The organism is Streptomyces sp. SDT5-1, from assembly GCF_052245995.1.
In the GTDB taxonomy this organism is placed as follows: Bacteria; Actinomycetota; Actinomycetes; order Streptomycetales; family Streptomycetaceae; genus Streptomyces.
Window position 1 is genome coordinate 6,812,130 of the sequence record NZ_CM125963.1, and the last position, 115,343, is coordinate 6,927,472.

The 115,343-nt window shown below is 69.9% G+C and carries 93 protein-coding genes (2 of these 93 cut by a window edge); 51 read left to right on the forward strand and 42 right to left on the reverse strand.

Annotation, left to right across the window (positions count from 1 at the left end):
* Positions 1–805, forward strand: partial view of an Lrp/AsnC family transcriptional regulator gene (locus tag ACTWJ8_RS31200; RefSeq protein ID WP_356373809.1) — the 3' portion only. Its footprint begins 251 nt before the window's first position; only the last 805 of its 1,056 coding nucleotides appear in the window; its start codon lies off the left edge, out of view; its stop codon occupies positions 803–805.
* Here the strand turns inward: ACTWJ8_RS31200 and ACTWJ8_RS31205 are convergent.
* The 6 genes from ACTWJ8_RS31205 to ACTWJ8_RS31230 all read right to left on the reverse strand — a co-directional run bounded on the left by ACTWJ8_RS31205 (position 792) and on the right by ACTWJ8_RS31230 (position 8,737).
* Positions 792–2,264 carry an MFS transporter gene (locus ACTWJ8_RS31205; protein ID WP_443260924.1) on the reverse strand — a complete coding sequence of 491 codons (1,473 nt, stop codon included), beginning with the start codon at positions 2,262–2,264 and terminating at the stop codon, positions 792–794. The genes ACTWJ8_RS31200 and ACTWJ8_RS31205 overlap by 14 nt on opposite strands.
* Positions 2,265–2,385: 121 nt before the next feature.
* Positions 2,386–3,534, reverse strand: coding sequence for a galactonate dehydratase (gene dgoD, locus ACTWJ8_RS31210; protein WP_443260925.1), 1,149 nt, complete (start codon positions 3,532–3,534; stop codon positions 2,386–2,388).
* 12 nt (positions 3,535–3,546) lie between these two features.
* Positions 3,547–4,437 carry a carbohydrate ABC transporter permease gene (locus tag ACTWJ8_RS31215; RefSeq protein WP_356373806.1) on the reverse strand — a complete coding sequence of 297 codons (891 nt, stop codon included), beginning with the start codon at positions 4,435–4,437 and terminating at the stop codon, positions 3,547–3,549.
* Positions 4,434–5,423: a carbohydrate ABC transporter permease gene (locus ACTWJ8_RS31220; RefSeq protein WP_443260926.1), complete on the reverse strand. Its 990-nt coding sequence runs from the start codon at positions 5,421–5,423 to the stop codon at positions 4,434–4,436. The genes ACTWJ8_RS31215 and ACTWJ8_RS31220 overlap by 4 nt, the downstream gene beginning before the upstream one ends.
* Positions 5,420–6,751 carry an ABC transporter substrate-binding protein gene (locus ACTWJ8_RS31225; RefSeq protein WP_443260927.1) on the reverse strand — a complete coding sequence of 444 codons (1,332 nt, stop codon included), beginning with the start codon at positions 6,749–6,751 and terminating at the stop codon, positions 5,420–5,422. Before ACTWJ8_RS31225 ends, ACTWJ8_RS31220 begins: the two co-directional genes overlap by 4 nt.
* A gap of 12 nt (positions 6,752–6,763) precedes the next feature.
* Complete coding sequence (locus tag ACTWJ8_RS31230; RefSeq protein WP_443260928.1) at positions 6,764–8,737, reverse strand: beta-galactosidase; 1,974 nt, start codon at positions 8,735–8,737, stop codon at positions 6,764–6,766.
* A 170-nt stretch (positions 8,738–8,907) separates the two neighbouring features.
* On the opposite strand from ACTWJ8_RS31230, the gene ACTWJ8_RS31235 reads away from it, so the two are divergent.
* Positions 8,908–9,675 carry an SDR family NAD(P)-dependent oxidoreductase gene (locus ACTWJ8_RS31235; RefSeq protein ID WP_356373802.1) on the forward strand — a complete coding sequence of 256 codons (768 nt, stop codon included), beginning with the start codon at positions 8,908–8,910 and terminating at the stop codon, positions 9,673–9,675.
* Between the two features lie 83 nt (positions 9,676–9,758).
* Positions 9,759–10,487: a FadR/GntR family transcriptional regulator gene (locus tag ACTWJ8_RS31240; RefSeq protein ID WP_356373801.1), complete on the forward strand. Its 729-nt coding sequence runs from the start codon at positions 9,759–9,761 to the stop codon at positions 10,485–10,487.
* Between the two features lie 13 nt (positions 10,488–10,500).
* Here ACTWJ8_RS31240 and kdgD read toward each other — a convergent pair whose 3' ends face one another.
* On the reverse strand, positions 10,501–11,418 hold the full coding sequence (gene kdgD / locus ACTWJ8_RS31245) for a 5-dehydro-4-deoxyglucarate dehydratase (protein ID WP_443260929.1): 918 nt from the start codon (positions 11,416–11,418) through the stop codon (positions 10,501–10,503).
* Between the two features lie 214 nt (positions 11,419–11,632).
* Entirely contained in the window at positions 11,633–12,802 is a 1,170-nt protein-coding gene (locus tag ACTWJ8_RS31250; protein ID WP_443260930.1) for an L-talarate/galactarate dehydratase, read from the reverse strand.
* A 118-nt stretch (positions 12,803–12,920) separates the two neighbouring features.
* Here ACTWJ8_RS31250 and ACTWJ8_RS31255 point away from each other — a divergent pair, with 118 nt between their 5' ends.
* A complete protein-coding gene (locus tag ACTWJ8_RS31255) occupies positions 12,921–13,796 on the forward strand; it encodes a LysR substrate-binding domain-containing protein (RefSeq protein ID WP_443260931.1) in 876 nt (291 codons plus the stop codon).
* A 339-nt stretch (positions 13,797–14,135) separates the two neighbouring features.
* A complete protein-coding gene (locus ACTWJ8_RS31260) occupies positions 14,136–14,558 on the forward strand; it encodes a PPOX class F420-dependent oxidoreductase (protein ID WP_356373797.1) in 423 nt (140 codons plus the stop codon).
* Between the two features lie 17 nt (positions 14,559–14,575).
* Here ACTWJ8_RS31260 and ACTWJ8_RS31265 read toward each other — a convergent pair whose 3' ends face one another.
* Positions 14,576–15,631 (reverse strand): lipoate--protein ligase family protein, encoded by a 1,056-nt coding sequence (locus ACTWJ8_RS31265; RefSeq protein ID WP_356373796.1) that lies wholly within the window; start codon positions 15,629–15,631, stop codon positions 14,576–14,578.
* A 180-nt stretch (positions 15,632–15,811) separates the two neighbouring features.
* On the opposite strand from ACTWJ8_RS31265, the gene ACTWJ8_RS31270 reads away from it, so the two are divergent.
* From ACTWJ8_RS31270 to ACTWJ8_RS31310, 9 genes are all read left to right on the forward strand, one after another.
* The gene (locus ACTWJ8_RS31270; protein WP_443260932.1) at positions 15,812–16,930 is read left to right on the forward strand and encodes an LLM class flavin-dependent oxidoreductase; all 1,119 of its coding nucleotides are present in this window, start codon (positions 15,812–15,814) and stop codon (positions 16,928–16,930) included.
* Positions 16,927–17,733 carry an SDR family NAD(P)-dependent oxidoreductase gene (locus ACTWJ8_RS31275; RefSeq protein WP_443260933.1) on the forward strand — a complete coding sequence of 269 codons (807 nt, stop codon included), beginning with the start codon at positions 16,927–16,929 and terminating at the stop codon, positions 17,731–17,733. The genes ACTWJ8_RS31270 and ACTWJ8_RS31275 overlap by 4 nt, the downstream gene beginning before the upstream one ends.
* Before the next feature lie 102 nt (positions 17,734–17,835).
* Positions 17,836–20,970 (forward strand): glycoside hydrolase family 2 TIM barrel-domain containing protein, encoded by a 3,135-nt coding sequence (locus ACTWJ8_RS31280; RefSeq protein ID WP_443260934.1) that lies wholly within the window; start codon positions 17,836–17,838, stop codon positions 20,968–20,970.
* Between the two features lie 153 nt (positions 20,971–21,123).
* Positions 21,124–22,182, forward strand: a complete 1,059-nt coding sequence (locus tag ACTWJ8_RS31285) for a LacI family DNA-binding transcriptional regulator (RefSeq protein ID WP_356373792.1) — start codon at positions 21,124–21,126, stop codon at positions 22,180–22,182.
* Positions 22,183–22,310: 128 nt separating this feature from the next.
* Positions 22,311–23,639: an extracellular solute-binding protein gene (locus tag ACTWJ8_RS31290; protein ID WP_356373791.1), complete on the forward strand. Its 1,329-nt coding sequence runs from the start codon at positions 22,311–22,313 to the stop codon at positions 23,637–23,639.
* 6 nt (positions 23,640–23,645) lie between these two features.
* The gene (locus tag ACTWJ8_RS31295; protein ID WP_443260935.1) at positions 23,646–24,635 is read left to right on the forward strand and encodes a carbohydrate ABC transporter permease; all 990 of its coding nucleotides are present in this window, start codon (positions 23,646–23,648) and stop codon (positions 24,633–24,635) included.
* An 8-nt stretch (positions 24,636–24,643) separates the two neighbouring features.
* Positions 24,644–25,489 (forward strand): carbohydrate ABC transporter permease, encoded by an 846-nt coding sequence (locus ACTWJ8_RS31300; RefSeq protein ID WP_443260936.1) that lies wholly within the window; start codon positions 24,644–24,646, stop codon positions 25,487–25,489.
* A 45-nt stretch (positions 25,490–25,534) separates the two neighbouring features.
* Positions 25,535–27,769, forward strand: coding sequence for a glycoside hydrolase family 3 N-terminal domain-containing protein (locus ACTWJ8_RS31305; RefSeq protein ID WP_443260937.1), 2,235 nt, complete (start codon positions 25,535–25,537; stop codon positions 27,767–27,769).
* Positions 27,770–27,814: 45 nt separating this feature from the next.
* Positions 27,815–28,873, forward strand: coding sequence for an endo-1,4-beta-xylanase (locus tag ACTWJ8_RS31310; RefSeq protein ID WP_356373787.1), 1,059 nt, complete (start codon positions 27,815–27,817; stop codon positions 28,871–28,873).
* Positions 28,874–28,940: 67 nt separating this feature from the next.
* Here the strand turns inward: ACTWJ8_RS31310 and ACTWJ8_RS31315 are convergent, their stop codons facing one another.
* A complete protein-coding gene (locus ACTWJ8_RS31315; protein WP_356373786.1) occupies positions 28,941–29,627 on the reverse strand; it encodes a TetR/AcrR family transcriptional regulator in 687 nt (228 codons plus the stop codon).
* 107 nt (positions 29,628–29,734) lie between these two features.
* On the opposite strand from ACTWJ8_RS31315, the gene ACTWJ8_RS31320 reads away from it, so the two are divergent.
* Positions 29,735–31,168 carry an MFS transporter gene (locus ACTWJ8_RS31320; protein ID WP_443260938.1) on the forward strand — a complete coding sequence of 478 codons (1,434 nt, stop codon included), beginning with the start codon at positions 29,735–29,737 and terminating at the stop codon, positions 31,166–31,168.
* Positions 31,169–31,170: 2 nt separating this feature from the next.
* Here the strand turns inward: ACTWJ8_RS31320 and ACTWJ8_RS31325 are convergent, their stop codons facing one another.
* Positions 31,171–32,997, reverse strand: a complete 1,827-nt coding sequence (locus ACTWJ8_RS31325) for an AMP-dependent synthetase/ligase (protein WP_443265050.1) — start codon at positions 32,995–32,997, stop codon at positions 31,171–31,173.
* 173 nt (positions 32,998–33,170) lie between these two features.
* Here ACTWJ8_RS31325 and ACTWJ8_RS31330 point away from each other — a divergent pair, with 173 nt between their 5' ends.
* Entirely contained in the window at positions 33,171–33,899 is a 729-nt protein-coding gene (locus tag ACTWJ8_RS31330; RefSeq protein ID WP_356373784.1) for a Mut7-C RNAse domain-containing protein, read from the forward strand.
* Between the two features lie 89 nt (positions 33,900–33,988).
* Entirely contained in the window at positions 33,989–34,498 is a 510-nt protein-coding gene (locus ACTWJ8_RS31335; protein WP_443260939.1) for a hypothetical protein, read from the forward strand.
* Between the two features lie 12 nt (positions 34,499–34,510).
* Here ACTWJ8_RS31335 and ACTWJ8_RS31340 read toward each other — a convergent pair whose 3' ends face one another.
* Positions 34,511–35,977 (reverse strand): MFS transporter, encoded by a 1,467-nt coding sequence (locus ACTWJ8_RS31340; protein WP_443260940.1) that lies wholly within the window; start codon positions 35,975–35,977, stop codon positions 34,511–34,513.
* A gap of 135 nt (positions 35,978–36,112) precedes the next feature.
* Complete coding sequence (locus tag ACTWJ8_RS31345; protein WP_443260941.1) at positions 36,113–37,366, reverse strand: CynX/NimT family MFS transporter; 1,254 nt, start codon at positions 37,364–37,366, stop codon at positions 36,113–36,115.
* Between the two features lie 159 nt (positions 37,367–37,525).
* On the opposite strand from ACTWJ8_RS31345, the gene ACTWJ8_RS31350 reads away from it, so the two are divergent.
* Both ACTWJ8_RS31350 and qcrB read left to right on the forward strand, forming a co-directional pair.
* Entirely contained in the window at positions 37,526–38,206 is a 681-nt protein-coding gene (locus ACTWJ8_RS31350) for a FadR/GntR family transcriptional regulator (RefSeq protein ID WP_443260942.1), read from the forward strand.
* A gap of 101 nt (positions 38,207–38,307) precedes the next feature.
* Positions 38,308–39,966 (forward strand): cytochrome bc1 complex cytochrome b subunit, encoded by a 1,659-nt coding sequence (gene qcrB, locus ACTWJ8_RS31355; protein WP_443260943.1) that lies wholly within the window; start codon positions 38,308–38,310, stop codon positions 39,964–39,966.
* Positions 39,967–40,030: 64 nt separating this feature from the next.
* Here qcrB and ACTWJ8_RS31360 read toward each other — a convergent pair whose 3' ends face one another.
* The gene (locus ACTWJ8_RS31360) at positions 40,031–42,679 is read right to left on the reverse strand and encodes a TIM-barrel domain-containing protein (protein ID WP_443260944.1); all 2,649 of its coding nucleotides are present in this window, start codon (positions 42,677–42,679) and stop codon (positions 40,031–40,033) included.
* 137 nt (positions 42,680–42,816) lie between these two features.
* On the opposite strand from ACTWJ8_RS31360, the gene ACTWJ8_RS31365 reads away from it, so the two are divergent.
* Positions 42,817–45,006 (forward strand): MGH1-like glycoside hydrolase domain-containing protein, encoded by a 2,190-nt coding sequence (locus ACTWJ8_RS31365; protein WP_443260945.1) that lies wholly within the window; start codon positions 42,817–42,819, stop codon positions 45,004–45,006.
* A gap of 16 nt (positions 45,007–45,022) precedes the next feature.
* Here ACTWJ8_RS31365 and ACTWJ8_RS31370 read toward each other — a convergent pair whose 3' ends face one another.
* The 3 genes from ACTWJ8_RS31370 to ACTWJ8_RS31380 all read right to left on the reverse strand — a co-directional run bounded on the left by ACTWJ8_RS31370 (position 45,023) and on the right by ACTWJ8_RS31380 (position 50,487).
* Positions 45,023–46,159 carry a serine hydrolase domain-containing protein gene (locus ACTWJ8_RS31370; protein WP_356373776.1) on the reverse strand — a complete coding sequence of 379 codons (1,137 nt, stop codon included), beginning with the start codon at positions 46,157–46,159 and terminating at the stop codon, positions 45,023–45,025.
* A gap of 76 nt (positions 46,160–46,235) precedes the next feature.
* A complete protein-coding gene (locus ACTWJ8_RS31375; RefSeq protein ID WP_443260946.1) occupies positions 46,236–47,624 on the reverse strand; it encodes a hypothetical protein in 1,389 nt (462 codons plus the stop codon).
* Positions 47,617–50,487: a peroxidase family protein gene (locus tag ACTWJ8_RS31380; protein WP_443260947.1), complete on the reverse strand. Its 2,871-nt coding sequence runs from the start codon at positions 50,485–50,487 to the stop codon at positions 47,617–47,619. The genes ACTWJ8_RS31375 and ACTWJ8_RS31380 overlap by 8 nt, the downstream gene beginning before the upstream one ends.
* A gap of 300 nt (positions 50,488–50,787) precedes the next feature.
* Between ACTWJ8_RS31380 and ACTWJ8_RS31385 the strand changes: the two genes are divergently transcribed.
* Complete coding sequence (locus ACTWJ8_RS31385; RefSeq protein ID WP_443260948.1) at positions 50,788–52,044, forward strand: lipase family protein; 1,257 nt, start codon at positions 50,788–50,790, stop codon at positions 52,042–52,044.
* A 3-nt stretch (positions 52,045–52,047) separates the two neighbouring features.
* On the opposite strand, the gene ACTWJ8_RS31390 is transcribed toward ACTWJ8_RS31385, so the two are convergent.
* The 3 genes from ACTWJ8_RS31390 to ACTWJ8_RS31400 are packed head-to-tail and all read right to left on the reverse strand — an operon-like array spanning position 52,048 to position 55,483.
* Entirely contained in the window at positions 52,048–52,953 is a 906-nt protein-coding gene (locus ACTWJ8_RS31390) for a polysaccharide deacetylase family protein (protein WP_356373772.1), read from the reverse strand.
* A gap of 17 nt (positions 52,954–52,970) precedes the next feature.
* Complete coding sequence (locus tag ACTWJ8_RS31395; RefSeq protein WP_443260949.1) at positions 52,971–54,152, reverse strand: maleate cis-trans isomerase family protein; 1,182 nt, start codon at positions 54,150–54,152, stop codon at positions 52,971–52,973.
* Positions 54,149–55,483 (reverse strand): MFS transporter, encoded by a 1,335-nt coding sequence (locus ACTWJ8_RS31400; RefSeq protein ID WP_443260950.1) that lies wholly within the window; start codon positions 55,481–55,483, stop codon positions 54,149–54,151. Before ACTWJ8_RS31400 ends, ACTWJ8_RS31395 begins: the two co-directional genes overlap by 4 nt.
* 204 nt (positions 55,484–55,687) lie before the next feature.
* Between ACTWJ8_RS31400 and ACTWJ8_RS31405 the strand changes: the two genes are divergently transcribed.
* The gene (locus ACTWJ8_RS31405; protein WP_443260951.1) at positions 55,688–56,461 is read left to right on the forward strand and encodes a GntR family transcriptional regulator; all 774 of its coding nucleotides are present in this window, start codon (positions 55,688–55,690) and stop codon (positions 56,459–56,461) included.
* On the opposite strand, the gene ACTWJ8_RS31410 is transcribed toward ACTWJ8_RS31405, so the two are convergent.
* The 6 genes from ACTWJ8_RS31410 to ACTWJ8_RS31435 all read right to left on the reverse strand — a co-directional run bounded on the left by ACTWJ8_RS31410 (position 56,355) and on the right by ACTWJ8_RS31435 (position 65,173).
* Positions 56,355–59,168, reverse strand: coding sequence for an NHLP bacteriocin export ABC transporter permease/ATPase subunit (locus ACTWJ8_RS31410; RefSeq protein ID WP_443260952.1), 2,814 nt, complete (start codon positions 59,166–59,168; stop codon positions 56,355–56,357). The two genes, ACTWJ8_RS31405 and ACTWJ8_RS31410, sit on opposite strands and share 107 nt — an antisense overlap.
* A gap of 8 nt (positions 59,169–59,176) precedes the next feature.
* Positions 59,177–61,408 (reverse strand): NHLP family bacteriocin export ABC transporter peptidase/permease/ATPase subunit, encoded by a 2,232-nt coding sequence (locus ACTWJ8_RS31415; RefSeq protein WP_356373767.1) that lies wholly within the window; start codon positions 61,406–61,408, stop codon positions 59,177–59,179.
* Positions 61,405–62,202: a DUF2118 domain-containing protein gene (locus tag ACTWJ8_RS31420; protein WP_356373766.1), complete on the reverse strand. Its 798-nt coding sequence runs from the start codon at positions 62,200–62,202 to the stop codon at positions 61,405–61,407. Before ACTWJ8_RS31420 ends, ACTWJ8_RS31415 begins: the two co-directional genes overlap by 4 nt.
* A gap of 153 nt (positions 62,203–62,355) precedes the next feature.
* A complete protein-coding gene (locus ACTWJ8_RS31425; RefSeq protein ID WP_356373765.1) occupies positions 62,356–62,577 on the reverse strand; it encodes a type A2 lantipeptide in 222 nt (73 codons plus the stop codon).
* A gap of 311 nt (positions 62,578–62,888) precedes the next feature.
* Positions 62,889–63,587, reverse strand: a complete 699-nt coding sequence (locus ACTWJ8_RS31430) for a YoaK family protein (protein WP_443260953.1) — start codon at positions 63,585–63,587, stop codon at positions 62,889–62,891.
* Positions 63,588–63,625: 38 nt separating this feature from the next.
* Positions 63,626–65,173 carry a carboxylesterase/lipase family protein gene (locus tag ACTWJ8_RS31435; protein WP_443260954.1) on the reverse strand — a complete coding sequence of 516 codons (1,548 nt, stop codon included), beginning with the start codon at positions 65,171–65,173 and terminating at the stop codon, positions 63,626–63,628.
* A gap of 165 nt (positions 65,174–65,338) precedes the next feature.
* Between ACTWJ8_RS31435 and ACTWJ8_RS31440 the strand changes: the two genes are divergently transcribed.
* From ACTWJ8_RS31440 to ACTWJ8_RS31455, 4 genes are all read left to right on the forward strand, one after another.
* Positions 65,339–66,355: a LacI family DNA-binding transcriptional regulator gene (locus ACTWJ8_RS31440; RefSeq protein ID WP_443260955.1), complete on the forward strand. Its 1,017-nt coding sequence runs from the start codon at positions 65,339–65,341 to the stop codon at positions 66,353–66,355.
* A gap of 62 nt (positions 66,356–66,417) precedes the next feature.
* Positions 66,418–67,284 carry an alpha/beta fold hydrolase gene (locus ACTWJ8_RS31445; protein ID WP_443265052.1) on the forward strand — a complete coding sequence of 289 codons (867 nt, stop codon included), beginning with the start codon at positions 66,418–66,420 and terminating at the stop codon, positions 67,282–67,284.
* A gap of 114 nt (positions 67,285–67,398) precedes the next feature.
* Positions 67,399–68,103: a DUF2470 domain-containing protein gene (locus tag ACTWJ8_RS31450; protein WP_356373761.1), complete on the forward strand. Its 705-nt coding sequence runs from the start codon at positions 67,399–67,401 to the stop codon at positions 68,101–68,103.
* Positions 68,104–68,114: 11 nt separating this feature from the next.
* Positions 68,115–68,948, forward strand: coding sequence for a siderophore-interacting protein (locus tag ACTWJ8_RS31455; RefSeq protein WP_443260956.1), 834 nt, complete (start codon positions 68,115–68,117; stop codon positions 68,946–68,948).
* On the opposite strand, the gene ACTWJ8_RS31460 is transcribed toward ACTWJ8_RS31455, so the two are convergent.
* On the reverse strand, positions 68,920–70,734 hold the full coding sequence (locus tag ACTWJ8_RS31460; RefSeq protein WP_443260957.1) for a glycosyltransferase family 2 protein: 1,815 nt from the start codon (positions 70,732–70,734) through the stop codon (positions 68,920–68,922). The two genes, ACTWJ8_RS31455 and ACTWJ8_RS31460, sit on opposite strands and share 29 nt — an antisense overlap.
* Positions 70,735–70,935: 201 nt before the next feature.
* Here ACTWJ8_RS31460 and ACTWJ8_RS31465 point away from each other — a divergent pair, with 201 nt between their 5' ends.
* On the forward strand, positions 70,936–71,847 hold the full coding sequence (locus ACTWJ8_RS31465) for an FkbM family methyltransferase (protein WP_356373758.1): 912 nt from the start codon (positions 70,936–70,938) through the stop codon (positions 71,845–71,847).
* A 12-nt stretch (positions 71,848–71,859) separates the two neighbouring features.
* Here the strand turns inward: ACTWJ8_RS31465 and ACTWJ8_RS31470 are convergent, their stop codons facing one another.
* Positions 71,860–73,134 (reverse strand): MFS transporter, encoded by a 1,275-nt coding sequence (locus ACTWJ8_RS31470; RefSeq protein WP_443260958.1) that lies wholly within the window; start codon positions 73,132–73,134, stop codon positions 71,860–71,862.
* A 215-nt stretch (positions 73,135–73,349) separates the two neighbouring features.
* On the opposite strand from ACTWJ8_RS31470, the gene ACTWJ8_RS31475 reads away from it, so the two are divergent.
* The gene (locus tag ACTWJ8_RS31475) at positions 73,350–74,474 is read left to right on the forward strand and encodes a tyrosine-type recombinase/integrase (protein WP_443260959.1); all 1,125 of its coding nucleotides are present in this window, start codon (positions 73,350–73,352) and stop codon (positions 74,472–74,474) included.
* 114 nt (positions 74,475–74,588) lie between these two features.
* Here ACTWJ8_RS31475 and ACTWJ8_RS31480 read toward each other — a convergent pair whose 3' ends face one another.
* Positions 74,589–74,759 carry a helix-turn-helix domain-containing protein gene (locus tag ACTWJ8_RS31480; RefSeq protein WP_443260960.1) on the reverse strand — a complete coding sequence of 57 codons (171 nt, stop codon included), beginning with the start codon at positions 74,757–74,759 and terminating at the stop codon, positions 74,589–74,591.
* A gap of 915 nt (positions 74,760–75,674) precedes the next feature.
* Between ACTWJ8_RS31480 and ACTWJ8_RS31485 the strand changes: the two genes are divergently transcribed.
* The 5 genes from ACTWJ8_RS31485 (at position 75,675) to ACTWJ8_RS31505 (ending at position 81,997) form a co-directional block, all read left to right on the forward strand.
* On the forward strand, positions 75,675–77,090 hold the full coding sequence (locus tag ACTWJ8_RS31485) for an ABC transporter substrate-binding protein (RefSeq protein WP_443260961.1): 1,416 nt from the start codon (positions 75,675–75,677) through the stop codon (positions 77,088–77,090).
* Positions 77,091–77,114: 24 nt separating this feature from the next.
* Positions 77,115–78,065 carry an ABC transporter permease gene (locus ACTWJ8_RS31490; protein WP_443260962.1) on the forward strand — a complete coding sequence of 317 codons (951 nt, stop codon included), beginning with the start codon at positions 77,115–77,117 and terminating at the stop codon, positions 78,063–78,065.
* Positions 78,062–78,940, forward strand: a complete 879-nt coding sequence (locus ACTWJ8_RS31495) for an ABC transporter permease (RefSeq protein ID WP_443260963.1) — start codon at positions 78,062–78,064, stop codon at positions 78,938–78,940. Before ACTWJ8_RS31490 ends, ACTWJ8_RS31495 begins: the two co-directional genes overlap by 4 nt.
* 32 nt (positions 78,941–78,972) lie before the next feature.
* Complete coding sequence (locus tag ACTWJ8_RS31500; protein ID WP_443260964.1) at positions 78,973–81,039, forward strand: ABC transporter ATP-binding protein; 2,067 nt, start codon at positions 78,973–78,975, stop codon at positions 81,037–81,039.
* A 61-nt stretch (positions 81,040–81,100) separates the two neighbouring features.
* Entirely contained in the window at positions 81,101–81,997 is an 897-nt protein-coding gene (locus ACTWJ8_RS31505) for a sugar phosphate isomerase/epimerase family protein (protein ID WP_443260965.1), read from the forward strand.
* Positions 81,998–82,004: 7 nt separating this feature from the next.
* On the opposite strand, the gene ACTWJ8_RS31510 is transcribed toward ACTWJ8_RS31505, so the two are convergent.
* Entirely contained in the window at positions 82,005–83,231 is a 1,227-nt protein-coding gene (locus ACTWJ8_RS31510; RefSeq protein ID WP_443260966.1) for an ROK family protein, read from the reverse strand.
* Positions 83,232–83,321: 90 nt separating this feature from the next.
* On the opposite strand from ACTWJ8_RS31510, the gene ACTWJ8_RS31515 reads away from it, so the two are divergent.
* The 6 genes from ACTWJ8_RS31515 (at position 83,322) to ACTWJ8_RS31540 (ending at position 89,053) form a co-directional block, all read left to right on the forward strand.
* Entirely contained in the window at positions 83,322–84,455 is a 1,134-nt protein-coding gene (locus tag ACTWJ8_RS31515; RefSeq protein ID WP_443260967.1) for a Gfo/Idh/MocA family protein, read from the forward strand.
* Positions 84,452–85,372, forward strand: a complete 921-nt coding sequence (locus tag ACTWJ8_RS31520; RefSeq protein WP_443260968.1) for a sugar phosphate isomerase/epimerase family protein — start codon at positions 84,452–84,454, stop codon at positions 85,370–85,372. Before ACTWJ8_RS31515 ends, ACTWJ8_RS31520 begins: the two co-directional genes overlap by 4 nt.
* Positions 85,373–85,439: 67 nt before the next feature.
* Complete coding sequence (locus tag ACTWJ8_RS31525; RefSeq protein WP_443260969.1) at positions 85,440–86,969, forward strand: GMC oxidoreductase; 1,530 nt, start codon at positions 85,440–85,442, stop codon at positions 86,967–86,969.
* Between the two features lie 25 nt (positions 86,970–86,994).
* Positions 86,995–88,218, forward strand: a complete 1,224-nt coding sequence (locus tag ACTWJ8_RS31530) for an amidohydrolase (protein WP_443260971.1) — start codon at positions 86,995–86,997, stop codon at positions 88,216–88,218.
* A 353-nt stretch (positions 88,219–88,571) separates the two neighbouring features.
* Complete coding sequence (locus tag ACTWJ8_RS31535) at positions 88,572–88,874, forward strand: hypothetical protein (protein WP_443260972.1); 303 nt, start codon at positions 88,572–88,574, stop codon at positions 88,872–88,874.
* Positions 88,871–89,053, forward strand: a complete 183-nt coding sequence (locus tag ACTWJ8_RS31540; protein WP_443260973.1) for a hypothetical protein — start codon at positions 88,871–88,873, stop codon at positions 89,051–89,053. The genes ACTWJ8_RS31535 and ACTWJ8_RS31540 overlap by 4 nt, the downstream gene beginning before the upstream one ends.
* A 342-nt stretch (positions 89,054–89,395) precedes the next feature.
* On the opposite strand, the gene ACTWJ8_RS31545 is transcribed toward ACTWJ8_RS31540, so the two are convergent.
* The 4 genes from ACTWJ8_RS31545 to ACTWJ8_RS31560 form a co-directional block, all read right to left on the reverse strand.
* Entirely contained in the window at positions 89,396–90,724 is a 1,329-nt protein-coding gene (locus ACTWJ8_RS31545; RefSeq protein ID WP_443260974.1) for an MFS transporter, read from the reverse strand.
* A 35-nt stretch (positions 90,725–90,759) separates the two neighbouring features.
* Entirely contained in the window at positions 90,760–91,578 is an 819-nt protein-coding gene (locus ACTWJ8_RS31550; protein WP_443260975.1) for an alpha/beta fold hydrolase, read from the reverse strand.
* Positions 91,579–92,064: 486 nt separating this feature from the next.
* Positions 92,065–93,348, reverse strand: coding sequence for an amidohydrolase family protein (locus ACTWJ8_RS31555; protein ID WP_443260976.1), 1,284 nt, complete (start codon positions 93,346–93,348; stop codon positions 92,065–92,067).
* Entirely contained in the window at positions 93,349–94,176 is an 828-nt protein-coding gene (locus tag ACTWJ8_RS31560) for an N-formylglutamate amidohydrolase (RefSeq protein WP_443260977.1), read from the reverse strand.
* A 355-nt stretch (positions 94,177–94,531) separates the two neighbouring features.
* Between ACTWJ8_RS31560 and ACTWJ8_RS31565 the strand changes: the two genes are divergently transcribed.
* Positions 94,532–95,200, forward strand: a complete 669-nt coding sequence (locus tag ACTWJ8_RS31565; protein WP_443260978.1) for a FadR/GntR family transcriptional regulator — start codon at positions 94,532–94,534, stop codon at positions 95,198–95,200.
* Positions 95,201–95,399: 199 nt separating this feature from the next.
* Here the strand turns inward: ACTWJ8_RS31565 and ACTWJ8_RS31570 are convergent, their stop codons facing one another.
* On the reverse strand, positions 95,400–96,251 hold the full coding sequence (locus tag ACTWJ8_RS31570; RefSeq protein ID WP_443260979.1) for an AraC family transcriptional regulator: 852 nt from the start codon (positions 96,249–96,251) through the stop codon (positions 95,400–95,402).
* Between the two features lie 10 nt (positions 96,252–96,261).
* Here ACTWJ8_RS31570 and ACTWJ8_RS31575 point away from each other — a divergent pair, with 10 nt between their 5' ends.
* Positions 96,262–97,611: an MFS transporter gene (locus tag ACTWJ8_RS31575; protein ID WP_443260980.1), complete on the forward strand. Its 1,350-nt coding sequence runs from the start codon at positions 96,262–96,264 to the stop codon at positions 97,609–97,611.
* A 70-nt stretch (positions 97,612–97,681) separates the two neighbouring features.
* Positions 97,682–98,455: a siderophore-interacting protein gene (locus tag ACTWJ8_RS31580; RefSeq protein WP_443260981.1), complete on the forward strand. Its 774-nt coding sequence runs from the start codon at positions 97,682–97,684 to the stop codon at positions 98,453–98,455.
* A gap of 13 nt (positions 98,456–98,468) precedes the next feature.
* Here ACTWJ8_RS31580 and ACTWJ8_RS31585 read toward each other — a convergent pair whose 3' ends face one another.
* Complete coding sequence (locus ACTWJ8_RS31585) at positions 98,469–99,260, reverse strand: helix-turn-helix domain-containing protein (protein ID WP_443260982.1); 792 nt, start codon at positions 99,258–99,260, stop codon at positions 98,469–98,471.
* Positions 99,261–99,511: 251 nt separating this feature from the next.
* Between ACTWJ8_RS31585 and ACTWJ8_RS31590 the strand changes: the two genes are divergently transcribed.
* The 4 genes from ACTWJ8_RS31590 (at position 99,512) to ACTWJ8_RS31605 (ending at position 104,771) form a co-directional block, all read left to right on the forward strand.
* The gene (locus tag ACTWJ8_RS31590; protein ID WP_443260983.1) at positions 99,512–100,753 is read left to right on the forward strand and encodes an MFS transporter; all 1,242 of its coding nucleotides are present in this window, start codon (positions 99,512–99,514) and stop codon (positions 100,751–100,753) included.
* A 93-nt stretch (positions 100,754–100,846) separates the two neighbouring features.
* On the forward strand, positions 100,847–101,716 hold the full coding sequence (locus tag ACTWJ8_RS31595; protein ID WP_443260984.1) for an ABC transporter ATP-binding protein: 870 nt from the start codon (positions 100,847–100,849) through the stop codon (positions 101,714–101,716).
* Positions 101,713–102,690 (forward strand): ABC transporter substrate-binding protein, encoded by a 978-nt coding sequence (locus tag ACTWJ8_RS31600; RefSeq protein ID WP_443260985.1) that lies wholly within the window; start codon positions 101,713–101,715, stop codon positions 102,688–102,690. The genes ACTWJ8_RS31595 and ACTWJ8_RS31600 overlap by 4 nt, the downstream gene beginning before the upstream one ends.
* On the forward strand, positions 102,687–104,771 hold the full coding sequence (locus ACTWJ8_RS31605) for an iron ABC transporter permease (RefSeq protein WP_443260986.1): 2,085 nt from the start codon (positions 102,687–102,689) through the stop codon (positions 104,769–104,771). The genes ACTWJ8_RS31600 and ACTWJ8_RS31605 overlap by 4 nt, the downstream gene beginning before the upstream one ends.
* Positions 104,772–104,794: 23 nt before the next feature.
* On the opposite strand, the gene ACTWJ8_RS31610 is transcribed toward ACTWJ8_RS31605, so the two are convergent.
* On the reverse strand, positions 104,795–105,502 hold the full coding sequence (locus ACTWJ8_RS31610) for a FadR/GntR family transcriptional regulator (RefSeq protein WP_443260987.1): 708 nt from the start codon (positions 105,500–105,502) through the stop codon (positions 104,795–104,797).
* Positions 105,503–105,707: 205 nt separating this feature from the next.
* Here ACTWJ8_RS31610 and ACTWJ8_RS31615 point away from each other — a divergent pair, with 205 nt between their 5' ends.
* Positions 105,708–106,892, forward strand: coding sequence for an MFS transporter (locus ACTWJ8_RS31615; RefSeq protein WP_443260989.1), 1,185 nt, complete (start codon positions 105,708–105,710; stop codon positions 106,890–106,892).
* A 70-nt stretch (positions 106,893–106,962) separates the two neighbouring features.
* Here ACTWJ8_RS31615 and ACTWJ8_RS31620 read toward each other — a convergent pair whose 3' ends face one another.
* The 5 genes from ACTWJ8_RS31620 to ACTWJ8_RS31640 form a co-directional block, all read right to left on the reverse strand.
* Positions 106,963–108,447 carry a purine-cytosine permease family protein gene (locus ACTWJ8_RS31620; RefSeq protein ID WP_443260990.1) on the reverse strand — a complete coding sequence of 495 codons (1,485 nt, stop codon included), beginning with the start codon at positions 108,445–108,447 and terminating at the stop codon, positions 106,963–106,965.
* 183 nt (positions 108,448–108,630) lie between these two features.
* Positions 108,631–110,079: a sodium:solute symporter family protein gene (locus ACTWJ8_RS31625; protein ID WP_443260991.1), complete on the reverse strand. Its 1,449-nt coding sequence runs from the start codon at positions 110,077–110,079 to the stop codon at positions 108,631–108,633.
* Positions 110,076–110,303, reverse strand: coding sequence for a hypothetical protein (locus ACTWJ8_RS31630; RefSeq protein ID WP_443260992.1), 228 nt, complete (start codon positions 110,301–110,303; stop codon positions 110,076–110,078). The genes ACTWJ8_RS31625 and ACTWJ8_RS31630 overlap by 4 nt, the downstream gene beginning before the upstream one ends.
* 37 nt (positions 110,304–110,340) lie before the next feature.
* Complete coding sequence (locus tag ACTWJ8_RS31635; protein ID WP_443260993.1) at positions 110,341–111,549, reverse strand: M20 metallopeptidase family protein; 1,209 nt, start codon at positions 111,547–111,549, stop codon at positions 110,341–110,343.
* Positions 111,550–111,888: 339 nt separating this feature from the next.
* Positions 111,889–112,596: a FadR/GntR family transcriptional regulator gene (locus tag ACTWJ8_RS31640; protein ID WP_443260994.1), complete on the reverse strand. Its 708-nt coding sequence runs from the start codon at positions 112,594–112,596 to the stop codon at positions 111,889–111,891.
* 377 nt (positions 112,597–112,973) lie between these two features.
* Here ACTWJ8_RS31640 and ACTWJ8_RS31645 point away from each other — a divergent pair, with 377 nt between their 5' ends.
* The 4 genes from ACTWJ8_RS31645 to ACTWJ8_RS31660 form a co-directional block, all read left to right on the forward strand.
* The gene (locus ACTWJ8_RS31645) at positions 112,974–113,822 is read left to right on the forward strand and encodes a fumarylacetoacetate hydrolase family protein (protein ID WP_443260995.1); all 849 of its coding nucleotides are present in this window, start codon (positions 112,974–112,976) and stop codon (positions 113,820–113,822) included.
* Positions 113,819–114,682 (forward strand): alpha/beta fold hydrolase, encoded by an 864-nt coding sequence (locus ACTWJ8_RS31650; RefSeq protein ID WP_443260996.1) that lies wholly within the window; start codon positions 113,819–113,821, stop codon positions 114,680–114,682. The genes ACTWJ8_RS31645 and ACTWJ8_RS31650 overlap by 4 nt, the downstream gene beginning before the upstream one ends.
* Before the next feature lie 70 nt (positions 114,683–114,752).
* Positions 114,753–115,157 (forward strand): RidA family protein, encoded by a 405-nt coding sequence (locus ACTWJ8_RS31655; RefSeq protein ID WP_443260997.1) that lies wholly within the window; start codon positions 114,753–114,755, stop codon positions 115,155–115,157.
* Between the two features lie 176 nt (positions 115,158–115,333).
* Positions 115,334–115,343, forward strand: partial view of an amidohydrolase family protein gene (locus ACTWJ8_RS31660; RefSeq protein ID WP_443260998.1) — the beginning only. Its footprint extends 1,418 nt past the window's final position; 10 of the gene's 1,428 nt are visible here — the first part of the coding sequence; the start codon lies at positions 115,334–115,336; its stop codon lies off the right edge, out of view.

Below are 115,343 nucleotides of genomic sequence, written 5' to 3' on the forward strand. Positions count from 1 at the left end.
CACCGGCGGACATCTGCCGGAGAGCGTGCTCACGTCGCTCGCGGCGGACTCCCGGATGCTCAGCCTCAAGCAGACGTCCGGCGGGCGGGACCTGCTGGCCATCGTGGGCGCCTCGTCGTTCGACGACCTCGCGCAGTACACGGGGGAGCGGATCTCGCGGCTGCCCGGGGTGCGCGGCACCCGGATCCATGTCATCACCGCGGTCCCCTTCGAGGGCGCGCAGTGGCGGCTGCGCAGCCTGACGCCCAGTCAGCGCGCGCTGCTCAGGCCGGAGTACGCGGACGTCGAGGCGCCCGTCCCGGACGAGCCGATACGTCCCGTGGACCGGCGCATCGCGCACGCGCTGGGCACCGACGGGCGGATGTCCCTCGAGGACCTGGCCCGCGCCACGGGGTCGAGCACCGCCACCGTGCGGCGCAGGCTCCGGGCGCTGAGCGCGGGCGGCCGGCTCTCGCTGCGCTGCACGCTGGCCCGCCCGCTCACCGAATTCCCGGTGTCGGCGGTCTACTTCGGGTCCGTGCCCGCCGAGAACCTGGAGCCCGCCGTGCAGGCCCTGCGCACCCTGCCGGGCCTGCGCATGTGCAGCATCACGGCGGGCACCCACAACCTGATCCTCGACATATGGCTGCGCACCCTCGCCGAGGTGCACACCACCGAGGCGCTCCTCAACCGCAGGCTCGCGGACCTCGGCCTGCGCATCACGGAGCGCGCGGTGGTGCTGCGCACGCTGAAGCACGCGGGCCGGCTCCTCGACCGGCGCGGCCACAGCGTGGGCGCGGTGCCGCTGCGCTCTACCGGAGACTGAGCTTCCGCTCCTCCGCGTCGGCGTCGAAGCCGACCGGCTCCCAGCGCTTCACGAGCAGCGCCACGAGACCGAGCACCGGGGCGCCGAGGATCACCCAGTACACACCGGTGCCGAGCCCGGTGCTCAGGATGGGGAAGAAGAACAGCGTCAGCGTCGAACCGAGCCGCAGCACCGCCTGGTTGAAGCCGATGGAGACACCGCGCATCGACGTCGGGAAGCCCAGCGAGGCGTAGCTCATGATGTGCGCGCCGGGACCGAAGCCCTGCGCGAACATGAAGGCACCCAGCATCAGGATCCCGGCCGTGACCACGGCGGTGCCCGACGGCTGCCCGATGAGCGCGAGCGCGGTGATGGCGACGAGCTGGATCGCGAAGCCCAGCGACATCATCGGCCAGGCGCCCTTCGTCGACGCCCAGCGGATGCCGAGCAGGCCACCGGTCAGGGCGAACACGAGGTTCAGGGCGAAGGACGACGCGATGGTGGTCAGCGGCCCCTGCGTCATCAGCGTCGCGATGATGATGGGCAGCCCGAACGCGACCGCGTTGTACCCGAAGGTCTCGGCGAGCCCGACCGCCACGGACTGGATGGTGCGCGTCCGGTAAGGGCCCCTGAACAGCCGCGCGTAGGCACCGATCCCGGGGCGCCGCGCAGGCTGCTCCTCGGAGGACTTCACGTCGTCGGGGACGTAGGCCTCCACGCCGTACGACTCCCGGAGGATGCGGGCCGCGCCCTCCAGGTCGCCCTGGTCGGCGGCCCAGGTGGGGGACTCGTTCATGTAGCGGCGGCGCAGCAGCAGGACGAGCAGCGCGGGCACGGCGCCGAAGCCGACGGTGAAGCGCCACAGCCAGCCCAGCTGGGCGTCGGGCAGCAGGAAGTACAGCGCCATGATGATCAGGTAGCAGCCGCTGGTCGCCGCGTACCAGGCGGGCGACCAGGCGGCCGTGCGCGAGCCCTTGCTGCCCTTGCCGCGCAGCCGGGAGAACTCGGCGAGGAACGCGATGGCGACCGGGATGTCCATGCCGACGCCGATGCCCATCACGAACCGGGCGCCGATCAGCGTCCACGCGTCCTGCGCGAGCGCGCACACCAGCGCCGTGACGACGAAGAACAGCATGTTGGCCATGAAGACCCGGTAACGCCCGATGCGGTCCACGAGCCAGCCGCCGACCAGGGCGCCGATCAGCGAGCCGACGCTGATCGACGCGGTGACCACACCGGCCATCGTGGAGCTGAGCCCGAACTGCTTCGTGATGTCCGGGAGCCCGTACGCGAGCGAGCTGAGGTCGTACGCGTCGAGGAAGATGCCGCCGAGCGCGATGACCACGATCATCTTGGCGTGCCGGCCGCGCGCCGTGCCGGAGTTGACCAGGTCGGAGACGTCGCCCGCGGACCGGATCGGCACGGCCGCGGGCGCCGCATCAGCCGGCGGGGGTGTGGGCAGGGACGAGGTGGTGCTCACGGGGGCCTTCCGGGGTACTGGTGTGCGATGTATCGCGGAATCGTAGGCCGCGACCGGAAGCACCTCGTCCGATTGTCCGCATGCTGGTCAGGGCGGTGTCCCGCCGGAGGGCGTCACCGGGTCACCACTCCGCGAACGACCCGTCCCCGTGCCGCCACACCGGGTTGTGCCAGCTCGCCGCCGAGTCGTTCGCGCGGCGGACCGCCTTCTCGTCGATGCGGACGCCGAGGCCGGGGCGGGTGGGGCGGGCGAAGTGGCCGTCGTGGAAGCGGAAGACCTCCGGGTCCGCGACGTAGTCGAGGAGTTCGGACGCGTTGTTGTAGTGGAGGCCGATCGACTGTTCCTGGATGAGGAAGTTCGGTGTGCAGAACGCGAGTTGGAGGCTCGCGGCCAGGGCGACGGGGCCGAGGGGGCAGTGCGGGGCCACCAGCGCGTCGAAGGTCTCGGCGAGGGAGGCGATGCGGCGGGACTCCGAGAGGCCGCCCGCGTGCGAGAGGTCCGGCTGGAGCACGGCGACGCCCGCCTGGAGGGCCGGCAGCACCTCGGTGCGGGAGTAGAGGCGCTCGCCGGTCGCGACAGGGAGGCTCGTGGAGTCCACCACGCGCCCGATGCGGTGCGTGTACTCCGGCAGGACCGGCTCCTCGACGAACATCGGGGCGTACGGCTCGACGGCCGCCGCCGCGCGCACCGCGCCCGCCACCGTGAACCGGCCGTGGAAGTCGAGCGCGAAGTCCCCCTCGGGGCCGAGGACCTCGCGGGCCACCGCGGCGCGGGCGGCCATGGCGTCGAGCTCGGCGACGGTCGGAAGCCGGTTCGTGCGGCCCGCGCCGTTCATCTTCACCGCCGTGAACCCCGCGGCCCGCTGCTCCGCGATCCGGTCGCGCAACTCGGCGGGCTCGTCGCCGCCCACCCAGCAGTACGCCCGCACCCGCTCGCGCACGGGCCCGCCCATGAGCTGGTGCACGGGCGCGTCGTACACCTGCCCGGCGATGTCCCACAGCGCCTGGTCGAGGCCCGCGACGGCGCTGGAGAGTACGGGCCCGCCCCGGTAGAACGAGCCCTTCGTCATCAGCTGCCAGTGGTCCTCGACGCGCAGCGGGTCCGCGCCCGCGAGGAACTGGTCGGCGAGCTCGTGGACGGCCGTGCGCACGGTGTCCGCGCGGCCCTCCACCACGGGCTCGCCCCAGCCCACGAGACCGTCGTCCGTCTCGATCCGGCACAGCAGCCAGCGGGGCGGGACGGCGAAGGTCTCGACTCGGGTGATCTTCAAGCCTGGGGCTCCTTACTCCTTGACGCTGCCCTCGGTCAGACCCGTCCGCCAGAAGCGCTGGAGGACGAGCATCGCGACGGCGAGCGGGATGACCGAGACGAAGGCGCCGCCGATGGTGTACTGCGTCAGCTCCGGCACCCGGTCGGCCGCCTGCTGCCACGTGACAAGGCCGAGCGTGATCGGGTACTTCCGGTCGTCGGAGAGCATCACCAGCGGCAGGAAGTAGTTGTTCCAGATGTGCACGAACTGGAAGAGGAAGACGGTGACGAGCGCGGGCGTCATGATGCGCAGGACGAGGGTGGCGAAGATCCGCTCCTCACCCGCCCCGTCCACCCGCGCCGCCTCCAGGACGGAGTCGGGGATGGACGCCTCCGCGTAGATCCGGCACAGGTACACGCCGAACGGCGACACGACGCTGGGGATCAGGACCGCCCAGTACGTGTCCGTCAGGTGCAGCTTGCTGAACAGGAGGTACAGGGGGAGCGCGAGCGCCGTCGACGGGAGCAGGACGCCCGCGAGGACGAACTTGAACACCGCCTCGCGGCCCCGGAACCGGTACTTGGCCAGCGCGAACCCGGCCGCCGCCGAGAACAGCGTCGCGAGCACCGCGCCCACCCCCGCGTACAGCAGCGAGTTCAGCGCCCACTGGAGGTACACGTGCCGGTCGTACGAGAACACGTTGGCCAGGTTGTGCAGCAGTTGCGGGCTGTCGAACCAGAAGCCGAACGAGCCGTAGAGGCTGTCGTTGTTCTTCGTCGCCGCGACGACCAGCCAGTACACGGGGACGAGGAAGTAGATCGCGGCGATCGTGAGGACCGCGACCAGCACGATCCGGCCGGGGGTGAAGCGACGCGGCCTGTCGGCGGACGCGGCTTCCGGGCTCTTGACGTCGACGGCGCTCATCGCTCGCTCCTCTGCTTGCGGGTGACGAGGCTCAGGAAGCCGAAGGACAGGACCATCGCGACCACGGCGAGGACCACCGACTTGGCCGCCGCCACATAGATGTTGGCGTTGGAGAAGGCGTCGAAGTACGCGCTCAGGTTCGGCGTGTAGTCGGGGATCACGGCAGGCGCGATCTTCTTCAGGACCAGCGGCTCGGCGAACAGCTGCATCGTGCCGATGATGGAGAACACGCAGGTGAGGACGAGAGCGGGGCGGACGAGGGGGATTTTCACGCGCAGCGCGATCTGCCAGGGTCCGGCGCCGTCGATCTTCGCGGCCTCGTACAGCTCCTGCGGCACGGACTTCAGCTGCGCGACGATGATCAGCATGTTGTAGCCGGCGAACTCCCAGATCACGATGTTCGCGATCGACCACAGCACGTTGTCGGGGCCGAGGAAGTCCGGCTGGAAGCCGAGGTCGCCGAGCATCTCCGTGATCGGGCTGATGCCCGGCACGTACAGGAAGCCCCACAGGATCGTCGCGATCACACCCGGGATGCCGTACGGCAGGAAGTACGTCGCCCGCATCAGACCCGCCCAGCGGTCGGAGACCTGGTCGAGCAGGAGCGCGAGGACGAGCGAGAGCAGCAGCATCACCGGGACCTGCACGATCCCGAAAAGCAGCACCCGGCCGAAGCCCTCCAGGAACGCCTCCTGCTGGAGCGCGAGCGCGTAGTTGTCCAGGCCGCCGAAGACGACCTTGGGGGCGCCGAGCCCGAGCGGTCCCGAGCGCTCCACCTTCAGCAGGCTCTGGTAGATCGCGTAGAACACCGGGATGATCATCGCGAAGAGATAGACCGCGAGGAACGGGCCGAGGAACAGCCAGGCCTTGCGGTCGGGGCGGGCGCGACGGCGGCGCCCGGCAGCCGCCGGGGCCGCGCCGGTGTGCCCTGCGTCGGCGCCGCCGGTTCGCGCGGACTTAGCGGACTTCACGGATGAGGTCGTCATCGAGCGCTCCTCGCCTTGAGACCTTTCGCCTTCAGGTCGTCGACGAACTTCGTCTGCGCGTCCTTCAGGGCGTCCACGAACGTGCCCTTGCCCGCGAGGGCGAGCGCCAGGTTGTCCTGGATGTGGGTGAAGGACTGCGTGGTGGTCGGCGCGTACCGCCACGAGGTGTCGACGTTGCGGTCCGAGACCTGGAACACCTCGTTGTAGCGCTGCCCGCCGAAGAACGGGTCCGGCTTGCCGAGCGGCGTCCGCGGCAGGTCGATCTTCGCGGCCGGCCAGCCGTACCCGGCCTCGATCAGCAGCTTCATGCTGTCCGGGTTCGTGTTCAGCCAGTGCGCCACCTTCAGCGCCTCGACCGGGTGCTGCGAGCCCTGGAGGACCGCGGTGGAGGAACCGCCCCAGTTCGACGAGGCGTGCGCGCCCTCCTCCCACTGCGGAAGCTCGGACACCTCCCACTTGCCCTTGGTGCGCGGCGCGTTGCCGCGGATCAGGGCGTCGTACCACTGCGCGCCGGGCCATGTCACGAGCTGCCCGGTCTGGAGCCCCTTGTAGAAGGCGCTCTGCGCGTCCTGCGTCTGGAGCACCAGCCGGTCGCGGACCAGGCCGTCCCAGTAGTCGGCGACCTCCAGGGACTCCTTCGACGTCAGGTCGACGATCCAGGTGTCGCCCTCGGTGCGCACCCAGTGGGCGCCGCGCTGCCACGGGAAGCTCGCGAACCACTGGGCGTTCGACGGCGGGAAGGCCGTCATGTAGGCGCCGCGCGCCTTCACCTTCTTCGCCGCGGCGCGGTACGCGTCCCAGGTCCGGGGGACCTCGATGTCCCACTTCTCCAGGAGGTCCTTGCGGTGGAAGAGGCCCATGGGGCCGGAGGCCTGCGGGATCGCGTACGTGCCGCCCGCGAACACGCCCTGCTTCCACTGCCAGTCGACGTAGTGACCCTTGAGGTCGTCCGCCCCGTACTCGCTCAGGTTCGTCAGTCCGCCCTCCAGCATGAACTCGGGCAGTGCGTAGTACTCGACCTGGGCGAGGTCCGGCGGATTGCCCGCCTTCACGGCGGCGTGCATCTTCTGGTAGCCGCCCGAGGTGTTGGCCGGCACCATCTGGGCGACGACCTGGATGTCCGGGTTGCGCTTGTTCCACAGCGCGACCGCCTTCTGCAGCGGCACCCATGTCCAGAGCCTGAGGGTGACCTTCTGGCCCGGCGCGCGGCGGTGGTCCTTCGTCATGCGGGCGGCGCCGGCGGATTCGCCGCAGGCCGCGAGGGCGGGGGCCGCGGCTGCTGCGGCGGCCCACGTCAGGAGCGTGCGCCGGGTGGGTGTCTGGGGCATCTGACCTCCTTGTCAGTGCAGTACGGCGACGCCGTAGGGCGGCAGGGTGATGCGAGGGGTGGCGGCCGATCCGGGTGCGAGGCGGTCGCGCATGGGAGTGGGCAGCGGGACCGTCGCCTCGTCCTTGCCGTGGTTCAGCAGGAACAGGAAGCGTCCGGATGCGCCCTCGCGGACGGTGGCCTGCACCTGTGCGGGCAGGTCCGGGAGGACGGGTGTCACACCGGCCTCCTCGCGCACCCGGTCCAACAGCGCCCGCAGCGCGGCCGGTTCGAGGCGGGTGCCGACGTACCAGGCGGTGCCCTCGCCGTACGGGTGCCGGGTCACGGCCGGGCGGCCGGCCAGCTCGCCGTCCTCGAAGCGGGCGACGGCTTCGGCGCCCTCCAGGCCGATGTCCTCGGACCACAGATCGGCGGAACCGCTCAACTCGCCGCGGACAGTGCGGCGTTGTCCCTCGTCGAGCGGCCAGAACTCCTCCGTGCGGATGCCGAGCAGTTCGCGCAAGTGGGCGGGGTAGCCGCCGAGTTCGACGCGGTCGCACTCGTCGACGATGCCGGAGAAGAACGACACCACGAGGTGCCCGCCTGCCTCGACGTAGGCGGCGAGCCGCTCGGCGTCCTCCCGCCGCAGCAGATACAGATTCGGGACCACGACCAGCTTGTACGCGGAGAGGTCCCGGTCCGGCGGGACGATGTCACAGGCCACGCCCGCGTCGAACAGGGCTCGGTGGTGCGCGAGGTTGATCTCGGACTGGTCGAGCGCCGTCGACGGGTGGGAGTCCAGCTCGAGGGCCCACCAGCTGTTCCAGTCGGTGACCAGCGCGACGTCGGCGGACGAGCGGGTGCCCGCGATCTCCGGCACGGAAGCCAACTCGCGGCCGAGGTGGGACACTTCGCGGAAGACCCGGGTGTCGGTCCCGGCGTGCGGGACCATCGCGGAGTGGAACTTCTCGGCGCCGCCGCGCGACTGCCGCCACTGGAAGTACAGGACCGCGTCGGCGCCCTGCGCGACGGCCTGCCAGCTCCACAGGCGCATCCGGCCGGGCTGCTTCGGGCTGTTGCGGGGCCGCCAGTTGACCGCGCTCGGCGCCTGCTCCAGGAGCAGCCACGGCTGCCCTTCGCGGGCCGAGCGCATCAGGTCGAAGTTGTACGCGGCGGTGCGCTGCGGGTCTGCCTCGTACGGGTCCTGGTAGTGGTCGAGCGCCATCACGTCCATGTGCGCGGACCAGGCGAAGGCGTCGACCGGCTTGTGGTTCGGCATCAGGTTCGTGGTGATCGGCACGTCCGGTGTGATCCGGCGCAGCACGGCTGCCTCGGCGAGGTAGCACTGGCGCAGCGCGTCGTCGCTGAAGCGCCAGTAGTCGAGCTGCTGCGCCGGATTGGCGAAGGTGGGTGCCAGGCGTGGCGGCAGCACCTCGTCGAAGTCGTCGTAGCGCTGCGACCAGAAGGCCGTGGACCAGGCGTCGTTGAGCGCGTCCACCGTCCCGTACCGCTCGCGCAGCCAGCGGCGGAAGTCGGCGGCGGACACGTCGCAGTGGCACTGGCGGGTGTGGCAGCCGTACTCGTTGCCGATGTGCCAGGTGTCGAGGGCCGGGTGGTCGGCGTACCGGGTGGCGAGGCGTTCGACGAGGCGGGTGGCGTGCTCCCGGTACACCGGGCTGGAGGGGCAGTAGTGCTGGCGGCCGCCGGGCCACTTGCGGCGGCCGTCCTCGGTCTCCGGCAGCACCTCCGGGTGCAGGCGCGAAAGCCACGGGGGCGGCGAGGCGGTCATGGTGGCGAGGCAGACCCGGATGCCCGCGTCGGCGAGGTCGTCCATGACACGGTCGAACCAGCCGAAGTCGTAGTCGCCGGGCCGGGGCTCGACCTTGGCCCAGGAGAAGATCCCGGCCGTGACCATGGTGACCCCGGCCTCCTTCATCAGCCGGGTGTCCTCGGCCCTGACCTCCTCGGGCCACTGCTCGGGGTTGTAGTCGGCGCCGAAGTGGAGCATCGCACCTCACTCGATCCGTGGGATTCGCCGTTCTGTGCGCGGCCTTGTTCAATCCATTAATTAGGAATTAACGTGGCGGAATATAGGAGCGGGGGGTGAGGGGGTCAACCCCTCTGCACGACCGGACAGTTGACGATCATGAGCCGCAGTCGACGGACCAGGAGGACACCATGAACGCCCCGCCCGCCACCGACCGCTTCGCGGGCCGCACCGCGATCGTGACCGGCGCCGCAGCAGGCATCGGCGCCGCCACCGCGCGCCGGCTCGCCGCGGAGGGCGCCGCCGTCGTGCTCGCCGACATCGACGAGCGGCACGGCGCGGAGGTCGCCGAGGAGATCCGCGGGGACGGCGGCCGGGCCGCGTTCGTGCGCGCCGACGTCACACGCGAGGAGGACTGGCAGGAGGCACTGGCGGCGGCGCACACCTTCGGCCCGGTCGGCGTCCTCGTCGGCAACGCCGTGCGGATCGAGGTCGCCCCGGCGCACGAGACGTCGCCCGAGTCCTGGAACCGACAGCTGTCCATCGGCCTCACCGCGGCCTTCCTCGGCGTCCGCACCTGCGTCGACGACCTGCGCGAGCACGAGGGCGCGGTCGTCCTCGTCTCCTCCGTGCACGCCCGGCACGGCATTCCGGGACACCCCGCGTACGCGGCGGCCAAGGGTGGACTGCTGTCCCTGAGCAGTCAGCTCGCCGTGGAGTACGGGCCGTGGGTGCGGGTCAACACGGTGCTGCCGGGCCCCATCCTGACCGGCGTGTGGGACCGGGTGCCCGAGGACGAGCGGGCCGCCAGCGTCGCCGCGACCGCCGCCCGCCGCTTCGGCAGGCCCGACGAGGTGGCATCCGCCATCGCCTTCCTCGCCTCGCCCGAGGCGTCCTACGTCACCGGGACCAGCCTCGTCGTCGACGGCGGCTGGAGCGTGGTGAAGTCCTCGGCGTGAACGTGTGCGGGAAACCGGGTGAACTCCCGGTTGCGCAGGGATACTTGACGGCCTGAGACGACGAGAGAACAGCAGGTGGGGGCATGGCGGGGTACGCGCGCCGCGGAGTGCACGGACAGACCGTGGAGACCATCGCGCACCGGGTGCTGAGCGGCCGGATCGGCGAGGGCGACACCCTCGACCTCGGCGCGCTCCAGGACGAACTCGGCGTCAGCCTCACCGCGCTGCGCGAGTCCCTGAAGGTGCTCGCGGCGAAGGGAATGGTCGACGCGCGGCAGAAACGCGGCACGTTCGTGCGGCCGCGCGCCGACTGGCATCTGCTCGACGCGGACGTGCTGCGCTGGCAGTTCGAGTCGGTCGACGGCGGACGTTCCGCGGGCGCGGGCAACCCGCTCCTCGGCGATCTGGACGAGGTGCGCGGCATCGTCGAACCGGCCGCCGTGCGGCTCGCCGCGCGCCGCCGCACCGACGAGGACCTGGCCGCGCTCGACGCCGCCCTCGAAGCGATGGGGCGGGAGGGCGAGGACGGCGCCGCGCACGCGGTCGAGGCGGACCTCGCCTTCCACGGGGCGCTGCTGCGGGCCTCCCACAACGAGCTGCTCGAACGGATGGAGATGGTGATCGCGGCGGGCCTCGCCCACCGCGACCGCCTCGTGCACGGCACCGGCCGCCACCCCAAGGACCCGGTGCCGAGCCACCGCGCCGTCCTGGACGCGGTGCGTGCGGGTGACCCGGATGCGGCGGAGTCGGCCATGCGGACGCTGCTGGCCCAGGCCGCGCGGGATCTTCAGTGGCTACGGGGGCGGCGCTGACGTCCCGGGGGCTCTAGTCGGCCGCACCGATCAGCGCGCGTAGCTCGGCGAGCTCGTTCTCGTCCAGGTCGACGAGCGGCGGCCTCACCGGACCCGCCGGGTGGCCCGTCGCCGTCATGCCCGCCTTGACGATGCTCACCGCGTACCCCGCCTTGCGGTTGCGGATCTCCGTGTACGGGAGGACGAAGTCCCGCAGGTGCTTGAGGACCGTGGCGTGGTCGCGGCCGCGCACGGCGGCGTAGAAGTCGAGGGCGAACTCCGGCAGGAAGTTGAAGATCGCCGACGAGTAGGTGGTGACGCCGAGTTCGAGGTACGGCAGGGCGTACGTCTCGGCCGTGGGCAGGCCGCCGATGTACGTGAGGCGGTCGCCGAGCTTGGTGTGGATGCGGGTCATGGCGTCGATGTCACCGACGCCGTCCTTGAAGCCGATCAGGTTCGGGCAGGAGTCGGCGACGCGGGCCAGGTTGTCGGCGGTGTACTTGGCGTTGGCCCGGCCGTAGACGATGACACCGAGGCCCGTCGACCGGCACACCGCCTCGACGTGCTCCGCGAGGCCGTCCTGCGAGGCCTCGGTGAGGTACGGCGGGAAGAGCAACAGGCCGTCGGCGCCCGCCCGTTCGGCCGCCCGCGCGTACTCGATCGCGGTGCGTGTGCCGTAGCCGGCGGGGGCGAGGATCGGCGTGCCGTCGGGCGCGGCCTGCACTGCGGCGGTCACCACCCGCTCCGTCTCCGCGGCGGTCAGCGAGAAGAACTCCCCGGTGCCACCCGCCGCGAACAGGCCGCCGACCTCGTACCGCGACAGGCGCTCGATGGTGGCGCGGTAGGCGGGCTCGTCGAACGCGAGCTCGTCGGCCGTGAAGTGGGTGACGGGGAACGACAGCAGGCCCGAGCCGATGCGGGCGCCGAGCTCTGCCGGGGTGAACGAGGACATGAGTGGTCTGCTCCTGCCAAAGGGTGGTGAGGTCGGTGGAGGGAGGGTGTGAGTGCGACATTACGAGGCGTCACTCATGCGCGTCCAACACTGTTTTTGCATCCAGTGATACCCGGCAGGTATTGGCGGAAGTGTCCGGGCATGACTCTGGCGCGGGCCCCGCGCTGTCCGTCAGCGGGGCCCGCGCCAGAGAGCGGGGGAGCGGTGGGGCGGGTTACGGGCGCTTGCCGACCTCGTGCGTGGCGACGGTCCAGGCGCGGGCCTGCTCGCTCATCGTGATGCCGAGGCCGGGCCGCGAGGAGACGTGCATGCGGCCCCCGCTGATCTCGATGCGCTCGTTGAACAGCGGCTCCAGCCAGTCGAAGTGCTCGACCCACGGCTCGATCGGGTACGCCGCCGCGAGGTGCAGGTGGATCTCCATCGCGAAGTGCGGGGCCAGCTGGAGGTTGTGGTGCTCGGCGAGCGTGGCCAGCTTGAGGAACTGGGTGATGCCGCCGATGCGCGGGGCGTCCGGCTGGATGATGTCGCAGGCGTTCGCCTTGATCAGCTCGACGTGCTCGACGACCGAGGCCAGCATCTCGCCGGTGGCGACGGGGGTGTCGAGGGAGGCGGCGAGCGCGGCGTGGCCCTGCGCGTCGTAGGCGTCGAGGGGCTCCTCGATCCAGACGAGGTCGAACTCCTCCATGGCCCGGCCCATCCGCTGGGCGGTCGGCCGGTCCCACTGCTGGTTGGCGTCGACCATCAGCGGCACGTCGTCGCCGATGTGCTCGCGGACCGCGGTCAGGCGGGCGAGGTCGGCCTTGCGGTCCGGGTTGCCGACCTTGATCTTGATGCCGCCGATGCCGCTGGCCAGGGAGGCGGAGGCGTTCTCCAGGACCTGGTCGGTGGGCGTGTGCAGGAAGCCGCCCGAGGTGTTGTAGCACTGGACCGAGTCGCGGTGGGCGCCGAGCAGCTTGGCCAGCGGAAGCCCGGCCCGCTTGGCCTTCAGGTCCCACAGGGCGATGTCGATCGCGGCGATGGCCTGCGTGGCGACGCCGCTGCGGCCGACCGACGCGCCCGCCCACACCAGCTTCGTCCAGAGCCGGCCGATGTCGCTGGGGTCCTCGCCGATCAGGTTGTCGGCGATCTCCTTCGCGTGGGCGAACTGGGCGGGGCCGCCGGCCCGCTTCGAGTAGCCGAAACCGACGCCCGAGTGGCCCTGCGTCGTCTCGACCTCCACGAACAGGAACGCGACCTCGGTCATCGGCTTCTGCCGGCCCGTGAGCACCTTGGCGTCGCTGATCGGCGTCGCGAGGGGCAGCGTGACGGACGAGAGCCTGATCCAGGCGATGGTGTCGAGGGTCGCCTCGCCCTGGCGGAAGGCGGCTGAACTGGCTGCGGACATGCTGGTCACCACTGCGAATCCCTGGGGGTGTGTGCCGTTGGTTCCCGTTGACGCTATGGTCGGCGATTGATCCACGTCAAACATAGTTTTTGGATGATCCAATACCTGGAGGGCATCGTTGTTCACGCTTGCGCAGCTGGCGAGCTTCGTGGCCGTCGCGGAGGAACTGCACTTCACGCGGGCCGCGGAACGGCTGCGGATGACCCAGCCTCCGCTCAGCAGGCAGATCCAGCTCCTGGAGCACGAGCTGGACGTCCAGCTGCTCGACCGCACCAACCGGACGGTGCGGCTCACGCCGGCGGGCCGTGCGTTCCTCAATGAGGCGCGGACCATCCTGCGGCAGGCCGAGGCGGCGGCGCTCGCGGCGCGGCAGGTGTCCACGGGGGAGGCGGGGGCGATCGCGGTCGGGTTCACGGCGGCGAGCGCGTACTCGGCGCTGGGGCCGCTGCTCGACGTCGCGCGGACGTCGATGCCGGGGACGGAGATCGTGCTGCGGGAGAAGGTGACGCGGGATCAGCTGGAGGCGATCACCGAGGGGTCGCTCGACCTCGGGATGATCCGGCCGTCCAGCACGGGGCCCGATCTGGAGACGCGCTCGACGAGCCGGGAGGGGCTGCTGGCCGCGGTGCCGAGCGGGCATCCGCTGGCGGTGGGGGACGGGGCGTTGCCGATGGGGGAGTTCGACGGGCAGGACGTGCTCATGTACTCGCCGATCGAGGCGCGGTACTTCCACGAGCTGCTGGTCAGCATCTTCCGGGAGGCGCGGGTGCGGCCGAGGTTCACGCAGTATCTGAGCCAGGTGCACAGTCTGCTGGCGATGGTGCATGCGGGGTGGGGGATCGCGTTCGTGCCGGAGTCGGCGGCGCAGATGCGGTTCCCGGGGATCGCGTTCCGTCCGTTGCAGTTGTCCGACGCGACGCCGGTCGAGCTCCACCTGGTCTGGCGCAAGGCCAACGACAACCCTGCGCTCCACGCCCTGCTCCGCCTCCTGTAACGGTCCCGGTCGCGGTAGTCCGCCCTACGCCTCGGGGCTCCGCCCCGGACCCCGCGCCTCAAACGCCCGCGGGGCTGTCATGCGGCACCGGCGTTGCACCCTTGGGGCTCCGCCCCAAACCCCGCTGCTCAATCGCCGCAGGGGCTTGATTTACCCGGCTGCACCGCCCTTGCCGGTCGTCCGTCCTCACGCCTCGGGGCTCCGCCCCAAACCCCGCTGCTCAAGCGCCGCAGGGGCTTGATTTGTTCACCTGCACCGGTGGTCCCCGGTGCCGCGCGAGTGGGGCTGGGTGTCACTAAGGTCGGGCGTGGAAGAGCTCGACGTTCGAAGGAGGAAGACGTGTCCAAGCCGCCGTTGTCCGCCGACGCCGTTGCCATGTTGGAGCGGGCGAATCCGGCCACCGTTGCCACGCTCAGGGCCGACGGGGCGCCCGTCTCCACCGCCACCTGGTACCTCTGGGACGACGGTCGCGTGCTGCTGAACATGGACGAGGGGCGCGTGCGCCTCGGTCATCTGCGGCGCGACCCCCGGCTCACCCTCACCGTGCTCGACAAGGACAACTGGTACACCCACATCACGCTCATCGGCCGCGTCGTCGAGTTCCGGGAGGACAAGGGGCTCGTGGACATCGACCGGCTGTCGCAGCAGTACACCGGCCGGCCGTACCCCGACCGGGAGCGCGGGCGCGTGACCGCCGTCATGGAGGTCGAGCGGTGGCACGGGTGGGGGGAGTTCCGGGACAGTGAGCAGGCCAGTACGTAGGGCGGTGCGATCCGCTGTTACGGGACCCGCGCAGTCCACTCGTCCGTGCCGAACTTCGTCGCGACCAGGTCCTGCGCGCGGGACAGCTCCTCCGGGGTGACCTTGTCCTCCGTCAGGCCGTAGCGCGCGCGGAACGAGTCGATCATGCGCGTGATGACCTCCTCGCGCGGGAGGCCGGTCTGGCGGCGCAGCGGGTCGACGCGCTTCTTCGCGCTCTTCGTGCCCTTGTCGGACAGCTTCTCCTTGCCGATGCGCAGCACGTCGACCATCTTGTCGGCGTCGATGTCGTACGACATCGTCACGTGGTGCAGCACCGCGCCCTGCCCGGCCGCGACCCGCTTCTGCGCGGCTCCGGCCACCTTGCCGACGTCGGTGGCGATGTCGTTCAGCGGCTGGTACCACGCCTTGATGCCCATGTCGGAGAGCGCGCCGAGCACCCAGTCGTCGAGGTAGGCGTAGGAGTCCTGGAAGGAGAGGCCCGAGACCAGGGACTCGGGCACCGCGAGGGAGTACGTGATCGTGGACGTGGGCTCGGCGAACATCGCGCCGCCACCCGAGATCCGGCGGACCACCGTGACGCCGTGCCGCTCCACGCCCTCGGGGTCGACCTCGTTGCGCAGCGACTGGAAGCTGCCGATGATCACGGCGGGGCGGTCCCACTCCCACACCCGCAGCGTCGGCGGTCGCTTGCCGAGCGCGACCTGCTCCACCATCACCTCGTCGAGCGCCATGTGCAGGACGGGGGACTGGGGCGCGTCGTGGATGAGCTGCCAGTCGTAGTCCCGCCAGTCCGTGGCCTGGGCCAGGGCGCGGCGCACCGCCGTGGCGACACCCTCGGTCGTCAGGCCGAGCATGGTCGTGCCGGGTGGCAGCGCGGCGTCGATCCGCGCGGCGAGGGCGGCCGTGTCGGCGTCGGCCGGGGCGCCCTCGAGCGCGCCGTTGATCGAGAGGAGCGCGTCGTCGGGTTCGAGGAAGAAGTCGCCCGCGACCCGGACGTTCCGCAGCACCCCGCCCACCTCGTCCACGTCGACGACGACGAGCTTGCCGCCGGGGATCTTGTACTCGCCGTGCACGCTGTGCCGCCTTCCACCAGGTTGTCCGTCCTCGCGGACAACGCTAACCGGAGTCCGGACATTCCGGGTTCCGCGGACGGCCCCGCGGCCGGCACCCATCTCTATTGACACTTCGTCAGATCTCCCGCATCGTCGCCCCGCATCCCCACCGGTCCACCGACCCACCGGAGGAGCGCGGCCATGGACCTCGACGTGCTGTACGAGATCGACGTACCGAAGCCCTGGCAGGGCGCCCACCCGCACGGGCAGCGCGCCGCCGAGCAGCAGGCGTACCGGGAGGCCGTCGAGCAGATCCGGCTCGCCGACCGGATGGGCTTCCGCACGGTGTGGGCGGTGGAGCACCACTTCCGCGAGGGCCGCTCGCACTGCCCCGCGCCGGAGGTGCTGCTCGGCCATCTGGCGGCGCTGACCGAACGCATCCGGCTCGGCTTCGGCGTCACCCTCACCCCGTTCGGCTTCACACCACCGCCCCGTATCGCGGAGAAGGTGGCCACCGTCGACGTGCTCTCGGACGGACGCGTGGAGTGGGGGACCGGCCGGTCGACCCCGATGGAGCAGACCGCGTTCGGCGTCGACCGGGAGCAGTCGCGGGCCGACTGGCGCGAGGCCGTCGAGATCGTCACCGGCATGTGGCGCGAGGAGTACTTCCAGTACGAGTCCGAGCGGTACCGCTTCCCGCGCCGCATGGTGACCCCGAAGCCCGTGCAGGACCCGCACCCGCCGTGCTGGATGGCCGCCACATCGGCCGGTTCCGCGGAGGTCGCGGGCGCCTCGGGGCTCGGGCTCCTGTCGTTCTCGATCATGCAGCCGCTGGAGGCGATGGGCCGGCAGGTCGCCGCGTACCGGGAGGCGGCCCGTACCGCGCGGCCGATCACGGACGTCACCACGGACAGGGTCGCCGCCTACACCCTCGTGCACGCCACCGACCGCCCCTCGCGCCGCGTGTGGGGCTCGGTCGCCTGGTGGTACCGCAACCTCGCCCAGTTCACCCTCGACTGGGAGCTGCCGCACCTGTCCGCGGAGGAGCGCGACCGGACGTTTCCGCTGCTCGATCCGATCATCGAGGGGAACGTCCCCGTCGCCGACTTCGACGCGGGCGACATGATCCTCATCGGTGACGCCGACACCATCGTCCGCAAGGCCAAGCGGTACGCGGACCTCGGCATCGACCAGCTCATCTGCTACGTCCAGTGGGGGTACCTGGAGCACCAGGAGATCCTGCGCACGATCGAGATCCTCGGGAAGGAAGTCATCCCCGAACTGGCCAGGTACCAGCCGCGACCGGGCGCCTCGTCGTGACCGAGCCGCTGGACGACAGCCCGGTTCCCGACTACGCCGCCCTGCACCGCCTCGACGGCCGCCTCTTCGTCCTCCTCGGCGCGGGCAACGGCATCGGACGGCAGGCCGCCCACGCGCTCACCTCGGTCGGCGCGCGCGTCGTGTGCGTGGACATCGACCGGGCGCGGGCGGAGGCGGTCGCGGGGGAGGTGGGCGGCGTCGCGTACGTCGCCGACGTCACGCGGCGGCAGGACGTGCGGGAGCTTTTCGCGTACGCAGAGCGGGAGTTGGGGGCGGTCGGCGGTGTCGTCGACATCGTCGGGCTCGCCCGGTACGCGGCCCTCGACGCGCTCGACGACGACGCGTGGCAGTGGCACTTCGACCTGGTGCTCCGGCACGCCTGGCTCGCCGTTCAGTACGGCGGGGCCGCCCTCGCGGCGGCCGGCGGCGGCCCGCTGGTGTTCGTGGCCTCCGTCTCCGGGCTCACGGCCGCCCCGCTGCACGGCGCGTACGGAGCTGCCAAGGCGGGCCTGATGTCGCTCGTGCGCACGGCCGCCGTCGAGTACGGGCCGCGCGGCGTGCGGGTCAACGCGGTGGCGCCCGGCGTCGTGTGGACGCCGCGCGTCGCCGGGCTGCTCGGCGAGCAGGGGCGTGCGGCCAACGCGGCGAACGCCCCGCTCGGCCGCGTCGCAGAGCCCGCCGACATCGCCGCCGCCCTGCTCTTCCTCGCCTCGCCGCTCTCCTCGTACGTCACCGGCCGGACGCTCGTCGTGGACGGCGGGGTCGGCGTGAAGTTCCCGTATCCGACGATCGGCGACACCTGAGAATTCCGTAAGGCTATTGACGAAACCCCGCACGAACCCACAAGAATCTGTTCGCTCACGTTCGTTTGTGGCGCGTCCTGTTGGCTTCGAGGGGATTTCCGCATGTCCGCTGGTCGTAGATCCGTCAGCCGTCGATCCGTCCTGGCCGCGAGCGCGGCCGTCCCCGTCGTGGGAGCGCTCTCCGCGCCCGCGGCCCGCGCCGCCGAAGGCCGTACGGGCGGGGTCGGGCGCCGCACCGTCGAACTCGCCGACGGCTGGCGCTTCGCGCTGGTCAGCCCCGACGGCATCACCGACCCCACCGGTGCCTACGCCGACGCCGAGCGCCCCGACTACGACGACACGAAATGGCGCAAGGTCGCCGTCCCGCACGACTGGTCCATCGAGCAGACCCCCACCACCGACCACAACACGACGAGCGGCACCGGCTTCCTGCCCGGCGGACTCGGCTGGTACCGCAAGACGTTCACCGTGCCGAAGACGTACGCGGGCAAGCGGATCTCCGTCGAGTTCGACGGCGTCTACATGGACGCCAACGTGTATGTGAACGGCGAGCTCGTCACCCACCACCCGTACGGCTACACGGGGTTCGCCCACGACATCACCGAGCTGCTGCACGTCGACGGCGCCACCGCGAATCTGCTCGCCGTCGAGGTCCGCAACCGGCTGCCCAGCAGCCGCTGGTACTCGGGCAGCGGCATCTACCGCCACGCCCGCCTCGTCGTCACCGAACCCGTGCACGTCGAGCGCTGGGGCACCTTCGTCACCACGCCCGACCTCGCGGACACCCTGAAGAAGGGCTACGCCACCGTCGACGTGCGCACCACCGTGGCGAACGCCTCCGGTACCGCGCGCGATGTCACCGTCCTCTCCACGGTCCGCGACGCCAAGGGTCGCCGCGTGGCCCGCACCGAGTCGACCCTCGCGGGCGTGGGCGAGGACGGTGCCACCGATCACGTGCAACTGCGGATCGAAAGACCCGAGTTGTGGTCCGTCGAGACGCCGGGCAACCGCTACACCCTCGTCACGGACCTGCGCGTCGAAGGCCGCACCGTCGACACGTACCGCACCCGCTTCGGCCTCCGGCACGCCACCTTCGACCCCGACAACGGCTTCTCGCTCAACGGCACGCACACCAAGATCAAGGGTGTCGACCTGCACCACGACCTCGGCGCGCTCGGCGCCGCCGTGCACCCCGACGCCGTGCGCCGCCAGCTCACCATCATGAAGTCGATGGGCGTCAACGCCCTGCGCACCTCGCACAATCCGCCCGCCCCCGAGGTGATCGAGGCCTGCGAGGACCTCGGCCTCATCATGCTCGTCGAGGCCTTCGACTGCTGGCGCACCGGCAAGAACACCTACGACTACGGCCGCTTCTTCGACGAGCACTCCGACGCCGACATCGCCGAGATGGTGCGCGCCGCCCGCAACTCCCCGGCCGTCCTCATGTGGTCCATCGGCAACGAGATCCCCGACTCCACCCGCACCGAGGGCATCGCCATGGCCGAACGCCTCGTCGCGGACATCAAGGAACTCGACGGCACCCGCCCGATCGTCATCGGCTCCGACAAGTACCGCTCGCTGCCCGCCGTCGGCTCGCCCGCCGACAGGATCGTCGCGGGCCTCGACGGCCTCGGCCTCAACTACAACACCGCGGCCTCTGTCGACGCCCTGCACAAGCGCTACCCGCACCTGTTCCTCTTCGAGTCCGAGTCCTCGTCCGAGACGTCGAGCCGCGGCACGTACCAGGAGCCCGAGCACCTCAACACCGGCGAGAACCACACACCCGGCAGGCGCGCCACCTCCTCGTACGACAACAACCTCGCCTCGTGGACCATGAGCGGCGAGTACGGCCTGAAGAAGGACCGTGACCGGCGGTTCTTCGCCGGAGAGTTCCTGTGGTCGGGCATCGACTACATCGGCGAGCCCACCCCGTACGACGTGTTCCCGGTGAAGGCATCGTTCTTCGGCGCGGTCGACACGGCCGGCTTCCCGAAGGACATGTACCACCTCTTCCGCAGCCAGTGGACCGACGAGCCGATGGTGCACCTGCTGCCGATGGACTGGACGACGCACGAGGACGGCGACGAGGTGGAGGTGTGGGCGTACGCGAACGTGGCCGAGGTCGAGCTGTACCTCAACGGCCGTTCCCTGGGCGTGCGTTCCTTCGACGAGAAGAAGACCGTCGACGGCCGCCCGTACCTGGAGACCACGGAGGCCACCCACGACGACAAGACGGTGACCTCCGGCCCTTACCCCGGCAGTTACACCTCGCCGAACGGCAGCGCGGGCAAACTGCACCTGACGTGGAAGGTGCCGTTCAGGGCCGGTGAGCTGAAGGCCGTCGCGCGGCGCGGCGGGAAGACCGTGGCGACCGATGTGCTGCGCACGGCCGGGGCCCCGCACGCGGTGCGGCTGACGGCGGACCGGAGGCCGGTGGCGGCGGACGGGCGGGCGCTGGCCTTCGTCACGGCGGAGGTCGTCGACGCGAAGGGCGTCGTCGTGCCCGATGCCGCAAGGCTCCTCGAATTCGACGTCAGGGGCGGACACTTGGCGGGCGTCGACAACGGCCAGCAGGAGTCCGCCGAGCGCTACCAGGCGAGCACCCGCACCACGTTCCGCGGGCTCGCGCTCGCGATCGTGCGCGCCGGGACCGAGCCCGGCACCCTCACCGTCACCGCGCGCGCCGACGGGTTGAAGCAGGGCAAGGCGACACTGCGGGTCACCGGACCTGCGGGGGAGCAGGTCACCCCCGTCGAGCCCTTCGCGCCCGACCCGGGCCCCGGCACGCCCACGTACCCGCGCGCCGATGCCAGTTACTCGGGCGCCCCGAACACCCTCCCCGCCGCGATGCTCGACGGCGACCCGAAGACCCAGTGGTCCAACGCGTTCAGCAAGGCCGCCACCGCCCTGCTGCCCGCCTTCGACGGGGCCCGCCCCGCCGACTGGGTCTCCGTGACCTGGGCCGAGCCGCGTCAGGTCGGCCGCGTCGAGGTCTCCTTCACCGTCGACGCCACCCACGCACTGCCTGCCGCGATCGAGGTGGCGGTCGGGGACGGCGACACGTACACCGTCGTCGACGACGCCGACATCGCCTGGGCGGAGGGCTCGGGCGAGCCCACCGTGATCACCTTCGACGCGGTACGGGGCAGGTCCCTGCGGCTGCGGATGACCAGCCGCGAGCCGGGGAGGGCGAGCGGCGGCATCGGCATCTCCGCCCTGGACGTGGCCGGGTCCTGACCTTCGGTCGGCCGCCGGACCCGGCCGAAGGTCAACAAGCGGCATACAACCGTGGCTTGACCTGCCCACGAACCGTCGGCATGTTCTACGGTTTCCGGAAGACGCCCGGAGGTTTTTCGGATCCGGACGGACATGTCGACGGAGGTGGGGAACGTGGCCGGTGAAGCGCCTGAGCGCAAGGCAGCCACACGGAGCCCGGACGGGCCGGCCAAGGTGACGATCACCGAGATCGCGCGGGAGGCCGGCGTGTCCGTGCCGACGGTCTCGCGGGTCGTCAACGGCCGCTCGGACGTCTCGCCCGGCACCCGGGCCCGCGTCGAGGACCTGCTGCACCGCCACGGTTACCAGCGCAGGACCCCGCCGCCGGGGGACCGCGCGGCCCTGCTCGACCTCGTCTTCAACGACCTCGACAGCCCCTGGGCCGTCGAGATCATCCGGGGGGTCGAGGAGGCCGCGCACGAGGCGGGCGTGGGCACCGTGGTGTCGGCCATCCACGACCGGGCGGGCGACGCCCGGGAGTGGATGACCAATCTGCGGGCGCGCGCGTCCGACGGCGTGATCCTCGTGACGTCCGTGATCGAACCGGGGCTCAGGGACGAGCTGCGGCGGCTGCGCGTGCCGCTGGTGGTGATCGACCCGGCCGGTTCGCCGGTGACGGACGCGCCGACCGTCGGCGCCACCAACTGGGCGGGCGGCATGTCAGCCACTGAGCACCTGCTGGAGCTCGGGCACCGGCGCATCGGATTCATCGCGGGCCCGCCGCGGCTGCTGTGCTCGCGGGCCCGGCTCGACGGCTACCGTGCGGCCCTGGACGTCGCGGGCGTGCCCGTCGAGGACGAGCTGATCGTGCCGGGCGACTTCTACCACGCGTCCGGGTTCACCGGCTGCGACCATCTGCTCGACCTCGACGAACCACCCACCGCGATCTTCGCGTCCAGCGACCAGATGGCGCTGGGCGCGATCGAGGCGCTGCGGCGGCGCGGGCTCCGCGTGCCCGAGGATCTCAGCGTCGTCGGTTTCGACGACCTTCCGGAAGTTCGCTGGTCGGCGCCGCCGCTCACCACCGTCCGCCAACCGCTCTCCGACATGGGCAAGTTGGCGGCCCGTACCGTGCTCGACCTGGCACGATCCGTCGAACCCGCGGCGCCGCGCGTCGATCTCGCGACGGAACTCGTCGTGCGGGCCAGCACGGCCGCGCCCCGGAGCGCGTAACTCCGCTACGGCGATCCCCAAGGGCGTCAACGGCCTTTTTTGTTAAGGGCGTTGACGCCCTTGTTCTGTGCCCGTAACTTCCCAGGCCATCTACCGATAGTTTTCGGATTCCTTCCGGAAGGTGCGCCATGCCTGTGTTCGACCGAGCCGCGTCCTCGTCCGCCCTCGCCGCGGCCCTGTCCCGCAGACGGTTCCTGGGAACCGCCTCCGCCGTGGGACTCGGGGCCGCCGGCCTCTCCGCCTGTTCGGACTCCGACTCCGGAGCCACCGACAGCAAGGGCCGCACGGTCGTCGAGTGGTGGAACATCCAGACCACGGAGCCGTCGAAGACCGTCTGGCCCGAGCGGGCCAAGGCGTTCGAGGCCGAGCACCCCGACGTGCACATCAAGCTCGTCACGCTGGAGAACGACGCGTACAAGTCGAAGATGACCGCGCTGACCAGCTCGGGGAAGCTGCCGGACATCTACCACACCTGGGGCGGCGGGGTCCTGAAGCAGCAGATCGACGCGGGCCTCGTCGAGGACCTCACCGACGCCATCCAGCCGCTGTCCGACACCTTCGTGGGCGTGGCCCCCGACCCCTACACGTTCGACGGCAAGATGTACGCGATGCCGATGGAGATCGGCGGCGTCGGCTTCTGGTACAACAAGGCGCACTTCAAGAAGGCCGGCGTCACCAGCCCGCCCGCCACCTGGAGCGACTACCTCGACGCAGTCAAGAAGCTGAAGAGCGCCGGGATCACGCCCATCGCCCTCGCGGGCAAGGAGAAGTGGCCCGGCATGTACTACTGGGCCTACCTGGCGATGCGCATCGCCGGCGTCGACGGCATGCAGAAGGCCGCCGACGCCAAGGACTTCACCGGCGACGACTTCGTCAAGGCCGGTGAGCGCCTCAAGGAACTCGTCGCGCTGAAGCCGTTCCAGAAGGGCTTCCTCGGCGCCGCGTACTCCACGCCCAACGGCGAGGCCGCCACCATGGGCAACGGCAAGGCCGCGATGGAGCTGATGGGCCAGTGGGCGCCGGTCGTGCAGGCCGACGCCGGCAAGGGCGTCGGCAAGGACCTCGGCTTCTTCACGTTCCCCACGGTCGCGGGCGGCAAGGGCGAGGGCGCCGACATCTTCGGCGGAGGCGGCGGCTACGCCGTGCGCAAGGGGGCGCCCAAGGCGGCCGTCGACTTCCTGAAGTTCTTCATGTCGCCCGCGTCCGACAAGATCCTGGTCGAGAAGGCCAATCTGATGCCGGCCCTCAAGCCCGCCATCGGCTCCCTCACCGACCCCAACCTCAAGCTCGTCTCCGCCGCCCTGGACAAGGCGACCGGATTCCAGCTCTACCTCGACCAGGCCTACCCGCCCGCGCTCGGCCAGGAGATCAACGACGCGGTCGCCGCCCTCATCGCGGGCGCCAAGTCGCCCGAGCAGGTCGCCCGTTCCATCACCCAGGTCGCCAAGAGCCAGTAAGCCACCATGACTTCGACCCAGATCAACGACGCGCGGCCCGCTCCGGTCAAGGAACAGGCCGCCCCGGCACCGAACCGGCGGCCCCTGGCGCGCCGGGTGCGGGACTGGCTGACCGCCTTCTCCTTCACGGTGCCGGCCCTCGTCCTGTTCACCCTCCTCGTGCTCACGCCCATCCTCTACGCGCTGTACGTCAGCTTCTTCAACTGGGGCGGCTTCGGGGCGCCTTCGGACTTCACCGGCACGGACAACTACACCCGTCTCCTCGACGACCCGGTCTTCCTCGGCGACCTGTGGCGCGGACTGCTCCTGGTCCTCGCCTCCGTCGGGCTCCAGCTCCCGTTCGCGCTCGCGATGGCCGTCCTGCTCAACCAGAAGCTGCGCGGCCGCGCCGTCTACCGGATGCTGTTCTTCGCCCCGTACGTGCTGTCCGAGGTCATCACCGGCGTCCTGTTCTCCATGATCTTCGCGCCCGACGAGGGGCTCGCCGACAAGGTGCTCGGCTCCGTCGGCCTCGACGGTCTCGGCGGGCTCTGGTTCGCCGACCAGGACTGGGTGCTGCCCACCCTGTTCCTCGTCATGATGTGGAAGTACTTCGGCTTCCACATGATGCTGTACCTGGCGGGGCTCCAGGGCATCCCCGCCGAGCTCCACGAGGCCGCGCGGATCGACGGGGCGAACGCCTGGCAGCGCTTCCGCAACGTGACGCTGCCGCTGCTCGGACCCACCATCCGCATCAGCGCCTTCCTGTCCGTCATCGGCGCCATCCAGCTCTTCGACCTGGTGTGGGTCACCACCCAGGGCGGCCCCGACCACCACTCCGAGACGATGGCCGTCTCCCTCTTCCAGTTCGGCTTCAAGCGCTACCAGATCGGCTACGCCAGCGCGATCAGCATCGCGATGTTCCTGATCAGCCTCGTCTTCGCCATCGCCTACCAGCGGTACGTGCTGCGCCGCGACACCGAAGGAGCCCTCACCACCATGCGAGCCACCCGATGAGCCACCTGATGGCGGCCCTCAGCCCGGCCGCGCGCCGGCGCCTGCGCTCCACACCGCTGTACGTCATCGTGTGGCTGGTCGGCGTCGTCATGGTCACCCCGCTCCTGTACGCGCTGGTGTCCGGGTTCAAGTCCACCGACCAGCTGTCGCAGAACGCCTTCGGCCTGCCGTCGCCGTGGGTCGTGTCCAACTACACGGACATCCTGGCCTCCGGCTCGTTCTGGCGGATGCTCGGCTCCTCCACGCTGATCGCGGTCGGCACCACCGTCCTCACCGTCGGCACGGCGGCGCTCGCGGCCTTCGCCCTCGCCCGGTTCGCCTTCAAGGGAAGGGAGTTGATGTTCACTCTCTTCACCGTCGGCCTGATGTTCCCGTTCGCCGTGGCGATCCTGCCGCTGTTCATCCTGCTGCGCACCTTCGGGCTGCTCGACAACCCGCTGGGCGTGATCCTGCCGCAGGCCGCGTTCGGACTCCCCATGACCATCGTCATCCTGCGCGGCTTCTTCCGGGAGATCCCCGGCGAGCTGGAGGAGGCCGCCACCCTCGACGGCTGCTCCTCGTTCGGCTTCTTCTGGCGGATCCTGCTGCCCATGGCGCGCCCCGCGCTCGGCACCGTCTCCGTTCTCGCCGTCGTGACCAGCTGGAACAACTTCCTGCTCCCGCTGCTCGTGTTCAGCGAACCCACCTGGTGGACCATCCCCGTCGGCGTCCAGCAGTTCCAGGGCCAGTACGCCGCCGACATCGCCCGTGTCTTCGCCTACCTCGTCCTCGCGATGGTGCCCGCGCTCGGCTTCTACGCCGTCGCCGAACGGCAGCTCATCGGCGGCATCACGATGGGCGCGACCAAGGGCTGACCACCCTGCCGACAACCGCAACATGTCCCGCACTCGAGGAGACTCATGGCTCAGCCCTGGCAGGACACCAGCCTGCCCGCCCACGTCCGGGCGGCGGACCTGCTCGCCCGGATGACCGCCGAGGAGAAGACGGCCCAGCTGTCCAGCGTGTGGCTGGGCGTCTCCGTCGGCTCCGACGCCGCCGTTGCGCCCGGACAGCACGAGTACGCCGCCGACAGCGCGGACCTCGATGCCCTCCTGCCGTACGGCCTCGGTCACCTCACCCGGCCCTTCGGCACCGTCCCCGTCGAGCCCGCCGAGGGCGCGGCCCGCCTCGCCGACCTGCAACGCCGCATCCGCGCCCACAACCGCTTCGGCCTTCCCGCGCTCGCCCACGAGGAGTGCCTGACCGGCTTCGTCGCCTGGCAGGCCACCGTGTTCCCGACGCCGCTCGCCTGGGGAGCCACCTTCGACCCCGCACTGATCACCGAGATGGCGCGCGGCATCGGCGCCTCCATGAGCGCCGTCGGCATCCACCAGGGCCTCGCCCCGGTCCTCGACGTCGTACGGGACGCCCGCTGGGGCCGCACCGAGGAGTCCATCGGCGAGGATCCCTACCTCGTCGGCACCATCGGCTCCGCCTACGTGCGGGGTCTGGAGGCCGCCGGGATCGTCGCCACCCTCAAGCACTTCGCCGGGTACTCCGCCTCCCGCGCCGCCCGCAATCACGCGCCCGCTCCGCTCGGGCCCCGCGAACTGGCGGACGTCATCCTGCCGCCGTTCGAGATGGCGCTGCGGGAGGGCGGGGCACGGTCCGTGATGGCGGCGTACAACGACATCGACGGGCTGCCGGCGCACGCCCACACCGGCCTGCTCACCGGGTTGCTGCGCGAGGAGTGGGGGTTCGCAGGCACCGTCGTCTCCGACTACTTCGGCATCGCGTTCCTGGAGTCCGCGCACCGCGTCGCCGCGACGGAGACGGAGGCCGGGCGGCTCGCGCTCGCGGCGGGCGTGGACGTCGAACTCCCCGCCGCCCACTGCATCGACACCGCCGGAGGGCTTCCGGACGAGCTCCTCGACCGGGCCGCGCTGCGGGTGCTCACGCAGAAGTGCGAGCTGGGGCTCCTCGACCCGGACTGGGAGCCGGTCGACGCGGGCGGACCGGTCGACCTCGACCCGCCGCACATGCGGGAGCTGGCGGCGAAGGTGGCCCAGGAGTCCGTGGTGCTGCTCGCCAACGACTCCGGCCTTCTGCCGCTGCCCGAGTCCGGCGGCGGCCTGCGCGTCGCGCTCGTCGGGCCGCTCGCCGACGAGCAGGCCGCGATGCTCGGCTGCTACACGTTCCCGCGCCATGTCGGCGTCAACCACCCCGAGCTGCCGACCGGCGTCGCCGTCCCCACGCTCGCCGAGGCGCTGCGGGCGGAGCTGCCCGGCGCCGAGTTCGTCGATGACCCCGCGCGCGCCGACGTGTGCGTGGCCGTCGTGGGGGACAGGTCGGGCCTGTTCGGGCGCGGTTCGTCGGGCGAGGGCTGCGACGCCCCCGACCTTGAACTGCCGTACGGTCAGGGCGAATTGCTCGACGAGGCGCTCGGCTTCGGGGCGCCGACCGTCGTCGTCGTGCTCAGCGGGCGGCCCTACGCGCTCGGCCGCTGGGCCGACCGGGCGGCCGCCGTCGTCCAGGCCTTCTTCCCCGGCCAGGAGGGCGGCGCGGCGGTCGCCGGAGTGCTGTCGGGCCGCGTCGAACCCTCCGGGCGGCTCCCCGTCGGCGTGCCCCGCCACCCCGGCGGGCAGCCCGCCCCCTACCTCGCGCCGCCGCTCGGCCGGCACGGCGGCCCCAGCAACATCGACCCCACCGCGCTCTACCCGTTCGGCCACGGCCTCTCGTACACCACGTTCGCCTGGGACGCGCCGCGCTGCGACACCCCCGAGTTCGGCACCGACGGCGAGGCCACGGTGAAGCTCACCGTCCGCAACACCGGCGAACGCCCCGGCACCGAGGTCGTCCAGCTCTACCTCCACGACCCCGTCGGCACCGTCGCCCGCCCCGAGGCCCGGCTTGTCGGCTACGCCCGCGTGCCCCTCGACCCGGGCGCGTCGGCCGAGGTCCATGCCACATTCCCCGCCGACCTCGCCGCGTACACCGGGGCCGACGGGCGCCGCGTCGTGGAGCCGGGAGCCATCGAACTCCGCGTCGCCGCCTCCAGCGAACACGTCCACCACACCGTGCCGCTCACCCTCACCGGGCCGGTGCGGGAGGTGGGCCACGACCGCAGGACGCGCTGCGAGCTGCGCGTGAAGTGACGTACTCAACCACCCGTGCAACGCGACCAGTTGAGGAGAGCAGTCATGCGTTCCACCCATGTCAGATCCGCCGCCTTCGCCACCGCCGCGGCGTTGTTCCTCGGGGGCCTCGCCGCCTTCCCCGCGACCGCCACCGCCGACACCGGCAGGAAGCCGGCCACCCTGCACGACCTCGCCCGCTCCCAGGGCCGCTACTTCGGCTCCGCCGTCGACAACCCGGAGCTGTCCGACACCCCGTACGCGAACCTCCTCGGCCGCGAGTTCGGCCAGACCACGCCCGGCAACGGCATGAAGTGGTACGCCACCGAACCCCAGCGCGGCGTCTTCGACTTCACCGCGGGCGACGAGATCGTGAAGTACGCGCAGTCGAAGGGCCTCAAGGTCCGCGGCCACACCCTGCTCTGGCACAGCCAGCTGCCCGACTGGCTGAACAACGGCACCTGGACCGCCGACGAACTCCGCTCGATCCTCCGGAACCACATCACGCGCGTCGTCAAGCACTACAAGGGCAAGGTGTTCGCCTGGGACGTCGCCAACGAGATCATGAACGAGGACGGCACGTACCGGGAGAACATCTTCTACAAGACCATCGGCCCGTCCTACATCGCCGACGCCCTGCGCTGGGCCCGCGCCGCCGACCCCAAGGTGAAGCTCTACCTCAACGACTACAACGTCGAGGGAACCGGCGCGAAGTCCGACGCCTACTACGAGCTGATCAAGCGCCTGAAGGCCGACCGCGTGCCGATCGACGGCTTCGGCATGCAGGCCCACCTCGCGCTCCAGTACGGCTTCCCGTACCGGATGCGGGAGAACATCCAGCGCTTCGCCGACCTCGGCGTCGACGTCGCGATCACCGAACTCGACATCCGCATGCAGCTCCCCGCCGACCAGCAGAAACTCGCCCAGCAGGCCGACTGGTACGGGCAGGTGACCGACGCCTGCCTCGCCGTGAAGCGCTGCGTCGGCATCACGCTGTGGGGCTACTCCGACCGGCACTCGTGGATCCCCGACTTCTTCGAGGGCGAGGGCGCCGCCCTGCCCTGGGACGAGGACCTCCGCCACAAGCCGGCCTACGACGCGATCCGGGCGGCCCTGAAGGACTGAGGGGCACGACGTTCGGCGGCGACGGCGCGGACACCACGCGCGCCGACCGCCCACAGCTGACCTGCCGTCAGGCGCCGTGCGTGGGCGGGCCGAGCAGCCCGTCCACGAACGCGCGCAGTCCTTCGGGGAACGTGTCGCGCGCCGACAGCGCGGGCCACTGCTCGTTGATCGCGGCGAGGCGCGGCAGCCGGTCCGCGTCGAAGCCCGTGAAGTCGGGTGTGCCGTGCAGCGGGCGGTCGCGGTCGGAGTCGGGGCGCGCCGAGCGGGAGCGCACGAGGATCTCGCCGACCGTGTAGTACCAGATGCTGCGGAAGACGTGGACGGCCTCTTCCTGCGTGCAGCCGCTGTCCTCCGCGCCGGCGACGACGGCCTCGACCATGCCGAGTGCCGGTTCGCCGAGCCGGGCGAGGAAGCCGTCCGTCGTGAGCACCTCGGCGGCCCACGGCCAGGCCTTGAGGAAGTCGTGGATGGCGGTCGCCGCCGCGACGACGCGCTCGCGCGGGTCCTCGGGAAGCTCCAGGGGCGGGGCCTGTTCCGCGTGGTGGTTGAGGAGGTGGACCAGGAGGTCCTCCCGGTCCTGAACGTGCCGGTACAGGGTCGTGGCGCCGATGCCGAGCTCGGCCGCGAGGCGGCGCACGGTCAGCTTCTCCCAGCCGTCGCGCTCGATGACGCGGCGGGTCGCCGTGATGATCTCCGAGCGGGACGTCGCAGGTGGGCGGCCGGTTCTGCTGCGCGGGGCGTCGGGAGGAGTCACGGTCCCATCATGCCGTCTCCCGTTGCGCGCTCGACAGCGACGGGTCCACGCGCTACTTTCGGAACACGTTCCGAAAGTCGGGGCGCCCACGCTGAGGGGGATTCGGCATGGCCCGCACAGAAACGATCACGGAGCGGTCCGCTCCACGCACACCGAGGCGGACGCGGCCGGGGGCCACCCTCGCCGCCGTCGCCGTCGTGCAGTTCATGGTGTCGCTCGACCTGTCCGTCGTGAACGTCGGACTGCCCCGCATCGCCGCTGGGCTCGGCTTCGGCCCGCTCGGCCTGACCTGGGTCGTGCACGCCTACGCGCTCACCTTCGGCGGACTGCTGCTGCTCGGCGGGAAGGCCGCAGACCGGTACGGCAGGAGCCGCGTGCTGCTCGTCGGGCTCGGCGTCTTCGGACTGGCCTCGCTGCTCGGGGGCTTCGCCCAGAGCCCCGGCCAACTGGTCGCCGCCCGCGCCGCGCAGGGCGTCGGCGCCGCCGCCCTCGCGCCCGCCGCGCTGGCCGTGCTCAGCTCCACGTTCCCCGCAGGCCGGGCGCGCGTCCGGGCCTTCGGCGTGTGGAGCGCGATGAACGCGGCGGGCGGCGCCCTCGGTGTCCTGCTCGGTGGGGTCCTCACCCAGTACGCGAGCTGGCGCTGGGTGATGTTCGTGAGCGTGCCGATGGCCGCCGTCGCCCTGGTCCTCGCCCGCAGCGGCGTCACCCCGGACGCGCCCACCGCGCGCGGCGGACGGCCGGACGTGCTCGGCGCCGCCCTCGTCACCGCGGGCACCGGCCTGCTGGTCTTCGGCGTCGTGCGCACCGACCACTACGGCTGGGGTTCGCCGGTCACCCTGGGGACCCTCGCGCTCGCCTCCCTCCTGCTCGCCGCGTTCGTCGTCGTGGAGCGGACCACGCGCCGCGAACCGCTCGTCAGGCTCGGCCTGTTCGGCAATCGCTGGGTCGCGGGGGCCAACGCGTACAACCTGCTGGTCGGCGCCGCCATGGCCGCGTCCTTCTACTTCATGTCCCTGTACCTGCAACGCGTCCTCGGCGTCGGACCCGCCCTGACCGGGCTCGAGTTCCTGCCGTTCGCGCTCGGCGTCGTCGTCGGCTCCGTGCTCGCCGTCAAGCTCGGCCACCGCGTGGCGCCGCGCACCCTCATGGTCGCCGGGGGACTGCTCACCGCCGCCGGCTTCGCCTGGTTCGGGCTCATCGGCCCTGAGGGCAGCTTCCTCGCCGACGTCCTCGGGCCCTCGATCCTCGCGAGCGTCGGCTTCGGGCTCTGCCTCGGCCCCGTCGTCTCCACCGCCACGGCCGGCGTCGCGCCCCACGAGACCGGCATGGCGTCCGGTCTGCTCAACACCTCACGCCAACTCGGCGCCACGCTCGGCCTCGCGGCCCTCGGCACGGCGGCCCAGCACCGCTCCGACGGATCGGTGACACCCGCGGCGCTCAGCGAAGGCTACGGTCTCGGCCTCAGCCTCGGCGCCGCACTCCTGTTCGCCGCCGTCCTCGTCGCGCTCGTCGTGCTGCCGCGCCGGCGCCCGGAGGCGTGAGGTCACCGCGTCGCGTACAGCTCCTCGATCTCCTGCGCGTACGCCTCCAGGACCGCGGCCCTGCGCAGCTTCAGGGACGGGGTGAGGAGGCCCTGGGTCGCGCCGAACTCGTGCGGGAGTATCCGGAAGGTGCGGATCGACTCGGCGCGCGAGACGCGGGAGTTGGCGCGGGACACCGCCCGCTGGATGTGCCCGTTCAGCTCCTCGTCGGCCACCGCATCCTGCGGGGTGTCGGCGGCGCGGCCCTTGAGGGTCTGCCAGCTCGCCAGGGCCTCCGGGTCGAGGGTGATCAGGGCGGTGACGTAGGGGCGGTTGTCGCCGATCACCAGGCAGCCGGAGATCAGCGGGTGGGCGCGCAGCTCCTCCTCCAGGGTCTGCGGCGAGACGCTCTTGCCGCCGCTGGTGATGATGATGTCCTTCTTGCGCCCGGTGATCACCAGATAGCCGTCGGCGTCGAGATGGCCGAGGTCGCCGGTGGCGAACCAGCCGTCGCGCAGCGCCGCCTCGTTGGCCTTCCGGTTGTTCAGGTAGCCCGCGAAGACGACGTCGCCCGCCACCCAGATCTCGCCGTCGTCCGCGATGTGCACGGCGTTGCCGGGCAGCGGCTTGCCCACCGTGCCGTGCCGCACCGCTCCGAGCGGCTGCACGGTGACCGCGGCCGCCGTCTCGGTGAGGCCGTAGCCGTTGTAGACGGTGATGCCGCAGCCCTGGAAGAACAGGCCGAGGTCACGGGAGAGCGGCGAGCCGCCCGACACCGCGTTGAACACCCGGCCGCCGAGCACCGCCCGCACCTTCGCGTACACGAGCCGGTCGTACACCTTGTGCATCAGCCGCATCCGGGGTCCGGGCCCCGCGCCCTCGCCCGCCGCGTGCCGCTGCGCCGACGCCGCGTACCGGATCGCCGTGCGCACGGCCCGCTCGAACAGGGCGGTGTGGCCGCTCTCCTGGGCGTTGATCCGCGCCTTGGCGAAGACCCGCTCGAAGATGTACGGGACCGCGTACATCAGCGTCGGCCGGAACGCGGCGAGCGCGGGCAGCAGCGCGCTGGGGGAGACGTCGGGCTGGTGCGCGACGTTGATGCCGCCGCGCACCGAACTGACCACCACCATCAGGCCGTAGCAGTGCGCCAGCGGGAGGAACGCGAGCAGTGACTGCTGCACCCCGGGCGGTGTGAGGACAGGCGCCCAGCCGACCAGGAGGTTGTCCGACTCGGACGCCAGATTGCTGTGCGTGATGACGCAGCCCTTCGGGCGGCCCGTGGTGCCCGACGTGTAGCAGATGACGGCGGTGTGCCGCGGGTCCACGGCGGCGCGCATGTGGTGCACCTCCTCGTCGGGCACCCCGGCGCCCGCCGCGAAGAGCTGCTCGATGCCGCCCGAGTCCAGCTCCCACAGGCGCGTCAGATCGGTGCGCGCCCCGTACGCGGCGGCGACCGTCATCGCGTTGTGCTCGTTCTCGACGACCACGCCCACCGCGTCCGTGTCGTACAGGATCCAGCGCACCTGCTCCGCCGACGACGTCGGATACACCGGCACCACCTCGGCACCGAGCGTCCACAGCGCGTACGCGACCAGTGTCCACTCGTACCGGGTGCGCGACATGACGATCACCCGGTCGCCCGCGCCGACCCCGCCGGCGAGGAAGCCGCGCGCCGCGGCCATCACCTCGTCGCGGAACCGCGCAGTGCTGACCTCCTGCGCGACCCCGCCGTCCCCCAGCAGCGAGAACTGCGTGCGCGCGGGCGCCTCGAGCGCCGCGCTGAAGACGGAGTCGGCCAGGCCGCCGGACACCAACGGGGGCGCCAGGCGGGGCGATGCCAAATGCCGCATGTGTGTGCTCATCGCTCCCTCTGATCGGCGAAACCGGTTTGACGATTCAACCGGAATGCGTCGGAACGGCAAGCTACCGCCAAGAGGAACTTTTCGCCCTGGTGTTGCATAACGAATCGGATGCCACCGCTTGCCGACGGCCGCCCACCCGGACGCCGTGGCATTCTGGCCCGATGAACGGTCCGGAGATCCACCTCCATGTAGCGCCTGAACTGGGCCTGTTCGTTCCGCACGCCTACCGCTCGGGCGCCGCGCCGCTCACCACCGACGGGGTGTCCACGCTCGGCCACGTCGTCGAGTCGCTCGGAGTGCCGCTGACGGAGGCCGGGACGCTCCTGGTCGACGGGCGCGAGGTGCCGGTCGGACACGTCCCCGCGGCCGGTGAGCGCGTCGAGGTCCGCCCGGTCGACCGCCCGCAGCGGGTGCCGGGCGCCCCGCTGCGCTTCCTCCTCGACGTCCATCTCGGCACGCTGGCCCGCCGCTTGCGGCTGCTCGGCGTCGACGCCGCCTACGAGGCCACCGACATCGGCGACCCCGCGCTCGCCAAGCGGTCGGCGGCCGAGCGTCGCGTGCTGCTCAGCCGCGACCGGGGCCTGCTGCGGCGCCGCGAGCTGTGGGCGGGCGCGTACGTCTACAGCGACCGGCCCGACGAACAACTCCGTGACGTGCTCGGCCGCTTCGCCCCGGAGCTGCGCCCGTGGACCCGCTGCACGGCGTGCAACGGACCGCTGGAGGAGGCCCGCAAGGAGGACGTCGCCGACCGTCTGGAGGGCGGCACCCGTTCCACGTACGACGTGTTCGCGCAGTGCCGCGCCTGCGGCCGGGTGTACTGGCGCGGCGCCCACCACGACCGGCTGGAGGCCGTGGTGGGCGCCGCTCTCGCGGAGTTCGGGCGGCCGTAGCGCGGGGCCGGGGCATGATCGGCGGCGGAGCCGCTTCCGCTACGCTGCTGCTTTCCCCCCATGGCATGTACACCCAGAGGAGCATCTCCGTGAAGCGGCGCCCCACCCTGGCCGGACTGACGATGGTGCTGGTGGTCGCGCTCGCGGCCTGCGGCGGCGGAACGGAGAAGTCGGCCTCCGCGCACGGCGGCGGTGGCACCGGCAGCCAGTCCGTCGAGCAGCGCGACGAGAAGGTGACCGGGGTGCGCGACGCGGTCCGCCACCTGTCCCGGCGGACCACCCGCGCCACCCGCCCGCACCTGGTGCGCACGTGCGACACCGACACGCGCAGGGTCCGGCACACCAAGCGCAGCAACGGCCGTACCAAGACGTACTACACGACCAAGAAGGTCCGTGACTGCCACAAGGTGCGCCGCGGCACCGAGCGCTACACGCGGGTGCTTCGTCCGGAGCGCTTCTGCGTGCGGCTCGATGCCGTGGGCGGCCGAAAGGGCGAGAACGACCGGTGGTTCGCGGTCAACTCGGTGACCTTCCACCGGGTGCAGCAGGCCGACGACCGGGCGAAGGTGACCATCGCCCCGCTGCGCAAGGGCTGCTGAGCCCCCGCCGGGTCACGTGGCGGCGACCTCCGGGATGCGCTCCTTCACCATCGCGTAGAGGACGACCGCCACGGCCATCACGCCGGCCGCGGTGAACACGCCCGCGGCCCAGCTGCCCGTCGCGTCGCGCAGCACACCGCTGACGACGGGGCTGGCCACCGCGCCGATCTCGGCGACCAGGTTGAACAGGCCGAACAGCGAACCGCGGTCCTTCTCCTCGGCCAGGTCGCCGAGCAGGCTGTGCACGATCGGCTGGAGCGCGTTGAAGAACAGGCCCGAGCAGAACAGGATCAGGCCGAGCAGCAGCAGCGACGGATCGCCGTTCAGGACGCTCGCGCCGAACGCCACGGCGAGCACCGTGTGCACCGCCGCGCAGATCACCGCGAGCGGCTTGCGGCCCTTGCCGGCGCGCACCCGCCGGTCCGCGATCCAGCCGCCGACCGGGAAGCCGATGATGCCCGCGCCCGCGTTGAACGCCGCCGTCAGGGCCGCCGCGCCGAGGCTGCTGTGCGCGGCCTCCGCGACGATCTGCACCGACCAGAACGAGAAGAACCACAGGTTCCACATCACGGCGATGAAGCCGATGTAGACCAGCCACACATTCTTGTTGAGGAGCTGGGCGCTGCGGCCCGTGCGCACGATGCCGCGGATCACGATCGTCACCATGACGAGGAACAGCACGCCGGAGCCGACCGCCGTCAGCCAGTCGGGCCAGCGGAACTCGTCCGCGAGCAGGAACAGGCCGAGGATCGCGACCGCCGCGGGGATCGAGTACCCGATGAGGCGCAGCGCGGGAGGACCGATCCGCAGCGGCTTGTCCCCGCGGGCCCGGAAGAACATCCACGTCGCCCCGGCCACGAGCAGCGACACGACACCGAAGACGTACAGCGGCATGCTCCACGCGCCGTCGCCCATGCCCAGCGTGCCGCCCCAGTCGATCAGGTGCGGGGTGGCGACGATGCCGACGGTGAGGCCGATGGACAGTCCTGACAGGACGACGCCGAGACCGATGGTGCGGCGGGCGGGCGGCGTGTGGTTGATGACCAGGACGCGGTCGTTGGAGTAGAAGACGCCCTCGCCGAGCCCGGTGAGCACGCGGGCCACGACGAAGCCGATGAGGCCGCCGGTCAGTCCGGAGACGAGGGTGAGCAGACCCGCCCACAGCAGCGAGACGACGAGCATCTCGCGGTGCCCGTAGCGGTCGCCGAGCCGGCCGCCCGCGTACTGCGTGAGCATGTAGCCGGTGAAGAACATCGAGCCGATGAGCCCGCCGAGCGTCGCCGGGTTCGAGGCGTCGCCGATGAACCCGGCCTTGTTCTCGATCATCCAGGCCACGACGGGCCCGGTGACGGTGCGGTCGGCGTAGCTGATCAGCCAGCCCGCGAGCAGGAAGCCCCACAGGTGGGTGTGGTGGCCCGAGAAGAGCGCGCGGCCCTTGCCCTCGGTGGTGGTGCGTGGTGGAGCGGCGGATTCCGACATGGGTCCCCCTGGACGCCGGCGACTCGAACAAGCCATAGAAAGCGCTTGTCAAGATGGCAGCGTGAGGGGGCCACGTCAACGGTTGACTTTTGCCGCGGAGTTGCTTACGAAACGCTGTTGCTCAAGCGGTGGCGCTCACGAGGGGAGCTGCCGGTTCCGGCCCGCGCCGATGCCCGCGAGCCCCATCGGCACGCACAGCGCGGCGAGCAGCGCCAGCGGCACCGTCCAACCGCCCGTCGCGTCGTGCAGCGCGCCGAGCAGGAACGGGCCCGCGGCGGCGAGCAGGTAGCCGACGCTCTGCGCCATGCCCGACATCTCGGCGGCCCGCGCCGCGTCGGGGGAGCGCAGCACGATCACGGCGAGCGCCGTGCTGATCAGGAGCCCGCAGCCGAAGCCCTGCATCAGCATCCACGCGTACGCGCCGCCGACCGGCGCCACCAGCAGGCCGATCACCGAGCCCAGGACGAGCAGCGTGCCGGTCAGGCCGAGCGCGACCTGGTTCGTGGAACGGCCGACGAGCGCCGTGAAGGCGAGCGAACCCGCGATGCCCGCGAGGCTCATCACCGACAGCATCCACCCCGCCCGCGTGCCGTCCATGCCCTGGCTGGTGAGCATCGCCGGGATCCACGCCGCGCACGCGTAGTACTGCAACGACTGGAGTCCCATCAGGAGCGTGACCTTCCACGCGAGGGGCGAACGCAGCAGTGAGGTACGGGAGTCGGCCCCGGGCGAGGCCGCCGCCGGTGGCGCGTCCGAGCGGCGCAGCTGCGGCAGCCACAGCACGAACGCGAGCGCCGACAGCACGGCCCATACGCCGATCGCCCCGCGCCACCCGAGCCCGAGCGCGTCCCCCAGCGGCACGGTGACCCCGGCCGCGAGCGCGGCGCCGCAGAACAGCGCCACCGAGTACAGGCCCATCATCAGGCCCGTACGGCGCTCGAAGTTGCGCTTGATGACACTGGGCACCAGGACGTTCGACAGGGATATCGCGGCGCCGATCAGGACGGTGCCCGCGAACAGCGCGGGCAGGCCGGGCGCGAGGCGCAGCGCGATGCCCGCCGTCAGGAGCGCCATCATCGCGCCGAGCGCCCGCGTCATGCCGATGCGCCGCGACAGCTTCGCCGCGAACGGGGCGAGGAGGCCGAAGCACAGGATCGGCAGCGTGGTCAGCAGTCCGGCGAGCGAGCCGCTGAGTCCGGTGTCCCGGCGGATCGTGTCGAGCTCGGGCGAGACGGAGACGACGCCGGGGCGCAGGTTCATGGCGATGAGCAGGACGCCGGCGGCGAGGAGCCCCGTCGTCGCGTGGGCGGTGGCGGTCGGGCGCGCGGACGCGGACGTGGATTCGGCGGGGGTGGGCGTGGGAGCGGGTGTGGGGGCGTTGTGCGGCATGTGGGCCAACGTAACATCCCATGTTTGTGGTCAGCACTTACGCCCAGCGGGGAGATAGCGGCATGAAATGCCGCAAAGTGGACTGGCGTGCCTGGGGAAACATGGGATATTTTTGCTTCCGTCTGCAGGAGACACCCCGCCCGCGAGGAAGGCCGCACCGTGCCCACACCCACCCTGGTCCAGCGCACCATCGGCCGGATCGAGCGGAGCATCGAGAGCGGCGAGTGGGCCGTGGGCGACCGCATCCCCGCGGAGGGGCAGCTCGTCGACGACCTCGGTGTGGGGCGCAACACCGTGCGGGAGGCCGTCCGGGCCCTGTGCCACACAGGGCTCCTGGAGGCCCGCCGTGGCGACGGCACTTATGTGCGCGCCGCCAGCGACCTCAACGCCGCCCTCCAACGCCGCCTGCGCCGCGCCGAGTTGAAGCACGTCCTCCAGGTCCGCCTCGCCCTCGAACGCGAAGCGGCCCCCGCCGCCGCGTCGCACCGCGGCGAGGACGACCTCGCCCGCATCCTCTCCGCCCTGCTCGCCCGCCGCCGCGCCGAGGAGAGCGGCGACCTGGCCGCGTACGTCGAGAAGGACGTCGAGTTCCATCGCGCCGTCGTCGCCGCCAGCGGAAACCCGCTGATGACGGAGTTGTACGAGAGCATCGTCGAGTCGGTGCGGGACAGTGTCGCCTCGCTGCTCCCGAGCTGGACCCCCGAACCGCTCGGCGCGAGCTCCCACGACGACCTGGCCGACGCCATCGCGCGCCGCGACCCGGAGGCCGCCGCCGAGGCGGCGTGGGCGCACACGCGGACGGTGGAGTCGGCGATGGAGCGGATGACGGACGATCAATAAGCCGACCCACGCCGACAATTGACCGTATGTCGCCCTCTGTCGGGGGCACCGCCGCGCGCTCTACCCTGACGTCAGCCTCAACGGCCCTGAGGGGGAGTCGCATGAGCGATGGCAGCGAGCGCACCGGGGGCGACGGGCGTCGCCCCGATCCTCCGCGGTCCGGCGAACGCCTCGCCGACTGGGCGGACGGCCGGCTGGGGATCTACCAACTGGCCAAGTCCCAGATGCGCAAGGTCTTTCCCGACCACTGGTCCTTCATGCTCGGTGAGGTCTGCCTCTACAGCTTCGTCATCCTCATCCTCACCGGCGTCTTCCTCACCTTCTTCTTCGACCCCAGTACCCAGGAAGTCGTCTACGACGGCACGTACGTACCGCTCAAGGGCATCACGATGACCCAGGCGTACGAGTCGACGGTGCACATCAGCTTCGACGTGCGCGGCGGACTCCTGATCCGGCAGATCCACCACTGGTCGGCGCTGGTCTTCGTCGCCGGCATGACGGTGCACATGATGCGCGTCTTCTTCACCGGCGCGTTCCGCAAGCCGCGCGAGCTGAACTGGCTGTTCGGCTGGACCCTGCTGTTCCTCGGCATCATCACCGGCCTGACCGGCTACTCGCTCCCCGACGACCTGCTGTCCGGCACCGGCCTCAAGTTCGCGCAGGGCGCCGTGCTCTCGGTGCCGATCGTGGGCACGTACCTGGCGATGTTCCTGTTCGGCGGCGAGTTCCCCGGCGACGACTTCATCTCCCGGCTCTATCCGATCCACATCCTGCTGCTGCCGGGCATCATGCTGGGCCTGGTGGCGCTCCATCTGATCCTGGTCTTCTACCACAAGCACACGCAGTTCGCGGGGCCCGGCCGCAGCGAGAAGAAGGTCATCGGAGCGCCCTTCTTCCCCATCTACGTGGCGAAGGCGGGCGGCTTCTTCTTCCTCGTCTTCGGCGTCCTCGCGCTGCTCGGCGCGGTCGCCACCATCAACCCGGTGTGGGCGTTCGGGCCCTACCGGCCCGACCTCGTCACCACGGGCGCGCAACCCGACTGGTACCTCGGTTTCTCCGAGGGGCTGATCCGTGTGATGCCCGCGTGGGAGGTCAACGCGTGGGGCCACACACTGGAGTTGGGCGTCTTCATCCCGTTCACGCTGTTCCCGCTGATCCTGTCGTTCATGGCGGTGTACCCGTTCCTGGAGGCGTGGATCACCGGGGACAAGCGTGAGCACCACACGGCCGACCGCCCGCGCAACAAGCCGGTCAGGACCGGCATCGGCGTGGCCTGGCTGTCGCTGTACGGGGTGCTGCTCATCGGCGGCGGCAACGACATCGTCGCCACCAAACTGCATCTGTCGATCAACGCCATCACGTGGTTCGTGCGCATCAGCTTCTTCGTCGTGCCGGTCGTCGCGTTCGTCGTCACCAAACGCATCTGCCAGGGCCTCCAGCACCGTGACCGCGACAAGGCGCTGCACGGACGCGAGTCCGGGCAGATCAAGCGGCTGCCGCACGGCGAGTACGTCGAGGTCCACGAGCCGCTCACGCGCGCCGAGCTCTACACCCTCAACGCGCACGAGCAGCCCAAGCCCTACGAGTTGGGGCCGCGCTTCGACGAGAACGGCGTGGAGCGCAAGTTCACCGTCCGCCAGAGGGTGCGGGCGCGGCTCGCGAAGGCGATGTTCGGCCCCGGCACGTACGTCCCGAAGGCGACGCCCGAGGAGTACCGGGCGCTGCACGCGGGCTGGCACGAGTCGGAGCGGGTGGACTGAGGTCGGGAGGGGCCGGCCCGCGCACGGACCGGCCCCTCGCGGTCAGCCGTGAGTCAGTCAGCCGTCAGCCACTCAGCCGTACCGTGAACGCCTTGTCCGTCGACAGCTTCGCCGTGCGGACCGTCGTCACGTGGGTCTTCTCGTCGTACGACCATGAACGCGCGGGCAGCGGACGCCCGTTCACGGAGACGTGCGCGGGAGCGTCGTCGCCGTGCACGGTGAAGGTGTACGCGCGCTCGCCGGGCTTGCCCGCGTAACTTCCCTTGCTGGCACCGACGTTGATGACGGTGGTGTGCCGCTTGTCGGTGTCGACGGTCACGTGCTGCGTGGCCGACGCGCCGTCCTTGAACTCGCGGGTGACACCGTCGTCCTCGTACAGCGTGTACGAGCCGTGCCCCGGCTCGGACGCGTGGACGTCATAGCCGAGCTGCCCCTTGTCGCGGGTCTTCCACGACGTGGTGCCCTTGGGCCACATCGGCACGATCGCACCGGACTTCACGAAGAGCGGGAGCGTGTCGATCGGCGCGTGGTAGCCGTCGATCGTGGTCGGGCCCTTGTACCGCTTGCCCGTCCAGTAGTCCGTCCACGTGCCCTTCGGCAGGTAGATGCCGTCGCGGGTGTCCGCGTCCTTGTAGACCGGCGCGACCAGGAAGTCGTCGCCCGCCAAGTACTCGTACTTCGCCTGCGCGCCCAGGGTGTTGGCGTCCTTCGGGTACTCCAGCCACAGCGGCCGCACCCCGCCGACGCCGGTGTCTGCGGCCTGCTTGGCGAGCGTGTACAGATACGGCATCAGCCGCTCGCGCAGCTGCAGATACTTACGGTTGATGGAGCGGTACGGCTCGCCGTCCACCCACGGCTGCTGGTTGATCTTCTCGCCGGTGGTGAGGTCGCGGGCCCAGCCGTCCATCGTCATGACGGCCGGCAGGAACGTCTTGGCCTGGAGGTCACGCGCGTACATCTTCGCGTCGTGCGCGTAGATGGAACCGATGTCACCGGTGTTGTAGGCGATGCCGGACATCGTGGCGCCCGCGTACGTCGGGATCTGCCAACGGACGAAGTCCCACGACAGTTTCTGGTCGCCGGACCAGAGCACCGCGCAGCGCTGCGCGCCCGCCCAGGACACCGGCATCCACACGAAGCCGCGGGCATCGCTGTTGTCCTCGATGCCGGCCTTCGCTTTGTCGCAGGCGTCGAGGGCCATCCCGTAGCCGTTGCCGACCCAGGCGACGTCGAGCTTGGCGACGCGCTGCCCGGCCTTCACCTGGTCGGCGAGCTTGTCGATGCCGTCCTGCGTCCACAGGCCGAGCTGGGCGTCGCGGTCCTGGAGGCCCTTGGCGGTCTCGGCCAGGTTCTCGTAGCCGCAGCCGTAGCCGTCGTTGACGAGCATCCAGCCCAGCGGCATCTGGTTCTCGACGTACTTGTCGGCGACCTTCAGCGAGTCGAGGGTGTGCCGCTCGCCCTGGTTGGCGTTGTGCAGATAGCAGTCCGCGTCGCCGGGCTCGAGGCCGTAGACGGGCGGCATGAACGGCCTGCCGACCAGAGCGGTGTACTTGCCGATGACCTTCTTGGCGTCACCGAGGAAGTAATAGGCGTCGAGGCGACGCTCCTGCTGCCCGGTGTGCACCGACGGACCGAAGTCGTAGACGCCGGGCGCGAAGGTGTTGCGGTAGACCCCGTACCCGGCCGAAGACAGATAGAACGGCTGGGAGTTGGGGTAGCCGCCCTCGTTCCAGTTCGTGTTGTTGGCGACGTACACGGTCTTGTCGCGGTGCGAGAACGAGCCGTTCTGCTCGCCGCCGCCGAAGAACTGCTCGTCGGTGCCGCGCTCCAGGCTCTGCCGCATCCCGCCGGTCGACCAGCGCAGCGGCCGGTCCTCCTGCCAGATCCGTGTCCTGTCGTCCGCCTTGTAGAGGCCGAAGCGCAGCGGCTTCTTGTAGACGCGCAGGACGGCGTCGGCGGACCGGATGCCGTAGTAGGAACCGGCGTCGAACGAGGTCGTACGCGTGTCGACGGCCGGCTTCTTCCGCACGATCTGCCCGGCGGCGGGATCGCTGAACTTCCCCGACGGGTCTGCCTGGAGGTGCAGTTGACCCCCCTTCAGGAACTCGGCCCGCGCGGCGAGTCCCCCGGCGGCGATCGCGTACCCGTCACCGTCGCGCCCGAAGGACGTCAGGTCCCCCGCGTCGGTGGTCTCCGGCAGATACGCCCGGCCGACGAACGAGTTGTCGTGCACGTCGTACGGGACGACCACCACGTGGTACGTGCCGTCGGCCTTCGGGATGACGGTCGCCTCGGGGTCGGCCGTGCCCGCGCTCGACGCCACCTGCTTGCCCGCGTCGTCGTAGATGTACATGTCGAAGTCGTCGCTGGGCTGCTTCGCCCACTCGATCGACACCGGCACCCCGCCTTCGGGGTTGTCGCTCCAGTACCCGTCAGGAACCGACACCGTGAGGTCGAAGCGGTCGCAGGTCTTCCCGTCCGGATCGTCGGCAGGCGCCGGACACTTCTTCGGGTCGTCGACCGTGCCGGCCGGATAGGTCGGGCTCTGCCAGGTGACGCTCTTGTGCTCGGCGTCGAGCACGCCGCTGCGCGGGGTGGCGGCGCCCGCCTGATGCGCGGGCGCGGCGAGCAGCGCCGCGGCGAGGGCCGCGGTGGTCCATGCGGCCAGGGCGCGGGCTCTTCGATGGGGTTGCCTTTGGTGCAGTCTTCGCATGAGGTGCGTCTCCGCTCAGAACGACCGGCCATTGTTTACTTGTGCTTGAAACTCCTTGCGCGCGTGCAGGATTGCGCACAGAGTCAGGGTTGAAGATCCCGCTCGCGCAGGTTCATGTCAACAGGAGGTGCCCTGTCGTGACCGTCCGTCCGTACGCACACCGCCCCACCCGCGCCGTCCTCGCCGCCCTGCTGCTCGTCGGAAGCGCCGGCCTCGCCGCGCCGTCCGTCTCCGCCGCGCCGAGACCCGCCCCGGACTACTCCGACGTCCTCGACCTGCACGGCACCCCGCAGGCCGCCCTCCCCGGCGACGACGAGGACAACAACCCCATCAGCACGTTCTCGGACCGCGGGGCCTGGCACGCGTACGCGTTGCCGGAGGTCGGGGATCGCGCGGCGTACGGAGGGTTCAGCGGGCCGCTCTACATCGCGCAGGAGTACCCGTGGTGGCTGAGCAAGGCGTTCAGCCGGATGCGGCTCACCGAAGGCGGGCGGGAGCTCGCCCTGGACGCCGGGGATGCGCCCAGGTTCACCTCGGAGCCGGGGCGGCTGGTGGAGTCGTACGACCTCGGGCGCGGGCTCACGCTCCGGCTCGAGCTGCGGTTCGCCACCGACCGGAGTGCGCTGGTGCGGGCCGAGGTGCGGAACAGCGGGTCCGTGGCGCGGACGTTGGGCGCCGAGTGGAGCGGGAGTCTGCTGCGGCCGGAGAAGACGCCGATGCGGGACGCGCCCTCGCTGAAGGCCACCGCGCACGGCGTCGGCGTCGACTTCGCCAAGGTGCGCGAGAAGTGGGACTACCTCACCGACGGCACCGAACGCTTCGAGGTCACGCACAAGGAGCCCGTGCGGACCACCGTCGAGGGGGACCGGTACCGGACCGAGAGCGCGGCGCCGGTGCGGATCGCGCCGGGTGGTGTGCGGCGCTTCGACTGGGCCGAGTCGTACACCTTCACCGACGCCGAGCGCAGCCGTGAGGCGCGCCGGGCGCGGGCCGTGCTCGCCGCGCCGGACGCGTATGTCGCCGCGGGGGACGACCGCTGGGAACGGTATGTCGCCGGGGTCACGCGCGGGGTGCCCGTCGAGCGGCGGCGCACCGCCGTGAAGGCGTTGGAGACGCTCGTCGGCAACTGGCGTTCCGCCGCGGGGCGGTTGAAGCACGACGGCGTGACGCCCTCCATCTCGTACAAGTGGTTCACCGGCGGGCTGTGGGCCTGGGACAGCTGGAAGCAGGCCGTCGGCACCGCCCGCTTCTACCCGCGGCTCGCGCAGTCGCAGATCCGGTCCATGTTCGACTGGCAGATCACCGCCGACGACAAGGAGCGGCCGCAGGACGCGGGGATGGTGCCCGACGCCCTCTTCTACAACGATCCCGAGCGCGGCGGCGGCAACTGGAACGAGCGCAACTCCAAGCCTCCGATGGCGAGTTGGGCCGTCTGGGAGACGTACCGCGGGAGCGGCGACCGGGCCTTCCTGCGCGAGCTGTACCCGAAGCTCGCCGCCTACCAGGCCTGGTGGTACCGCAACCGGGACCACGACCACGACGGGCTCGCCGAGTACGGTGCCACCGTCGACCCCGCCAACGACTCCACCGAGGAACGCAGGCTCGCCGCCGCGTGGGAGAGCGGACTCGACAACGCGCCGCGCTTCGACGCGAAACTCGGCACCTCCGTCGTCGCCAACCGCGCCGCCGACGGCACCCTGCTCGGCTACTCGCTGACCCAGGAGTCCGTCGACCTCAACGCGTATCTCGCCCAGGACCAGACCTACCTGGCCCGCATCGCCGACGCCGTCGGACGGCCGGGCGAGGCCGCGAAGTGGCGCGCCAAGTCCGAGGCCACCAGCGCTGCCGTGCGCGCCAAGTTCTACGACCCGGCCGACGGCTGGTTCCACGACATCGGCCTCAAGGACGGCGCCCCGCTCAGCGACCGGGGCCGCGGCATCGAGGGCGCGGTCCCGCTGTGGACCGGCGCGGCGAGCGAGGCACAGGCCGCCCGCGTGCGCCAACGCCTCACGGACCCCGGGGAGTTCGCCACCCACGTGCCGTTCCCGACCGTCTCCAAGGCGTCCCCGTACTTCGACGCGACGGCCTACTGGCGCGGCCCCGTCTGGTTCGACCACGCCTACGTCGCCCTCAGCGGCCTGCGCCGCTACGGTTACGCCAAGGACGCCGACGACCTCACCGCGAAGCTCCTCACGCACACGAAGGGCCTCACCGGCGACCGCCCGATCCAGGAGAACTATGACCCGCTGACCGGTGCCCCGCTCAACTCGCCCAACTTCAGCTGGTCGGCGGCGCTGCTGCTGCCGATCCTGTCGGGAGAGAAGTAGCCGGGGCTCCCGGCTTTCAGGACGCGGCGTACGTCCAGAAGTCCCGCATGATCTGCGGCGGCGTCGGGCCCGTCATGCCCAGGTGGGTCATCAGGACCGACACCGTGCCGGTCGACGGGGTGAGGTGGGCGGCCGTGCCGGTGCCGCCGACCCAGCCGTAGCGGCCCGGCACGTTGTAGGGGTGGGTGCGGGTGACGTCGACCGAGCCGCCGTAGCCCCAGCCCTCGCCCTCGGTGAACAGGCCGCTGGCCGCGCGCTGTTCAGCCGTCAGATGGTCCGTCGTCATCTGCCGCACCGCGTCGGCGGAGAGCACGGAGCCGCCGCCGTCGAGCAGCATGCGGGCGAACGCGTGCCAGTCGTCGACCGTGGAGACGAGCCCGCCCGCGCCGGAGGGGAACGCGGGCAGGCCGCTCCAGTCGCCGTCCGGGGTGTCGACGAGCTCGGCGCCGCCCTCGGGCGTGGGCACGTAGAAGCTGGTGAAGCGGTCACGCTTGGCGGCCGGCACCTCGAAGCCGGTGTCCGTCATGCCCAGCGGCTCGAAGATCCGCTCGGCGAGGAAGTCGGGCAGCGAATCGCTCGTCATCCGGGAGATGAGCACGCCCTGGATGTCCGAGCACGCGTTGTAGAGCCACACCTCGCCCGGCTGGTGGAGCAGCGGCACCCCGGCCAGCGAGGCCAGCCAGGTGTCCGGCTCGGGCACCCGCTGCGGGTGGTGCGGGTCCATCAGCGCGAAGAGCGGCTGCACGGCCGGGAGCGAGAAGTCGGAGGGGAAGCCCCAGCCGGCCCGGAACGTCAGCAGGTCCTCGACCGTGATCGGCCGGGCCGCCGGGATCACGTCCTCGATCGGGCCCGCCGGATCGCGCACCACGTTCGGCGCGGCCAGCTCAGGCAGCCAGTGCGAGATCGGCGAGTCCAGGGCGATGCGGCCCTCGTCGACGAGCGTCATCAGGGCCGCCGCCACGATCGGCTTGGTGATCGACGCGATCCGGAAGATGGAGTCGCGGGCCAGCGGCGTGGTCCCCTCGGTGTCGGCGTGGCCGACCGCCGCCACCTCGACCCGGTCGCCGCGCGCCACGAGCCCCACGGCGCCCGGCACGGGTCCCTTCGACACGTGCGGGGACAGGACGTCGGTCAGGCCGGTGCTCTCGGTCATCGGGCGATCCTCCAATGCGTACGGGTGCGGTGCCGTCGTGCGCGTGAGCGTACAGAGGAAGACCGCCCGGACCGACTCAACTCATCGGCTCCCCGTCCCACAGCGTGTCGTGCGCGCGGTGGGCGTCGGTGAGCCCGTCCGTGAAGAAGCGCTCGTAGTACTCGCCCTCCACGTGGTGGGCCTGGAGCCACACGCCCGGCACATGGATGGCGTCCGTGTGCGCGGGGAAGCGGCGGTGCGTGGCCAGGATGTACGTGCACACGTCGCGGGCGCACTCAATGACCCGCTCGTCGTACTCGCTGGCCTCCGCGAGATAGCGCTGACCGTAGTCCTCCTTGTAGATGCGGGCGAAGACGTCCTTGTCGCTGTACGTGCCGCCGGTGCCGAACTTCGCGTCGACCACGGCGTCGACCGCGTCCGACATGGAAGCGTGCGCGGGCGGGCAGGCCGCGGCGATCAGTGGTCCGCCGGTCGCCGGGTCGGCGAGGCCCACCGGATGCGAGCGCAGGTTCGCGTACTTCGGCAGCGGGACGTGCCAGCGCCACAGGTCGGGCAGCCGCCAGCGCGGCGTCACGAACGTGAAGCCGAGCATCCTCCCGTACGTCTTCGAGAACTTGGGGTCGCCGAGGGCGATCGCCGGGTTGATGGAGGCGTGGATCCAGGCGCCGAGGCCCATGCCCTCCGCCGTCAGCATCACCGTCTGCAGCAGCAGGTCCGCCTCGATCTGCGTGCGCATAGGGCCCAGCGCGCCCAGCGGCAGCTTCAGGTCCTTGTTGAGGAACCCGTTGTCCACCCACTTCTTCACGCCCGCCGCCCGGTACAGATTGCGGTCGTCGACGAAGGTGGGGCGGGCCCCGTCCGGCTGCGTCAGCAGATACATCAGGGCGTTGATGTACTGGTGCGACAGGTCGACGACCGGGAAGAGGACCGTCGTGCCCGGCAGGTTCGACAGGAACCGGTTCGAGTCCAGGTACGCGGGGAAGTCGCGCAGCCCCTCCGCCACGTCCAGGCGGTGGTCGAGGACCTTCACCTTCGCCTGCTCGGCCCGCTCGACGAGGGCCTGCGCGGTGAACGGCTCGTGCGGGGCGGGCGGCAGCCTGCGCAGGAAGTACGTACCGCTGTCGTTGATCAGGAAGAAGTGCGTGCCCTGCGCGTTGTCGGGGCTGCCCGCGGTGCGGCCCGTCATCGTCAGGTTCGGCTTGGACATGATGGGCTTGCCGTCGCGCGGGTCCTCGAAGGGACGGTCCGGCATCGTCAGGCCCGTCGAGCCCGTCACCGCGATGAGCAGCGCCTCCTCAAGAGCGCTGAGCGGCTGCGGCTCGTGCTTGGAGCGGTGGCTCATCGACCCGGCCGGCACCGACGCGCCGCGGGAGACCCGGTGGGTGCGGCGGTGCCAGATCGTCTTCAGGAGCGGGCGCGCGAGCAGATCGTCGAGCCCCTGGTGACCGGAGTGGGCGTCAGCCATGCTCGCCCCCGTTCTCCGCCGGCGGCACCGGACGCCACGGCGCGAACGCGCTCGCGTCGCGCGGCAGCAGGCTCGCCAGGTCCGGGCAGTGCCGCAGGATCACGGACTTCATGCCGCCCTTCTCCACCCAGTCCATGCCGAGCGGCGTGTAGATCTCCGGGCGGTAGTCGACGGTGAGGAAGCGGTCGCTCTGCAGCCGCCGCGTCGCCATCAGGATGAAGATCCGGAACGCGGTGTCGGAGAAGCCGAAGCCGGTGGGCGGGTTCTCCGCGAACAGGCCGACGACGGTGTCGATCTCGTCGACGTCCCGGTACACCTCCTTCAGGCGGGCGAGGGTCTCCGGCTCCTGCGTCAGGTCCTCGAAGCGGCGGATGCGCTCCTTGTGCAGGCCCGCGCGGAAGTCGTTGTAGCGGGGCACGCCGCGCCTGCGGGTGCGCACCAGGTCGACCACCGACAGGTCGATGATGTCGCCGTCGCGCTGGAAGTGCGTGAGCGCCTTCGGGAAGTTGTGCAGCGTGATCGCGCCCGGGTTGGCGATGCCGAACGAGTACAGGGTGTCCGCCAGGCCCGTCTTGCGGATCTGGCTCTCGGCGGCCGCGCCCTGGATGTCGTGGAACCCGAGCGTCTCAAGGCGCTGCCCGAAGCGGTGCTCGCGCAGCTCGTAGTCGTCCGGGATCAGCGGGTGCATCCGGTACACGGTGACGAAGTCCTCCGTCAGCGAGTACGGGGCGCCGTGGTGGTCCGGCATCGTCTTCGGGATGCCGGTCAGGGAGTGCGATTCGAGCAGCCACAGGCCCAGCTGGTTGAGCCAACTCTTCGGCGGGCCCTCCCAGTTGGTGCGCAGGCCGATGTCGATGGTCTTCGTCGCGAGGATCGCCGGCGTCCACTCCACCGTGTGGATCTTCGCGATGAGCGCCGACACCACCAGGCGCGCCGTGTGGTAGATCCGCTCCTCGCTCATCGCCGGGTACTCGGCGCGCAGCGCGTCGCACACCGCGTTGTGCTCGCGGGCGAACAGGGTGTGCATCGCGCTGAGCCCCATCCACCAGTTGTCCTTGAACCCGGTGATCGGGATGCCCGTCCGGTCGATCGGGATGTGCCCGCCGTCCAGCAACAGGCGCGCCCCGCCCTCGGGTTCGCGCAGCTGCTTCGCGGTCTGCTCGTCGCCGCCGTACACCTCGGAGCCGTCCCACCAGTGCGAGGCGGTGTTCCCGAACAGGATCGGCGGCTTGTTGCCCGGCAGCTCGATGCCCTCGTTCTCGGCGAACCGCATCACGCTCTCCTCCGGCCCGCCGGGGGAGTTCACCCACGTACCGCCGCCGGGCGGCAGCGGCACCTCGACCGCCCGGTCGCCCGTCTTGAAGCGGCCGTGGTTGACCCAGTCGTGCACCTGGAACTGGATCCACGCCGCCGCCAGGATGTTCAGCGACGTCGCCGGGACGAAGGACTCGCGGGCCAGCAGGCTGCGGCTGACCGTCACCGGGTTCGGCGTGTCGAACAGGTCGGGCCGGAACACCGGCTTGAGGTTGCGGCCGAACGCCGCGCCCACCGCGCCCATCCGCGGCTCCGACAGATCGTTGTACGAGCCGTCGTAGGAGCGCTCCGTGCGCAGCCGCTCGTCGATCGGGGCCGGCACCGGCTCGGCCTTCGGCGGCGCCTCCCGCACATCGGTGTCGATCAGGTTCAGCCGGCGCAGCACCTTCCGCAGGAACACCAGATTGAGCAGGCTCAGGTCCAACGGCAGCCGGTGCCACGGTACATACCGGTTCAGGATCCGGAAGGCGAGGCCCACGGGCGCGCCGAGCACCCGGTTCCTGAGCGGCTCGTGCGGCGTGAACCGGGTGCCGTGCCGCTGGGCGCTGCTCGCCCGGTACGCGGCCTTGCGGGCCCGGTTCAGGTTGCCCAGCGGGCGGAACGCGTCGGTCGTGTACCAGGGGTTGAACGACAGGTCGTCCACCCGCCGTGCCGCCGAGCGGGCCTCCGCCGTCGTGATGTCCTGGCTCGGCACGGTCAGCCGGGCCACCGGGATCGGCGGCGTGATCCCCTCCTTCCACTCCACCGAGCAGTCCTCGACGGGCGTGCGCCGCTCGTCGACGTAGCGCTGCACGCACAGGTCGAAGGCGACGTCACCGCGGGAGAGGCGGCGCGCCAGCTCGCGGTGGAGGAAGTTGGGGTCGCGGCGGTCGGGGCGCGGCTCGGGGCCGCCGCCCACGGCGGGCCGCAGCAGGAAGCGGACCGGGCCCGCCTCGCCCCACAGCATGGCGCCGCGGCTCCAGTACGTCTCCCGGGCCAGGCTGTTGACCTTGGTGCGGGTCGCCGCCTGGACGTTGCGGCGCATCCGGTTCGCGGTGCCGAGGCCGACGGCCAGCGGCAGCTTCACGAAGAGCCCGAACGCCTTCTGGAGCGGATTGCGGGCCCCGGCCATCGCCTTGGCGAACGCCACGAACTCGCGGGCGTTCGCCGCGTGCGACACCGGGAACGACGTGGCCAGCAGATCGTGGCTCTCGTCGGACGTCGTGCGCACCCGCACCGCGATGCCGTGCAGATCGGGCGCCCCGTCGGGCCCGCGCATCCCGCTCGCGTTCGAGAGCCGAACCGTCGCCGTGTACTCGGCGCCCGGCTGGGCGAAACCGGCGCGCAGCGCGGCCGGCAGGTCGTCGTTGAACCGCAGTCGGGCGTTCTCCACCCCGAGCGCGGCCTTGGCGTGGAAGGCGCGCTCGAAACCCTGGGCGCCACTGGCCCGCCGGTTCGCGACCTGAACCTTCATGATCTCGCGGGCAAGGCGCTCGAACACGAGGCGTTCGGCCTCGGGACTGCCGCCCTCGTACCGCTCGTACTGTGGCTGACGTTCGTTATCGGCCATCGTTGCCGTCCCTGTCGAAGGTACGTGGGGAAGGTCCGTTCAGGGGGAGGGGCAGCGACGCTATCGGCGCCCTCGGACCTGCCGCAGCGACCGATCCCGCCATGTCCGCGCACACGAACTCCCGTACGTGTGAAGGGATTTGTGCCTGTCAGCGCGCGGACCCCCGACCGCAGGGCCGCACCGCGCGTCGCCCACCCCTCACCCGCCCCACCCGCAGATCCCGCGCGTGGCCGATCGGCGACGCCTTGACGGCGGCATCCGGCGGTGGTGTGCTGCACAGCCTCCGCTACGGGAGGCGCCATGCGGCACACCATCGCGCACGGACCCGCCTTCGCCGAGCTGCGGCCCCTCAAGGCCCCCACGTTCGTCGAGCCGGGCAGGACCACCTTTCCCGTCCACCCCGACCTGCCGCTCCTGCTGCTCGACGACAAGGAGCACCCCGATCCGGCGGGCGTCCTTCCGCACACCATGGCGACCCTGTCCGCGTACTCCTACGCGGGACACGACCAGGGCGGGGACGCGGAGACCGTCGCGATGATGGCGACCCGGCTCGGCCTCGAACGCAACCGCTGCCGCGTCTTCGAACAGCGCGTCGACGCCCTGTACATCGCCTCCGCCGCCTACCTGATCCAGGACGCCGACCGGCGCGTCGCCATCCTCTGCTACCGGGGCACCCAGCCCGAGGACATCATCAGCATCCTCACGGACGCCGACGTCCGCCCCGAGACCCTCGCCGTCGACCTCGACGGCAGGGACTACGCCGTGCACGCCGGCTTCTACCGCAACATGCGCGCCACCCGGTACCTCGTCCTCCAGGCCCTGGAGCGGGCCCTGCGCGGCGAGTCCATCGATCCCGACGAGCACGGCACCCGCGGGCCTGGCCTCGAAGCCCTCTACATCACCGGGCACAGCCTCGGCGCCGCGATGGCCGCCCTGATGGCGGTCACCCTCGTCCACGAGCCCCGCTACGCGCACATCGCCCGCCGCCTGCGCGCCGTCTACACCTTCGGACAGCCGATGCTCGGCGGCCCCGACCTGGCGCGCGCCTGCGCCGACACCGCCGACAGCAACGGCACCCACCTGCTGCGCGACCGGCTCCTGCGCTACATCTACGACCGCGACGTGGTGCCCGCGCTGCCGCCGCGGCCGGTCGGGCCCTACGCCCCGTTCGGCCGGGAGTTCCACTTCCGCAGGCCGCGGCGCGCCGTGGACGCCGTGTTCGCGGCGGTGGCCGACGCGGCGGCGGATGCGGCGGCCCTGCCGGGCGACCTGCTCGCCGGGACGAATCCGCTGCGACGCCTCGCCCGGATGACGGCGATCCCCGGCCGGGCCCGCGAGGAGGGCTGGGTCGAACGGGTCGAACCCGCCCTTCCCTACCCCCAGATGGACAGCCTCGCGGGCCTCGCGGTCGTCGCACCCCTGGCCTTCTTCGCGGCCCGCCTCGCCCTGACCCGCACCCTCCCCTTCAAATACTCCTTCGACGACCACGGCCCGGCGCACTACGTCAACGCGCTGGCGCCGGAAGGGGTGTTGAGCGAGTACGGGGACGTGCGGTGAGGGTCAGCGCATGTCGGCGGGCCGCTCCGTGCCCTCGAACGGGAAGCGGCGCCTGAACTCGTCCGCCGCGTCCTCCAGCGTCACGAACGACACGCCCTCGTGCCCGGAGACGTACTCGATGAAGCGCTCGAGCATCAGCAGCACGTTGGGGCGGCCCGACACGTCGGGGTGCAGGGTGATCGGCAGCACCGCGTAGTCCAGCTCGCGGTGCACCCAGTCGAACTGGTCCCGCCAGTCCTGCTCAAGGGCGCGCGGCGACACGTATCCGTGGCTGTTGTGCGCATGCTTGTTGAACATCATGGGCGGCAGGTCGTCGACGTACCAGTTGCCGCAGAACTCGACGAGGTCCACCTCGTGGCCGTGCACGAGCGGCTTCATCCAGTCCTTGGCGTCGCCCGAGTAGTCGATCTTCGTCCAGGAGTCGCCGACGCGGGCGTAGAAGGGCGTGAAGTCCCGGTAGTTCTGCGAGTGGTCGTAGGAGAAGCCGTATTTGTGCAGCAGGGCCGCCGTCGACTCGGACATCTCCCACCAGGGCGCGACGTAGCCCTTGGGGCCGCGCCCGGTGAACTGCTCGATCAGCTCGACCGACCTGGCGAGGACGTCCTCCTCCTGCTGGGGGGACATCTCGATGGGGTTCTCGTGCGAGTAGCCGTGCGCGCCGATCTCGTGTCCGGCCTCGACGACCATCCGGGTCTGCTCGGGGAACGTCTCGATGGAGTGGCCGGGGATGAACCAGGAGGTGCGGATGCCGTAGCGCTCGAAGAGCTTGAGCAGGCGGGGGGTGCCGATCTCGCCGGCGAAGACACCGCGCTGGATGTCGTTCGGGGAGTCCTGGCCGCCGTACGAGCCGAGCCAGCCGGCGACCGCGTCGACGTCGACACCGAGGGCGATCTGGATGTTCTTGGGCATGCGGGAGGTGCTCCTTGTTAGCGGGGGAGTCGGGCGGTGAGTTCGGCGGTGGCCGCGGCGAGCGCCTGCCGGTCGGCGTCCGACCAGTCGCGCTCGCGGGTGCTGTGCACGGAGATCCAGCCGGTCATGGCGTCGCCCCGGATCACGGGTGACAGCATCTGGGCACGCACGCCGTACACGTCCTTCAGGGCTTCGGGCGGGTGCGGCGCCTCCCGGAAGTGCGGCTGCACCAGCGCCCTGCGCTCGGCCTCCAGCCACTGGACGGTGTTCAGTCTGCGCTGGTCGAGGGAGGCGTCGCGGCGGATGGAGCGCACGCCGGGGGCCAGCGCCTCGCCCGCCGTGAGGTCCACGCCGAGGCCGTGGGCGGGCAGGTCGACGCGGAACGTCGTGCGGTCGGCGCCGGTCGCCGTGAGCAGCGCCTCCAAGATGGACTGGATCCCGACGCGCAGGCTGCCGTCGCGCAGCAGCTGCCCGTGCCCGGACCACGCGGGGCGCGCCCCGGCCAGGTCGAGCGCGCGCCACAGGGTGGCGCTCACCGAGTCGAACACCGGTATTTTCAGGGACCGTTCGAGCCGTTCGGCCTCGAAGGCGCCGTACACGTTCGTGCACACCACGGCGACGGCCTGCGCCCCGTCGACAGCGGCGGCCTCGATCTGGCGGGCCACGTCGGCGGGCGGGATCCGGGCGAAGGCCTCGTTGTCGTGCTCGCCGAAGGGCTCCGCGAGCACGCACTCCAGGCCCTCCTTCGCGTACGTCGCCACGATCGCGTCGGCGACGTCACGGGTGTACGGCAGGGCGAGGCCGAGCCGGGTCACGCCGTAGGCGGCGCACGCGTCGAGCAGGGCGAGCGTCGAGGTGGTGGCCGGGATGCCGGTCTCGGCGGTGAGGGCGTCGGCCAGGGCGCGGTCCCGCCCGATGCCGAGCCAGGACCCGGACGTCCCGTTCCACACCAGCACGTCGACCTTGGCGTCGGCGAGCTGCCGGGCCGCGGCGAGCATCGGCTCGGGGGCGAACTGGGCGTCGCTCCCGGAGTCGAGCGCGATCCGGGTGACGGGGACGCGGGCGAAGTGTGCGGTGGCGAGCCCCGGAGCACCCTGGAGCAGCCCGTACGTGACGGGTTCGAGACATGTGTTGGACGACGGGGTGAGCATGCCCACGCGCAGCGGGCGGGAGATATCCGGCGGACGGTTCTCGCTCATCGGACGACGAGCCTCCTCGAGTAGTCGATGACCAGGGACGACGCCGTGAACAGCAGCGCGGCGCCGACGAAGTAGAGCAGCGCCCAGGTGTAGGAGCCGGTGGCGCCGACGATGAAGCCGACGACGATGGGCGTGACGATCCCGGCGATGTTCCCCGCCAGGTTCATGGCGGCGCCGACCACACCGGCGTTGGCGCGCCCGCCGAGCGTGGAGGGCAGCGCCCAGTACAGGCCCGCCCAGCGCAGGAAGAACAGGACGACCGAGAGCAGGGCGACGGCCGTCATGGCGTCCGGGACCAGGACGACGCCGAGCAGCCCGGCCGTGACGGCGACACCCGCGACGCCCATCAGCGTGCGCAGGACGGTGTTCGCGGCGGTGCCGCGCGAGCGCCAGTGGTCGGCGAGCCAGCCGCCGATCAGCTCGCCGACGAATCCGGCGCCGAAGATGACGAGCGTCGACCAGCCGATGGAGTTGATGTCGAAGCCCTTGGTCTCGGACAGATACAGCGGGCTCCACGTGAGCAGCCCGTAGAAGACGCCGTTGAAGCCCATCCATCCCAGGCACATGCCCCAGAACGAGCGGTACTTGACGTAGTCGAGCAGCTTCGCGCGCCGGTCGTCGCCCGGCGCCGCCGCGTCCTCCGCCGCGTGCTCGCGCTCGATGTACGCGGCCTCCGCCTCGCTCACACGGGGGTGCTCGCGCGGGGTGTCGCGCAGGTACCACAGGGCGAGGACGCCGACGGCGACGGTGACCGCGCCCGCGACGACGAAGCTGATCCGCCAGCTTCCGGTCCAGGCGATGAGGCCGGAGATGGCGATGCCGCCGAGCGCGGAGCCGAGCGGCGCGCCGCCGTCCATGAGGACCGCGCCGCGCCCGCGCTCCTTCGCGGGCAGCCAGTGCGCGTTGAGCTTGCCGCCCGCGGGCATCACCGGGGCCTCGACGGCGCCGAGCGCGAGCCGGGCCGCGAGCAGCGAGCCCACCCCGGTGGCCGCCGCGGTGACACCGGTCGCGACACCCCAGCCGACGCAGGCGCCGCCCGCCATCCGGCGCGGCCCGAACCGGTCGATGAGCCGGCCTCCGGGGATCTGCATCAGCGCGTACGTCCAGAAGAACGCGCTGAGCACGAACCCGGTGACCTCCTTCGACAGGTGCAGGTCGCGGGTGATCAGGGGCAGGGCCACGGACACGGAGCCGCGGTCGATGTAGTTGAGCGTGACGATGCCCAGCAGGAGCAGGAACACCTTCCAACGGGTACGGCCGTGCGGGGACTTGGTGGTTCTCTCGTGCGGCGAGGCCGCATCGGTGGCGCGGGTCAAATCGGCTGACGACATGTCAACCCCTTTGCTGAGCCGGGGACGAGCTGCGGAAGGGCATGCGTGGGCATGCGGGTGCGGGGCGCTGGGGGACGCCCTGCGGACAGCGAGAGAAGCGTGTGACGTGTGTGTTCGTCGCTATGGCATACCAAAGGATGCGGACGGGGCTGCCCCGCGTCAAGGCGTTGGTATACCGTGAGGAGCAATTGACGGGGAGGAAACATGGCTCAGGCGGGGCCCGGCGAGGCCGGCTGGCTGCGCGACCAGGTCTGCGAGGGCATCAGGGACCGGATCATCTCCGGGCAACTGAGGCCGGGCGACCGGCTGTTGGAGCGCGACGTCGCCGAGGAGTTCGGGGTGTCCCGGATCCCCGTGCGCGAGGCCATCAGGGTGCTGCTCAGCGAGGGCTTCCTTGAGGCCGCGTCCGCCCGCAAGATCGTCGTCAAGCAGCTCTCGTTCCAGGACGTGCTCGACCTCTTCGACCTGCGCGAGGCGCTTGAGGTGCTCGCGGTGCGGCGCGCCACGGAACGCGCCCAGAAGCCTCAGATCGCCGCGCTCGAACGGCTGCTGACCAGCGCGGAGCGCGCCACCCGCACCGGGAAGCCCGCCCGCATCTCGCGGGCCAACACCGACTTCCACCACCACATCGTCGAGATCGCGGGCAACACCCTCCTGGCCACCACCCTGCAACCCCTGGAGGGCCGCATGCGCTGGCTCTTCCAGCAGGTGGACGACCCGCACGCGGTGTGGGAGGAGCACCGCGCCCTGTACGAGGCGATCGCGGCAGGCGACGCGGACCTGGCGGCCGACCGCGCCCTGCACCACGTACGCCACTACAGGGAGGTGGCGATGGGCGTGCTCTTCGGGGCGGACAATGGGCCCCGTGGCCTCACGCCATCTGCCGCCGCACCAGTTCGTGCAACCGCCCACCCGTGTCCGCCAGCAACTCCGCCGGCGAGCCCTGCTGAACGACCCGGCCCGCCGACATCACGATGACGCGGTCCGCGTCCATCACCGTCGACAACCGGTGGGCGATGACCACCCGCGACGCCCGGAGGGCCTTCGTGGAGTCGATGACGATGCGCTGTGTCTCGTTGTCGAGCGCGCTCGTCGCCTCGTCGAAGAAGAGGATCCGCGGGCGACGGATCAGCGCCTGCGCGATCATCAGGCGCTGGCGCTGGCCGCCGGAGATCGCGCCGCCGCCCGAGATCATCGTGTGGAGCCCCATCGGCATCCGCTTGATGTCCTCGGCGAGCCCCGCCATCTCGGCCGCCGCCATCGCCTCCTCCTGCGTGAACGACTCGGCGCCGCAGATGCAGTCGAGGATCGACCCGCTGAGCGGCTGCGCGTTCTGGAGGACGACGCCGCACTGGCGCCGCACGGCCGCCTGGTCGAGCGCCGCGAGGTCCTGGCCGTCGTACAGGACGCTGCCGGAGGCCGGGGCGTCGAAGCCGATCAGGAGGCGCAGGAGCGTGGACTTTCCGCAGCCGCTCTCGCCGACCACCGCCACGAACTCGCCCGGCTCGATGGACAGATTCACGTCGTCGAGGACGAGCGGGCCGTCGTCGGTGTAGCGGAAGGACAGGCCGCGGGCCTCCAGGGCGCCCGACAGCTCGCCGGGCTGCGTGGCCGCCTCCCGTACCTCCGGCTTCTCGTCGAGCACCGGCTTGATCTGCTCGAACATCGGAAGGACCGCGGCGGCCGAGATCAGCGCGCCGGTCAGCTGCGTCACCGACGTGAGCAGCATCGTCACCGACGTGTTGAAGGTGAGGAAGGACGCCGCCGACATGCTGCCGCGCGCGGGGCCCGCGAGCAGCATGAACATCACGAGGGAGCACAGCGGCAGATAGACCGAGTTGAGGACGGTCGTCGCGTTCTTGATGCGGCCCGCCCGGCGCTGCAGCTCGCGGGTGCGCGCGAACTCCTTGGCCCACGCCGCGTACGCGAAGCTCTCCGCGCCCGCGACGCGCAGCTTGGGGAGGCCGCGCAGGGTCTGGAACGCCTGGTTGTTGAGCTTGTTGCCGAGCTTGACCAGGCGGCGCTGCCAGCGCAGTTCGAGCAGCCCGAGGGTGAGGAAGATCGCCGCGACCAGGACCAGCATGCCGAGCGCCGCCATGGCGAGCGGGACGCTGTAGAGGAGGAGCAGCACGAGGTTCATCGCGCCGACCGTCGTCGACTGCACGACGATCGGGCCGACCCCGGAGAGCAGCCGTCTGATGGAGCTGATGCCCATCGCGGCGCTCGCCAGCTCACCCGTCGAGCGTTCGGCGAAGAAGCGGGTGGGGAGCCTCAGCAGCCGGTCCCAGACGGCGGGTTGCAGGACGCTCTCGACACGGCCCTCGATGCGCAGCACGGTGAGGTTCTGGAGCAGCATGAACGCCGCCGTCACGACGCTGGTGACGACGACCGCGAGGGACACCTGCGTGATGAGGTCGGTCTGCGCGTTGGGCACGTACGTGCCGAGCACCTGGCCCGTCGCGACGGGCACGAGCGCGCCGAGCCCGACCGTGACCAGGCCCGCGAGGAGCAGCCTGCGCACGTCCGTGGTCATCGACCGCATGCTGAACCGCATGAGTTTCAGCGGGGTCAGCCGGCCCTCGGGCAGCGGTCGGTAGAGCATGACCGCCCGCTCCTCGAAGTCCTGCGCGTTGTCCGCGTCGATGCGCGTGCGTCGGTCGCCGCCGGGGTGCACGACCTCGTAGCCGCCGCGCCGCCACAGCAGCGCGACCGGCGCCCCGGACGCGGCGCGGAAGCCGACGAGCGGGCCGGCGTCGCGGCGCCACCAGTCGCCCGCGAGCCGCACCGGGCGGGTGCGCAGCCGGGACGCGGTGGCCAGCTGCTCGACCGGGTCGAGGCGGTCGCTGACCGCGCCCACGTGGTCGGGGTCGACGAGCCGGATGCCCGCAGCGTCCGCGACGACCTTGCAGGCGGCGTACGTGGCGTCGGCGCCCGTGTCGGCGGAGCGCACCCGGTCGCGGCGCGTGCCCATGGAGGCGAGCAGGGTGCGGTCGGCCTGCTCGCGGACGGCCTCGCCCGCCCGGATGCCGGCGGCGGCGCGGTCCTCGTGGGCGCTCTCCAGGCGCTCGATCCAGCGGTCGAGCGTGGACAGCAGGCGCCACTGCTGGTTGACCATCCGCTGCCACAGGCCGGTGTCGACCAGCAGATCGGCGGCGGCGTCCGCCGCGTACGCGGAGCCGTACTGCACGCTGCCGGGCGCGAGCTGCGGCCACAGCACGTCGTCGTCGCCGAGGAGGGAGTCCTCCTGCGTGTCCACGGTGCGCCCGTCGAGCGGCGCCTCGAAGAGGATCTTCTGGCCGCGTCCGACGCCGAGCGCGAAGGCCTCCTCCAGGAGGCTCCAGCCGTACGAGCCGTCGTAGGCGGGCGGCGCGTACGGGAGTTCGCGCAGCGGGATGCGGCGCACCTGGCAGCCGGACAGCGGCCGCCCCACGAGCGTGTGCTGGGTGCCCTCGACCGGGCCGAGCAGCAGCGTGCCGGGCTCCAGGCGGCCGAGGAAGTGCCAGTGCCCCTGCTGCTGGGCGTCGACCGCGAAGAGGTCGAGCGCGCCGCCCGCGACGAGCCACAGCACGTGCGGGCCCTCCAGGGGAAGGCTGCGCAGGTCGGTGCAGTCGACGGGGGCGCCGAGGCCGCCGAAGGCCGCGACCACTTGGTCGGAGGACGTGAACTCCGCTTGCAGGTCGGTCATGTCAGTGCTCAGTGCTCCTTGACCAGCTCGGCGTACGGCCCGCCGGCCCGCACCAGGTGCTCGTGGCGGCCGCGCTCGACGACCTGGCCGTGGTCGAGGACCACGATCTCGTCGCTGTCGCGCACGGTGCTGAGCCGGTGCGCGATGACGACGCAGGCGCAGCCGCGCCGCCGGATGTTGTCCATGACCGTCTGCTCGGTCTCGGCGTCGAGGGCGCTGGTCACCTCGTCGAGGACGAGGATCGACGGGCGGCGCACCAGGGCGCGCGCGATCTCCAGGCGCTGGCGCTGGCCGCCGGAGAAGTTCCTGCCGTCCTGTTCGACGCGTCCGCGCACGCCGCCGGGGCGGCGCGCCACCACGTCGTACAGGCACGCGTCGCGCAGCGCCTCCTCCACGGCCTCGTCGGGGATGGACGGGTCCCACAGCGCGACGTTGTCGCGGACCGTGCCCTCGAAGAGGAAGACGTCCTGGTCGACGAAGGAGACGGAGGCGGCGAGCGCGCCGCGCGGGATGTCGTCGAGGCGGCGGTCGTCGATCCGGATGACGCCCTCCCACGGCGCGTACAGGCCGGAGATCAGACGGGAGACGGTCGACTTGCCGCTGCCGGACCCGCCGACGAGCGCGACCTGCTGGCCGGGCCCGACGGTGAGCGAGAAGCCGGACAGGAGGGGCTTGTCGAGCGGGCTGTAGCCGAACGTGATGTTGTCCAGCTCGATGTGCCCGCGCAGCCGGCGCGTGCTCTGCACCTGCTCGGGGCGCGCGTAGAGCTGGTCGACGGGGAAGTTCTCGACGTCCTTGAGGCGTGCCACGTCGGCGGCGAAGTCCTGGATGCGGCCCGCGACGCCGTTGAGGCGGGTCAGGGGCGCGGTGAAGCGGGTGACGAGCGCCTGGAAGGCGACGAGGAGGCCCACCGACAGGTGGCCCTCGACGGCGCGCATGCCGCCGATCCACAGGATCAGCGCGCTGTTGAGCGTCGCGAGCGTGGGCGCGACGATGCCGAGCCAGGCGCTGGGCACGCCGAGCTTCTGCTGCTCCTCCAGGGTGGTGGCGTGCTGCCCGGCCCACCGCCGGAAGTAGCCGTTCTCGCCGCCGGTCGCCTTCATCGTCTCGATGAGCTGGAGGCCGGTGTACGAGGTGTTGGTCAGGCGCGCCGTGTCCGCGCGCAGCTTCTGGGTGCGCGTCGCCCGCAGCCGTACGACGACGCGCATCGCCACCACGTTCAGGAGCGCGATGCCGACGCCGACGCCGGTGAGCTGCGGGTCGTAGGAGTAGAGGAGCGCCGCGTAGAGGAGGACCACGATCCCGTCGACGCCGGCCGCCGTCAGGTCGCGGGCCAGGGTCTCGGCGACCGCGTCGTTCGACTGGAGGCGCTGCACCAGGTCGGCGGGGCTGCGCTGGGAGAAGAAGGTGACGGGCAGGCGCAGCAGGTGCCCGAAGAAGCGGGCGCTGCTCAGCGTCGAGGAGATGATGCGGCCGCGCAGCAGGTTCGCCTGTTGCAGCCAGGTCAGGACGGCGGTCAGCGCCACCATCGCGCCCATGGACGCGAACAGCGCGCCGAGCAGCGAGGTCTGGTCGCCGATGAGGAACAGGTCGATGTACGTCTTGCTGAGCGCGGGCACCGCGGCGCCCACGCCGACGAGCAGCAGGCTCGCGAGGAGCGCGACCAGCATCGTGCCCGTGGTGCCGCGCAGGCGTGCGGGCAGCGCCTTCATGATGCCCGGCTTGCGGCCGCCCGTACGGAAGTCGTCGCCCGGCTCCATGACGAGGACGACACCCGTGAAGCTGGTGTCGAAGTCCTCCATGGGCACGAAGCGGCGGCCCTTGTCGGGGTCGTTGATGTGCACGCCGCGCCGTCCGAAGCGGCGGCCCATGCCGTCGTAGACGACGTAGTGGTTGAACTCCCAGAACAGGATGGCCGGGCCCTGCACCTCGGCGAGCGCGGCGGGCTCCATCTGCATGCCCTTGGCGGTCATGCCGTATCCGCGGGCCGCCTTGAGCAGGTTGGAGGCGCGCGAGCCGTCGCGGGAGACGCCGCACGCGATGCGCAGCTCCTCCAGCGGGACGTGCCGGCCGTGGTGCGCGAGGATCATCGCGAGCGCGGCGGCCCCGCACTCGACGGCCTCCATCTGGAGCACCGTGGGCGTGCGCACCTTGCGGCGGCGCTTGGCCGGCGGGGGAGCGGGGCGGGCGCGGCGGCGGTCGGGGCGGTGGCCCGCGGGCGGCAGGGAGGTCTGGGTCACGGCTTCAGCCAATCGATCGGGCGCTGATCGGCGAGGTGCACGGAGCCGGAGGCCAGGGTCATCGAGGCGAGCGGATACGGCGGGCCGCCGTCGGTGGACCACGCGTAGCCGGACTTCGTGGCGGCCTTGGTGAGCTTCACGAGGACGGGGACGCGGGCGCCGCCCTTGGTGAACTGGCCTGCCAGGGAACCGTCCCCGATGAAGTCGGTGACCTGCCGCTTCGTCTGCGCGGCGCGGCCGACGGCCTTCACCTTGCCGCGCAGCACGCCGTACTGCTGCGCCTGCGGCACGGTCAGGTCGACGTCGGAGCCCGCCTCCACGTTGCCCGCGCTGGTGGCGGGCACGTACAGCATCGCGAGCAGCGGGTCGTGGGCCGAGCCGGTCTTCTCCACGGTCGCCACGTCGGACCCGGTGGTGACGACGGAGCCGATGCGCGCGACGAGCGCCGTGACGCGGCCCGCGTCGATGGCCCGCACCGCCCGATTGCCCTGCGCCGTCTGCACCTTGAGGATCGGCGCGCCCGCCCGCACCCGCTGGCCCTCCTTCACGTACAGGCCGGTGACCTGTCCGGTGACGGGGGTCTGGAGGACGTAACTGCCCTGAGCGTACGTGAGGATGCCGTCGGCCTTGAGCGTGGAGGCCACCGATCCGGTGACGGCCCAGACGCAGGCGGCGACCATCACGACGACGGTGACGGCGAGTACGAGCAGTCCCTGCGGCCGCGCGAGGCGCACCGGGAGATCGAGCTCCTCCGGCGACTGCAGTTTGGACAGGGCCTGTTGGCGGAACTGCACGGGGTCTTTCCCTTACCTAGCTTTCCATGCCGGGCCGGACCGAAAAGGGCCCGTGCCCGGACGCCCCGAAAGCCCCGGGACACGGGGTCCCGAGGCTTGGGGTGCGCCACCCGTCAGGAGGTGGCGCGGCGATCCAAAGGGATCGGATCCGACTCAGAGGCCGGCCGTCACGCCGCCCACGAGGCCGGTCACGGCGCCCGTGTTCAGGCCGGTGAGGCCCTCGACCGTGTTGGTCACGGAGGAGACGGTGCCCGAAACCGGGGCGATGCCGTCGACGGTGCCCTGAACCTGGCCGACGAGGCCGCCGACGAGGCCGCCGGAGACGTTGTCGAGGTCGGCGTCGGAGATCTCAACGGTCTCGATGTGGTTGCTCATAATGAGCCGCCCTTCTTGGTATGTCCGGGTATTTCGAAATTCGCGGGGCGCGCTGGAAATCGGTGGCTGCGAATCCCTGCGGCCGTCATGCGATGCGGAGGATCAAAGCATGTTGACGCGTCGCACAGCTAATCGGACCGCGACCATTCATAGGGGATCCGCGAGCCCAATTACCGTCATGTGCCGGGGTGTTCACGGGCGGGTGGCATGTCCTTCACATTCTTCACGGAGTGGAATGTGAACTCCCTGTGTCGCTCAATGGCAAAGGGGACACTCGCGCATCAACGGCGCGCGGTGCTTGTATGAGGCAATCATTTTCCGCGAAGGACCGTGACCGCCCTGCGCATTCGGTGTGCAGGTTTCTGGCACGCCAGTGCGGCCGAGGCCAGGACCACCGGAGGCACGAAACCCCACGGCGCCCACGTCTCCCGCAGCCCCACCGCGCAGGCCGCACCGGCGACCACGGCCGACAACCGGCCGGTCACCCACAGTTGCTGCCGGCCCCGACCCGTCCCGTCGACCGCCCCGGTGAGAAGCGTCGTGAGCGTCCCCGTGAAATAGGTGGTGGGCGCGGCCCCGGACCCCGCCGCGACCATCGCCGCGGACTGCCCGCCCATCGCCAGCGCCGCCACCACGAGCAGCGCAGTCCGCCAGAGCCCGGACGGCTCCCCGCCGAGCAGCCCGCCCGCCACGGCGAGGAAACCGAGCAGCAGGCACTGCACGGCGAGGCAGCCGACGACGCGGCCCGGCCACTCCTGCGCGGGCCGCTCCGAATGCTCGCCCCGGCATGCGAACCCGGTCGCCGCGGCTCCCACCGCGTACCCGCCGAGCGCGTACAGCGGCCCCGCCACCTCGTGCGCCGAGCCCTGCCCTGCCGAGATGCCGAGCAGGACGAGGTTGCCGGTCATGACGCCCGCGAAGGTCTCGCCGAGGGCCGTGAACGCGAGCGCGTCCACGGCCCCCGAGGCGCCGGCGAGCAGGATGAGCGAGACATGGGGGCGTGTGTCCATGTCTCAGACGGTAGGCAGCGGACCCGCCCCCGAAACGCTCAGCTCCCGGCGCGTCGGCCGTTCTCGCCCCGGCCGGGCTCCAGGTCGAGCGGTGTGACACCGACGCCGTCCCACAGCAGCCGCGAGGTCTCCTCCGGGTACGGGGCGGTGCGCGAGGGCGCGTCGAAGACCCGCGTCGTCCGCTCCTCGGGCGTGAAGGGCGCCCACCCGGGGCCGTCGCCCGCGGCGAACGCGGTCCACGCCGCGCCCATCTCCTCGGACAGCGCCACGGCCTCCGCCGGAACCCCGTCGCCGAGGAACAGGCGCGCGAAGTCGGTGTCGAGCGCCCCGAAGACGAGCGGCACGTCCAGGGCGTGGCAGGCCCCCATCGCGCCGCCCGCCCCCGGAGCCTGCCAGCACAGCTCGTACGCGTACGCGGTGCCGCCGCCCGCCGTGTGCGCCTCGGCGAGCCGCAGCGACGGGATCCGGAACAGCCAGTCCGACTGCACGAGCTCGCTCAGCAGCGACGGGTCCGCCTCCGGGTACGCGGCCCGGTAGGCGTCCTCCGCGCCGGGCCCGGGGCCGAACCGGGCGAGGGTCTCGGAGGCCTCCTCCTTCGTCGTCCTGCCGTGCCGGCCCGCCATGACGGTGAACAGCCGGAACTCGTCCTGGTTGTGACCGACGATCAGGTCGACGTCGCGCGCCGCGCCGGCCGCGAGCGCCTCCCACGGCGTGGTCGGCAGCACCTCGCCGTCGACCACGGGCGAGAACGGTGTGGCGGTGTGGGCGACGCGGCCCCAGCGGTCCGCGTACCGGGCGAGGTCGCGGATCACGTCGTCGGTGACGTCCCGCAGCTTCCCCGGCGCGTGCGCGGCGACCTCCGCCGCCCCGCCGCCGGGAGCGCCGAGCCGGTCCGCGATCCGGGCGCCGATGTCCCGCGCCAGGTCGAGCGTGAAGAAGGTGCCCGGCACGCTCTGCGCGACCGCCCGCCGCATCAGGCCCGCCGCCGACGGCATCGCGAGCAGCGAGGCCACCGAGCCCGCGCCCGCCGACTCCCCGAACACCGTGACCCGGTCCGGGTCGCCGCCGAACGCCGCGATGTTCTCCCGCACCCAGCGCAGCGCCGCCACCTGGTCGAGCAGCCCCCGGTTGGCGGGCGCGCCGCCGAAGACGCCGAACCCCTCGGCGCCGACCCGGTAGTTGAGGGTGACGACGACCTGGCCGCGCGCGGCGAGCGCCGAGCCGTCGTAGTGCGGCCCGTCCGTGGAGCCGGTGACGTACGCGCCTCCGTACACGTAGACAAGTACCGGCAGGCCGGCGGCGCCGAGGTCGGGCGACCACACGTTCAGGGTCAGCCAGTCGTCGCCCTCCGGCGGGACCCGGCCGGTGAGCGAGGAGACGAGGGACTGCGGGGGCGGCGGCCCGAACGCGAACGCGTCGCGCACCCCGTCCCACGGCAGCACCGGCTCGGGGGCCGCCAAGTGCAGCGCGCCGACCGGGGGTTGGGCGTAGGGGATGCCGCGAAAGACGCTCAGCGCCCCCTCGGTCAGCCCGCGGATCCGGCCCGTCGCCGTCGCTATCGGCGCGGTGGGCGTGGCGTCGGTCATGCGTGTCCTCTCGGCCGGTGGCCGAAGCGCCCGCAGTCGAAGCGCTTCGACGAACATCTGGACAGGTACCCTGCGCAAATCATAGGGTCGGCATGCCGAACGACGGGGCGGCTCCCGCCGGCGCCGGCGCCCTCCCACCCCACGGAACCGGCTCAGGAGAACCACATGGTCACGCTCGCAGAGGTCGCCAGGCACGCCGGAGTCTCCGCCAGCACCGTGAGCTACGTCCTGAGCGGAAAGCGCTCCATCTCGGCCGCCACCCGCGAGCGCGTGCAGACGAGCGTGCGCCAGCTCGGCTACCACCCGAACGCCGGGGCCCGCGCCCTCGCCAGCAGCAGGTCGAACATCATCGCCCTGATGGTGCCGCTGCGCACCGACATGTACGTCCCCGTGATCATGGAGATCGCGACCGCCGTCGCCACCGCCGCCCGCGCCCACGGCTACGACATCCTGCTGCTCACCGGCGAGGAGGGCGCCGAGGCCGTCCGCCGCATCGAGGGCAGCTCGCTCGCCGACGCCGTGATCGTGATGGACGTCGAGCTGGACGACGAGCGGCTCCCGCTGCTGCGCACCGCGAGCCGCCCCGCCGTCCTCATCGGCCTGCCCACCGACACCACGGGACTGCACTGCGTGGACCTGGACTTCGCCGCGGCGGGCGCGCTGTGCGCCGAGCACCTCGCGGGTCTCGGACATCGCGAGATCGCCGTCATCGGCGAGGCCGCCGCCGTCTACGAGCGGCGCACCGGATTCGCCGAGCGCACCCTCACGGGCATCCGCGGCCGCAGCGCCGACCTCGGCCTGCGGCTCCTGCACCGCCCCTGCGAGGGCAGCTACGCCTCGGTGTCCGCGACCCTCTCGCGGATCTTCGACGAGCGCCCCGGCACCAGCGCCTTCATCGTGCAGAACGAGGCCGCCACCGACCCGCTGCTCGCCCTGCTGCGCCAGTCGGGCCGCGCGGTCCCCGAGGACGTGTCGGTCGTCGCCCTCTGCCCGGAACAGGTCGCCCGGCACGCCTCCGTGCCGCTCACCTCCGTCGCCGTGCCCGCGCAGGAGATGGGGCGGCGCGCGGTCGAGCAGGTCGTCGCCCAGATCGAGGGCCGCGGCAGCGACGAGGAAGTGGTGCTGCTCGCCCCGGAGTTGACCATCAGGGAGAGCACCGCGCAGGCGCCGCCCGCCGCATAGGATCGCCGCAACCGATCCAGCGGCCGCGACCGATCAGGAAGCGGCGGAAAGCGAGCGTGCCCGTGCACCCTACGTACGTCCTCGTCCATGGCGCGTTCGCCAACTCCTTCTCCTTCGCGCCGCTCCAGGCGGAGTTGGGGCTGCTCGGCCACCGCTCGGTCGCCGTCGACCTGCCCGGCCACGGCTTCGCGGCGACGTACCCGGCCGCCTATCAGGCGCCGCAGGACATGGAAGGCCTCGCCTCGACCCCGGGCGCCATGAGGGGAGTCACCCTCGCCGAGAACGCCGCGCACGTGATCCGCGTACTGGAGCGGGCGAAGGGGAACGGTCCAGTCGTCCTCGTCTCGCACAGTCGCGGCGGCATCACCGCCACGGCCGCCGCCAACCGCCGCCCCGACCTGATCGACCACATCGTCTACGTGGGCGCCTGGTGCCCCGTCGACCTCAGCGTGGGCGACTACCACGCCGAGCCGGAGATGGCGGACGTCGACGTCGCCGCGCTCGGCCTCGCGATGGCGGGCGACCCGGCCGAACTCGGCCTGCTGCGCGTCAACTTCCGCACCGCCGACACCAAGGCCCTCGACGCGTTCAGGGCGGCCTTCCTCGCCGACGGCACCGACGACGAGTTCCGCACCTTCCTCAACACCTTCCAGCCCGACGAGAACCTGGACGTCGGCGGCGACGCCGACCGCGCGCAGGCCGACACCTGGGGCCGCATCCCGAAGACGTACGTGCGCCTCGCGCACGACACCAGCCTGCCGCCCGCCCTCCAGGACCGGCTGATCCGGGAGGGCGACGCGCTGACCCCCGACAACCCCTACCGGGTCCGCACCCTCGACAGCTCCCACCTGAAGTGGCTGGTCGACCCGGCGCCGGCGGCGCGGGTGCTCGCGGAGGTCGCGGACGGGATCGACCGCTCTGCGCGTTGAAGCGCTTCCCCGTTGAAGCGCTTCGACTTCCTTGCGTCGCCGCGGGCGGGCCCCGGGGGTGACACCGTCTCCACTCCGTGAGTAAGGTGAGCCTTACCTAAGTTTGGAGTGGAGATGGTCAACCCAGTGGCGCACCCGGAGCTCACCCCCGCCGAGCGGGCGCGGACGATCCTCGCCGCGGCCGACACCCTGACCCTGACTCTGACCACGACCGGGGCCCGGCTGCGGCTCGACTGCGTCGGGCTCTACGCCGTGGACGCCGCGTCCCGGCTGATCCTGCTCGACCCGGCGGACGCCCGCCTCACCGCCGCGCTCGCCACGGCGCCGCACTCGGGACTCGCCGCGTACGCGGAGTTCACCGACATCGCCCCCGTCGTCGTACGGGACCGGGTGCGGGCCCGCCTCGCCTTCAGCGGACGCCTCGCGAACGCGGGCCCCGACACCCTGGTGTTCCGCCCGGCGCGCGCCGCGTTCTCCGAGGACGACGCGGTGCACGTGCTCGACATGACGGAACTGGCCGCCGCCGCGCCCGACCCCCTCGCGGGCGTCGAGGCCGAACTGCTCTCGCACCTGGACACCGGCCACGCCGACCTGCTCCTCCAACTCGCCGAACAGATCGGGCAGGCGAACCTCGGCGACGTCGTCGACATCCGGCCCGTCCGCCTCGACCGCAGGGGACTCGTGCTGCGCCTCGAACACGAGGAGAGGGAGCACGAGGACGTCCGCGTCACCTTCCACACGCCCGCCGTCGGCCCCCACGAAGTGGGCCACCGCATCCAGGAACTGCTCGACGTCGCGGCCGCCCGCGCCCACCGCTGAACGGAGGCCCCATGCAGCGCGGCAACATCACCGCGACCCGCGTCAAGCCCGAGTCCGCGCAGCCGCTGCGGCTGCACGTCCTGCGCAGCGAACGCCTCTCGCCGCACTTCGTCCGCGTCACCCTCGGCGGCGGCGACATCGCGCACTTCCGGCCCATGGGCTACGACCAGTGGTTCCGCCTCTTCCTCCCGGCGGGCCCCGACGCGGCCGCCTCGCTCGGCCGGGTCCCCGAGCGGCTGACCACCCTCAGCTATCTGAAACTCCTCGGCGGCGCCAAGGAGACCCGCCCGGTGCTGCGCAACTACACGGTGCGCGCCCACCGCGCCGAGAGCCCCGAAGGGCCCGAGCTCGACGTCGACTTCGTGCTCCACGGACACGGCGACGACGGGGCCGCGGGGCCCGCCGCGACCTGGGCCCGCGGCTGCACCCCGGGCGACATGGTCGTCCTCGTCGACGAGGGCACCGGCTTCCGCCTGCCCGAGGGCGTGCACCAGGTGGCCCTCGCCGCCGACGAGTCCGGCCTGCCCGCGCTCGCCGGGGTCCTCGCCTCGCTGCCCGCCGACATCACGGGCTGGGCCGTCGCCGAGGTGCCGACCGCGGAGGACCGGCAGAAACTCACGGCGCCGCCCGGCGTCGAGGTCGTGTGGGTCGACCGGGGCGGCGCGGAGGCGGGTGTGCCGGGCGCCGCGGCCCTCGCGCGGGCCCGTGAACTGCCGCTCCCCGACGGCCCGTTGTACGGCTGGGCGGTCGGGGAGTCGGGTCTCGCCACCGGACTTCGCCGGCACTGGGTGGCTCAGGGTGTGCCCAAGGACCGCATCATGTTCTGCGGGTACTGGAAACACTGAGCGCCCGCGCCCGCTTGGCGCGCTGCAGCTCGTCGAGCGCCACCGCCACCGGGTTCGGCGCCTGCGGGTTCGGCGCCTGTGGGCTCTGCTGCTGCGTCCGCTCTGGGGACACCAGCCGCCGGTACCGGTCGCGCACGGCCACGTACGCGGCGGCCGGGAGCAGCAGGCGCAGCACCGGGACCGCCACCTTGGCCACGCCGTGCAGCGGGTGCCGCGTGGCGGGCACGGTGCGGGCCGTCGACTTCGGCTGTGCCTTGGGCTTCGAGGCCGCCGCGGGCTTCGGGGCGCCCACCGACAGCTTCAGCCCCGAGAGCCGCGGTGAGGTGAGCCAGCCGCCCACGTTCAGGCGCAGACACACCTGCCACGTGCCGTCCTCCAGCGGCCCCGAGTGCGCGTCGACGCCCGCGGGATCGATCGTGCAGTCCGTCGTCCAGTGCATCTCCCACAGGTCGGGGTCCGCGGCGTGCGGCACCGGCTGGAGCTTCGACGTCCCGGTGGTCACCACGATCTGCGTGCCGCCGGACTTGTGGTGCACGAGGGCCTGCGCCTTGGCCTTCTTCAGCGGCTGCGTGAAGTCGAGGGCGTCGGCGAGGTCGGGCCGGCCGTCGAGCGGCGCCGGGGGCTGCCACGTCCAGCGCACCCGCTTCTTGCCGCCCGCCGTCTCGTGCACGGAGCGGCGGAACAGCAGCGGTGTGCTCTCGCCCGTCTCCGGGTCCGTCCGCACCAGGGACGTGCTCGCCCGCAGCCGCAGCACCCCACCCTGCCATGTCGACTCCTCGACCTTCGGGCGGTGCCGCACCCCGGCCTCGTACAGCGTGTACGCGTGGATGGCCTCGTGGTCGCCCGCGCGGCACAGCCGGGAGAGCACGGCCAGGCGCTCCGGCAGATGGCGGTCGACGGCGGTGGGCAGGTCGGCCGCGAGGTCGATGACCTGCTGCCGCCAGGCGGCGCGGCGCTCCTCGTCCTGGCCGAGGAAGCCCTTGCCGGTGAGCCGGCGCAGCGCCTTGCTGCCGTACCAGTTCGCGGTGAACCGGTGTCGCAGCTCGTCGTCCTCGACGCGGGTGTCCGGGGCGTGCAGCAGCCCGATGATGCGCCGCACCGACTCGATGTAGGGGGCCGGCTCGATGGGCGTGTAGCTGATGTTGTGCTTGCCGTTGCCGTGCCGCACCCAGTGGTACGTCGTGTAGTCCGCCACCGTGCTGACCTGCTTGGCCAGCAGATACGCGCGCAGCGTGAACAGATGGTCCTCGAGCCGTACGCGGCCCTCGTCGAAGCGCAGCCCGTGGTCGAGGAGGAAGCGCCTTCTGAACAGCTTGTGCACGGTCATCGCGCCGAGGAGGACCGGGTTCTCGCGGACCGAGCCGCGCTCCAGCGGCTTGGCGAAGGGGGCGCGCGGGGCGCCGCGCCCGTGCCCCGCCATCCGGCCGACCACGATGTCCGCGTCGGTCTCCTTGGCGCGGGCGTACAGCCGCTCCAGGGCCTCGGGGGCGAGCCAGTCGTCGTCGTCCACGAAGTGCACGTACTCGCCGCGTGCCCGGTCGACACCGGTGTTGCGGGGGCGTCCCGGCCAGCCGGAGTTGGTCATCGGGACGACGTGCATGTTGTCCTCGCCCGCCAATTCCCGTTCGAGGAATGCGACGGTGTCGTCGGTGGAGCCGTCGTCGACGTAGAGCACTTCGAAGTCACTGCGGGGCATGGACTGTTTCCGCAGTGCGTCGAGGCCGACCATGACGTCTTCGCCTGTGTTGTGGGTCGGAATGATGACCGTGACTTTTACGGGGGTCATGTAGGTGTGTCAATCCGTGCGCTCGGACCAGTTCCGAGGAGAGGGCTCGTAACCTAGCAGCGTTTACATCCTTCACAGGACACGCACTTCCATCGTCGCGCCGGAATCCGAATATCGCACGGAGAGCGCCGGGTCACTTCTTCGGGTGAATCGGGTCGGGCGCCCGCATGGATTCAGGTCGCGGTTGACACGGTGTTGACCATGGCTTCTCTGTACCGGACTCTGCTGAACGGACTCGCCCGGACCGGTGCCCAGGTCCTCGACCTGGCGCCTGGTGCCGCGGTCCTCGTGCACCGCCGGCACGGGCGCTGGACCAGCACGGACTTCGGGGACGGCGTCCATCTCGTCGTCGACGAACGGAAGTCGGGGATCACGGAGCGGGACTTCCAGAAGTCGGCGTCCGACTACCTGTGCAGCCGGCACGTGGCCGAGATGCTCGACCACTACGGCGTGAACTGCGTATTCGACGCGGGCGCCAACGTCGGGCAGTACGGAAAGCGCCTCAGGCAGTCCGGATACAAAGGCCGCATTGTATCGTTCGAGCCTGTTCCGCGCTTCTTGGAGAAGCTCCGCAAGCGGGCCGAGAAAGATCCGGACTGGCATGTGTTCCCGTGCGGACTGGGCCGTTCGGATGAACGTCGCCCCATGCACGTCGAGTGGAACACCATGAACTCGCTGCTGTCGCCGAGCGAGTACGGGAACGCGGCGTACAAGCGATTCACGAAAGGCCGCACGGAGGAGATCCAGGTCTGCCGCCTCGACGGCCTCATGGACCGGGCGCTCGCCGGAATCAAGAACCCCCGCCCCTATCTGAAGATGGACACGCAGGGTTACGACCTGGAGGTGTTCGCCGGCGCGGGCGAGCGGGTCGGGGACTTCGTGGGACTCCAGTCGGAGGTCGCGCTGGTGCGCCTCTACGAGGGCAGCCCGCGGATGACGGAGGCCCTGGTCGAGTACGAGGCGCACGGCTTCGAGATCACCGGAATGTACCCGGTCACCCGGGAGCGGAGCACCGGTCGGGTACTGGAGTTCGACTGCGTGATGATGCGCCCCGCCGCGTCCCCGGTGGCGGCACCCGAGGAGCGGCGGGACACGGCCGCGCAGGGCGGCTGAGCGGATCCGGCCTCAGCGGTCGAGCTCCCGGTGCGCGCTTTCCGGGAGCCGCAGGTACACCACCGACGACACGAGGCACAGCACGGCGACGTACCAGGGGAACAGCCCGCTGTGCCCCAGGTCCTTGAAGAGCGTGCCCATGTACGGCGCGGTGCCGCCGAACAGCGCAACCGTCAGGGAGTACGGGAACCCGATCCCGGCCGCCCGCACCCGCGCGGGGAACACCTCCGCGTTCACGGCGGCGGAGATCGACGTGAAGCCGGTGAGCAGCACCATGCCCGCGCACTGCGCGAACAGCAGCGAGGCGAACGACCCCGTGAGCGAGTGCAGCAGCGGCACGCTCAGGAGCGCGAACCCAAGGCCGAAGAACAGCAGCAGCGGCTTGCGCCCGAACCGGTCGGACAGCATCCCGCCGACCGGCTGGAGCAGCGCGAAGAACGCCAGCGAGATCGTCCCCACGGTCAGCGCCTGCGACTTGTCGATGTCCGTGTTCAGCTCCGCGTACGTCGGCAGGTACGAGGTCCACGTGTAGTACGCGAGGGTGCCGCCGGCCGTGATCCCGCAGATCAGCAGCGACTGCCGCGGGTACTGCCGCAGCGCATCGAACAGCCCCGGCCGCTCGTGCGCCTCGCTCCGCGTCTCCTGCGCGCCCTGCCGGATCCAGAACCCGACGAGGCTGAGCACGGCGCCCGCGATGAACGGCACGCGCCAGCCCCACCCGTCCATCTGCCCCTCGGCGAGCGTGCCGACGAGCAGCGCGGCGACACCGGAGGCGATCAACTGCCCGATGGAGGTGGAGACATACTGGAACGACGAGAACAGCCCACGCCGCTTGGGCCCCGCGGACTCCACGAGAAACGTGGTCGAGGCCGCGAACTCCCCGCCCACGGAAAGCCCTTGAAGCAACCGGGCGACCACGAGAATGACGGGCGCGAGCACACCTACGGACGCATACGTCGGGGTGACCCCGACCAGCAGACTGCTCCCACCCATCAACAGAATGGTCACGGTGAGCGCGGCCCGCCGCCCCCGCCGGTCGGCCACCGCCCCCATCAACAGCCCGCCCACGGGCCGCATGAAGAACCCGACCGCGAACACGGCGAAGGTCGCGAGCAGCGGCACGAGCGAGTTGTCGGCCCCCTTCGGAAACACCTGATCCGCGATGTACGTGGCGAGGAACGTGTACGCGTACCAGTCGTACCACTCGACGGCGTTGCCGACGGAGGCGGCGAGGAGCTGTCGGACCGGGTGTGCGGGTGGGGCCGCGGTGGCGATCGTCTCTGTCATGAGCCTGACGCTAACCCGCGAAACCCCCAGCTCACACGCGGTTTGACCGAGTCGACACATCGCCGTCATCCGGGCCGCACCACCGCGGCCGACCGGCTGTGCCGTTTGGTGCGGCCGGAGATCCAGAGCACCATCACGGGCGCTGAGTCAGCAAAAAGTCAGCATCGGCCCGAGGACGTACATTGCCTTCCATCCCCAAGCAGCTCGCCCGCGGCATGGGCACCTTCGCCAAGGTGTGCAGCTGCAGCCAGCCCACGCGCTGCCAGCACCCGTACTTCATCCGCTACCGCGATGCGGGTGGGAAGCAGCGGGAAGAGACCGGCTTCCGCACACAGGACGCTGCGAAGGAGCGGCTCGTAGAGCTGTACGCCCGCAAAGCCAACACGGCTCCGTCCAAGGCGGAGCTCATCCGCCACTACGGCCAGATGCGGTTCGAGGACTTCGTGGCGGACTACATGGGCCGACAGCGCCGCCTCTCGTACGGCACGGCATACGAATACGAGCACCTCGCGCGAAATCACCTGGCTCCGCAGCTGGGTTCACGCCGTGTGGAGACGTTCAGCCCCATGGTGGTGGAGAACTTCCTGACCACGATGGAACGCCTCGGGACGCCCGACCCCACGCAGTACAAGGTCTGGGTCCTCCTCAAGACGCTCCTGCTCGACGCCCATCGCAAGGGCGCGGTCAACGAACACCCCCTGGAGGGTGTCCACGCGCCGCAGTATGAAGCCGAGCGGGCCGTCGTTCCGACGCGCGACCAGATCGTTGGCATCAAGGCAGCAGCGAACAACGACCGCTACTCGATGTTCGTGGACATGATGGCCGGCTGCGGCTTGCGCAATGGAGAGGCGTTGGCGCTGAATGTGAACAACATCGTGGCTGACGACGTGTACCGCGTCTCGGAGCAGGTCCACTACCGAACGAGGAAGCTGGAGAAGCTGAAGCACAGGAAGCCGGGGGAGTTCCGCGAGGTCCCGCTACCGCGGAGCATCCGGGAAGCGATCGAGCGCTTCGTCGAGAAGCACGGCACCACGCATGACGGATACGTCCTCCAGGGTGCCCGTGCCAAGCACATGAACCACAGCACGATCAACGCCGTCTGGTACCGGAAGCTCCCGAGGAAGGACGTGGACATACCCAACGGCATGACGAACTACGGGTACAGGCACTTCTTCGCGGCGAACTGCCTGGCCCACAACATCCCCATCACGGATGTGGCCGAGTGGATGGGCCACAAGAACATCGACGTCACGTTCCGGATCTACCGGCACCTGATGCCGGCCTCGATCGGACGGGCCGCGAGGCTGTTGGACCGAGGGCTGCACGACCTCGCCGCGTAGAGAGGGCTACCGAAGTGAGAATTGGACCTGGTCTTTACGGGGCGATGCCGCTAGAGCATCGGGTAAGGGGCCAGGTCCGGCTTTCGATCCTGTGGTCTACGAGAGGGCAGGACGTCACTCCAGCCGTTGCTGCGACACCCAAGACTTCACCTCGGACATCTTAAATCGGATCTTTGCGTTGCGACCACGCCCGAACTTGTACCGAGCCAGTCCTGACCTCGGGGCTTCGCGATAGACCCACGTAGCAGACATGTTGAGGTAGTCCGCAGTCTCCTTGACGCTCATGAACTCTGGTTCCACTGCCAGTCACCTCATCTTGTTCCTGCGCCCCGCGTTTGGCGTGCTGGTAGCAAAGATGGGCGTCACACCAGATTTGGTGCTGCTGGTGTCTGGATGCTAGATCGCCTGGTCACTCCTCAGTGGCACGTCCGCAATGGAGAAGCGGGTTCGTGACGCATCACCGGACATGACCGGGCTGGAAGCTGCAGCCAACTATGCGTTGGCCAGTGGACACGCGAGACGTCGCAGGTGAGCGGTGGACAGCTTGCGGACCTCCGCCAGTTGGACTGGGCTCACTGGCCACCCATCAGCCCGACTTGTTTCGGTCTGCACAGATACGTGCTGCCCTACCGCCGGTGTCAACCGGCAAGGAGCCGGCGGGACCGTTGCGGAGTGATTGGTGTGGTTTAGGGGACGCCGAGGCGCCGACGGGTCCATCTACTGGAACGGCGAGATCGCGCTCCGAGGCAGAGGCTTGCATGTTGGGCAACTGCAGGTATGGAGCCGGTCGTCGGTGCTGAATCTGTGGAAACGGGCGCTTCGACGCACCTTGCGCGCGCCGTCACTCCGTATCTATTGCGGTATGCGATCGACCTGGCAAATATTTACGTCTTCTAGAAAACTAAAGACGGCGGGTTGCGTAGCGTATGACGGCTGATTCACGCTCTTGCGCAGCGTGGGGCAGCGAGAGGTCCTCTGGGGCGCCGGTCCCTGATGTCTCATCTCTGGCCCCGGAGTTCACCATGCGTGTCAGTGAGACGAGGAGTCTCGATGTTGCGGTCGCGGAGTAAGTGGCGCAGGGCGGTGGCCTGTGCCGCAGTCAGTGTCGTATGGACAGTCTCGGCCTGCAGGGCCGCTGTTGATCAGGAGGGGGCGCAGGGCTCCACCAAGATCACCGGCCCGCGGAGCGGCGGCACGCTCGTGGCCGCGCAGACCGGGGACCCGGACCCGGGGTCGTTCCTCAAGACCGCCATGGGGAACATGATCACCGAACAGTCGGTCCTGGAGACGCTGACGGCCATCGACGAGAAGTCCGGCCGGCCCGAGCCGGTCCTGGCCAAGTCGTGGAAGCTGGCCTCCGACGGCAAGAGCATGGACCTCACCCTGCGCGACGGTGTGAAGTTCCACAGTGGTGCCGGATTCGATGCCGACGACGTCATCTTCACCATCAAGAAGGTCCAGGACCCGGCGACCGGCGCGGCCAACCAGTCGATCGCCGCGGACATCACCCGCATGAAGGCCGTTGGTGACGACGGGCTGCGGCTGACGTTCGCGAAGGCTCTGCCGAACATCTTCGACCTCTTCGAGACGATGCCGATCCTGAACCCGGCGAAGTACTCCCAGTACGCGGCGGGCAAGGTCGTCGACGGAACGGGCCCCTTCGAATGGAAGTCGTGGACTCCCGGCGCGAAGGTCGCCCTCTCCAAGTTCCCGGGCTACCGGGATGCGGACAAGATCCACCTCGACAGGATCGAGATCAACATCATCTCCGATCCGACCGCGATGATCTCGGCTCTCAGGAGCGGCCGGATCCAGTACGGCACCGGCGTCGGGGCCCTGAACGCCTACTCGCTCAGCGAGCAGCCGGGCTTCCAGCTGATCAGCATGGGCGGCTCGACCATCCCCCTGGCCATCGACGTCACGCAGAAGCCCTTCGACAACAAACTCGTGCGGCAGGCCATGCACTACGCCATCGACAGGCGTCGCATCGTGCGGCAGGTCGAGAGCGACCAGGGCACGGCCGCTTCGCTCCCGTGGCGCGCGGCCACCACCGTCGGCTATGACAAGGCCCAGGGGTCGCACTACGGCTACGACCCCGAGAAGGCAAAACGCCTGCTTGAACGGGCCGGGGTGAACGACGCGTCGTTCGACATGGTCACCCTCAACACCCCTGAGCCGACAGGGATCTTCCAGATCCTGCGGAACAACCTCGCGGCCGTCGGACTGCATGCCAAGGCAGTTCCGCTGTCGGCCGCCGAGTACGACTCCCGCCTGGCGGCCGGAAACACGGGTGCACCGGTCACGCTGATGACGGCCAGCAGCGGGCTCTCACCCGCCACCGCCGTGGTCAGCCGTCCGGAACTGCTCGCGTCCAAGAACCCCCAGCACTTCAGTTCGCCGAAGTACACCAGGCTCGTCGACGACCTCGCGAGTGCCACCGGCGAGGCCGCGCAGACCAAGGCGCTGCACGCCTACAACGCGTACTTCCTCGATCAGGCCTTCGCGGTGCCGCTGCTCGTACGGCCGACGCTGTCGGTCGCCACCCGAGCCGTGCACGGGATCACCGGTACCCAGATGGGCTTCGTCGACCTCAACCACGTCTGGCTCAGCCAGTAGTCGAAGGCGGGACAGTTCTCCATGATGCGTTACCTAGTGGGCAGATTGCCCTCTCTTGTGCTGGTTCTCTTCGCGAGCTCCATCGTCGCCTTCGCGTTGCCCCGGATGGCTCCCGGTGATGTGGCGGCCTCGCTCGCGGGCACGGACGCGACCCAGCCGCAGATCGACGCGATCCGCGACCAGTTGGGCCTGAACGACGCGTTGACCACGCAGTACTGGCACTGGATATCCGGTCTCCTGCATGGCGACCTGGGCGAGTCCTACCTCTGGCACCGCAGTGTCGCCAGCCTGATCGGGGACCGCCTTGCGAGCACCGTCGAGCTCGCCCTCGTCGGCCTCGTCATGGTCGTCCTGATCGGGTTGACCCTGGGGATCGTCGGCGGTTCGCCGCGCGGGCGGTGGGCCCGCGCGGTCCTCGACATGACCAGCAGCCTGTTCGTCGCCATCCCCTCCTTCCTCTTCGCCCTGGCCCTGATCCTCACCTTCGGGATCTTCCAGCGCTGGCTCCCTGTGAGCGGTGAGGTCAGCCTCTTCCAGGACCCGTGGATCGGCCTCCAGTACCTGGTTCTCCCGGCCTTCGCGCTCGCGCTGGCCCCGGGTGCCGTGGTCGGCCGAATGCTGCAGACCGAGATGCTGAAGATGCGGGGCGAGGACTTCGTCGACCTCGCGCTGTCCAAAGGCGTAGTGCCTCGCAGGATCACCAGGCGACATGTACTGCGCAACAGCCTCGGCAGCGCGGTGGTCGGTGTCGGGCTCCAGGCCGGGAATCTTCTCGCCGGCGCGGTGGTCATCGAGGCGGTGTTCGGCCGCAACGGGCTGGGGCGACTGGCGGTTTCGAGCGTGGAGACCCGCGACTTCACGGTGCTCCAGGTGATCATCCTGGGTGTCGTCGTGATCGCGGTGCTCTGCCAGATCATCACCGAGATCATCCTCGCGGCCATCGACCCGCGCGTCAGACTGGGAGCATCCGCATGACGGCCACAGCAGCAGAGGGCGCGAGCCCCGGCGCCGCCGCCCGGCGACGTATCAACCCCACCGTCGCACGCTACTTGTCGGCCTTCCGCACGCCGAAGGGCGGCGTCGGGGCGGGCATCCTCCTCGTGCTGATCCTCGCGGCGCTGCTGGCGCCGGTGCTCTTCCCGGGTGGCTACGACCAGCAGAGCAGCCGCGCACTGGTCGGCCCGTCGGCGCAACACATCTTCGGACTCGACGAGTTCGGCCGGGACATCTTCGTGCGCAGCGTCTACGGACTGCGGATCGACCTCACTCTGATCCTGACGGCGGTGCCGGTGAGCGCGGCGCTGGGCACGTTGCTCGGGCTCACCGGTGTCTTCTCCGAACGTCTCGGCGCAGGTGTGCAGCGGGTGCTCGACGTGATCATCGGCTTCCCGGGGCTCGTCCTCGGTGTGTGCTTGGTCGCGATCCTCGGCCCCGGCTGGTTCGCACTCTTCCTCACCATCTTCATCAGCGGGCTGCCCTCGGCCGGCCGCTATGCCCGCAGCGCCTGGCTGGGCCAGCAAGGGCGTGAGTACGTGCTGGCCGCGAAGGTGCTCGGGGTGACCCGGCGGCAACTGCTCACCCGCCATGTGCTGCCGAACGCGATGGACGCCTGCGTGGTCAACGCCGCGGTGTGGATGGTGGTCGGCGTCTACATCGAGGCGGGCCTTTCCATCGTCGGCCTGGGTATCCAGCCACCAACTCCTTCCCTCGGCGTCCTGCTCAACAACAGCCTGCGGTTCATGACCTTGTCGCCGACCTACGCGATCGGCCCCGCGCTGCTGCTGGTGCTGCTGGCCGTGGCGTTCAGTCTGCTCTCCGATGCGTTCAACGAGGCGGTGAATCGGCGATGACATCGACGATTTCGACAGAGGAAACCCCGGACATGGGACCTGCGGCCGGTAAGCCACTGCTGCGGGTCGAAGGGCTGCGGACGGAGTTCCGGCTCAAGAGCGGATCCGTGACGGCGGTCAACGACGTCAGCTTCGACGTCCACCCCGGCCAAGTCCTCGGCATCGTCGGCGAGTCGGGGTCCGGCAAGTCCGTCACCGCACGCTCGATCATGCGGATGCTCCGCGCTCCGGGCGAAGTGGTCGACGGAGCGGTGACCTACGGCGACCGCGACCTCCTGGCCCTGCCCGAACGGGAGATGCGCGGCTGGCGGGGCCGCAAGGTGGCCATGGTCTTCCAGGACCCGCAGGCCGCGCTGAACCCGACCATGCGCGTCGGGGACCAGATCGTCGAGGCGATGACCGCGCACGGCAAGGACCGCAAGCAAGCACGTGCGCGTGCGCGGGAGTTGCTGGAGGCCGTGGGTATCCCCGACGTCGACGCGAAGATCGACGACTACCCGCATCAGTTCTCCGGAGGCATGCGCCAGCGCGTGGTCATCGCAATCGCCCTGGCCAATGACCCCGCACTGCTCATCGCGGACGAGCCGACGACCGCGCTCGACGTGACGATCCAGGCCCAGATCCTGGGTTTGCTCGACCGGCTGCGCAAGGAACTCGGCATCGCCGTCGCGATCATCACCCACGACATGGGTGTCGTCGCGGAACTGTGCGACGACGTTGTGGTGATGTACGCGGGCCGCACCGTGGAGAAGGGCAGCGTCGAGGAGGTGTTCCGCCGACCACGGCACCCCTACACGGCGGCGCTGCTGGAGGCGATGCCGCGGATCGACGACGAGCGGGACGGCCGCCCCCTGCCGGCGATCCCCGGTTCCCCGCCGGACCCGGCCGCGCTGCCCGCCGGCTGCGCGTTCGCCTCCCGGTGCCAGTTTGCCGAGGACCGCTGCCACGCCGAGCAGCCGCTCCTCACCGACGCCGGCGGCGCCCGGCACGAGGCGGCGTGTTTCGTGGCCGCGCGCGGCGAGGAGGTGGCGCCGCCGCGCGGGTCCGGGCCGGCCGTGACACCTCGCGCGAAGAGCGGGACGGACGGTACGCCGGGGGCGGCCCTGCTGGAGGTTCGTGACCTGCGGGTCGACGTGGGCTCGCGGCGCCGCGGTCTGTTCGGCCGGGAACCGGCGGTCTACGCGGTCGACTCGGTGAGCCTGGCCGTGCGGGCGGGCGAGACCCTCGGGCTCGTGGGGGAGAGCGGATGCGGGAAGTCGACGCTCTCGCGCAGCATCGTCGGGATCAACCGGATCGCCGGTGGTTCCGTGCACGTGGACGGCGAGGACGTCAGCGCGATGGACGAGACGGCGCTAGGGACGGTGCGGTCCTCGGTGCAGTACCTCTTCCAGGACCCCTACGCCTCGCTCAACCCCCGGCGCACGATCCGCCAGTCATTGGGGGAGGCGCTGACACTGCGGGGCATCGGCGGCAGGGAACAGGAGCAGCACGCACGCTCCCTGATGGAGCAAGTGGGCCTGCGCGACGACCATTTGGACCGCTATCCGCACGCGTTCTCCGGTGGGCAGCGGCAACGCATCGGTATCGCCCGCGCGTTGGCCCGGCAGCCACGGGCGCTCGTCCTCGACGAGCCCGTCTCCGCCCTGGATGTGTCGGTCCAGGCGCAGATCATCAACCTGCTGGAGTCGCTCCAGGCCGACCTCGGTCTCGGCTATCTCTTCATCGCCCACGACCTCTCCGTCGTGAAGCACCTGAGCGACACCGTGGCCGTCATGTATCTGGGCCGGATCGTCGAGTACGGACCGGCGGAACTCATCTACCGAAGGCCGCAGCACCCCTACACGGCCGCGCTGTTGTCCTCCTCCCCGGTGCCGACGCCGGGCGTCGGTACGCGGGAGCGGATCGTCCTGCGGGGTGAACTGCCGAGCCCGGCCGCCCCACCGTCGGGATGCCGGTTCCGCACCCGCTGCCCGATCGGCCCACTCGTCGACCCCAGCCGGACGCTGTGTCTGGAGAGCGATCCGGGGCTGACGATCACGCAGAGCGGCCAGCAGGCGGCCTGTCACTTCCCCGGGGAACTGGCGGACGCCCACTCGTAGATCCACGGCGCACTACCCAGTGGTGACAAGCAGAAACAAGTAGGAACAAGGAGTACGTTGCATGCCGAAGGCCATGAAGCTCGCGCTCAACCCCATCCAGTGGATGGCCACCGACGACGGCTGGCTCGACCCGGCGCTCGCCCCTGAGCCGGGCGAACTGCTCGCGATGGTGAAGCGGGCCGGGTTCGACTCGGTGATGGCCGCGGTGCCGGCCGGACTGGACGAGACGCGGTATGCCGCGCTGGTCGAGGATGCCGGACTCGGCCTGGCGCCCGGATACTTCGTCTGCCGCACCGACGGCAGCCCGGAACACACCCCGGAGATCCTGGAGCGTGCCGCCGCGGTGGCCGAGGAACACGCCCGCCTCGGGCTGACCGAGATCGGGCTCGGCCTCGCCATGACGAAGGGAAGCGCGCGCCTCCTGCGGCCGGCCCGTGGCACCGACGCGGACGCCGACCGGCTGTCCGCCCTGACCGACCTGATCCGACAGGTCGGCGAGGCGATGCGGCCCCACGGCGTACGCCCCAACCTGCACCCGCACGTCGGCACCTGGATCGAGACGGAGGCGGAGACCCGGTTCGTGCTGGACGCGCTTCCGGCGCACGTCGTCGGGTTCTTGCCGGACACCGGTCACTTGGCGTGGGCCGGAGCGGATGTCGCCGGCCTGGTCGCCGACTACGCCGATCGGATCGCGTTCGTGCATGTCAAGGACTGTCGTCCCGAGACGGCGGAGCGGGGACGGCAGAACGGTTGGGGCTACCAGGAGACGGTGGTCAACGGGCTGTGGACGGAGCCGGGGCGCGGCGGGCTCGGACTGACCGAAGTGATCGGCCGACTGCCCGAGGACTTCGACGGATGGCTGATGGTGGAGGTCGACCGCCCCGACATCGCCGACCCCTACGAGAGCGCCGTGGCCTCTGCGACATGGATGCGGGGCGCCTTCCCGCTGGCCGCCTGACAGGCGGTCACTCGCCGGACGCCGCGAGCATCCGCGCCACGCCCTCGGCGCTGAAGACCTCTCGGGTGGCGAGCGCGACGCCGCCCGAGATGCCCGCGTCAGTGCCGAGCTGGCTTGTCGTGATGGTCAGCTTCCTCGTCGCGAGCGGCAGCGCCCGCTCGTACACGGCCGCTCGCACCCCCGAGAGGACCTCGTCATGGAACTCGCTCAGCGGACCGCCCAGTACCAGCGTGCGCGGGTTGAGGGTATGAATGAGTATCGCGATGACCTCGCCGATGTCGCCCGCCGCCTGCCGGACACGGAACAACGCCTGGGCGTCGCTGTGCGAGACCATCCGGGCCAGCTCGCGGGAGGCCTGCGACGGATCGTCGGGCGACGACTCGTCGATGCCGAGGTCGGCGAGGACCGCGCGGTAACTGGCGACGGCCTCCAGGCAGTCCAGCTTGCCGCACCGGCACACGACGCCGCGCCGCGTCGAGGTCTGGACGTGTCCGATGTCGCCTGCCGCGCCGTCCGCGCCGCGGTGCACCGCCCCGTCGGCGGTCACGATCCCCGCCCCGATACCGGCGGCGACCTTCACGAACAGCAGCGGCGCGTCCGCCTCTTCCCGCGCGACGACGCCCAACGCCATCAGGTTCACGTCGTTGTCGACCGTCACGGGACAGCCGAAGGCAGACTGCAGATGGTCGCACACGGCGTAGCCGTCCCAGCCCGGCATGAGGGGCGGACGGACGACGCAGCCGTGCTGGAAGTCGACCGGGGCCGGCAGGCCCGCGACGACGTGGCGAACCAGCGAGGCGCTGCGTTCATGGTCGGCCAGCATGGCACGCACGCACTCGATCACGGCTTCGAGGAGCTCCTCGGGGCCGTGGTCCACCGGGATCCTGATGACGTCGCGCGCGATGACCTCGCCGCTCAGGTCGGCTATCGCCACCTGGGTCGCCGAGACGTCCACATCCGCAATCACGATCGAACCGGCACCCGGACTGATCGAGAGGCGGCGCGGCGGACGCCCGCGGACGGATGTGCTGATCTCCGTCTCGGCCACGATGCCCCGCTCGATCAGGGCGTCCACCTGCTGACTGACCGTCGACCTGGCCAGGCCGGTGAGCCGGGCGATTGCGGCGCGGTTCGAGGCCTCGCCGCTGCCGATCATCGCCAGAACCGTGCGCAGTGCCGCGGGCACCGGAGGCCGGTCGAGGTCTTGGATGCGCCCTGCCGCGTATTTCTGCATCCAGAAAAACTAAAGACGGCGTCTTGTGTATGTCAATGCCTTGAATGAAGCTCAATTTCGGCACTGGTCGTGCGAGTTGGAGGTCAGAAAGTGAAGTATCCGCGTACCAATGCGGCGATTGTCGGTGTCGGAATGATCGGTGCCATCCACGCACGAGCGATCCGCGCCGCAGGGGGCACCGTTCGCGGCGTGCTGGCATCCAGCCCCGAACGCTCGGCGCGGATCGCGGACGAATGGGACGTGCCGGTCGCCTACCCGGACCTCGACAGCGCCCTCGCCGACGACACCGTGGACGTCGTCCACGTCTGCACCCCCAACGCCCTGCACGCGCACCAGGCCGCGGCGGCGCTCCGGGCGGGCAAGCACGTGATCTGCGAGAAGCCGATGGCAACGACGGTCGCCGACGCACGGGAGCTCGAGGCCACCGCCGCCGCGGCCGACCGCGTGCTCGCGGTCCCCTTCGTCTACCGTTACCACCCGCTCGTACGGGAGATCCGAGCACGCGCCGAGCGCGGGGAGTTCGGCGCCTGGCAGCTGGTCCACGGCAGCTACCTGCAGGACTGGATGCTCGGCGAGGAAACCACCAACTGGCGTGTCGACGCCGCCCTCGGAGGTCCCTCGAGGGCCTTCGCCGACATCGGCTCCCACTGGTGCGACCTGGTCGAATGGGTCGCGGGCATCCGGTTCTCCGAAGTCACCGCGCGTCTCGCGATCACCAGGCCCGAGCGTCCCGCCGTCGGGTCCACCACCGCCGGTACCACGACGGTCGGCACCGAGGACGCGGCGGCGGTGCTGCTGCGGACAGACGAGGACGTCCTGGCCAGCCTCACGGTCTCCCAGGTCTCGGCGGGGCGGAAGAACCGGCTCTGGTTCGAACTCGACGGCGCCGACGGCAGCGCCGTCTTCGACCAGGAGCAGCCCGAGTCCGTCTGGCTCGGCGGCCCGGAGACCTCCCAGGTCGTGGTCCGCGACCCGCAGCTCGGCTCCAAGGAGCAGCGGCGGCTGTCCGTCCTGCCCGCCGGACACCCGCAGGGCTACGCCGACTGCTTCCGGGCCTTCGTCGCCGACGCATACGCATCGATGGCAGGCGAGCCGGTCGACGGCCTGCCCACCGCCGCCGACGGTGTGCGGTCGGCCCACCTCGTCGAGGCCGTTGTGCGCGCCGGCGACACGCTCACCTGGACGGCCGTCGCCCCCGAACTCCGAGAGGAAATCGCCGCATGAAGCTCGGAATGCTGACCGCCTGCCTGCCCGGACTGTCATTGGACAGGATCGCCCCGTGGGCGAAGGAGACCGGGTACGAAGCACTGGAAGTCGCTTGCTGGCCGACCATCGGAGGCCGCGACTTCGAGGCCTCCCACCTGCCCGTCGCCACGTTCGACAAGGAGGACGCGGAGCGCACCCGCAGGCTGTTCGCCGAGAACGGCCTCCACCTCTCCGCACTCGCGTACTACGAGAACCATCTCCACCCCGACCCGAACCGGCGCCAGGAGATCCATGACCACCTCCTGAAGGTCATCGATACCGCGTCCCTGCTCGGCGTGGAGCACGTGGGCACCTTCATCGGCCGGGACTGGACGCGCGGCGTCGCCGAGAATCTGCGCACGGCGGAGCCTGTCTTCCGTGAACTCGTCGAATACGCCGGTGAACGCGACGTACGTCTGATCATCGAGAACTGCGTCATGGAGGGCTGGCACCCCGACGGTTACCCGGGCAACCTCGCCTACTCGCCCGAACTCTGGGAGTGGATGTTCGACCTCGGGCTCTACCTCAACTGGGACCCCTCCCACCTGACATGGATCGGGATCGACCCGGTGCCGACCATCGCGCCGTACGCCGACCGGATCGTGCACGCCCAGGCGAAGGACATTCAGATCACCCCCGGCGCGATCAACCGTTATGGGTTCTTTGGCAAGGCCATCGGCCGGACCGACCCCTGGGACACCGGCTGGTGGCGCTACCGCGTCCCGGGCCGCGGACAGGTCGACTGGTCCGCCGTCGTCGATGCCCTCTACGAGCACGGCTTCACCGGCACCCTCTCCGTCGAGCACGAGGACCCTGTCTGGGGCGGCGACGAACAACGGGTCAAGCAGGGTCTCACCATCGCGCACCGCACCCTGCGGCCCCTGGTCATCGCCTGAAGCCACGCACTGCCCCGCACGCCACTTGCGACCGCCACGCGACCGCACGATTCAGAGGAGAACTTCCTTGCCGGCCGATACGAACCACTACGACCTGTTGATCGTCGGCAGCGGGATCATGGGTGCCTGCGCAGCCCGGCTCGTGCGCGACGCACGCCCCACGGCGCGCATCCTGATGCTCGACTCAGGGCCCGTGCTCGGACCCGTCGCGGGTCGCCACCTGCACGACATGCCCGACGGGGCGCTCCGGCTGCGCTACAACGAGCGGGTCTCGTCGGGCATTCAGGGGCTCTACGCAGGTGCCGCGGACGTCGCCGACGACCTGGGTGCCGGCCAGGTCGCGGACCTCGAGCCGGGTATGTACCGGCTGTCCACCTTCGGGCAGGAGGCGTCGGCGATGCCTTCTGCCGCGCTCGCCTGGAACACGGGCGGCATGGGCGTCCACTGGACGGCGGCCACGCCCGCGGCGTGGGGCAGCGAGATCCCCGACTTCATCGACGCGGACGAGTGGGAGCGGGACATGGCCACTGCCTCCGACCTGCTGCATGTCCACCCGGACCCGGTGGGTGACTCCCCGCTGCGCAGCGCGCTGATGGCGGCGCTCAACGAGGTCTTCGGCTCGCAGTCGGCGCCCGGACGCGAGGTCCGCCCGCTGCCGATGGCGGTCAACCCCGACGGGGCGGGAGGCCTGATCCGCTCAGGGCCCGACCGGATCTTCCCTCCGATCGCCACCGGCGACGACCCCCGCTTCGAACTGCGTACCGGGACGCAGGCCGTGCGCTTGCTCCACCAGGGGGAGACAGTGCGCGGTGCGGCGGTCCGCGACGTCGCGACGAGCAGCGAGTACGAGGTCACCGCGGCGGCGACCATTGTGTGCGCCGATGTCTTCCGCACACCTCAACTGCTGTTCGCCTCAGGGATCCGGCCGACCGCGCTGGGACGCCACCTCAACGAACATGTCTTCCAGACCGGCCGCGTGCGCGTCGACCCCGCTGCGATCGGCCTGGACGGGACGGCGTCACAAGACGGTGCGGATGAGCGGCACCACACCTCGTACTGGCTGCCGCACAGCGGCAAACTGCAGCCGTTCAACGGCCAGTTCACCGGAAGGGTGCAGTTCGGGGCGGACGGCAGCGTCAGCGACTGCTCGGCCGGGATCGCCCTGTACGTGCCGACCGAGATCCAGGCCTCCAACAGAGTCGAGTTCTCCGAGACCGAACTCGATGCCTCGGGCATGCCCAAGATGAGCATCGCCTTCGACTACACCGACGAGGACCGTCGTCTGATCGAGGAAGCCCAGCAGGAGCAGGAGCGCGCCGGCCGGCGCCTCGGCCACTTCGATCCGGACGCCGACAGCGCGACCCTGCCGCCGGGCACCTCGCTGCACATGACAGGGACCGTCCGCATGGGCGCCGCCGACGACGGCACCAGCGTCTGCGACCCGGACGCCCGAGTCTGGAACTTCACCAACCTCTACCTAGCGGGCTGCGGCGTCGTCCCGACCGCACTCGTCTGCAACTCCACTCTCACGGGCGTCGTCACGGCCGTACGAGCGGCTCGCGCCGCTGTCGAAGAACTGCCCGTGGAAGAGCACTAATTCCCCCGTCCACGAAGGAGACACCATGACGGCGAACGACATCTCACCTGCGCGACAGGACCTCACGGCCGACCAGGAACTGCTGACGCGGCGCCGCGACGAACTGCGGGCGACTCTGCTGGAGACGAGTCACGCGATCCATGCCGACCCGGAGACTCGTTTCGAGGAGTTCCGTGCCAGCGCCCTGCTGTGCGAGCGGCTTCAGGAGCACGGATTCGAGGTGCGGCGGCCTGTTGCCGGCCTGGAGACGGCGTTCCTGGGTGTTCACGACACGGGCCGGCCGGGACCCACGGTGGCTGTCTTCTGCGAGTACGACGCGCTGCCGGAGATCGGACACGGCTGTGGCCACAACATCATCGCCGCGGCGGGCCTGGGCGCCGCTCTCACTGTCAAGTCCCTTCTCGACCATGACGACGCCCTGGGCGGTCGGCTCCTGGTGGTCGGCAGTCCGGGCGAGGAGGGCGGCGGCGGGAAGGTTCCCATCATCGACAGCGGCGAGCTGGAGGGGGTCGACGCGGCCATCATGCTGCATCCGGCGGGGGAGAACCTCGCGGCGATGCGTACGCTGAGCCGGTCGAGCATGCAGGTGACCTTCACGGGCCGCGCGGCGCATGCGGCGGTGAGTCCGCACACCGGCATCAATGCCCTGGACGCCGCCGTGCTCACCCTGAACGCCATTGGTCTGCTGCGCCAGCAGGTCACCCCCGACACCCGCATCCACGCGATCGTCGTGGACGGCGGCCAGGCCAACAACATCATTCCCGAACGCGCGGTACTTGAGATCTCGGTGCGCTCCGAGGCCCCCCGCACGCTCCTGGAGGACCTGCGCCCGCGCGTGGAGAACTGCGCCCGCGGGGCGGCGCTGGCCACCGGCGCCGACATCGAGATCCGGCACAACGACCCCGCATATCTGTCGATCCAGCCGAACCCGGTGCTCGAACGCCTCGTGGACGATGCGTACCGGTCGATCGGCCGCAAGACGGAGCCGCACCGCGAAGAGGTCTTCCCCGGCTCAACCGACATGGGCAACGTGAGTCAGGTCGTGCCCTCGATCCACCCGAACATCGAGATCGTGCCGGGCCTGACGATGCACAGCCGCCGTGCGACGGAGATCGTCGGCGGCGAGGACGGCGACCGCGCGGTCCTCGACGGCGCCCTCATGCTCGGCATGACCGCCGCGGCCCTGTTCCGCACCCCCGAACTCGTCGACGAGGTGAAGGCGGCCTTCACCGAGGGCGTACGGGTCTGAGCCAGGCGCGGGGTGTCGCTGACCGTCAGGGCTCCTCGTGGACTACGGACTGACCGACCAGGCCATCGAAATGGCGGGGGAGCGCGGCACGTTCGTGGCGCCCGCCCTCTCCACGGTCCCGGAACCCCAGGGCAGTGGCTACGTCGTCGCCTCGGAAACCCACCCCGTCGCCGCCCTGGTCCGGCTGCGCGGCGAAGGCCTCGGCCTGAGTCGCGACGGCGCCTGGGCCGAGCACGCGTTCGTTCCGGGCGCCGCGGTCGAGGTCATGCCCCGAGGGCACCGACCCGGCCCTGGCCTGCATCTACTTCTCCCCGGTCGGCACCGCCTGGGCGACCATCCACGACATCGCTCAAGTGAAGCGGAAGGAAGCGGGCCCTGGTCACCGGTGCGTCCGGCTCGGTCGGCCGTTCCACCAAGCTGGAGCACGTCCCCGACGCTGCCAAGGCGCTGCTCGCAAGGACCTCTCCGAAGCGGCCATCGACGGCAAGGTCGACGTCCTCATCGACATTGTCGGCGGCCAGATTCTGCGCGACGCCCTCACCCTGGTCTGCCCGCGCGGCCGCACCGCCCTCCTCGGCCACACCGATGGCCGCGAACTCACGCTCGACCTTGCCGACTTCTCCTCGCCGACGTCACCCTCCTGCCGGTCAATATGATCTCCCGTAGTCAGGAAGTCACCCCCGAGGTGCTGCGACTGCTCCCGGACCTCTCCTCGGGCGCGCTGACGGCGCCGTACGAGAGCTACCGGATGGACGAGCTCGGCACGGCGGTGGAGCGGCTGCGCACCGGCGCGGCGGTCGGCAAAATCGTGCTGAACCTGGACGGTGCGGCGTAGAGCCCGTACCTCGGGCTCGGGTGGCGGTGGCCTGGTCGCGGGGCCGCAGCAGCTTCGAAGAATCATCGTGTCCTCCTCTTCTCTTTTGAGTTCGTGGTCGGCCCAGGAACGTACCCCTGTTGTCTTGAACTGCAGTTTGGCGTTGCGACCGCCACCGAATTTGTCGGGGACGAGGCCGAGCTTCGCCGCATCGCGATACCCCCAGGTGATCGACTGTTCAGGTACTCGGCGGTCTGTTTGGCGGTCATGAACTGAGGCATCTGTTTCCTCAGTGCCCCTCCGGTTGATGCGGTCGTAGTGTCAGGGGATCGAGAGGCTTGGCGTGGCTGCGATGGCCACGCGTCACGAGGGTTCGGGTTCCTTGGTGGCCGTCGGGGTGGGAGAGTCATGCCGCTGGCGGGTTTCCGGTAGGGAGAGTGCGACCAGCAAGCCGAGCGCACCGAACGCGACGGCGTACCCTGCTGGCGCCATCGAGCCGACGGCAGAGACGAGGGTCGTCCCCACCAGCGGCGCTGTCCCGCCGAAGATCGCGTAGCCGAGGTTGTAGGCCACGCCGCCGGATGTATACCGGGTCTCCACGTGGAAGAGCTCCGTCAAGGTCAGGTATGCCGCGACGTTGAACGCGGCGTTCGCCAGGCCGAGGAGCAGTAGGCCGCCGATGGCCAGGGAGAACACTCCAGAGGCGGCAAGCATGATGGTGGGGAAGGCGAAGACGCCGAGCAGGAGACAGGCTGTCGCCCGCAATGTCTTACGCCCCGCGCGGTCGGCCAGATAGCCGAAGGCAGGTGCGACCGCACCCATGAGGGCGAAAGCGAAGAGGTTGGCGAGGAGCGACTGTTCGGTCTTCAGCGCTCCATTGGTGACCATGAAGGTCGGGTAGAACGCCGAGAGGTAGTAGTTCGCGACCGCGTTCGCTCCGAAGAACGGGATGAGAACCGCGATACGCCTTCCTTGTGAGCGCAGGGCATTCACGATGGGCACGCGTACGGTGCGATTGGCGGCCTTCGCGGCGTTGAACGCGGGTGTGTCCTCGATCCGAAGGCGGATGTACAGACCGACCAGGCCTATGGGCGCAGCTGCCCAGAACGGGACCCGCCAGCCCCAGCTGTTGAATGCTTCGGGTGACAAGAGCGTCGACATCAGGGCGATGAACCCCGACGCGAGGACGGCTGCGATCGCGAGCCCCACCGAGAGGAATCCCAGGAGGAACCCCCGGCGGTTGACTGGCGCGTATTCGACGATCAGCGACGTGCCACCGGTGAGCTCTCCACCGGCCGAGATGCCTTGGAGTATGCGGGCGACGACCAAGAGGGCGGGAGCCCAGAACCCGATGGTTTCGTGACTCGGAATCAGACCGATCCCGACGGTGGATACGGTGATCAGCGTTACGGTCGCACTGAGTGTCTTGGTGCGACCTATTCGGTCTCCGAAGTGGCCGAAGATGATGGCACCCACAGGTCGAGCGACGAAGGACAGGGCGAAGGTCGCGAACGTTGCCAACAGCCCTGCAGAGGAGTTCCCGGATGGGAAGAATTGTGCCGCGATAGTGGTAGCCACGTAGCCGTACAGCAGGTAGTCGTACCACTCGGCCACATGGCCCGCCACGCCGGCGGCCACAACCCGTTTGAGGCTCGATCGGGGACGTTCGGCTGCAGAGGTGGTTGCGTTCATGTCCATGGCCTCCATTCGTGGAGCGATGCCTCGAGTCAGGTGAGGAATGTGTCCCGCACGGCACTCATGAACTTCTGCGGCTGCTCGAGCGCGACGCTGTGGGCGCAGTTCCCGAAGATGCGTACTTCGCTGTTGTGGATCTTCTTCGCCAGGGGGAGGGAAGTCTCGTCGGGAGTGAAGGAACGGTCGTCGGCGCCGTGCAGCAGGACCACTGGGCAGCGGATGTTTCTCAGCTCTTCAGTAGTGAGGACTGCTGCGTCGATGTGGTGCTGTTGGCCTTGGGAGTACATCTCTTCGAAGTACTCCTGGTAGCCGGGGGCCGAGAGCACCCGTTCACGAACGTCCAGTTCCTGGTCGTCTATCAGCTCGGGCCGGGCGACCGTGCGCTCGATCTGCTTGCGCAGCCGGTCTCGGCTCTTCGGATACGTCCAGACGGGGCCTCCGGAGAGCGAGTTGACCTGTTCGCCCATCGTTCCGGTCGTGACAACTCCGCACACCTGGGCGGCATTTCGAGCACTGGCACGCAGGACCAATGCGCCGGACAGTGAGTGGCCGATCAGCCCGATGCGATCGGAGGCACACCACTGCATCAGGAGTTCGACCTGCCTGGTCCACATGTCGACATCGAAGTATGGCTTCGTAGTGTGTCGACCGGACTGTCCGTATCCCACGAGATCCGCAGCTACGACGCGGAAGTCGTCCGTGAGCGGATGGATGACCCGCTTGAAGTTCGACATGGTCGCCGCGCCCGCGCCCGACCCGTGCAGGAGCACCAGCGGCATGCCCGTGCCGCCTTCCCAACAGTGGATGCTCGTGCCCTCGAAGTCGAGGTCGAACTCTCGGAGCGTTGACATCAGGGCCCTCTCTCGATTCAGCGAAGACAGCGCGAACGGGGGTGGTGCCGGCGTGCAGGTAGTGCCGGAGCATGGCACTGGAATAGCCGTGCACGCCGACCTGGACGGCGGTGCGGGGCAGAGTGGCCAGCCAGGCGGTGACCAGGCCCGGGGCTTGCTGAGCCCGTACCCGACGGGGCACAGATGGCGACCAGCTCGGGAACGCAGACATTCATCGTCGGGAACGTGACAGCGCAGAACAGGAGGACGTAGGTGGGGGACGCCGCGACCACTTTGAACACGATGGGGTCGACACCAAGGCCACCGGACGGACGTCGCTTGTGCGGCTCGACGCCTGGAGTGTCCACGTTGGCCTTGATGGCGGGGGAGCTACTGTCTCGGGTGATGCCTCATAGAAGGTCCTGCGCTTCGGCCATTGCGCTGCTTCGTCGTTGGTCTCGTTCGGTGGAGCCGCCGACTTCCGCGTTCGGTCTCAACGCGCTCGGTTCACCGGGCCCGCCCGGGCTCCGTCTCCAGGTCCCTGAATCCGAGAGGCCCCGTCCTGTCCACCTCCACGCCGTCCTTGATGACCGCGCTGAGCCGGGCAGGGTCCTTGAGTACGCCGATGTCCGTGAGCGGGTTGTCGTCGTAGATCACCAGGTCCGCGAGCTTGCCGGGCTCGATCGTTCCGAGCTCGCCCTCAAGACCGACCACCTGGGCGTTGAGCCGGGTGCTGGACTCGATGGCCTCCATCGGCGTGAACCCCAGCTCCTTGACGAGGATCTCCGGCTCGTGCCCGTGCCATTTGCCGTGACCGAACGCCGCGGCGTTGCCCGTATCGGTGCCGACCAGGATCGGGATGCCCTTGTCGCGAGCGTTGCTAATGGCGGTGAGATTGATGTCCAGTTGGCGCTTCATGCGGTCGTGGGTAGCGTCGTCCATGCCGAGCCAGTCCGGGTTCTGAACCGCTAGGAAGGCGGCGGTGAAAGCGGGCATGATCGGGATCCCTGCCTCCGCCACCTCGTCGAGGTCCTTGTCGGTGGCGAAGTCGGCGTGGAAGATCCAGTCGACTCCGGCACGGGCCGCGGCGGACGTGGAGCCGGAACCGCGGGAGTGGATGGCGACGCGGACGTTGCGACGGTGGGCCTCGTCGACGACTGCGCGGACCTCTTCCTCGGAGATCGCCTGGACATCGCCCCAGTAGGAGTCCGCGACCTTGATGAGGTCGACACCGTGCTTGGACTGTCGACGCACTTCAGTCACGTAGTCGTTGACCGTGTTGCACAGGACGCCGGAGATGTCGTCGAGGTCCCCGCGCCAGGATGCCTCGCTGTCGAAGATCCCTCCGTAGGGGGTCAGTGCCCGCCCGCCGGCGAAGACACGTGGCCCTTCGATGAGCCCGCCGTTGATGCTGTCGCGGACCGTGACATCCACGAACCACTTGCCTCCAGGGACTGAGATGCTCGTGACGCCTGCGCGCAACGCGAGTGTGGCGCCGCGCGCGGCCCACATGGTGCAGAACTCCGCGCTCGCCGGGAAGCGCACGCCCTTTACCGCGCCCTGGTGCAGTGAGAGGTGGCAGTGTCCGTCGATCAGGCCGGGCATGACGAACTTGCCTGCCGCGTCGATGACTTGAACGCCGTGCTCGTCCTGCGGGCAGGCTGCTGGCGGCCCTGCCGTGACGCTCGATATCCGGTTCCCGGAGATCCTCACCACCGCGTTCGTGACCGCCTCACGTCCGGTGCCGTCGATGAGGGTTCCGTTCTTGACGATGAGCGTGTCCGCTGACATTTAGCGACTCTCCTTCTGGGTCGAAGTGGTCAGGCTCTGGGAGTTCGCCGTGATCTTCTCGATCAAGGTCTCCACTGCTTCCTGGACGGCGTCGAAGTCGCTGGTCTTCTTGAACGTCTTGACGTCCATGAACAGGCGCTTGTTGACCTCGATCATGACGCTGTTGATGTGCATGTTCGGGTTGGCGTGACGCGTCGTGAGTTCCCCGCCGGGGTAGGGGAAGTTGACGGATACCGAGAAGCCCAGGTCAGTGAGTGTCTCTTCGACGAACTTGGTGAAGTCCGGGGATGACGTGGTGCCGTCCATGTCGCCGAGGCAGAAGTCGGCACGTTGCTGTCCTGGATCGGCGTGTGTCGGAGCGCCGACGGCCGACATGCAGTGGCAGGTGAGCTGCCACACGGCGCCGAAACGCCGATGCAGGCTGTCGATGATTCGGCCGAGCTCCTGGTGGTACGGGCGGTGGTAGTGCTCGATGCGGTGCTGGACGTCGACCACGGGCAGCTTGCCCTCGTGGAAGTCCTCGCCGTAGCGGGACAGTCGCTTCAACAGACCCAGGCCGCGCTCGGTCCAGCCGCTCTGAGCGATGGGACCCGGCCACGTTCCGTCGATGAGCGCGGGGTCGATGTCCTGCTCGCTGCGGTTGGTGTCGATGTAGGTGTTGGGAAACGAGGCATGGAGCAGAGTGGCTCCATAGCTCGGCGCCGCAGCGAACAGCTCGTCCACGTACATCGAAGCGTTGTCGTGCACGGTGGTGAACGGCAGGGGCGACCGGAAGTCGCAGGGGTACTCGCGTCCGCTCCTGGAGACGTCGAATACGACGGGGGCCACCGCGGTTACGGGGTCATGGCGCCTGAAGACGCCTGGCTCGCATGTGATCACTTGCGTCGTCTCCTCCTCGTTGCCGACGACGACCGGGCGGCCGCCTCGTGACGTCAGGAATGCGTGCCTCATTGCTTGCGCGTTGCAGGCCGCGGCACCGGAGTGCCAGTTGGAGTCGTTACGCAGTACGGCGGTTCAGTACGACTGGAGTCAGGAGTATCCGGCTCATCAAGTCGAACCAATAACGAACCAATGAACCAATTCCGTACTGAGATGGACGGTACACGGCCTTGGAGTACGCGTCACTACCCTTGGCGAATCTTCCCTGCGCGCTATATTGGTGCGAATTGGTTTGGGAGGTTCAATGTCCAGTTCCGTTGAGGCGGCCCTGCGCGACCTCGTAGAGGAAGGCATACGCAACGGTGAGCTGCGTCCTGGCGCGAAGCTGCCGACCGAGCGAGAGCTGGTCGCTCTCCTAGGCGCACCCCGTTACGCGATCAGAAGTGGCCTCGCCAGTCTTGAGCGGGAGGGCGTCCTGGCCCGCCAGGTCGGTCGTGGAACCTTTCTCACGGACCAGCGTGCCGAGGGGGTCGTCGCTGCGCCGGCCGACACGAGCCCTATGGAGATCATGCAGACCCGGCTTGCACTCGAACCACAGATCGCTCCCTTGGCTGCTCGGTCGGCAACCCGCTCGGACCTGGATCACGTCGTTCACTGTCTGCGGAGGGCGGAGGCTGCCTCGTCGACCTTTGCGGAGTTCGAGTCCTGGGACGCCCAACTGCATCGGGCCATCACGCTCGCGGCCCACAACGGGCTGCTGCTTCGACTGTTCGACACCATGAACGCCGCCCGTAGCCTCGCCGTGTGGGGGGACCTCAAAAGCCGCACGTCCACTCCCGAACGGCGGCAGCTCTATCAGGCCGACCATCACGCGATCGTGGACGCGCTCCTCAAGCGGGATCAGGAGGCGGCCAGAACTCGCATGTGTGAACACATCATTCGAGTCTCGGATCATCTCTTCGGCCACCACTGAGCGACGAACGCGCTGGTGGTGGCCCACCCCTGCTGGCCGGCCGCTGTGACGGTGGGCCCCTCGGCAAGCCTGATCGCGGCACGGAAGGCGCGGACCATCGTTCGCCACCGTGGGTGGAGCATGCCGATCTCGGTGGGGAACAGACGCGTGAGGGTGCGTCAGTTGCTACGCCGTCGGGGAGTAGGCGTGGAGTGGGCGTTCACCTCGGGTGGCGCCCTTTCGCCGCATCCGCACTGTCAGGCTCTCGGAATGAGCCAGGCGTCTGGCCCATAACTCGTCGGAACGAATCGATAAAGGCACTTGGCGTCGACCAGCCACAGTCGCGTGAAACGCGACTCACTGAGTGCCCCTCGGCGAGTCGAATCATTGCGTGGAACAAGCGAGCATGAGTGCGCCACTGCGGATAAGTCTGGCCGAACTCCGACTTGAACAACCGTGCCAGCGTTCGCTCGCTCACGTGCGTGAGCTTAGCCAACTGCGGTAGCGAATATACGCGTTCCAGATCCTTCTGTACGAGGTCGCAAGCGGCGCGCAACCGCGGGTCGCTTGGAATCGGCATACGCAATCCCGTGACCTGGGTCCGCCTTATCCGGTCGAACAGCACTCTCTGCAGGTTGGCGATCTCTTCTGAAGGCAAACTCTCGTCGGTGACAGCCTTCAGTACTTGATCGAGCAACGGGTCGACGAGGATCACTTCCGGCGTTTGCAGTCCCTGGTCGAACAGGCCGGGGCCATCCGAGCTGAACAGGTGCAGGATCGTGTTGCCGTACGTTTGGTGCTCGTGTTCAACGCCGGCGGGAATGAGGAATGCCCGCCCCGGCGAGGCCACCCACACGCCGTGCACGGTGTAGATAGCCATCAGACCGGAGCTCACGTACACCAGTTGATCTTCGTCGTGCCAGTGGGGCGCGATGCGCACCCCGGCCGGGTACTGCTCCGTCCGCGCACCCACGTGCGGCCGGTGCGGCTCCGAAGGCAGGCGTGCTACGGCCGAGCCGTGCCCACGTTCAGTGCTCGCCACGGCATCCCTCTCCAGTCGGTCGGCCACCACGCTACCCGAGGTGGCAGATTTTCGATACTCGGTGTCGGAATATCAGAAGATCCCGCCGCTGAATCCTGTCAGTCTCGTCTGTATGAAGAACAACACTCACCGGCTGCCGGATGGCGGCGCCGATACAACAAAAACGTCGGAGCACTCCACTCGAAACCCGCAAACCGTGCTTCTGACCATCGCCTTGTTCCTGACCGGCTTCGGGCTGCGCACCGCAGTGGCGAGCGTCGGTTCGGTGCTCGGCGATATTCAGGACGAGTTCGCCGCCGGGGCCACCGGAATCAGCTTTCTCACAACGCTGCCTGTTCTGTGCTTTGCTGCCGCTGGAATCGCCGTGCCTGTCCTGGCCCGCAAGATGGGGCTGCATCGATCGCTGCTCATGGCGTTGGCTGTTTCGGTGGTCGGTCTGCTTTCCCGTGCAGTGGCATCGAGCTTCGCTCTTTTCCTCGTTCTGTCGACTCTGGCTCTCGCCGGAGCCGCGGTGGCGAATGTGCTACTCCCGTCGCTCGTGAAGACGCACTTCCCTGACCGGGTCGGCACCAAGACATCTGTTTATGTGGTTGCGCTGAGCCTTGGAACCATGGCGTCGGCGGGATTGACTGCGCCGATTTCAAGTCTCGGCTTCGGAGGGTGGCGTTGGGGACTCGCGGCCTGGGCCGTTCTCCCGGTCGTTGCCGCGATCCCGTGGATGGTGGCGCGGCCTCGGCGCACCAGTCCCGCGCCTGTGATGAAGTCGTCGGCTCTCGGGGACCGGCCGTCGATGGTTGAGCTGGTCAAGAGCAGGACCGTGCTGGCCCTCACTCTCTTCTTCGGTTCGCTGTCCGCTCTGGCGTATATCGCATTCGGCTGGTTTGCTCTGTACTTGACCGATCTGGGTATCAACAGCCATGTCGCCGGGACGATGGTCGCGGTTCTCGCCGGGGTGAGCATGCCCGTATCCGTCGTCGTATCCCGGATCAACCCGCGCTACTACCGCGCGGCGGTTATCGTTCTCAGCTGCTGTTTTGCGGCATCACTCGTCGGCTTGGCGCTGGCACCGGCAAGCGGGGCCTGGATTTGGATGATTCTGTTCGGCATCGGGAACGGGCTGTTCTCCCTGAGCCTTGCCCTGATCGGACTTCGGGCGCGAACGCCGGAAACCACTGCAGCAGCGTCCGGTGTGGTGCAGGGGATCGGTTACCTGGCCGCCGGTGCCGGTCCCATTCTGTTCGGCCTCCTCAATGCATGGACCGACGGGTGGACGGGATCGTTGGTGCTGCTGTTCGTGCTGGTCGGTATCACCCTGCTGAGCGGTGTGTCAGCGGCTCGCCACAGGTTCATCGACGATGATCTCTTGAATTCGCGCAGCGCTGGAGAATAGCGGGGCAAGCGGTACGTCCCGAAGTCGCGGGAAGTACTCGGGACGAGGGTGCAACTGAGGGAAAAGAAAGATGGCGTGGAACAGGTTCGCAGGAACATTTCTCAACCGGGTGGATCTCACCAAGAGTGTGTTCCGGGTCGAGTTCGAAATAACGGGGGACCGTCCGGGATATGGCTACGTTCCCGTCATGCCCGGAGACGAGTCGGTCGGTCTGTATTTCGCTGAGGGCGGCCACCTGCTGGATACTCGATCCTCAACCGCAGAATTCGCTCATGGAGGCTGGGAGGCGATCGATGATGGTCGCAGCCTCGGGCGACGAAACTTCACCGTGAGGTCGTTCGCTTCGGATGCGAACGTCATGGCGATCGATGTCGCCCGCCACGGCTCCGGACCTGCTATCGAATGGTTCGACAATGCGCGTCCTGGGTGGCGGCTGTTGATGGCCGGGGCGCGCTCGTGGCACAGCCCTCCGGAAGAGAGGGTGGAAGACCACTACCTGGTGGCCGATCTCGCTGGGTTGCCCGCCCTGGCCCGTATCGTCGAGGCAACCGATCCGCACGTACGCGTGACGGCGCTGGTGGAAGTGCTCGACCCGAGCGATCTCGAGTATGTTCCTCCGCATCCCAATCTGGAGTTGATTTCCCTCGTCGGTTCTGGCAATGGGGTCACCGAAAGCCGACTCGCGGACAGTTTTGCCGAGTTGACGGACCTCGACGCCGCGTCGTACCAGTGGATCGCGGCGGAATCTGCCCAGGTCCGTCTCGTGAAGAAGTACCTCAGAGGCCGCGGATTCGATAAGAGCAGGTGCGTGGCCCTCGGGTACTGGAACGACGCCAGGCACTAGTTGCTCGCGAACGTCAGGCCAGGTCGCCCCTGTGGTGGGCATCGTGGTCTGTCGTGCGCGTTGCCGTGCGGTAGGCGCCGGGGGTCTGCCCCACCGTGCGGGTGAACGTATTGACGAACGCACTGGTAGTGGCCCAGCCGCACTGCAGGCCGGCCTCGGTGACGGTGGCCCCTTCGGCGAGCTTGATCATCGCGTGGAAGACGCGGACTGTCGTTCTCCACTGCGGATAGGTCATGCCGAACTCGGTGCGGAACAGACGTGTAAGGGTCCGCTCGCTCGCGCTGCAGTGCCGGGACAGCCACGTGATGGTGCGCGGCTGCGTCAGATCCTCTTCCGTCAGGGCGCAGGCTCGGGCGAGCCGGGGGTCTCGCGGGGCAGGCAGCACGAGAGGGCGAACGTGTGAGCGGCGGAGCCGGTCGCGGATCACGGCCTTGATGCGCCCGGCCTCCTCTGCGGGGAGGCCGGGCTCGCTGCATGCGATGAGGAGTTCCCTCAGAAACAGATCGACCGACACCATCGTGGGCGTATCGCTGTGCAGCGGTGGATCGTCCGTGGTGAATCCGAAGGTGTGCACGCGGCTGGAGCCGTAGACGCGGTGTTGGTGCCAGGTGCCGGCGGGGACCCACATGGCGCGGGCGCTGGAGATCACCCAGGCCGCTTCTTCCGTACGGACGGCAAAGACACCGGAGCTTACGTAAATGAGCTGGTGAAACGGGTGCCGGTGCCGGTCGATGGTGTGGCCCGCCGGGTGGTCGTCCCACGTGCTGCTCTGCTCCGGCGGGAGGGGGTGGCTGTTCTGAGACATCTGATGTGAGTTTACTGCGAAACGGCAGCGGCGCCCGCCCTGTGCGGGAGGGGGGCCCGGACCGAGGCAGGCGGGCAGCAGGGGCGTGGCGGTTTTTGGACACCGGACGGCGAGATTAGGGAAGCCTTGCCTTAGGTCTGGTTGTCAGGGTGTTCTGCATGAGCAAAGAGACACCGACGCTCCCGTCCCGTGGGCCGACTCAAGACGCCCCTGGGTCGAGACGGGTGGCCAGTAGATTCTTCGGCGCGACCATGGACACGCGCCCGCTGGCCATACCTGAGTACCGCCGTTTGCTGGCGGGACAGGGGCTGTCGTACATCGGGACCGCGATCACGACCGTCGCGGTCCCGCTGGAGGTGTACTACCTCACTCGTTCGTCGCTCTATGTCGGCCTGGCCGGCCTCGTGGCTCTTGTCCCGCTGGTGATCTTCGGTCTGTACGGCGGAGCAGTCGCCGACCGGGTCGACCGGCGGCGGCTGTATCTCGGTGCTTCCGCCATGACCTGGGTGGTCACTGCCGCACTCTTCATGCAGGCGCTGCTCGAAGTCGGCTCCGTGGGGCTGCTGTTGACACTGGTCGGCTTGCAGGGTGCGGCGTTCGCTGTGTCGTCCGCGGCGCGGGGCGCGATCATTCCGCGCGTTGTGCCGGACGAGCTGGTGTCAGCCGCGAACACTCTCAGCCAGACAGCCGGAAACCTGGGGCAGGTGGCGGGCCCACTGGTTGCCGGAGTGCTGGTGGCTCTGCCGCACGGGTATGCCGTCTGCTACGGCCTCGACGCCCTGTTGTTCGCGGCGCTGGTCTACGCAGCGTTCCGGCTTCCCCCGATCAAGGTGCAGGGGGACATCTCGGAGAGCAGCGGAGTTCGCATGGTGTGGGAGGGGCTGCGGTTCATCGGATCTCATCCGGTGCTCTGGATGTCCTTCGCCGTTGACATCGCCGCGATGGTCTTCGCCATGCCGACTGCACTGTTTCCCGAGGCGGCAGCCACACGCTTCCACGGCGGAGTCGGGCTGCTCTACTCCGCGATCGCGATAGGCGCCATTGCCGCAGCCGCCTTCAGCGGATGGGTCGGCAAGGTCCGCCGTCAGGGCGTGGCACTGACGGGAGCGGTGGCCGTATGGGCGGGTGCCGTGGCTCTGGCGGGTCTGACCCACACGCTGTGGGTCGCGGTGGCACTGCTGATGTGTGCCGGGGCCGCCGACCTGGTCAGCGCTGTCTACCGGCAGACCATGCTGCAGACCTACGCGCCGGACGCGATGCGGGGCCGTCTGCAGGGCGTGTTCACGGTGGTCGTCGCGGGTGGGCCGCGCCTGGGCGACCTGCGTGCAGGCGCAATGGCCTCGGGTGCCGGGCTGACTCTCGCCTGGTCGGGCGCCGCGCTGGTGTGTCTGGTGCTCGTCATCGTGGGGGCGCTCGCCGTGCGTGCGTTCTGGAACTACAGCACGCAGGTCTCGCCGGCTCCCCGCGACGCTGCCCAGCTCGTAGCCGACTGACACCGCCCTCATCCACAGCTCCCTGAGCCTGTCGTCCTGCGCTGAGCAATACGCCCGCCACGCATGGCCCTTGAGACCCAGAGGCACTCCTCGATGACACACCAACAACAGGTACGGCCGCACCCGACCCGCACCGCCATGCGCGCCGCGGACATGACGGTCTCCTACGACAACCGCGAGGTCCTCCACCAGGCAGCGCTGACGCTTCGGCCCGCTCAGGTCACCGCCCTGGTCGGCCCCAACGGCAGCGGCAAGTCCACCCTGCTCCGGGCGATGGCCCGGCTGGAGCGCGTCCACGTGGGAGCCCGGGTCTCGCTGACAGCGGCGGACGGTGCGGAGACGGACGCGCTGGAGCTGCCCCCGCGAGCCTTTGCCCAGCGGGTGGCCCTCATGCCGCAGTCGCGCCCCGTTCCCTCCGGCCTCGACGTACGCAGTGTCGTCGAACTCGGACGTCACCCCTACCGGGGTCGCTTTGGCGGACGTGACGTGCAGGCCGCCCAAGCCGTACGGCGGGCGCTGGAACTCACAGGCACCGCCGACCTCGCCGGCCGGCCCGCCGACCAGCTCTCGGGGGGCCAGCTGCAACGCGTGTGGCTTGCTTCCTGTCTCGCGCAGGGCACCGACGTGCTGCTGCTCGACGAGCCCACGACGTATCTGGACGTCCGTTATCAGGTGGAACTCCTGGACCTCATCCGGGAGTTGGCCGACGAACACCTCATCGCCGTCGGTGTCGTCCTCCACGACCTGGACCAGGCCGCCGACGTGGCCGACCGGATCGCGCTGCTGCACGACGGACGCCTGCGCGCGACCGGCACCCCGGACGAGGTTCTGACCTCGGAGCAACTGTCCGAGGTCTATGGCATCCGCATCGAGACCTTCACCGACCCACTCACCGGCCGACTGCGTACCCGTGCCGTCGGCCGCCATCACCTGCGCCGCGAAAGGGCCCACAGCACCCAATGAAGAAGATCCTCACGCTCGGCGCGGCCGCGCTCGCCTCCGCCCTGCTGCTGACCGGCTGTGGCACCACACAGCCCGCGAACGACTCGGCGAAGAAGGCAGAGGGACACAAGGTCTCTCTCACCGACGCCACCGGGCACCGCATCACCCTCAACCGCCCTGCCACAAAGGTCGTCGCCACCGAATGGATGCCGGTCGAGGACCTCGTGACGCTGGGCGTCGACCCCGTGGGTGTCTCCGACATCAAGGGCTACGCACGGTGGAACCACTCCGCGCCGCTGCGCACCAAGCCGTCAGACATCGGAACACGCGGTGAGCCGAGCATGGACACCATCGCCCGCCTGTCGCCGGACCTCATCGTCGCGACGCAGACACTGTCCAGCTCCGCGGTCAAGCAGATGCGTGCCATCGCCCCGGTCCTGGTGCTCCAGGACGGCGACCGCAGCGACCAGGTCGGCCGCATGATGAAGAACCTCGACTTGATAGCGAAGGCGACCGGGACGGCCGAGCAGGCCGCGAAGGCGAAGAAGGACTTCCAGGCGAAGGTCGACGCGAGCCGCAAGGCCATCACCAAAGCGGGTCTGAAGGGCACGAAGGTGGCCAACGCCGACGGCTACAAGACCTCCAATCAGATCAGCATCCGGGCCTTCACCGGCGGCTCCCAGGTCGGCGCCATGAACGAGCTGATCGGGCTCAAGAGCGCGTGGACGCTGAAGCCGAAGGAGAACAGCGGGTTGGTCACCACCGACGTCGAAGCCCTGACCCGCCTCGGTAACGTCCCCTTCCTCTACATCCCGTGGGCGGGCAAGGAGAACGACCTCTTCAAGCAGCAGATGTCCAGCAACTCCCTCTGGAAGACCATGCCGTTCGTCAAGAACGACAAGGTCCACCGGCTCGACGACACCATTTGGCAGTTCGGTGGCCCCCGCTCGATGGGCCGCTACGCCGAGGCCGTCGCCCAGGCACTGACCTCGTGAGCACGCAGCTTTCCAAGCCGACGGATGTTGCCACGGCCGCTCCCGCCCGACGGGTCGGCCGCAACCGTACGGCTACGGCCCTGGTCACGACGCTGGTCTGCATAGTTGCCGGGCTCGCCGTCATCAACATGTGCCAGGGCACCGCCGACGTCGGTGCGGCTCAGGTGTGGGAGGCGTTCACCGGTGACACCAGTCGCTCGGTGACCTCGATCGTCTTCAACTCCCGTGCTCCCAGGGCCCTGGCCGGAATCTTGGTCGGTTTCTGCCTCGGCGCGGCGGGAGCGGGACTCCAGCGCGCCAGCCGCAACGTCCTCGTATCACCGGACACGCTGGCCGTCTCCAACGGCGCCTACCTGGCGGTGGCGATCACCACCATCACCGGCCTGTCCCTGCCGTTCATCGCCTCCACGGCCGTGGGCCTGGCGGGCGGCCTCGTCGCGGCCGGCCTCGTGCTGGCTCTCGCCGGACGCCAGGCGTCACCGGTGCGTCTCGTCCTGGCCGGCAGCGCCTTGGCGATGGGTCTTGGCTCGGTGATCTACGCCCTGCTGCTCTTCTATCCCAAGCAGGCCCAGGGCCTCTACCAATGGGGGCAGGGCAGCATCACCCAGGACGGCTTTCCCGGCCTTGGGCAGACACTCCCACTCGCGCTGATCGGCATCGCTGGCCTGATCGCGCTGGCCCACCGGCTGGATGTCCTGGCCCTGGGCGACGATGCCGCCCGCGCCGTCGGTGTGCCGGTGACCAGGACCCGCGCCACGGTGGTGGCACTGGCCTGTCTGCTGGCGGCCGTGTCGGTCACCCTGGCCGGACCCATCGGCTTCGTGGGGCTCGGCGCTCCGGCCGTGGTCCGGTTCCTGGCACGGACCAGCACCTCGCTGACGAGAGCCCGACTGGGCATTCCCGTGGCCGGACTCGCCGGCGCGGTCCTCGTGCTGGGCTCGGACGTGGCGCTGCGCGCCCTCCTGCCGTCCGACACCGCCGTTACCGTGCCGACCGGCACCATCACCAGCCTGGTCGGCGGCGCAGCACTGATCGCCGTAGCCCTGTCGCGTCGCAACACACTCTGCTCCACGACCAGCACAGAACGCCTGCGCGTCGTCAGCCGCCGGGGGTACGTGGTGGTCGTCGCGGTCGCGGGCGTTGCCCTCGTGGGAATCACGGTGGCTGCCGTCCTACTGGGTGACGCCACGCTGCTGGGCGGCGACGTCGTCAACTGGGCGCAGTCGAAGGCGACCTCGGGCATCACGTTCATCCTCGACACCCGCATCCCACGGGTCCTGGCAGCCCTGCTGGCCGGCGCGGCGCTCGCGCTGTCCGGCACCCTGGTGCAGGCCGCCACCCGTAATCCGCTCGCCGAACCCGGTGTCCTGGGCATTTCCGGAGGTGCATCGCTGGGGGCCGTTCTGCTCGTCACCGCCGTACCGGCGGCCGGCGGGTGGGCCTTGTCGGGAGCCGCCTTCGGTGGCGCGATGGCCGCTGCCGGGCTCGTCTTCGGCCTCACCGCCCGCAGCGGATTCGCCGAGAACCGGCTCGTGCTCGTCGGCATGGGCACCAGCACCGCGACCGGCGCCCTGGTCGGGCTCGTCATCACACTGACCGACCCGGCCAACGCCGTGAAGGCGCTGACCTGGATGTCGGGCTCGACCTATGGCCGTACTCTGCCCGACACCCTCCCCGTCGCGATCATGCTCGGTGTCGGGGCGGCCTTCGCGCTCGCCGTGCACTCCTCGATCGACCTGATCGCGCTCGACCAGGACACCCCCCGCCTCCTCGGCGTGCGCCTCACTCGACACCGTCTGGCCCTCTTGGTCGTCGGCGCGCTGCTCAGTGGCGTGGCGGTCGCCGCGGCCGGGACCATCGTCTTCGTCGGGCTGGTCGCACCGCACGCGGCACGCGCACTGGTCGGGCGCAGACACCTGCGAGTCATCCCGACCGCAGTTCTCCTGGGGGCTGGGCTGGTCGCTCTGGCCGACCTGATCGGCCGCTGGATCATCGCGCCCAGCCAGCTCGGCGCGGGCATCACCACCGCGCTGATCGGTGCCCCGTACTTCCTCTACCTGCTTCTCAGGAGCAAGAGCTGAAGTCACCGCGCGGACCGGTCGATTCAACCCATGGCAGGGCTGCCGGGACTCACAAGGCTCTCGGACACCAGGGGAGCGAGGTGCGCGCGGGCCAGCTGCTGGGCTCGTGCGCTCTCGCGCCCCCGGATGGCTTCAAGGATCGCCTCGTGTTGGTCGACGAAGGAACCGAACTCTTCGGGCGCGGTCGTCTCACGCACCGAGCGCTCCGCTCCGTCGTGAATGGCCTGGTAGAAGTGGGCCAGGATGGTGTTGCCGGCCGCCTCCACGATCGCCCGGTGGAACCGGGTGGAAAGCCGGGTCAGCTCCTCGGCGTCCTGACGGGCCAGTGCCTCGCGCGATGTCGCGACGATCTCCTCCAGCACCTCGATGTCGCTGGGCTCGGCCCGGACCGCCGCCAGTGCGGTCGCCTCGCTCTCGATGGCCATGCGGACCTCCAGCACCGTGGTCAGGTTCTCGCCGCCCACATACCGGGTCAGTACGGCGTCCAGCTCGGTGGTGGCACGTACGAAGGTGCCGCTGCCCTGGACGGTTTCCAGTACGCCGACGTGGACCAGTGCCTGGACGGCCTGCCGGAAGGTGATCCGGCTGACCCCGTACTCGGCCGACAGCTCGGCCTCCGTGGGCAGCTTCGCACCCACCGGCCAGCGCCCGGCCTGGATGTTCCGCTGCAGAATGTCGATCAGCTGACCGACCAGGGCCGAGCGCTTGGGGGCCTCGCCGGCTTGCGTCATTTCCTTCGTCCTCTGTGTCTCGGTCCTCGGATCCACGCCCTCGCGTCGCGGATCGATCATCTTCCACCCGGATTGGGTTGCCCTTTAGTCTAACCTCGCTGCACAATAGGGTTGCTCTTTTACTCTTTAGCTCTTAGGAGGAGGTTCCGTGGTAGCCACGACGTCGCTGTTCCGGCGCAACGCCATCGCGGGGTGCCTCATCGCAATGACCGCGATTGGTGCCCTGACGGCGGCCTACGGGCCGTCCATCCCTGCGTTCAAGGAACAGCAGGGCATCAACGACACAGCCGCTGGTACCGGGCTTGCCATGCAGTCGATCGGTGCGGTCATCGGCATTCTGTTCAGCCAGCCCTTGATGCGCCGCCGCGGCAACCGGGTCGCCGTCGGAGCCTCGATGGGCCTGGTGGCCGCTGGCTCGGTGATCGTCGCCTGCGCGCCCACCTGGCCCCTCATCCTGGTCGGAGCCGTGGTCACCGGCCTCGGCCTGGGCGGCTGCGACGTACTGATCACGCAGCTGCTCATCGTCGGCACGGGCGCCAGGGGACCGGCCATGGTCAACATCGCGCACGCCTGCTTCGGCCTGGGCACCGCCGCCGCGCCGGCACTGATCGCCGCCGTCGGAGCCACCCAATACCGCGTCGTCTTCGCCGCGATCGCCCTGATGGCGCTGGTGGGAGTGGTCACCATCAAGGGACTCGCGCCGTCCCCGAACCCGCATGAGCTGGCCTCCCGGGCCCAGGCGCCCGGGCACGATGCGCCGCGGCGGCGAGGCATCGGCGTAGCGGTGGCCTTCGGCTTCCTCGCCCTGTACGTCACCCACTTCGGCGCCCAGTCCGGGATCGGCAACTGGGAGCCCACCGTCCTGGCGGACCAGGGATTCTCCGCGTCCGGTGCGGCATTGGCCACGTCCGGCTTCTGGCTGGCCATGGTCGCTGGCCGGTTCGTCGCGGCGGCCCTGACCCGGCGGGTCCCGCTGGCCACGCTCGTTGTGGCGAGCTGCATCGGGATGACCGGCGCCGGAGCCCTCGCGTTGCACGGCTCCGCGACCGCATGGGCCTACCTGCTGGTCGGCTTCTTCATCGGCCCCATCTTCCCCAACGGCCTGACCTGGATGGCGACCACGGGGCACGCGCACGGCAACCGGTTCGCCTACGTCATCGCCGGATCGATGGTCGGCATGGCCCTGGCCCCGGTCGCCCTGGGGGCCGTCATCGGTGCACACGGCACCGGGGCCATGCCTCCGTCGATCCTCGCCATCGCGGCCCTCGCGCTCGCATCGAGCGTCCTGGTGGCGCTCTTGACCCGGAAGCGCCACCCCCGCAATGACGACGACCCGACGTCGGAGTCGGCCCGAGACCACTCCCACCCTCGAGAGCACAGCTCGCACTAACAGCAACAACACGACCTGCTAGCCGAGTTCACGATGAACGGGAGGAGCAGCACCGATGCCTCGATCGACCTCACGCCGCCGGTTCGGGGCTGTGCTCCTCCCCGGCAGTCGCCTCGACCACGGCGTGCCGATAGAAGTCAGGCGTCGTGTCGCCGCACATCGAACAGATGGGGCGCCCCTCGTTGGACGGGTCGCAGTCCATCTCGTAGGCGACATAACTCTTGCCGCAGCGCTCGCACTTGATCCGGGCGGCCCACGCGTCGTCGACCTGATCGCGCAGGTCGCCCCCGCGTATCAGGACGGCTCTGCGCGCGGGCTGCAGTCGATCCAGAATCGCGTACAGGACTGCGGCGAGCACGATCACGATGAAGATCGCCCAAGTGGCGCCGAAGTCGCCGGCGAACGCCAGCAGGCCGACGCCGACCATGGCCGAGCACAGCCACGAGGTCAGGCCCGCGGGGTTGAGCAGTGTGACGCGGCCGGGCCTGAACTCGTCGGCGGACTCCGACGACGGAGCCCTACGCGCCTTGATGATGTGCACGCACGCGATCGCCACCCATGCGGCGACGAAGGCCGTCTGGTAGTTGAGCGCGGTCAGCAGGAAGCCGATCACGTCCGCCAGCATCAGCACATAGACCAGAACACCCACGATCGCCGCCCAGACGTAGCGCGGCTGGAACCAGCGCAGCGCGCGACTCCCGAATGCCTGCATGTTGAGCGAAGCGACATAGAAGTTGGTCGTGTTGATCCGGCTCTGTGTGACCCACACGAGCAGGACTCCAGCGAAGCTCATCAGGGCGATCAGAGCGAAGACGGCCGAGGTCTCCGAGAACGCCCCCTGGATGTCGATGGTCTGCGCCAGGAAGAGACCGGCCAGACCGTTGAGTACGAAGGTGATCAGCCAGAACGGCAGCCCGAAGGTGACACGAGAGTGGTACTTCGCGTGTTCGGTCTTGGACATCCGGGCGAAGTCCCACAGATACATGATGAAGATCAGTTGGCTGAGGTAGCCGCTGAAGGACAGTACCCAGCCGGGCCCGGCCGTCTCCACCGGATGCTCCGGCATGTACGACATCCAGGCCGAGTCGTACCCGAACTTGGCGATGGCCCAGATGACGGCGGCGACGATGCCGATGACGTAGACCGGCAGCAGCCAGGCGTTGAACTTGTCCAGCCAGACGCGGACGCCGCCGAAGGCGAGCGCGACCGCGACGACGACCGCGAGCAGGTACCAGATGGGCAACGGCAGTGTGCCGAAGTACTCGTGGAAGGCGATCGAGATGATCGACGTCTCGAAAGCGCAGTAGTAGATGGCGGTCACCGCCACCAACAGGCTGACCAGGGCGCCGCCCCAGTAGCCCATCAGTCGGCGGCTGAACATCGCCAGACTCGTGCCGGTCCGAGCCGCGTACGGAACCACGATGGCGGCGGGTACTGCGATGACGACGGCCGCCAGCACCATGCCGATCAGGGTGTCGCGCACACCGACCGCGAGCGCGAGCGTCTGAGGAAAGACCAGCCAGAACATGGCGCTGAACACGGAAAGCCATGCCATGGAGAGCGAGCTCCGGGAGCTTCGCCAGCTGCGGGGCACCACATGCCCCGAGAAGTCGTCGGTGGCGGCAGCCTTCAACACTGCCGGGTCATCGTGGAACGAAACCTGCAAAGGAGGGTGCTGAGGATTCTTCATGATGTGTCCTCGGTGGGTGAGAGCCTCAACTGGGCTCACGGCGTGGTGTCAGGCCATCGACTTGTGGGGCTCGCCGGTTTCGGCAGGGCTCGGGCGGCGTACGGAGACGCGTTCCACGGCAGCGGCGAGCGCGAGGACCACGAGGTTCGCGGCGAGGCCGATGAGGCCGACGTTGACGGTTCCGGCGGCGGTCTTGTCGACGAACGTAAGCCAGATGACGACGAGTTCGCCGACGGCGATGCCGCAGAGGATCGGAACCTTGCCGACCGGAACACGCCGCAGCAGGCCGAGGCCGTTGGCGGGTGCGAGCTGCACCGATCCACTGAAGGTGAGCAACAGCAGATTGGCGAGCAGGTCGGGGCGGGTGAGGCCGAGGACCAGGGCGAGACCGCAGGCGATCACGACCGTGGCGTGGTTGGTGAGGAACTGGGCCCGCTCGTTGCGGGTACGCACGATGTTGCGGGCCACGAGGGAAGAGACACCTATCAGGATGCCCGCCGCCGGGACCATGGCGGTGGCGATGGCCGCGACCAGTACCAGGCCCAGAGCCCACGGTGGCAGCACGTCCTTGGTGAGGGTGAGCAGTACCGCGTTGGGGTCCTTGGCGTTGTGGATGACGAGGATGGCGGCGAACCCCACGACCATCGGCATCAGCAGGCACATCTCGTAGAGCGGCAACCACGTGTAGTTGCGGCGCATCACCTGAGGATCCCGGGCCGACATCAGGGCCGGCCAGGTGTGCGGCAGGCACATGAATGCCACGCCCAGCGCGCTCACCAGCATGGACGTGAAGAACCACGTGTGGTCATTGGGGCCGGCGTGGATGTGCAGCATCTCCGGGTGGAGCTGGTCGATGCGGTGGAACATCTCGGAGATGCCGCCGGTGAAGTGCGCGGGAATCGCGACGATCAGCACCACCAGGACCACCAGCATGATGGCGTCTTTGAAGTAGCTCGTGGTGGCGACTCCGCGCATGCCTGCCCACAGGACGAAGGCGACGACCAGCAGGCAGCCGATCACCATCGACCAGGTGCCGGAGGCGCCGTCGCCGGTCACCAGCCGGACGATCAACCCGAGGCCCGTGATCTGCAGTTGCAGATACGGCAGCACGAAGACGACACCGAGGATCGCGCCAACCGTGCCGAGCATGGGGCTCTTGTAGCGGTCGGTAAGGAAGTCGCCCTGGGTGAGCAGGCCGCGTTCCTTGCCGATCGACCAGAGCCGGCGGACCAGGAAGAACAGCACCATGTTGGCGATCGGCACGTACGGCACGTACATCGCGGCGACGCCGCCCGTGTAGGCCAGCCCGGCCATGCCGAGGAAGGTGAAGGTGGTGAACAGCTCCCCGGCTTGCAGGAACCACATGCTCGCGGCACCGAGACGACGCCCGCCGACAGTCCATTCGGACAGGTCGGCGGCGGGGCGGCGACGACCGAGAAAACCGAGCATGCCGATGAGAAGGATCCCGGCGAAGGCGATGACGAGTGCAGTGTTCACGCGCCGACCTCCTCGTGGTCGGTGGTGTCCCGTTGCTCCTCGTCGCGGTGCATCAGCCGCTCGGTGATCAACAAGGCGGGGCAGCAGGCGAGACACCACACGATGCCCCAGGTCATCATGCGGGGCAGCCCGAACCACAGGCCGTTGGTGTTGACGAACGGCAGGAACGGCATCAGGAGCAGGGCGAGGGCGGGTATCACTGGTATGAGGTGGTACGGGCGCAAGAGTGGCTCCGTCCGAATCGGGCGAGGGGAGAGAGGGTCAGGAAGCGAGGGAAGCGAGCTTGCGGGTGGCGAGCTCCGCGAGGTACGTGGCTGCGTCGGTGAGCAACGAGTCGTCGTACGCCGCGCGGGGGGAGTGGTTGTATCCGGTCTCGCGCTCGGGGTCCTCGTAGCCGGCGCCGAGGAAGACGAACGCGCCGGGCACCTTCTCCAGGACGCAGGCGAAGTCCTCTGCGCCGGTCTGCGGGTGGGTCAGGTGGGCGAAACGGTGCTCACCGAACAGCTCGCGGGCCGTGCGCTCGGCCAGGTCGTGTTCGGCGGGATCGTTGTGGGTCACGGGGTATCCCACGCCGCCGAACTCGACCTCGGCACGCAGGCCGTGTGCGGAGGCGATGCCCTCACACAGGGGCACGGCCAGCTCGGCGATCTTCTTCACGGTGTCAGGGGAGTAGGCGCGCACCGTGGCGTCGAACCAGGCGGAGTCCGGAATGATGTTGCGCTGGGTGCCGGCGTGGAACTCGCCGACCGTGATCACCACCGGGTCGAAAATGTCGAACCGGCGGGTCGTCAGGGACTGCAGGGCGAGAACCATTTCGCAGGCGGCGGGGATCGGGTCGAGGGCGTCCTGCGGCCGGGAGCCGTGCCCGCCGGCACCGACGACGCGCACGGACAGGAAGTTGGCGGAAGCCATCAACGGGCCCGGGCGGGAAGAGAACACACCGTGCTGCACGGCGCCGGAGAAGACGTGCAAGCCATAGGCGGCGCTGACCGTATGCCCGGCCGCCTCCAGCACACCCTCTTCGATCATCAGGGCGGCGCCGGCGTATCCCTCCTCGCCGGGCTGGAACATGAACACCACGTCCCCGGCGAGCTGTTCGCGGCGCGCACACAGCAGTCGGGCGGCGCCGACCAGGGCGGCGACATGCATGTCGTGGCCGCAAGCGTGCATGACACCTTCGGTCTCGGAGGCGAAGGTTTCGCCGCTGAGCTCGGTAATGGGCAGGGCGTCCATGTCGCCGCGCAACAGCACGGCCGGGCCCGGCCGACCGCCGCGCAGTACCGCCGTGACAGAGGAGAGCGACCGCCCGGTGGTGATCTCCAGGGGCAGGCCCTTGAGGGCGTCGAGTACCGCTGCTTGCGTGCGGGGCAGCTGCAATCCGAGTTCGGGGTGACGGTGCAGGTCACGGCGGAACTCGACCAGGTCGGATGTGAGGTCGGAGACGGAATCGGTGGATGCTGTGGCGGTCATCGGGCGATAGCTCCTCGGTGGGCAGAGCGGCATGCCGGGCCGCGAGACGCGCGGCGGCCGGTGGTGACCGAGACATACGGCGCCGCGCAGGACGTGGTGGCGGATGCCGCGCGCCGATGGCGCTGCTCGGGATCACTGAATGACCAAAAGGTGAACCTATTTGAACCAGACGGAACCATTGGTCGTTGCGCCGAGACGGTACACCGGGCTCGGGGACGTGTCGACCGTCGTGAGAGAAAAAGATGCGGAGGGCGCCCACCGGGCGTGCCTGATCACGCAACGGCGCCCGACGGACGTCAACTCCGTCGGGCGCTCATTGAAGTCTGTGGCAGAACTCGGTCAGACGTTGCGACCGAACAGTTCGCGCGACACGTGCTGAAGGTGCGCCCGCATGCATTCCCGGGCCTTCTCGGGGTCGCGGTCCTCGATGGCCTCGACGATGGAGGCGTGCTCTTCGCAGTACTGCCGCTGCAGTTCAGGGCTGTATGTGCGCTTCTTCAGTTGGCCCCACACCGGTTGATGCCGACTGTCGACCAGCAGCCGGCTCGTCTCGACGACCAGGGGGTTGTGCGTGGCGAGGGCGAAGCTGTGGTGGAGCCTCGTGTCCCACTGTTCGAACTCGGCGGAGCTGGATGCGCGCTCGCCTTCCTCGTGGCAGCGCCGCATCTCCCGGAGGTCCTGCTCGGTGGCCGAGATGACGGCCGTGGGCAGGAACTCGGGCTCGATGATGAGTCGCGCCTGCATGATGTTGACGGGGCTCGGCGCTCCCGCCTGAGAGGCGGCTTCCGTCTCGGTGCTGGGTGCGACGAAGGTTCCCCGACCCACGTGCCGCACGACCACGCCTTCCTCAGCGAGGGCCTTCAGGACCGATCTGACCACGGCCCTGCTGGCCCCGGTCGCCGCGGCGAGGTCACGTTCCGTGGGCAACTGGGAGCCCGGCCCAAGGGTATCCGTGCTGATCACCTGCTTGATGTGTTCCCGGACCACCGCGGCGGGTCCAACTGGTTGCACGCCTGTCACCTCCTCGAAACAACCAATGCGAACCATAGAGATCACACTCTGGCCCGCCGACGCTACATACGGTCAGGACAGCTCTGTCCTGCGCTCCGGAGCGTAACAGGCGTGGGGGCTCCACTGAGTGCTGCTCGCGCCCACCCGGTAAGGGGAGCGGCGCTTTCAAGTCGACTTCGGGTCCAGGCTTCCCTGCCGCCTGGACTGTTTCGGTGAACGCTTGTCCACCAGCGGGAAATTGGGCTGCTCTTTCTCTTCTCAACCGTTGACGGTGAACCTTTGGAGTCCTACGGTGAGCCATAGGTTCACATTGGTCTTGAGTGGTTGGAGGTTCAATGCGCCTTGTGCGCTCACATACCGCGGACTACGGGCCCGTCCTGTGCACGGTGGACGAGCACGGTTCCGCTCCCCGCATGCTGTGGAACGAGAAGACTCAGCGGCCCTACGCGCGGATGCAGGAGCTGATCGAGCTCTCCGACGACGAGCTCGCTCGCGTCGCGACCCGTCCCTCGGCGCCGGCCGGAGAGCTGATGGCTCCGCTGATTCCGGACCGGAACATCTTCTGCGTCGGCCGCAACTATGCCGACCACGCCGCCGAGTTCGCTCGCAGTGGCTTCGATGCGACACACACGTCGGGCAACGGAGACGTCCCCGACAAGCCCGTCATCTTCACCAAGCCGGCCCACTCGATCATCGGTCCCGGCGACGAGATCGACCCCCATTTGGGACTGACAACGTCCCTCGACTACGAGGGGGAGATCGGAGTCGTCATCTCGAAGACCGGCTACCGGATCTCGAGAGAGGAGGCCCTGGATTACGTGTGGGGGTACACGCTCATCAACGATGTCACCGCACGTGATCTGCAGCGCGACCACAAGCAGTGGTTCCTGGGCAAGTCACTGGACACCTTCTGCCCCATGGGGCCGTGGGTGGTGACCGCAGACGAGGTCGACCCGGCGCGCATCTCCCTTCAGACATACGTCAATGACGAGCTGCGGCAGGACTCCGACACCTCACGTCTGATCTTCGACATTCCCACCATCATCGAGACACTGTCTGCTGGGATGACCCTGCAGCCGGGCGATGTCATCGCCACCGGAACACCACAGGGCGTAGGGATTGGCTTCACCCCTCCGCGTTACCTGAACCCGGGCGACGAAGTCGTGATCAAGGCAAGCGGATTGGGCGCGTTGCGCAACGCGGTGGCCCACGGGGTACCGGCCGGCACGGACCGGGCGAGCGTGGCAGGTGCGGCACGATGACCATCAGGCAGTACCCCGTCACCGTGCGGGCGCTCAACGAAGAGTTCCAGACCCGGGTTCTGGAGGCAGGGTCGGGCGGCGACTTGGTCGTCTGCATCCACGGCGTGGGTTCGCGTGCCGACCGGTTCAGCCCGCTGCTGGAACCCCTGGCTGCCCAGGGCTACCGAGTCATCGCGGTCGACCTGCCCGGCCACGGCTTCGCCGGCAAGGGGGACATCCCCTTCAGCATCCCGTACTGCGCCGAGATCGCCAGCAATGTGGCGGCCCAGTACAAGCACTCGCGCCTGACCGTCGTGGGAACCTCGCTCGGCGGCCAGATCGGTGGCTACATGGCACGCAACCCGGCGGTCCCGATCGACCGGCTCGCCATGGTGGGAACGCTCGGGGTCGTGCCGCTCGACCCCGACGAGGGCGCCAACATCAGCCAGGTCATCCTCAAGCAGCGCGGAGTCGACGACTGCCGGCGCAAGCTCACCGCCCTGATCCACGACCCCGCGCGCGTAACGGACGCCTGGGCGATGGAGGAGTCGAGGATCAACAACTCGGTCGGGGCGGAAGAGTCCTTCGACGCCATCGGCCGACACTTCGAGGGCCCCATCAACGACCACCTCATCGCGTCCGATGTGGAGCGCCTCGCGGAGCAGGGCGCGTCCGTCGGCATGATGTGGGGGACCGAGGACACCATCGTGTCCGTGGAAACCGGGCGGGCCTCCATGGAGCGCCTGCCACAGCTCCCCATGGCCTGGATCCGCGACACCGGACATGCCCCCTACTGGGAGCGGCCGGCCGCCTTCATCGACGCCATGAACTGGATCTTCGCCGACGAGAACATCCGGCAGGCCCAGGAGCGCACCTTCTAGACCGCGTGCGGCATTCACCCACGCCACCGTTCAATCCCTCACGTACGTCATCTAAAGAGCTGGAGCACCCATGTCCGTGAAGTTCACCCCGAACATCCCCGAGCTCGGCAAGCTGTACGGCGCGTACTCGCCGGCCTCGAGCGGATCCGGCACCATGCACTCCATCGCCGGTCAGCTGGGCGGTCTGCCGGACGGGTCGCTGCCCGGCGACGGAAGTGTCTACGCCCAGACCAAGCAGTCCTTCTCGAACGTGAAGACGGTGCTGGACGGCATCGGTCTCACCTTCGCCGATGTGCTGCGGTTCAACACCTTCATCGTGAACAGGGACTCGATTCCCGAGTTCATGGAGGCCCGCCGTGAGGTCTTCGCCGAGATCTACCCGAACGGCGAGTACCCGCCGAACACGCTCGTGCTCGTCTCGGGTCTGGTGGAAGCGCAGTTCAGCGTGGAGATCGAGGCACTCGCCATCGGCTGACGCAGTCGGCAACCACGGGTCGGGCGGCGCGAGTGGGCGCACGACCGCGCCTCCCGACCCGTGGACCGAATCCATGTCCAGCAAGTTCTGAGCGGTTCGACTGCGCGAGAAGGTCCGGGGAATTCCTGCGGTACTGAACTCCTCGGCGAGTTGTAGAAGTTGATAGGAGTTGGATGATGGCGAAGC

What these genes read in the sequence shown, in the direction of transcription:
- ACTWJ8_RS31215 (WP_356373806.1), bottom strand. Translation starts at nt 4,437, where the DNA reads ATGAGCGCCGTCGACGTCAAGAGCCCGGAAGCCGCGTCCGCCGACAGG.
- ACTWJ8_RS31220 (WP_443260926.1), bottom strand. Translation starts at nt 5,423, where the DNA reads ATGACGACCTCATCCGTGAAGTCCGCTAAGTCCGCGCGAACCGGCGGC.
- ACTWJ8_RS31225 (WP_443260927.1), bottom strand. Translation starts at nt 6,751, where the DNA reads ATGCCCCAGACACCCACCCGGCGCACGCTCCTGACGTGGGCCGCCGCA.
- ACTWJ8_RS31230 (WP_443260928.1), bottom strand. Translation starts at nt 8,737, where the DNA reads ATGCTCCACTTCGGCGCCGACTACAACCCCGAGCAGTGGCCCGAGGAG.
- ACTWJ8_RS31235 (WP_356373802.1), top strand. Translation starts at nt 8,908, where the DNA reads ATGAACGCCCCGCCCGCCACCGACCGCTTCGCGGGCCGCACCGCGATC.
- ACTWJ8_RS31240 (WP_356373801.1), top strand. Translation starts at nt 9,759, where the DNA reads ATGGCGGGGTACGCGCGCCGCGGAGTGCACGGACAGACCGTGGAGACC.
- kdgD (WP_443260929.1), bottom strand. Translation starts at nt 11,418, where the DNA reads ATGTCCTCGTTCACCCCGGCAGAGCTCGGCGCCCGCATCGGCTCGGGC.
- ACTWJ8_RS31250 (WP_443260930.1), bottom strand. Translation starts at nt 12,802, where the DNA reads ATGTCCGCAGCCAGTTCAGCCGCCTTCCGCCAGGGCGAGGCGACCCTC.
- ACTWJ8_RS31270 (WP_443260932.1), top strand. Translation starts at nt 15,812, where the DNA reads ATGGACCTCGACGTGCTGTACGAGATCGACGTACCGAAGCCCTGGCAG.
- ACTWJ8_RS31280 (WP_443260934.1), top strand. Translation starts at nt 17,836, where the DNA reads ATGTCCGCTGGTCGTAGATCCGTCAGCCGTCGATCCGTCCTGGCCGCG.
- ACTWJ8_RS31290 (WP_356373791.1), top strand. Translation starts at nt 22,311, where the DNA reads ATGCCTGTGTTCGACCGAGCCGCGTCCTCGTCCGCCCTCGCCGCGGCC.
- ACTWJ8_RS31295 (WP_443260935.1), top strand. Translation starts at nt 23,646, where the DNA reads ATGACTTCGACCCAGATCAACGACGCGCGGCCCGCTCCGGTCAAGGAA.
- ACTWJ8_RS31300 (WP_443260936.1), top strand. Translation starts at nt 24,644, where the DNA reads ATGGCGGCCCTCAGCCCGGCCGCGCGCCGGCGCCTGCGCTCCACACCG.
- ACTWJ8_RS31305 (WP_443260937.1), top strand. Translation starts at nt 25,535, where the DNA reads ATGGCTCAGCCCTGGCAGGACACCAGCCTGCCCGCCCACGTCCGGGCG.
- ACTWJ8_RS31310 (WP_356373787.1), top strand. Translation starts at nt 27,815, where the DNA reads ATGCGTTCCACCCATGTCAGATCCGCCGCCTTCGCCACCGCCGCGGCG.
- ACTWJ8_RS31320 (WP_443260938.1), top strand. Translation starts at nt 29,735, where the DNA reads ATGGCCCGCACAGAAACGATCACGGAGCGGTCCGCTCCACGCACACCG.
- ACTWJ8_RS31325 (WP_443265050.1), bottom strand. Translation starts at nt 32,997, where the DNA reads ATGCGGCATTTGGCATCGCCCCGCCTGGCGCCCCCGTTGGTGTCCGGC.
- ACTWJ8_RS31330 (WP_356373784.1), top strand. Translation starts at nt 33,171, where the DNA reads ATGAACGGTCCGGAGATCCACCTCCATGTAGCGCCTGAACTGGGCCTG.
- ACTWJ8_RS31340 (WP_443260940.1), bottom strand. Translation starts at nt 35,977, where the DNA reads ATGTCGGAATCCGCCGCTCCACCACGCACCACCACCGAGGGCAAGGGC.
- ACTWJ8_RS31345 (WP_443260941.1), bottom strand. Translation starts at nt 37,366, where the DNA reads ATGCCGCACAACGCCCCCACACCCGCTCCCACGCCCACCCCCGCCGAA.
- qcrB (WP_443260943.1), top strand. Translation starts at nt 38,308, where the DNA reads ATGAGCGATGGCAGCGAGCGCACCGGGGGCGACGGGCGTCGCCCCGAT.
- ACTWJ8_RS31360 (WP_443260944.1), bottom strand. Translation starts at nt 42,679, where the DNA reads ATGCGAAGACTGCACCAAAGGCAACCCCATCGAAGAGCCCGCGCCCTG.
- ACTWJ8_RS31370 (WP_356373776.1), bottom strand. Translation starts at nt 46,159, where the DNA reads ATGACCGAGAGCACCGGCCTGACCGACGTCCTGTCCCCGCACGTGTCG.
- ACTWJ8_RS31375 (WP_443260946.1), bottom strand. Translation starts at nt 47,624, where the DNA reads ATGGCTGACGCCCACTCCGGTCACCAGGGGCTCGACGATCTGCTCGCG.
- ACTWJ8_RS31380 (WP_443260947.1), bottom strand. Translation starts at nt 50,487, where the DNA reads ATGGCCGATAACGAACGTCAGCCACAGTACGAGCGGTACGAGGGCGGC.
- ACTWJ8_RS31385 (WP_443260948.1), top strand. Translation starts at nt 50,788, where the DNA reads ATGCGGCACACCATCGCGCACGGACCCGCCTTCGCCGAGCTGCGGCCC.
- ACTWJ8_RS31390 (WP_356373772.1), bottom strand. Translation starts at nt 52,953, where the DNA reads ATGCCCAAGAACATCCAGATCGCCCTCGGTGTCGACGTCGACGCGGTC.
- ACTWJ8_RS31395 (WP_443260949.1), bottom strand. Translation starts at nt 54,152, where the DNA reads ATGAGCGAGAACCGTCCGCCGGATATCTCCCGCCCGCTGCGCGTGGGC.
- ACTWJ8_RS31400 (WP_443260950.1), bottom strand. Translation starts at nt 55,483, where the DNA reads ATGTCGTCAGCCGATTTGACCCGCGCCACCGATGCGGCCTCGCCGCAC.
- ACTWJ8_RS31405 (WP_443260951.1), top strand. Translation starts at nt 55,688, where the DNA reads ATGGCTCAGGCGGGGCCCGGCGAGGCCGGCTGGCTGCGCGACCAGGTC.
- ACTWJ8_RS31410 (WP_443260952.1), bottom strand. Translation starts at nt 59,168, where the DNA reads ATGACCGACCTGCAAGCGGAGTTCACGTCCTCCGACCAAGTGGTCGCG.
- ACTWJ8_RS31425 (WP_356373765.1), bottom strand. Translation starts at nt 62,577, where the DNA reads ATGAGCAACCACATCGAGACCGTTGAGATCTCCGACGCCGACCTCGAC.
- ACTWJ8_RS31430 (WP_443260953.1), bottom strand. Translation starts at nt 63,587, where the DNA reads ATGGACACACGCCCCCATGTCTCGCTCATCCTGCTCGCCGGCGCCTCG.
- ACTWJ8_RS31435 (WP_443260954.1), bottom strand. Translation starts at nt 65,173, where the DNA reads ATGACCGACGCCACGCCCACCGCGCCGATAGCGACGGCGACGGGCCGG.
- ACTWJ8_RS31440 (WP_443260955.1), top strand. Translation starts at nt 65,339, where the DNA reads ATGGTCACGCTCGCAGAGGTCGCCAGGCACGCCGGAGTCTCCGCCAGC.
- ACTWJ8_RS31450 (WP_356373761.1), top strand. Translation starts at nt 67,399, where the DNA reads ATGGTCAACCCAGTGGCGCACCCGGAGCTCACCCCCGCCGAGCGGGCG.
- ACTWJ8_RS31455 (WP_443260956.1), top strand. Translation starts at nt 68,115, where the DNA reads ATGCAGCGCGGCAACATCACCGCGACCCGCGTCAAGCCCGAGTCCGCG.
- ACTWJ8_RS31460 (WP_443260957.1), bottom strand. Translation starts at nt 70,734, where the DNA reads ATGACCCCCGTAAAAGTCACGGTCATCATTCCGACCCACAACACAGGC.
- ACTWJ8_RS31465 (WP_356373758.1), top strand. Translation starts at nt 70,936, where the DNA reads ATGGCTTCTCTGTACCGGACTCTGCTGAACGGACTCGCCCGGACCGGT.
- ACTWJ8_RS31470 (WP_443260958.1), bottom strand. Translation starts at nt 73,134, where the DNA reads ATGACAGAGACGATCGCCACCGCGGCCCCACCCGCACACCCGGTCCGA.
- ACTWJ8_RS31475 (WP_443260959.1), top strand. Translation starts at nt 73,350, where the DNA reads ATGGGCACCTTCGCCAAGGTGTGCAGCTGCAGCCAGCCCACGCGCTGC.
- ACTWJ8_RS31480 (WP_443260960.1), bottom strand. Translation starts at nt 74,759, where the DNA reads ATGAGCGTCAAGGAGACTGCGGACTACCTCAACATGTCTGCTACGTGG.
- ACTWJ8_RS31490 (WP_443260962.1), top strand. Translation starts at nt 77,115, where the DNA reads ATGCGTTACCTAGTGGGCAGATTGCCCTCTCTTGTGCTGGTTCTCTTC.
- ACTWJ8_RS31495 (WP_443260963.1), top strand. Translation starts at nt 78,062, where the DNA reads ATGACGGCCACAGCAGCAGAGGGCGCGAGCCCCGGCGCCGCCGCCCGG.
- ACTWJ8_RS31500 (WP_443260964.1), top strand. Translation starts at nt 78,973, where the DNA reads ATGGGACCTGCGGCCGGTAAGCCACTGCTGCGGGTCGAAGGGCTGCGG.
- ACTWJ8_RS31505 (WP_443260965.1), top strand. Translation starts at nt 81,101, where the DNA reads ATGCCGAAGGCCATGAAGCTCGCGCTCAACCCCATCCAGTGGATGGCC.
- ACTWJ8_RS31510 (WP_443260966.1), bottom strand. Translation starts at nt 83,231, where the DNA reads ATGCAGAAATACGCGGCAGGGCGCATCCAAGACCTCGACCGGCCTCCG.
- ACTWJ8_RS31520 (WP_443260968.1), top strand. Translation starts at nt 84,452, where the DNA reads ATGAAGCTCGGAATGCTGACCGCCTGCCTGCCCGGACTGTCATTGGAC.
- ACTWJ8_RS31530 (WP_443260971.1), top strand. Translation starts at nt 86,995, where the DNA reads ATGACGGCGAACGACATCTCACCTGCGCGACAGGACCTCACGGCCGAC.
- ACTWJ8_RS31540 (WP_443260973.1), top strand. Translation starts at nt 88,871, where the DNA reads ATGATCTCCCGTAGTCAGGAAGTCACCCCCGAGGTGCTGCGACTGCTC.
- ACTWJ8_RS31545 (WP_443260974.1), bottom strand. Translation starts at nt 90,724, where the DNA reads ATGAACGCAACCACCTCTGCAGCCGAACGTCCCCGATCGAGCCTCAAA.
- ACTWJ8_RS31550 (WP_443260975.1), bottom strand. Translation starts at nt 91,578, where the DNA reads ATGTCAACGCTCCGAGAGTTCGACCTCGACTTCGAGGGCACGAGCATC.
- ACTWJ8_RS31555 (WP_443260976.1), bottom strand. Translation starts at nt 93,348, where the DNA reads ATGTCAGCGGACACGCTCATCGTCAAGAACGGAACCCTCATCGACGGC.
- ACTWJ8_RS31565 (WP_443260978.1), top strand. Translation starts at nt 94,532, where the DNA reads ATGTCCAGTTCCGTTGAGGCGGCCCTGCGCGACCTCGTAGAGGAAGGC.
- ACTWJ8_RS31580 (WP_443260981.1), top strand. Translation starts at nt 97,682, where the DNA reads ATGGCGTGGAACAGGTTCGCAGGAACATTTCTCAACCGGGTGGATCTC.
- ACTWJ8_RS31585 (WP_443260982.1), bottom strand. Translation starts at nt 99,260, where the DNA reads ATGTCTCAGAACAGCCACCCCCTCCCGCCGGAGCAGAGCAGCACGTGG.
- ACTWJ8_RS31590 (WP_443260983.1), top strand. Translation starts at nt 99,512, where the DNA reads ATGGACACGCGCCCGCTGGCCATACCTGAGTACCGCCGTTTGCTGGCG.
- ACTWJ8_RS31595 (WP_443260984.1), top strand. Translation starts at nt 100,847, where the DNA reads ATGACACACCAACAACAGGTACGGCCGCACCCGACCCGCACCGCCATG.
- ACTWJ8_RS31600 (WP_443260985.1), top strand. Translation starts at nt 101,713, where the DNA reads ATGAAGAAGATCCTCACGCTCGGCGCGGCCGCGCTCGCCTCCGCCCTG.
- ACTWJ8_RS31610 (WP_443260987.1), bottom strand. Translation starts at nt 105,502, where the DNA reads ATGACGCAAGCCGGCGAGGCCCCCAAGCGCTCGGCCCTGGTCGGTCAG.
- ACTWJ8_RS31615 (WP_443260989.1), top strand. Translation starts at nt 105,708, where the DNA reads ATGACCGCGATTGGTGCCCTGACGGCGGCCTACGGGCCGTCCATCCCT.
- ACTWJ8_RS31620 (WP_443260990.1), bottom strand. Translation starts at nt 108,447, where the DNA reads ATGGCATGGCTTTCCGTGTTCAGCGCCATGTTCTGGCTGGTCTTTCCT.
- ACTWJ8_RS31635 (WP_443260993.1), bottom strand. Translation starts at nt 111,549, where the DNA reads ATGACCGCCACAGCATCCACCGATTCCGTCTCCGACCTCACATCCGAC.
- ACTWJ8_RS31640 (WP_443260994.1), bottom strand. Translation starts at nt 112,596, where the DNA reads ATGGTTCGCATTGGTTGTTTCGAGGAGGTGACAGGCGTGCAACCAGTT.
- ACTWJ8_RS31645 (WP_443260995.1), top strand. Translation starts at nt 112,974, where the DNA reads ATGCTGTGGAACGAGAAGACTCAGCGGCCCTACGCGCGGATGCAGGAG.
- ACTWJ8_RS31650 (WP_443260996.1), top strand. Translation starts at nt 113,819, where the DNA reads ATGACCATCAGGCAGTACCCCGTCACCGTGCGGGCGCTCAACGAAGAG.
- ACTWJ8_RS31655 (WP_443260997.1), top strand. Translation starts at nt 114,753, where the DNA reads ATGTCCGTGAAGTTCACCCCGAACATCCCCGAGCTCGGCAAGCTGTAC.